Raw genomic sequence first — 109,157 nt, forward strand, 5'->3', positions numbered from 1 at the left:
CAGTCGGAGGAATAATCCGACCGTTCACAGCGTCCTCGCTGTGCGCCTGCCCATCAAATGACCGGCAGGACTTTTCAAAGGAACCTCGTCCCAGCAGATGCTGGAGACGGGGTATCAACAAATTTTGGCGTTGATTTTTGGCACGCTGTTGAGTTCTCAAGGAACGGACGCTTCCTTTGTACTCACCCACAGCAACATTTGCTGAGGCTTTCCTCCGGGCGCTTCCCTTCGGTCCTGCTGTTCTTGCGTTTCCAACTCTACCAGATCCGTTTTCCGTTCCGTTTCCGGTTCGGATTTCAATTCCGGTGGCCGTTGGGGGCCTTTGCCTTTCGGCGTGTCCACCACATTAGCCGAATCTCCCGGCAACTCATAATCGAGTTTCGCGGATTCGAATTTCGGCATGCAGGCACGCCGAAAAGACCCCCGCGAAGGGTAGTCGCAATGAGTGGTTTGGCCGCTTCCGGTGGTTGGCTGAGAGCCAGACCCGGGTTCAGCGGCTCGGGCCACATTACGGATCCCGCAAGGGCGCGTCAAGTTGAGCGGCGGCGCGGCGTATGGGCCCGATAAGGGCTCACCGTCGGGTCGTTGGCGACCCAGAAGCGCCAGGGGTGGACGCCGCCCTCGCCGGAAACGCCCGTACGTGGGCCGTTGCGCACCTGGTCAGCGGGTACAGGGGTGCCATGCAGAACACTCAACGGGGAGTCCCCGCGGACGCAGGCGTCGGTGCCGTCCAAGGAACGGTCCACTCCGAGGGCCGTAGCCATGCGGGCCGGGCCTTTGGCCAGTTCCTTGTCATGCCGGGCCGATAGTCGACGCTTGCGGGCCAGTTCGACGCCTTCGGTGATCTCGCCGGCGCGGAGCAGCACGGCGCTCGCCCTGCCCTCCTCGCCGCAGACCAGGTTCATGCAGTGCCACATGCCGTAGGTGAAGTAGACGTACACGTGTCCGGGGCGCCCGAACATCACGTTGTTGCGGGCGGTCTGGCCTCTGTAGGCGTGGGACCCGGGGTCGTTCGCGCCGTCGTACGCCTCGACCTCTGTGAGGCGGAGCTCGATCGGGCCGTCGGGGGTGTGCCGGACCAGCGTGCGCCCGAGTAGGTCGGGGGCGACTTCCAGTACAGGTCGGTCGAAGAAGTCACGTGCCAGGGGCGTACGGTCAGGGGCCGCGATCATGCTCTCCGAGGGTAGTGGAGCGGGTGGGACAGGCGCTCGCGGAACCGGGCGCGGGTGTCCCGCGTTTGTAGTCAGCAGTATCAGCAGTGATTCGCACACGGAGGAGATCGAGGCATGGGGTTCAAGCGGCTGTTGGCGAGTCTGGGCGCGGGCGGGGCGTCCGTGGAGACGGTGCTCACCGAGGTCAATGTCGTGCCCGGTGGTGTCGTTCAGGGAGAGGTGCGGATCCAAGGTGGGTCCGTCGACCAGGAGATCGAGGGGCTTTCCGTCGGTCTGCAGGCGCGGGTCGAGGTCGAGGGCAACGACCAGGAGACGAAGCAGGACATCGAGTTCACCAAGGTGCGGCTCGGGGGGGCGTTCGAGCTGAAGGCGCAGGCCGTGCACGCCGTTCCGTTTGGGCTCGAGATTCCGTGGGAGACGCCCGTTACGACGATCGACGGGCAGCAGCTGCGTGGCATGAACATCGGGGTGACGACCGAGCTGGAGATCGCCCGGGCCATCGACTCGAGTGACCTCGACCCGATCAATGTGCACCCCCTGCCGTCCCAGCAGGCGATCCTCGACGCCTTCATCCGCATCGGCTTCCGGTTCAAGAGCGCGGACATGGAGCGCGGGCACATCCGGAATACGCGGCAGAAGCTGCCCTTCTACCAGGAGATCGAGTTCCACCCGCCGCAGCAGTACCGGGGACTCAACCAGGTCGAGTTGAGCTTCGTGGCCGACGACCGGGAGATGGACGTCGTACTGGAGATGGACAAGAAGCCGGGGCTGTTCAGCGAGGGCAGCGACACGTTCCGGTCGTTCGTCGCCGGGCACCACGACTTCCAGGGGACGGACTGGTCGGCGTATCTGCACCAGTGGCTGTCCGAGGTCGGCAGCAAGAGAAACTGGTTCTAGGGTTTCAGGAGCAGGGTCGACAAGGCTCTGTGGGACCAGTGTTTCCGTAGAGATTCAGGAGGTGTCGTTGTGACCGAGCAGCCCCAGAGGGCGTCGCTTCCTCATGACTTTCATCCGCAGGTGCCGTCGTTCACCGTCGTGAGCCAGGACTTCGAGCCGGGCGGGACGCTGGACGATGCGCAGGTGTACGCGGCCGGGAACACGTCGCCGCACCTGCGGTGGGAGGGTTTCCCGGCGGAGGCCAAGAGCTTCGCCGTGTCGTGCTTCGACCCGGACGCGCCGACCGGCAGCGGGTTCTGGCACTGGAGCGTGTTCGACATCCCGGCCTCGGTGACCGAGTTGCCGGTGGGTGCCGGCAGCGGCAAGTTCGAGGGGCTTCCTGAGGGCGCCGTACAGGTGCGCAACGACTACGGGACGAAGGAATTCGGGGGCGCCGCACCGCCTCCCGGGGACCCCGCCCACCGTTATGTGTTCACCGTGTACGCGGTCGATCAGGAGAAGCTCGGCCCGGATTCGGATGCTTCTCCCGCTTTCGTCGGGTTCAACCTGCGGTTTCACACGATTGCCCGGGCCCAGGTCGTCGCCGAGTACGGGGCGCCCGCCGAGGGCTGATTCCCAGCCCGGCGTTCACTGAACGTTTGCCCGCCTCTGGTCATGGAATTGATCAGGGGCGGGCATTTTCTGTGTGAGGCCGCACTTATTGCGTTGTCCATCTTGGCGTGCACGGCCAGAGTTGACGCACGGACGCCGAGGGGCGATCCGCTGCGTACGGGAGGTGGACAGGGTGCGGGACACACTGGTGCTGAACGCGAGCTTCGAGCCGCTCTCCACGGTGACGCTCAATCGAGCCGTCGTGTTGGTGCTGCAGGACAAGGCCGTCGTCGAGCAGGTCCACCCCGAGCTGCGCATGCGCGGTGCCGCGATCGATATTCCGGTGCCCCGGGTGATCAGGCTGTGCAGGTATGTCCGGGTGCCGTTCCGAAGACGCGCGCCGTGGTCCAGGCGGGGCGTGCTCGTACGGGATCAGCACCGGTGCGCGTACTGCGGCAGGCGGGCGACGACGGTCGACCACGTGGTGCCGCGGTCGCACGGCGGTGCTGATTCGTGGTTGAACACGGTGGCGTCCTGCGCCGCCGACAACCACCGCAAGGCGAACCGGACGCCCGAGCAGGCGGGGATGCCGCTGCTGCGACAGCCGTTCGAGCCGACACCCGCCGATGCGATGCTGCTGTCGCTGGGGGCCGGCGGGCGGACCGGGCTGCCGGACTGGCTGGCGCGGACCGCCGCATAGGGACATGACGCGAGGGCCCGCCGACCGCATGGTCGGCGGGCCCTCGTCGTGTACGAACGGCGAGCTCTAGTCGATCGGCGGCTGTTCGCGGCGCGGCGCGGGCGGTGTCGGCATCACCGGCGGGGTTTTCGCGTCGCTGCCGCCGCTCGGCGAGCCGAAGTTGCCGAAGGCGCCCGAGAGTCCCTTGAGGGCGTCGCCGATCTCGCTGGGGACGATCCAGAGCTTGTTGGCGTCGCCCTCGGCGATCTTCGGGAGCATCTGCAGGTACTGGTACGAGAGCAGCTTCTGGTCCGGGTCTCCGGCGTGGATGGACTCGAAGACCGTGCGGATGGCCTGGGCCTCGCCCTCCGCGCGCAGGGCCGCGGCCTTCGCCTCACCCTCGGCCCTGAGGATCGCGGACTGCTTCTCACCTTCGGCGGTGAGGATCTGGGACTGGCGGATACCTTCGGCGGTGAGGATCGCGGCACGCTTGTCACGGTCGGCGCGCATCTGCTTCTCCATCGAGTCCTGGATGGAGGTGGGCGGCTCGATCGCCTTGAGTTCGACGCGGTTGACACGGATGCCCCACTTGCCGGTGGCCTCGTCGAGGACGCCGCGCAACGCCGCGTTGATCTCCTCGCGGGACGTCAGGGTCCGCTCCAGGTCCATGCCACCGATGATGTTTCGCAGGGTGGTGACGGTGAGCTGCTCGATGGCCTGGATGTAGCTGGCGACCTCGTACGTGGCCGCCCTCGCGTCCGTCACCTGGTAATAGATGACGGTGTCGATGTTGACGACCAGGTTGTCCTGGGTGATCACCGGTTGCGGCGGGAACGGCACGACCTGCTCGCGGAGGTCGATGCGGTTGCGGATCGAGTCGATGAACGGGACGACGATGTTCAGGCCCGCGTTCAGCGTGCGTGTGTAGCGGCCGAAGCGCTCGACGATGGCGGCGCTGGCCTGCGGGATGACCTGGATGGTCTTGATCAGCGCGATGAAGACCAACACCACCAGAATGATCAGGACGATGATGATCGCTGACATCGAGTCTCCCGTGCCCCTCGTACCGTTCGTACCGTCGTGGTCCCGGCGCCCTCGCGCCGGAAGATCATGAGGTCTTGCGCAGTCGAGTGTGTCAGAACTGCCCACGTGGCGGGGCTGGTTCGGGCCACATATCGGTTCACATGACGATCGCCGTGGCCCCCTCGATCTCGACCACGTCGACCTGGCGGCCCGGCTCGAACGTCGCCTCCGCGTCGAGGGCGCGGGCCGACCAGATCTCGCCGCCGAGCTTGATCCGTCCGCCCGCCTGTCCGTCGACGCGCTCGACGACGACGGCCTGCTTGCCCTTCAAGGCGTCCACGCCGGTGGCCAGTTGGGGCGGTTCCGCGCGCTGGCGCCTGGCGATGGGGCGTACGACCACGATGAGGGCGCACGACACGGCGGCGAAGACCACCACTTGGAGGACGGCACCGCCGCCCATGCCCGCCATGACGGCGCCCGCGACGGCGCCGACGGCCAGCATGCCCAGTTCGGGCATGGCGGTGATGACGAGGAAGATTCCGAGTGCGGCCGCCCCGATCAGCCACCACACCCATGCGTCTGCGTCGATGTCTGCCACAGGGCCATGGTAGATCCGCAACTGCCGCGCGGACAGGGGCCATCCGGTCCGCGCGGGGGCGCGAAGGGTCAGCTCAGGGGCAGACCGGTGGCAGTCCAGCGGCCGTTGTTCTCCTCGACGACCAGCGGGAGGCCGAAGCACTTGGAGAGGTTGCGGGAGGTGAGTTCGAGCTCGATCGGGCCCGCGGCGAGGATCTGGCCCTGGCGGATCATCAGGACGTGCGTGAAGCCGGGGGCGATCTCCTCGACGTGGTGCGTCACCATGATCATCGAGGGGGCGATCGGGTCGCGGGCGAGGCGGCCCAGGCGGCGGACCAGGTCCTCGCGGCCGCCGAGGTCGAGCCCCGCCGCGGGCTCGTCGAGGAGCAGCAGCTCGGGGTCGGTCATCAGGGCGCGGGCGATCAGCGTGCGCTTGCGCTCTCCTTCGGAGAGCGTCCCGAACTTGCGGTCCAGGTACTCGCTCATGCCGAGGCGGTCGAGGAACGCGCGGGCGCGCCGCTCGTCCACGTCCTCGTACTCCTCCTGCCAGCCGGCCGTCATGCCGTACGCGGCGGTGAGCACGGTCTGCAGGACGGTCTGCCGCTTGGGCAGCTTGTCGGCGAGCGCGATGCCGGCGACGCCGATGCGCGGGCGCAGTTCGAAGACGTCCGTACCGGGCTTGCCGAGGGTCTCACCGAGGATGGTGGCGGTGCCGCCGCTCGGGAAGAGGTAGCTCGAGGCGAGGTTCAGGAGGGTGGTCTTGCCCGCGCCGTTGGGTCCGAGGATGACCCAGCGCTCCCCCTCCTTCACCGACCAGGAGACCTGGTCCACCAGAGCCCGGCCCTCGCGGACCACGGATACGTCCTCCAGCTCCAGTACATCGCTCATGAGCGCGTTGTCTCCCATTGCAGTCTCGTCTGTTCGCCGCGTCCGTCATGCCTTCGCATAGTTCCTGCTCGGCACGGCCCCCAGGGAAAACTTACGCCACCGCCCCAGCGGTCCATTCCATCGGTCGGGCTTTTGACGCCTTTGCGGGCTCCTAAGGTGGAGCGCATGCTCACTGAACCACGCTCCGGACGCCTCGCGGCCTGGGGAAATGCCCTTCTTGGTGGATTTGTCGCACCCGATGACGCGGCGCTCGCGATTGTCGGCGAGGACACATCGCACCGCGTGGCGGGGCTTCCGGGCGAGGCCGGGCCCGTCGGCCTGACGCTGGCGCTCGGCCGCCTGCGGGCACTCGGCGTCGGCGGACTGCGCGTGGCACTGCCCGCGCCGGGCCATCCGCTGGGCCTCAGCGGTCCGCCGGAGTTCAACGCGCGGGCTCTGGAGGCCGAGGAGGCGGTGGTCTGTCACGGCGCCGCGCTCGGGTTCGTCCCGGAGGTGCACGAGGTCGGTCCCGAGGGCGATGTGCATGCCCAGGTGATGTGGCACTGCCTGCCGGTGCGGGAGGCGCCGCCGGCGGATGTGCCCTCGCTCGGCGAGGCGGAGCGGGAGCTGGCGGAGGCGCTGCGGGACGCGACCGAGGTGCTGACGCGGCTCGACGTGGCCGGGTCCGGGCCGGTGTCCGAGGCCGCCGTGGACGCGTACCGGGCGCGGGCCGAGCGGGGGCGCGAGGCGCTGGCGCCGGGGTATCCGGGGCGTGCCGTGCGGGTGTTGGAGCTGGCGCAGCGAGTGGGGCTGCTGGTCTCCGTGGCGTACGAGAGCGGGCACGGTGGCGCGGTGAGCGCGTCGGAGATGGGGGCGCGGGCACTCGCGCTGCGCCCGGTGGAGCGGACGGCCCGGCGCGCGCAGGTGGCCGCGTACAACGCGTTCGTGGAGGAGCGGGAGCGAGGCTGAGGGCAGGGTCGGGAAAGGAGGGAAGGCCCCCACGGACCGGGTCCGTGGGGGCCTTCCTGTGCCTCAGGGGCGGCGAGACTCAGTTGTTCGCCGCGGTGTTGCCGAACGCCGGGTTCAGCAGGCCGATCACGTTGACGGAGTTGCCGTCGACGTTGACCGGGACGTGGACCGGGACGCCCACGTTGTTGCCCGAGCCGACGCCCGGGGAGTTCGCGGCCACACCGTCGGCGTTCGAGTCGGCGAAGGCGGCACCGGCGCCGGCACCCGCAGCGATACCGGCGACAGCGACGGCCACGGCGGCCCTCTTGGCGATGTTCATGAGAAGCGTTCCTCCAGATATTGCGGTCCGACCCCAGCCGCGGGGTCGCACGCTGAGAAACGCGCGGGGCGCGCGGCAGACACGGGGCGAACGCGCGAACCGCCCGATTGGATCAATAGGCCGACGAATCGACCAGTCGCGCTATCGAACAGGAGAGCCGCCCGCGAAAGCAGACCGGCCCCACGGGGAACACCCCGGGGGCCGGCGAAGCCTGAGCGCGCGTCAGCCGTTGTAGCCGTCGTTCGCGAACGCCGGGTTGAGGGCGCCGATCACCGTGGCGGTGTTGCCCACGGCGTTCACCGGAACGTGGACCGGGACCTGCACCAGGTTGCCCGAGCCGACGCCCGGGGACTTCACGGCGTGGCCGTGGGCCTGCGCACCGTCGGTGGCGGAGGCGAGTCCCGCACCGGCGGCGACAAGGCCACCGGCCACGAGGGTGACGGCCGCGGCCTTCTTCAGGTTCTTCACTTCTGGGTCCTCCTAGCGGTCGCCGCGACACGACCGCCGCAGCACGCATTGAAGAACGCGGCACCGCCGGAAGGGATACGCCGTCCGAGGGACATCTACACGACGGTATGAATTCCAGAACGGAGTGCGACGCTCCGTGTTGCCGCCCATTGCCGCCCGTTGCCGCCCCACCAGGGCGCCCGCGCGTGCCCTCAGCCCGTGACGCCGTGCCGCACGGCCCACAGGGCGGCCTGGGTACGGTCCGACAGATCGAGCTTCATAAGGATGTTCGAGACATGGGTCTTCACCGTCTTCTCGGAGAGGACGAGGGCGCGGGCGATCTCCCGGTTCGAGCGGCCGTCGGCGATCAGTCCGAGCACCTGGCGCTCGCGCTCCGTGAGTGAACCGCCCCTCCCCTGCCCGTTGTTGCCCTCATCCTGGGCGAGCAGTGCGCCCGCCACCTCCGGCTGGAGCAGGATGTGGCCCGCGTGCACGGAACGGATGGCGCCGGCCAGGGCGTCCGGGTCCACGTCCTTGTAGACGTAACCGGCGGCCCCCGCGCGCAGGGCGGGGACGACGGTGCGCTGCTCGGTGAAGCTGGTGACGATCAACACCTTGGCGGGATTGTCGAGTTCACGGAGCCGGCGCAGGGCGTCGACTCCGTCCATGCCCGGCATCTTGACGTCCATCAGGACGACGTCGGGCTTCAGCTCCTCGGCGCGGGCGACCCCTTCGGCGCCGTCCGCAGCCTCGCCGACGACTTCGATGTCGCCCTGCACCTCCAGGAAGGTGCGCAGGCCCCGGCGGACGACCTGGTGATCGTCGACCAGCAGTACCTTGATCGGGTCAGCCACCGGGGACCTCCATCTCGATCGTGGTGCCCTTGCCGGGCTCCGATTCCACTGTGAGCCTGCCGCCGACGCCGCTCGACCGGTCCCGCATGGAGACGAGGCCCAGGTGGCGGCCCGCACTGCGGATCGCCTTCGGGTCGAAGCCCGCCCCCTCGTCGGTGACGCGCAACACGGCGCCCTGGCCGTGCTTGTCGAGCGTGACCCGCACCTTCTCCGCTCCGGAGTGGCGCAGCGCGTTGTGCAGCGCCTCCTGAGCGACGCGCAGCATCGCCTCTTCCTGGGCCGCGGGCAGCGCCTTTATGCCGCCGGTGGTGAACGTGACGTGCGCCGAGTGGGCGCGGTCGAGGACCTGGATCTGTGTACGGAGCGTGGCCACCAGGCCGTCGTCGTCGAGGGCGGCGGGGCGCAACTCGACCACGGCCGCGCGCAGTTCGTCGGCCGCCTCCGCCGCGAGCTCCGCCACGTGCGCCAACTCCCCCTTGGCGCGCTCCAGGTCACGGTCCATCAGGGTCGCGGCGGCCTGTGCGGTCAGGCGCAGCGAGAAGAGCTTCTGGCTCACCGCGTCGTGCAGTTCGTGGGCGAGGCGGGAGCGCTCCTCGGCGATGGTGAGCTCGCGGCTGCGCTCGTACAGGCGGGCGTTCGTGAGCGCGATGGCCGCGTGCTGGGCGAGGATGCCGAGCAGTTCCTCGTCGTCCTGGGTGAAGCCGCAACCGCCTTCTGGCTTGGGGCAGTTCTTGTTCGCGAGGAAGAGCGCGCCGATCGTCTCCTCGCCGTCCTTGATCGGCAGGCCGAGGAAGTCCGACATGTCCGGGTGGGCGGAGGGCCAGCCCTCGAACCGGGGGTCCTTGCGGACATCGGCGAGGCGCTCGGTCTTCGCGTCGTGGAGCATCGCGGCGAGGATGCCGTGCTGGCGCGGCAGCGGGCCGATGGCCTTCCACTGCGCGTCGCTGACGCCGTCGACGACGAACTGGGCGAAGCCCCCGTGGTCGTCGGGCACGCCGAGTGCCGCGTACTCGGCGTCGAGCAGCTCGCGGGCCGAGGCGACGATCGTCTTGAGGACGTCGCGCACCTCGAGATGCCTGCTCATGGCGAGGAGCGCGGCGCTCACCGCCGCCAAGCCCTCCCGTCGCCCACCACCGCCCTTGACCGAGGGCCCGGCGGGCCCGCCCCCCTCTTCCCCGTGACCATGACTCATGACCTCACCGTACCGGCGGGGTCCGACAGTCGGATCGGACCGGAGGAGTCCCCCGCCTAGGTCGGTCGGCGTAGGGCGAAGGGCCCTGCGTTGTTGCTGCTCGCGTACGAGGCGCCGAGGGCCGCCGCGTTCCTACGTTGAGGTCACGACGCACAACGGATGACGTACTCAAGGGGACGGTTGTCATGACGGTAGCGATCATCACTGGGGCCTCGCGGGGGTTCGGGAGGGCGCTCGCGGCGGCGCTGGCCGAGCGGGGCTGGGATCTGGTGCTCGACGCACGCTCCGCGGGGCCGCTGGAGGACGTGGCGGAGCTGCTGCGCAAGCACGGCGGGGCGGTGAAGGCCGTGCCGGGCGATGTGTCCGACCTCGCGCACCGCGTCGAACTGATCGCGGCGGCATGGGAGTTGGGCGGGCTCGACCTGCTCGTGAACAACGCGAGCGTGCTCGGTGTGACGCCACTGCAACCGCTGGACGTGCACGACCTCGACGCGTTCCGGGCGGCCCTGGAGGTCAATGTGGTGGCCCCGCTGGGCCTGCTCCAGGAGGCACTTCCGCTGCTGCGCGAGTCGCCCGCCGGGACGGTGATCAACATGAGTTCCGACGCGGCCACGGAGGCGTACGGCACCTGGGGTGGCTACGGCTCCACGAAGGCCGCCCTCGATCAGCTCTCCGCCGTGCTCGGGGTGGAGGAGCCCGGCCTGCGGGTGTGGGCGGTGGATCCGGGCGGGATGCGGACGGACATGCTGGCGGCGGCCGAGCCGGACGAGGATCTGAGCGAGGTGCCGCGCCCCGAGGACGTGGTCCCCGCCTTCCTGAGCCTCATGGACCGACGTCCCGCGAGCGGCCGGTACTCGGCCCCGTCCCTCCTGGAGGCGTGATGGCGCTGGCGCTGCGGGTGCCCGAGGAACTGTCGGCGCGGGTCCCGGCCGAGCAGCGGGGGCCGGGGCGGGACAGATCGTCCGTACACCTTTTGGTGTCGCGCGGCACGGAGGCCACCCATCACCGGTTCCCCGAGCTGCCGTCCGTGCTGCGGGCCGGGGATCTGCTCGTCGTCAACACGTCTCCTACGTTGGCGGCCGCCGTGGACGGAACGCTGGGGCACGCACGCGTGGTCGTGCATTTCTCGACGCGCGGCGACGACGGGCGCTGGGCGGTCGAGCTGCGGGACCCGGACGGCCGGGGCACGACGCGGGCGCGCGCCGGCGGACCAGTGGGGTCCGTGATCGAGCTCCCCGGCGGCGTACGCCTCACCTATGAGGAGCCCCTGGCGGCCGGGAGCGAGCGGCTGTGGTGGGTGCGGGCGACCGGGGGCGTGCCCGCGCTGCTCGGCCGGCGGGGGCGGCCCATCCGCTACTCCTACACGGAGCGGGACCAGCCGCTGGCCGCCTACCAGACGGTGTTCGCGTTGCCGTACCCCGCCGGGGCGGGCAGTGCGGAGATGCCGAGTGCGGCGCGGCCCTTCACGGAGTCGATCGTGTCGCGGCTCGTGAGCCGCGGTGTGCAGTTCGCGCCGATCACGCTGCATACGGGTGTGGCGTCCACCGAGTCCCACGAGCCTCCTTATGCGGAGCGTTTCGAGGTGCCCGAGGCTTCGGCCCGCCTGATCAACGCCGCGCGGGCCGCCGGACAGAACGTCATCGCCGTGGGGACCACCGCGGTGCGGGCCGTGGAGTCCGCCGTCGACGCCGACGGGGTCGTGCGGGCGGCGCGTGGCTGGACGGGTCTCGTCGTGACGCCCGAGCGCGGGGTGCGGGTGGTGGACGGGCTGCTGACGGGGCTGCACGAGCCGGAGGCCTCCCATCTTCTGATGCTGGAGGCGGTGGCGGGGCGGGCCGCGGTGGACCGTGCGTATGAGGAGGCGCTGAGGGGCCGCTACCTGTGGCACGAGTTCGGCGACGTGCACCTCATCCTGCCGGAGGAGGGCCCTCACGCTGTGCGTTGCAGTGGCAACTATCGGTGAGTTCGGGAGGGGGTGCGTGTGACGCCGCGCATAGGGTCCACGTCACGTACGAAGGTCCGTAGTGGATAGGTACGGGACCTTGGTCCCGTTGCTGCACTGGGACAGGAAGTCGGACATCGGCTTCCTGTCCCTTTTCGTGCCCCCTCGGCCCACTACCCGGCTTCGTAGATCACACCTTTGCCTCGGCATTTTGCGGCCGCTAAGAATGTCCATCGTTGTTCGGCGCCGCGGGGTCCTACCCGTGGGGTTCGTGTCCTAAACACGACCGTCCGGTCCCCCGGTCTGCGAGCGACTTCCGTTCTTAGAGAGGTCCCCGTCTCATGTCCAAGCACAGCTCCAACGCCGGCCATAGTCAGCTGACCCGAGCCCACAAGTTCTCGCTCGCCGGTGTCGCCGCTCTCGGTGCCGCCGCCCTCGCGGTGACGCTGGTGCCGGGTCAGGACACCCAGGCCCAGGCGAAGGACGCGACGGTCGCCGCCGCCCCGGTCGCGTTCACCACCGACGCCGGTGCGAAGCAGATCAAGGACGTCCACGCCAGCGTCACCGACCAGCAGGCCGCCGCCAGCGAGAAGGCCAAGCAGGCCGAGGCGAAGGCGAAGGCCCGCCAGGAAGCCGCGGCGAAGAAGAAGGCCGAGGCCGAGAAGAAGGCCCAGGCCGAGGCCAAGGCGAAGGCCGAGGAGCAGGCGAAGAAGGAGCGCGAGGCCCAGGAGGCCGCCGCGCGTGCCGCCGCCCGCAAGCCCGTCTACGCCAACAACCTGGACGGCTGGATCAAGCACGCCCTCGCGATCATGAAGGACAAGGGCATTCCGGGTTCGTACGAGGGCCTGCACCGCAACATCATGCGTGAGTCCGGCGGTGACCCGAACGCGCAGAACAACACGGACGTCAACGCGGTGAACGGCACGCCGTCCAAGGGCCTGCTGCAGGTCATCCAGCCGACCTTCGACACCTACCACGTCGACGGCACCGCGAACAGCCTGACCGACCCGGTCGCCAACCTGGTGGCCGCGGCCAACTACGCGGCCGACAAGTACGGCTCCATCGACAACGTGGACAGCGCGTACTGATCCTGTAGTCGGGACCTCCAGGTCCGGCACACGCTGAACCCCCACGGCACGAAGGGCGGCACCCACAGGGTGCCGCCCTTCGTGTGTCCGCAGGTGTGTCCGCGGTGGGTCGCCTACTTGCGCATGACCTCGGGCTCGTGCCGGCGCAGCAGGCGCGCGACCGCGATGCCGCAGATGACGCCGAGCACGATCAGGACCGTGAGGTTGATGCCCCACTGGGTGACCGAGTGCTCCCACAGCGGGTCGAGGTCGTTCGGCTTCTGCGGGTCCCACGGCGGCATCAGGTGACCGAGGTCCAGGGTGGCGCCCGCGGCGCCGACCGCCCAGCGGGACGGCATCAGCCAGGCGAACTGTTCCAGGCCCACGGTGCCGTAGATCTGGAAGAGCACGCCGGTGAACACGACCTGGACGATCGCGAACATGACGAGCAGCGGCATCGTCTTCTCGGAGGTCTTCACCAGCGAGGAGATGACGAGCCCGAACATCATCGACGCGAAGCCGAGCGCGATGATCGAGATGCACAGTTCGGCGGCCGGCGGCAGCACAAGACCTTCCTTCGGAAGGTCACGTGTCGAGAAGCCGATGGCGCAGATGATGACGCCCTGCACGGCCGTGATCACGCCGAGGACGATGACCTTGGACATCAGGTACGCGGAGCGGGACAGGCCGGTGGCCCGTTCGCGCTCGTAGATGACCCGCTCCTTGATCAGCTCACGGACCGAGTTGGCCGCCGCGGAGAAGCACATGCCGACCGCGATGATCAGCATGATCGTGCCGGCGTCGCCATTGAACTTGGCCGGCGGCTTGGGCGGGCCCAGACCGAAATCGGCCGGGATGACCACCGAGACGATGCCGAGCACCGCGGGCAGGATCACCATCAGGCCCATGAAGCCCTTGTCCGAGGCGATCACCGAGCAGTAGCGGCGGATCAGCGTGATCAGCTGGGAGCCCCAGGGCTGTGTCTTGGGCGCCTTGATCGCTGCGGGCGGCGCCACCGGGTCCGACTGCGCGGCGACGGCGTCGATGTCGGCCGCGTACATCTGGTAGTGCTGCGAGCCCTTCCAGCGGCCCGCCCAGTCGTAGTCGCGGTAGTTCTCGAACGCCGAGAACACGTCGGCCCACGTCTTGTAGCCGAAGAAGTTGAGAGCTTCCTCCGGCGGGCCGAAGTACGCGACGGCGCCGCCCGGCGCCAGCACGAGCAGCTTGTCGCAGAGTGCCAGTTCGGCCACCGAGTGGGTGACGACGAGGACCGTGCGGCCGTCGTCGCACAGTCCGCGCAGCAGCTGCATGACATCGCGGTCCATGCCCGGGTCGAGGCCCGATGTGGGCTCGTCCAGGAAGATCAGCGACGGCTTGGTCAGCAGCTCCAGGGCCACGGAGACGCGCTTGCGCTGGCCTCCGGAGAGGGAGGTGACCTTCTTCTCCTTGTGGATGTCCAGCTTGAGTTCGCGCAGCACCTCGTCGATGCGCTGCTGGCGCTCCTGCTCGCTGGTGTCCGCGGGGAAGCGCAGCTTGGCGGCGTACTTGAGCGCCTTCTTGACGGTGAGTTCCTTGTGCAGGATGTCGTCCTGCGGGACCAGACCGATGCGCTGGCGCAGCTCGGCGAACTGCTTGTAGAGGTTCCGGTTGTCGTAGAGGACATCGCCCTGGTTGGCGGGGCGGTAGCCCGTGAGCGCCTTGAGCAGCGTCGACTTGCCGGAACCCGACGGGCCGATGACGGCGATCAGCGACTTCTCCGGGACACCGAACGAGACGTCCTTGAGGATCTGCTTGCCGCCGTCGACGGTGACCGTCAGATGGCGCGCGGAGAACGAGACGTCACCGGTGTCGACGAACTCCTCGAGCCGGTCGCCGACCAGGCGGAACGTGGAGTGTCCTACGCCCACGATGTCGGTGGCGCCGAGCAGTGCCGTGCCGCCCTTGGGGATCGGCTGGCCGTTGACGTACGTGCCGTTGTGCGAGCCCAGGTCGTGGATCTCGAAGCGGCCGTCGGGCGACGCGTGGAACTCGGCGTGCAGCCGCGAGACCTGGAGGTCGGAGACGACCAGCTCGTTCTCCAGGGAGCGGCCGATGCGCATGACGCGGCCGAGTGCCAGCTGGTGGAACGTGGTGGGGCTGCGGTCGCCGTACACGGGCGGGGCCCCCGCGACCCCGCCGGCGCCGTGCTGCTGCGGCACCCTCTGCGCCGGTGGCTGCTGCTGCCACTGCTGCCCCGGCGCCTCGCGCTGCTGGGGCGCTTGCTGGGAAGCCTGTTGGGACCAGCTCGGCTGCTGCTGGTACTGCTGCGGTGGCGGCTGCTGTGCGAGGCCGGCGGCCTGCTGCTGAGCCTGGTGCGGTGAGGCCACGGCGGCGGCGCGGGCACTGCCCTGCGCGGTCAGGCACGGGCCGTCGGTGGAGTTGCCCAGGTGCACGGACGAGCCGGGGCCGATCTCCATCTGGTGGATCCGCTGCCCCTGCACGAAGGTGCCGTTGGTCGAGCCGTGGTCCTCGATGACCCAACTGCGGCCGCCCCAGCTGATCGTGGCGTGACGCCAGGACACCCGGGCGTCGTCGAGCACGATGTCACCCTGCGGATCACGTCCGAGGGTGTACGGCCTGGACGCGTCGAGCGTCCAGGTCCTGCCATTCAATTCCAGTACGAGATCAGGCACTCCATGCCCCACTGAGTTGTCCCCCGAGTTTTTCCCCCGACATGGGGAGTCTAGGGATGTCGAACATCGTGAGGAACTATTTCAGGAAGCACTCCGTGACCGAAAGGCGGGCCTTGCGCCGAGCCCGTTCGCACCTCCTGTACGCCCCTTGGCACCCGCCCCGTTGACGGTACGGATGCGGCCCCGGAGAGTGGTAAGAGCCCACAACTCCCCATGGATCACGCACAAATGGGATCTCAGGGGCGAGGCGGGGCGGATCGGGGGGTCCTTGATGGCCATGGCGGAGAGCGGCCACGAAGCGAAGCGGCGCGCACGCCTGCCCGTCGGCGATGTCCTGCTGTCCGCCGTCGCCGCGGTGAGCTGGGCGTTCATCGCCATGGCCGGAGTCGCGGCGCTCGGCCTGCACTTGCTGGACGCCGACACGGTCGCTTCGCTCGGGCCGATGACGGCAGCGGTGGTGGCGCTCGGCGCGGGCGGGCACGTGACGCCGTCCGGCGACGTCTCGGCCTTCGGGCTCAAGGGCGCGCAGGCGGACACCTCGATCGACATCTGGCCACTCGGCGTGGGCCTGGTGGGGGCGCTCGCACTGGGCTGGTTCTTTCTACGCTCCTTGCGGGCGGCGGGAGTTGAGGTGTCGCCCAGGGAGCTCCTCGCGCGCGCCGGCGCAGTGGTGGCGCTCTTCGTGGCGATGATGGGCGGCCTCATCTGGGCCGGTCACGACATCATCACGATCGACGGATCGCAGTTGGGGCTCGACGACATCACGGGCGGCGGGAAGGGGCTGCCGGAGGGCATCTCGGACAAACTGCCGGGAGGGATCGGCGGGTTGCTGCCCGACAAGGTCGGCGATCTGGTCGACGCGAAGGCCTCCGTCGGGTTCACCGTGGAGACGGTCCCTTCGCTGCTCGGCGGCGCGGCGTTCGTGGTGGGCGTCCTGGTGATCGCCCTGCTCGCGTCGCGGCGCACTCCGCTGCCGCGCGCGCTCGCCCCGCTGCACCGGACCGTCCGCCCGGCCGCGTCGGCGCTCGTGGCGGTGCTGCTGATGGCGGTTGTCGCGGGCCTGGCAGCGGCCGCGTACGCGATGATCGGCGACGATCATCCGAAGCGGATCGCGGGCGCCGCGCTGCTCGGGGCGCCCAACGGGGTGTGGCTCGGCATCCCCCTCGGTCTCTTCGTGCCCTGGGACGGCAAGGCGACGGGTGAGCTCGCGAAGCTGCTGCCGGATCCGCTGGACGAACTGCTCAAGGCGTCGGCGAACGAGCCGGTGACGCTGGGGCGGCTCGCGGAACTCGACGGCAGGGTGTGGCTGTTGGGCGTCGGGGTGGCCGTGATGATGCTGCTCGCCGGGGTGCTGGCGGCGGTGCGTTCGCCCGTGACGCGGGGCGTCTGGGGGTTCGCGGGGCGGTGCGCGTTGCGGCTGGGGGGCGTGACGGCGCTCGCGCTGCCGCTCCTGGTGTGGCTCACCGATGTGTCGGCGGGGGCCTCGCTGTCGGTCCTCGGGTTCGACGCGTTCGGGGCGGGGGTCGAGTTGCACGGGCGGGTCGGGACGGCGGTGTTGCTGGGGGCCGTGTGGGGGGCGGGGGCGGGTGCGATTGGGGCGGTGCTGGCGTATGCGACCGGGGCGGCTCGTTCGGTGCGGCCGCAGGGCGACGGGCCGTCCGGGGCGGCCGGGCCGTATCAGCCCAGTCGGCCCTATCGGCCGGCCGATCCGGATACGAATCCGTATCTGCGGCCGTACGAACCGTGAGGGTGGCCCGTGGAACGGTCGCGGGGCGCTGCTCCGGGCCCCGCGGGCTCTCGTCACAAGAGCGGGGCTTGAAGGATCGGGGTGCTGCCCCGGGCCCCGCGCCTCACACGCCGGCGGGGCTTGAGGGGTGGACCTTGATTGCGGTGGCCGTACAAAGGACCGATAACGTAGACCTCATCATGAGCGCTTCGCAGCCCCAGCCCACCGCTGATGCCCCTTCCGTGGACGTTCCGGCGGACGTCCCCACTCTTCTGGTCAAGATCTTCGGCAAGGACCGGCCCGGCATCACCGCCGGGCTCTTCGACACCCTCGCCGCCTACTCCGTGGATGTCGTCGACATCGAGCAGGTCGTCACGCGTGGCCGCATCGTCCTGTGCGCCCTGGTCACCCAGCCGCCGGCCGGGCTCGAGGGGGACCTGCGGTCGACCGTCCACAGCTGGGCGGAGTCGATGAAGATGCAGGCGGAGATCATCTCCGGCATCGGCGACAACCGTCCGCGCGGCACGGGCCGCTCCCACGTCACCGTCCTCGGTCACCCGCTCACCGCCGAGTCGACCGCGTCGATAGCGGCCTCCATCACCGGCACCGGCGGCAACATCGACCGCATCTTCCGGCTCGCGAAGTACCCCGTGACGGCGGTCGAGTTCGCGGTGTCCGGCACCGCGACGGAGGAGCTGCGCACGGTCCTCGCCATAGAGGCCGCGAGGCTGGGCGTGGACGTGGCGGTCGTCTCTGCCGGGCTGTACCGGCGTGCGCAGCGCCTCGTCGTGATGGATGTCGACTCGACGCTCATCCAGGACGAGGTGATCGAGCTGTTCGCGGCGCACGCGGGCTGCGAGGACGAGGTCGCGGAGGTGACCGCGGCGGCGATGCGCGGCGAGCTCGACTTCGAGCAGTCGCTGCACGCGCGCGTGGCGCTGCTCGCGGGCCTCGACGCCTCGGTCGTGGAGAAGGTGCGCAGCGAGGTCCAGCTGACGTCGGGCGCGCGCACCCTGATCCGTACGCTCAAGCGTCTCGGTTACCAAGTGGGTGTCGTATCCGGCGGATTCACGCAGGTCACGGACGACCTGAAGGAGCGCCTCGGGCTCGATTTCGCGCAGGCGAACACCCTGGAGATCGTCGACGGCAAGCTGACCGGCAGGGTCACGGGCGAGATCGTGGACCGCGCGGGCAAGGCGCGTCTGCTGCGGCGGTTCGCCACCGAGGCGGGGGTGCCGCTCGAGCAGACCGTGGCGATCGGTGACGGCGCGAACGACCTGGACATGCTGAACGCGGCCGGGCTCGGTGTCGCCTTCAATGCCAAGCCGGTCGTGCGCGAGGCCGCGCACACCGCGGTGAACGTGCCGTTCCTCGACACGGTGCTGTATCTGCTGGGCGTCACGCGCGAAGAGGTCGAGGCCGCGGACGCGCAGGGCGCGTAGACGTCATGCGTGGGGCCCGGTACCGATCGTCGGTACCGGGCCCCACGTCGTACGTATGACGGACGGGCAGTGGCGGTTACTCGCTCGGTGCCCAGTAGTCGGCGAGCGTGGCGGTGCCGGGCTCCAGGCTCTTCCACGGTCCGGTGAACGTGAGCACGGAGAACGCGGCGGTCGGGAAGCCACGTCGGTTCAGCCGCTGCCGGGCGTCGCCCTCGGCGTCCGCGGCGAGGATCTCGGAGAGGGCCTGCACGCCGGGGTTGTGGCCGATCAGCACGGCATTGTGCACGTCGTCGGGTGTCTCGTTCAGCACGGCGATCAGTTCGCCGGGGGACGCTTCGTAGATCCGCTCCTCGTACACGGTCTTCGGTCGCTCCGGCATCTCCTGCACGGCGAGCTTCCAGGTCTCTCGGGTACGCGTGGCGGTCGAACACAGGGCCAGGTCGAAGGAGATGCCTGCGTCGGCCAGCTTGCGGCCGGCGACGGGGGCGTCCCTGCGGCCCCGCTCGGCGAGCGGCCGCTCATGATCGGAGACCTGGGGCCAGTCCGCCTTGGCATGCCGGAAAAGGACAATCCTGCGGGGTTCTGCGACGCTCATGCGTCCCAGCTTCGCATGAAACCCTTCGCCGGGCGCAGGGAGTTGACGGGGTCGCCCGGCACGAGTGAACGACGTACGCAGGCCCTAGCGGAGCACCAGGTCCTTGGCGCGTCCCAGGATGTGGACCAGGCTCGGTTCGCCCGCGACGGCCTGGGCGTCGGCCGGGTTGAGGATCAGCAGGAGCAGTGCCACGAAGGCCACGGCCGGGAGCACGATCGCCCACCACGGCAGCCGGATGTCGACGCGACCCGGGGCTGCCGCTCGGGGCTGGGAGTACGTGGGGGCTGACATCGACATGGCTGCTGCCTCCGAGGTCCGTGTTCCGTATGCGCTTCGTCCGGTGTGCCGACGATCTCGGCGACACTTCGAAGGTACGGAACCGGGGGCCTCGGTCCCATCCGGTGATCCACCCACTTCACCCTGACACTGTCCCCCTAAGGGATGGTGGGGAAAGCCCCACCATGGCGTCAGGGCGCGGCGATGGACGCGATGATGCCGACCACGACGGTGATGGCCAGCATCGCGCCGAGCACGAGGAGCAGCTTCTTCTGGCCGTTCTGGGGATTCGGCTCGAGCACAGGCGACATGCGCCAAGTGTCGCACCTGTCCCCGCCGCTCAGGATGCCGGGGCCGCCTTGGGCCTGTCGTTCGGATCAGGCCGGGCCCGCCTCGTCCTCGACGGTGCGGCGCCGGCCCGCGAACACGCCGACCACGATCTGCGGCACCATCAGCGCGGCCATGAGCGCGATCGGCGCGCCCCAGCCCCCGCTGTGCTGGTAGAGGACGCCGACGAGCAGCGGTCCGGGGATCGAGATCAGGTAGCCGGTGGACTGCGCGAAGGCGGACAGCTTGGCGACTCCCGCACCCGTGCGGGCCCGCATCCCGACCATGGTGAGCGCGAGCGGGAAGGCGCAGTTGGAGATGCCGAGCAGCAGCGCCCACGCCCAGGCGCCGGAGGCCGGGGCGAAGTACAGGCCCGCGTAACCGGCGAGACCGCAGACGCCGAGGGCGATCACCATCGGCCCCTGGCTGGGCAGCCGGGCGGCCATGCGCGGGATGACGAAGCCGAGCGGGATGCCCATCGCCATGGTGACGGCGAGCAGCAGACCCGCGGTCGAGGCGGAGACTCCCGAGTCGCGGAAGATCTGCGCCATCCACCCCATCGTGATGTACGCGGCCGTGGCCTGGAGCCCGAAGAAGACGGCGAGCGCCCAGGCGGTACGGCTGCGGGCGATGCGCAGACCGCTGCCTTCGGAGGCCGCCGCGGACTCCGCGGCGGGCGAGGCGGCGGCCGCCAGGGTGGCCGTGTCCTTCTTGCCCACGAGCGGCAGCCAGGCCAGAGCCGCCGCGACGGCGAGCACCGTCCACACCGCGAGCCCGGCCTGCCAGCTCCCGCCGAGCGCCGAGGTCACCGGCACCGTCGCGGCGGCCGCGGTGGAGGTGCCGAGCGCGAGGGCCATCGAGTACAGGCCGGTCATGGTGCCGACCTTGTCGGGGAACCAGCGCTTGACGATGACCGGCATCAGCACGTTGCTGACGGCTATGCCCATCAGGGCGAGCGCGCTGGCCACGAGGAAGCCCGCGGTGCCGCCGGTGAACGGGCGGATGACGAGGCCCGCGGCGATGGCGAACATGCCGGCGCAGACGACGGCGCTCGGGCCGAAGCGCTTGGCGAGCCGGGGCGCCATCACGCCGAAGACGGCGAAGCAGAGCGGCGGTACGGAGGTGAGGAGACCGGCGACGCTGCCGCTCATCCCGAGCCCGTCGCGAACCTCTTCGAGGAGCGCGCCGAGGCTGGTGATGGCAGGCCGCAGGTTCACCGCGGCGAGCACGATGCCGACCATGACCAGCCGGACCACCCACGCGCGCGGGGCGTGCTTCTCGGTCCGCAGGGGGGTCTCGGGGTCGGCGCCCGGTGGTGCCATCGTCGGGGTTTCCTCGCTAGCCATGAGGCCATCTTAGAATCATGGGATGATTGGTTGTCCAATCGGTTCGCTACCGTACGACACCGCCCGCACGACTCCGTCCGCACGACCCCGCCCGCACGAAGGAATGTCATGCCGCTGACCTCGCCCCAGCGCTCGGCCCTGTCCGAGCAGGTCATCTCCGCCCTGCGCGCCCAGATCTCCACGGGCGAGTGGCCGGTGGGCTCCCGCATTCCGACGGAGCCCGAGCTCGTGGAACAGCTGGGTGTGGCCAGGAACACGGTGCGGGAGGCGGTGCGCGCCCTCGCGCACAACGGCCTGCTGGACATCCGCCAGGGTTCGGGCACGTACGTCGTGGCGACGAGTGAGCTGGCGGGTGTCATGCAGCGGCGGTTCGCGGAGGCCGCCCCGCAGGACATCGCGGAGCTGCGCGCCACGCTGGAGTCGAGCGCGGCGAAGTTCGCGGCGGAGCGGCGCACCGAGCGGGACCTGAAGCAGCTGGACGCGCTGCTCGTGCGGCGCGAGGAGGCCTGGTCGTCCGGGGACACGGAGGCGTTCGTGTCGGCGGACGCGACGTTCCACCTGGCCGTGGTGGCCGCGTCCCACAACGACGTACTGACGGCGATGTACGCGGACCTGGGCGAGGTCATGCGGGACTGGCTGCGCGAGGACGTGGGCGAGCGGCTCACCGCGGAGAACCACATGGACCACGCCACACTCGTCGACGCGATCCGGGTCGGCGACGCCGAGGCCGCCGCCAAAGAGGCCGCGCGCTATCCGTTCGACTGCCGCCCCGGGCGCCTCACGGCGCCGGTACGTGGTGACTGACCCAGGCGGTCCGCACGCTCTTCCAGCACCGGCCGTCCATCCGTAGCGTCCCGGCCGGGAAGACCGCCTTCGGGCGTGCGTCCGTGTCGATGTCCCACCACGTCGCGCACTCGATGTGCAGGGCGACGCGGTCGATCGTGGGGTACGGGTTGTGGCAGGTGGCGCTCACGAGGTCGCGGTCGATGTCGATCCGGCACGCGGCGCCGGAACGCTCCCGCTTCTTGTCGGCCACGCGCGCGTGGCCGTCCTTTTCGGCTGTCGCCCCCTGCGCGGGGGTGCACGCGGCGAGGTACGGCAGCGATATCAGCAGGACGACGGCGGCGGTGAAACGGGGGTGCAGACGCACGTAGGGACCTCCTCGCACCAGCGTGCGTGGAGGTCCCCACGGCCCGCCCGGCCGGTGGGCCGAACGAGTGAGCTACAGCCCCTGGGTGTCAGGCGCCGATGGCGTGCAGACCGCCGTCGACGTGCACGATCTCGCCCGTCGTCTTCGGGAACCAGTCCGAGAGCAGCGCGACGATGCCCTTGCCCGCCGGCTCCGGGTCCTCGAGCTTCCACTCCAGCGGAGCGCGGGAGTCCCACACAGACGCCAGCTCGCTGAAGCCGGGGATGGACTTCGCGGCCATGGAGCCGAGCGGGCCCGCGGAGACCAGGTTGCAGCGGATGTTCTGCTTGCCGAGGTCGCGGGCCATGTAGCGGCTGGTGGCCTCAAGGGCGGCCTTGGCCGGGCCCATCCAGTCGTACTGCGGCCAGGCGAACTTCGCGTCGAAGGTCAGACCCACGACGGAACCGCCCTCGCTCATCAGCGGCAGCAGCGCCATCGTCAGCGACTTCAGGGAGAAGGCGGAGACGTGCATGGCCGTGGAGACGGACTCGAACGGCGTGTTCAGGAAGTTGCCGCCGAGGGCGTCCTGCGGCGCGAAGCCGATGGAGTGCACGACGCCGTCGAGCCGGTCGCCGAGCTGCTCGCGGACCTGGCCCTCGAGGCGGGCGAGGTGCTCGTCGTTCGAGACGTCGAGCTCCAGGACCTTGACCTTGTCGGGCTCAGGGAGCTTCTTGGCGATGCGCTCGGTGAGCGTCGGCCGCGGCCAGGCGGTGAGGATGATCTCCGCACCCTGCTCCTGGGCCAGCTTCGCGGTGTGGAAGGCGATGGAGGACTCCATCAGCACACCGGTGATGAGGATCTTCTTGCCCTCGAGGATTCCAGCCATGGTTCAGTGACCCATTCCCAGTCCGCCGTCAACCGGGATGACGGCTCCAGTGATGTACGCGGCGTCGTCGGAGGTCAGGAACTTCACCACTCCGGCGATCTCCTCGACCTGCGCGTACCGGCCGAGCGGCACCTGCGACACGATGCCCTTGCGCTGCTCGTCGGTGAGCGCCTGGGTCATGTCGGTGTCCACGAAACCGGGGGCGACGACGTTGAAGGTGATGTTGCGCGACCCGAGCTCACGGGCGAGCGAGCGAGCGAAACCGACCAGACCCGCCTTCGAAGCGGCGTAGTTCGCCTGCCCCGCCGAGCCGAGCAGCCCGACCACGGAGGAGATCAGCACGACGCGGCCCTTCTTGGCGCGCAGCATGCCGCGGTTGGCACGCTTCACGACACGGAAGGTGCCGGTGAGGTTGGTGTCGAGGACGGACGTGAAGTCCTCCTCGGACATGCGCATGAGGAGCTGGTCCTTGGTGACGCCCGCGTTGGCGACGAGGACCTCGACGTTGCCGTGCTTCTCCTCGATCTCCTTGTAGGCGGCGTCCACCTGCTGGGAGTCCGTGATGTCGCAGCGGACACCGAGGGCACCGGCGTCGACGAGCTCCTTGGGGGGCTCTCCGGAGCGGTAGGTGAAGGCCACCTTGTCGCCCTGCTCCAGGAAGGCCTGGGCGATGGCGAGGCCGATGCCCCGGTTTCCCCCGGTGACGAGAACCGAGCGGCTCAACGGATCACCCTTTCGTTTCGGCGGTCAGGTACGTCCTGAACCTATCCGGCCGCGGCACCGGGTGCCGAATCCGGGGACGACAGGGCGAGGGGGTGCTGTCTGTGGGGTTCCCACAGACAGCGCGTGTCGTGGTTCACTCACACGCACTGTGCCGCGACAGAAGGGGAAGCCGCCCATGGCCCACGAGATCGATCAGTCGTTCCTCGCACTGCCCCTGAGGGCACTCGCCGACGCCGCCCTCGCGCGCGCACGCGCGCTGGGAGCGGAACACGCGGACTTCCGTCTGGAGCGGGTGCGCGGCGCTTCCGTGCGGCTGCGGGACGCCAGGCCGTCGGGGTCATCCGACAGCACGGACCTGGGCTACGCGGTCCGCGTGGTGCACGGCGGGACCTGGGGGTTCGCCTCCGGTGTCGATCTGACGATGGGCGGCGCGGCGCGGGTGGCCTCGCAGGCCGTGGCGATGGCGAAGCTGAGCGCGCAGGTCATCAAGGCGGCCGGGTCCGACGAGCGCGTGGAGCTGGCCGATGAGCCGGTGCACGCGGACAAGACCTGGATCTCCTCGTACGAGATCGATCCCTTCAGCGTCCCCGAAGAGGAGCGCTCCGGGCTGCTCGCCGACTGGAGCGCTCGGCTGCTCTCGGCGGACGGGGTGTCCCATGTGGACGCCTCGCTGTACTGCGTCCATGAGAACAAGTTCTATGCGGACACGGCGGGGACCGTCACGACCCAGCAGCGGGTGCGGCTGCACCCGGAGCTGACTGCGGTCGCCGTGGACGGTTCCAGTGGCGAGTTCGACTCCATGCGCACCGTCGCGCCGCCGGTGGGTCGCGGCTGGGAGTACCTCACAGGGACCGGCTGGGACTGGGACCGGGAGCTCGCCGAGATCCCCGAGCTGCTCGCCGAGAAGATGCGCGCGCCGAGCGTCAGGGCGGGCGCGTACGACCTGGTCGTGGACCCGTCCAACCTCTGGCTGACCATCCACGAGTCCATCGGGCACGCGACCGAACTGGACCGTGCGCTCGGCTACGAGGCGGCATACGCGGGCACCTCCTTCGCCACCTTCGACCAGCTCGGGAAGCTCAAGTACGGCTCCGAGATCATGAACGTGACCGGCGACCGGACGGCCGAGCACGGGCTCGCCACCATCGGGTACGACGACGAGGGCGTGGCGGGGCAGTCCTGGGACCTGGTGAAGGACGGAACCCTCGCCGGGTATCAACTCGACCGGCGCATCGCCCGGTTGACCGGCTTCGAGCGCTCCAACGGCTGCGCCTACGCGGACTCCCCCGAGCACGTCCCCGTACAGCGGATGGCGAATGTGTCGCTGCAGCCGGATCCGGGCGGGCTCGCTACGGAGGACCTGATCTCGGGGGTGGAGCGCGGCCTCTACCTGGTGGGTGACCGGTCGTGGTCCATCGACATGCAGCGCTACAACTTCCAGTTCACGGCGCAGCGCGCGTACGCGATCCGGGGCGGGAAGCTCGCCGGGCAGGTGCGGGACTTCGCGTACCAGGCGACGACGACCGACTTCTGGGGCTCCATGGCGGCGGTCGGCGGCCCGCAGACGTATGTCCTCGGCGGCGCCTTCAACTGCGGCAAGGCGCAGCCGGGCCAGGTCGCCTCCGTCTCGCACGGCTGCCCGAGCGCGCTTTTCAAGGGCGTCAACATTCTGAACACGACGCAGGAGGCCGGTCGATGAGCGCCGCGCACGGAACCGGCCGGGGGTCCGGGGGTTGTCCCCCGGGAAAGCACAGTCTGAACACGACGCAGGAGGCCGGTCGATGAGTCCGCGTGCCAGCAAGCCGTACGAGATCGTCGAGCGTGCCCTTGAGCTGTCGCGGGCCGACGGCTGTGTGGTCATCGCCGACGAGACGTCCACCGCCAATCTCCGCTGGGCGGGCAACGCGCTCACCACGAACGGCGTCACGCGCGGGCGCACGCTCACCGTCGTCGCGACGGTCGACGGCAAGGAGGGCACAGCGTCCGGCGTCGTGTCCCGGTCGGCCGTGACCGCGGACGACCTGGAATCGCTGGTACGGGCCGCGGAGGAGGCCGCCGCCAAGGCCGGGCCCGCCGAGGACGCGCAGCCGCTGATCGGCGACGTACCGCACTCCCCCGACTTCACGGACGCGCCCGCCGAGACCTCGTCCGCCGTCTTCGCCGACTTCGCGCCGGCGCTCGGCGAGGCGTTCGCACGCGCGCGTGCCGGTGGACGCGAGCTGTACGGGTTCGCCAACCACGAGCTGACCAGCAGCTACCTCGGTACGTCCGCGGGGCTGCGGCTGCGTCACGACCAGCCCAACGGGACGCTTGAGCTGAACGCCAAGTCGCACGGGCGCAGGCGGTCCGCGTGGGCGGGGCGCTCCACGCGGGACTTCAAGGACGTCGACCCGGCGGCGATGGACGCGGAGCTCGCGACCCGGCTCGGGTGGGCCCAGCGGCGTATCGACCTGCCCGCGGGTCGCTACGAGACGCTGCTGCCGCCGACCGCCGTGGCGGATCTGCTGATCTACCAGATGTGGTCGTCGGGGGCGCGGGACGCGACGGAGGGCCGCACCGTGTTCTCCAAGCCCGGCGGCGGTACGCGGGTGGGCGAGCGGCTCAGCGAGCTGCCGCTGACCCTGCGCAGCGATCCGCACGCGCCGGGGCTCGAATCGGCCCCGTTCGTCCTCGCGCACGCCTCCAGCGACGCGTCGTCGGTGTTCGACAACGGGCTGCCGGTCGACGCCACCGACTGGATCTCCGATGGGGAGCTCAAGCGCCTCACGACGACCCGGCACAGCGCCGCGCTCACCGGGCAGCCCGTCGCCCCGGCGATCGACAACCTGATCCTCGACGGCGGCGGCGCGAAGTCCCTGGACGAGATGGTCGCGGGCACCGGCCGCGGGCTGCTGCTCACCTGCCTCTGGTACATCCGCGAGGTCGACCCGGCGACGCTGCTGCTCACCGGTCTCACCCGCGACGGCGTGTACCTCGTGGAGAACGGCGAGGTCGTGGGCGAGGTGAACAACTTCCGGTTCAACGAGTCGCCGGTCGGCCTGCTCGGCCGGGCCACGGAGGCGGGGCGGACGGAAAAGACGCTGCCCAGGGAGTGGGGCGACTGGTTCACTCGGGCTGCGATGCCCGCACTGCGGGTGCCGGACTTCAACATGAGCTCGGTCAGCCAGGGCGTCTGAGACCGGCGCCGTACGGCGGTGTCGGTGGGCGCCCATAGACTGGCAGGGTTCCAGCAGATCTGTTCAAGGAGACCAAGAACCGTGACCGACATCGTCGACGAGCTGAAGTGGCGTGGCCTGTGGGCCCAGTCCACTGACGAGGACGCACTGCGCAAGGCGCTCGCGGACGGTCCGGTCACGTTCTATTGCGGCTTCGACCCGACCGCGGCCTCCCTGCACGTCGGGCACCTGGTGCAGGTCCTCACCATGCGTCGGCTCCAGCAGGCGGGCCTGCGCCCGCTCGCCCTGGTGGGCGGGGCCACTGGCCAGATCGGCGACCCGCGTCCGACGGCGGAGCGCACGCTGAACGATCCGGAGACGATCGCGCTCTGGGTCTCCCGGCTGCGCTCGCAGATCGAGCCGTTCCTCGACTTCGAGGGTGAGAACGCGGCGACGATGGTGAACAACCTGGACTGGACCGCCGGGATGTCCGCGATCGAGTTCCTGCGCGACATCGGCAAGCACTTCCGGGTCAACAAGATGCTGACGAAGGACTCCGTGGCCCGCCGCCTGGAGTCCCAAGAGGGCATCAGTTACACGGAGTTCAGCTACCAGCTCCTCCAGGGCATGGACTTCCTGGAGCTGTACCGCCGCTACGGCTGCACGCTCCAGCAGGGCGGCTCCGACCAGTGGGGCAACCTCACGGCAGGCCTCGACCTCATCCACCGCCTGGAGCCTGACGCGGTGGCGCACTGCGTCGCGACGCCGCTGATGGTGAAGGCGGACGGCACCAAGTTCGGCAAGTCCGAGGGCGGTGCCATCTGGCTCGACCCGCAGATGACGACGCCGTACGCGTTCTACCAGTTCTGGCTGAACACGGACGACCGGGACATCTCGAAGTACATGCGCATCCTGTCCTTCAAGTCCCCTGCGGAGCTGGAGGAGCTGGAGCGGCAGACCGAGGAGCGGCCGCAGGCTCGCGCCGCGCAGCGCGCGCTGGCCGAGGAGCTGACGACGCTGGTGCACGGCGCCGACCAGACGGCGGCCGTGATCTCCGCGTCGAAGGCGCTGTTCGGTCAGGGCGACGGGAACCTGGCGGACCTGGACGAGGCGACGCTCGCCGCGGCGCTCTCCGAGCTGCCGAAGGCCGAGGTCGCCGAACTCGGCCCGGTCGTCGACCTGTTCGCCGAGGTCGGCCTCGTCGCCAGCAAGTCGGCCGCGCGCCGCACGGTGAAGGAGGGCGGCGCGTACGTGAACAACGTCAAGGTCGCCGCCGAGGACTTCGTGCCGGGCGCGGATGAGCTGCTGCACGGGCGGTGGCTGGTGCTGCGGCGCGGCAAGAAGAACCTCGCGGCCGTGGAGGTCAAGGGCGCGTAGGGCTCTCGCCCCGCGCACCCGCCCGCACACCCGGAAGGCCCGGCCCCGCCCCTCAGGCGGTGCCGGGCCTTCAGCCGTTTCCGGGCCTCGCTCCCGTCGACAGGCTCTAGGCCTTGCTCTTGTTTCCGCGCAGCGCCACCCACAGCCGGTCGCCCACGCCGACCACGACCACCGCTCCGATCAGCTGCAGCAGATGGCGGATCCAGTCGATGCCCTTGGTGTCGTTGACGCCCATCCCCGTAGCCGCCCAGTTGCCCAGGACGCTGCCGATGATGCCGAAGACCACCGTCAGCCACAGAGGGATCTGCTGTTTGCCGGGCAGGATCGCCTTCGCGATCAGGCCAAGCACCAAGCCCACGATGATCGCCCACAACCAGCTCATGTCGTCGCCTCCTCGCGCGGTGCGGGACGCCGAACGGTTACCCGCGCGATCAGTCTCACCGCGTACGCCATACGGCGCATGTCGGACAGCTCCGTACGTGGTATGTCGCAGGCCGGTCTCCCAGGTCGGGCCCGCCCCCGGTCTCGTAGCCGACGCATACCGGGCGTACCGTGGACGCAGTCCGGTCCGGGGAGAGTCCGGCGAGCTGGCGGGTGGTGGAGTGTGATGCGCAAGCGCAAGGACAACGGCGGAGCAGAGGTTTTCCGGATCACGGGCGCCCGGCAGGGGCTCGCCGACGATGTCCGCGGCCGGCAGCGCCGATACATCATCTCGATGTCCGTCCGCACCGTTTCCGTGATTCTCACCGCAGTGCTGTGGAACGTGGAGCGGCACGTCGCCATCGTGACGCTGGTGCTCGGCGTGCTCCTCCCCTACGTCGCCGTGGTCTTCGCCAACGCGGGCCGGGAGAACGCCCCCGGGCTTCCGTCGACCTTCGTGCCCGCGCCCTCGCGCCCCATGATCTCCCCGGTGCCGTCCGCCGATCCCACGGAATCCGTCCCGGAGGACCGGGCCTGAGCGTGGGCCCGCTCCGGTGCACAATCGGTCGACAAAGCTCAAGAAAAGCTCAGATCAATCATGTTGTTCCGGTGCCGGGCGGCGGGTCCCCCGTGACATACTGCGTGAGCGCTCCGCATCCCCCGTCGGAGCGACGGACCGACGCCGGGCAGCTCCCCCCGTGGCTGCTCGGCGTCGCCATTTCCGGGGCGTTTAAGGTTGACGCGTGAACCTCGCGAACCTCTCCGGACCGTCGCCCGAAACTCCCCAGTGCTCGGCCAAGGGCTGTCGCACCGACGCGGTGTGGGTGCTCGCGTGGAACAACCCGAAGCTGCACACTCCGGAGCGCCGCAAGACGTGGCTGGCGTGCGACGAGCACCGCGAGCACCTGACCAAGTTCCTCGGCGTGCGCGGGTTCCTGAAGGATGTCGTGGCGCTGGCGGAGTGGGAGGCCCCCGGGACCGAGGGCTGAGGACTCGGCCCCAGCCTCGGCCTCAGTCTCGGCCTCAGCCGCCGATCGCCGACATCGGGCGGTCCGGCTGCAGGAACGACGGGTCGTCGAGACCCGAGCCCGCCTTCTTGCCCCACATGGCGCGCTTCCATATGGCGGCCAGCTCCTCGTCCGGCATGTCGGAGCGCAGGGCCGCCCGCAGATCCGTCTCCTCCGTGGCGAACAGGCAGGTGCGGACCTGGCCGTCCGCCGTGAGCCGCGTGCGGTCGCAGGCCGAGCAGAACGGGCGGGTCACCGAGGCGATGACACCCACCCGGTGCGGCCCTCCGTCCACGATCCAGCGCTCGGCCGGCGCGGAGCCCCGCTCCCCTGACCCTTCCTCGGTGAGCTCGAAGCGCGTACGCAGCGAGGCCAGGATGTCGCCCGCGGTGATCATGCCCTCGCGCTTCCAGCCGTGCTGGGCGTCGAGCGGCATCTGCTCGATGAAGCGCAGCTCGTAGTCGTGCTCGACCGCCCAGGCGAGGAGGTCCGGGGCCTCGTCCTCGTTCAGCCCCGGCATCAGGACCGAGTTGACCTTCACCGGGGTCAGGCCCGCGTCGCGCGCCGCTTCGAGGCCCTCGATGACGTCCTTGTGCCGGTTGCGGCGGGTGAGGGTCTTGAAGACATCGGGGCGGAGCGTGTCCAGCGACACGTTGACCCGGTCGAGGCCCGCCTCCTTGAGCGCCTGCGCCGTGCGCTTCAGCCCGATCCCGTTCGTCGTCAGGGACATCTTCGGGCGGTTCTCCAGGGCCGCGACCCGCTCGACGATGCCGACCAGACCGGGCCGGAGCAGGGGCTCGCCGCCGGTGAAACGGACGTCGGTGATGCCGAGGTCGGTGACCGCGATGCGGATGAGGCGGACGATCTCGTCATCGCTCAACAGATCGGGCTTGGCCAGCCACTGCAGCCCCTCCTCGGGCATGCAGTACGTACACCGCAGATTGCACCTGTCGGTCAGCGAGACCCGCAGGTCGGTTGCCACTCGGCCGAAAGTGTCGATGAGCACGTGGGCCCCCTCCCTCAGCGTGTTCTTGCGTACTGATCCCGAGCCTACGTGACTGCACTGACAGTGGCAGGCCTGCAAACCGACGAGTGTGCCGTGCCCCGCCTCGTAGGGATCTACGACGCGGGGCACGGCACACGGGGACGGAGCGGGTCAGTGGGCTCCGGTGCCCGTCAGGGAGCGGACCTCGAGCTCCGCGTACTTGCCCTTGTCGGCCTTCTCCTTGGCGACGTAGGTACCGATGACGCCCAGCAGGAAGCCGACCGGGATCGAGATGATGCCCGGGTTCTCCAGCGGGAACCAGTGGAAGTCGACGCCCTTGAACATGGAGGTCTTCGGGTTGCCCGAGACGACGGGCGAGAAGAAGACCAGGAAGACCGCCGTGAACAGGCCGCCGTAGATCGACCACAGCGCGCCGTTGGTGTTGAACCGCTTCCAGAAGAGGGAGTACAGGATCGTCGGCAGGTTCGCGGAGGCCGCGACCGCGAAGGCCAGGGCGACGAGGCCCGCCACATTCAGATCGCGGGCGAGCGCGCCGAGGGCGATCGAGACGATGCCGATGAAGACCGTGGCCCAGCGGGCCGCCTTCATCTCCTGCTTCTCGGAGGCCTGCCCCCGCTTGATGACGTTCGCGTAGATGTCGTGCGCGAACGAGGAGGACGAGGCGAGGGTCAGGCCCGCGACGACCGCGAGGATCGTGGCGAAGGCGACCGCCGAGATCGAGGCGAGCAGGATCGCGCCCCAGCTGGAATCGACGCCGCCCAGATGGAGCGCCAGCAGGGGCGCCGCCGTATTGCCCGCCGGGTTGGAGGCGATGATCTCGTCCGGCTTGATGAGCGCGGCCGCGCCGAAGCCGAGCGCGATCGTCATCAGGTAGAAGGCGCCGATGATGCCGATCGCCCAGTTGACCGACTTACGGGCCGCCTTGGCGGTGGGCACCGTGTAGAAGCGGATCAGGATGTGCGGCAGCCCCGCCGTGCCGAGCACGAGCGCGATACCGAGCGAGATGAAGTCGATCTTCGACGTGGAAGTGAGGCCGTACTTCAGTCCGGGCTCCAGGAACGCCGAACCCTTGCCGCTGTTCTCCGCCGCCGTGCCCAGCAGGTCCGAGATGTTGAAGTCGAACTTCAGCAGGACGAGGAAGGTCAGCAGGATCGTGCCCGCGATGAGGAGCACCGCCTTGACCATCTGCACCCAGGTGGTGCCCTTCATGCCGCCGATGGTGACGTACACGATCATCAGGACGCCGACGAGCGCGACGATGAGGATCTTGCCCGCGTCCGTGGTGATGCCGAGCAGCAGCGAGACGAGGACACCGGCGCCCGCCATCTGCGCGAGCAGGTAGAAGATCGAGACGACGATCGTCGAGACGCCGGCCGCCGTGCGCACCGGGCGCTGGCGCATCCGGTAGGCGAGGACGTCGCCCATCGTGTAGCGGCCGGAGTTGCGCAGCGGTTCGGCGACCAGGAGCAGGGCGACGAGCCAGGCGACCAGGAAGCCGATCGAGTAGAGGAAGCCGTCGTAGCCGAAGAGGGCGATGGCGCCGGCGATGCCGAGGAAGGACGCGGCGGACATGTAGTCGCCGGAGACCGCGAGACCGTTCTGGAAGGCGGTGAACTGGCGGCCGCCCGCGTAGAAGTCGGAGGCGCTCTTGGTCTGGCGGCCCGCCCAGACGGTGATGACGAGGGTCGCGACGACGAACACCGCGAACAGGCTGATGATCAGCGGCCGGTGCTCGCTGGCCTCACCGGCGGCGAGTACGTGCAGTGCGGGACTCATGCGCCGCCCTCCAGACGGGACTTGATGGCCTCGGCCTTGGGGTCGAGCTTCGCGGCGGCGTGCCGCGAGTACCACCAGGCGATGAGGAACGTGGTCAGGAACTGGGCGAGCCCGAGGACGAGGGCGACGTTGATGTTGCCGAACAGCTTGGTGCCCATGAAGTCGCCCGCATAGCTCGACAGCAGCACGTACACGAGGTACCACGCGATGAACGCGATGGTCAGCGGGAAGGCGAACGAGCGGTGCGTGCGGCGCAGTTCACCGAACTCCGCGCCCTCCTGCACCTCGATGAACTTCTCGGTGGAGGGCAGCGCGGGCCCGTCGTGCGGGCTGCCCTGCTGCGGTGGTGGTGCGTCGGTGGCCACGGACTCTCCTCGTGATGGGGGTGCTGTCTCTCTAACCTCGACGTGATCTGGATCACGTGGGCCGGGTCGCGATGGTAGAGCGCCCCGACCCCCTGCACAACGGCACGGGAGCACGGTCGACGCGGTTCAACTCGTCTTGTTCTTTCGGAACTTCTTTCGGAAATCATTGATGACCTGCGGCGGCCAGAGATACGTTCACACCGCACCACGCGTCATGTACCTGCCCGGAACCCACTCGTGTACCGGGCATTTCCATAAACGACGGATGATGTGGAGACCCCATGGCTCATCTGCCTTCCAGACGCCTGCCCGCCAGACGCCTGTCGTCCCGGCGCCGCCTGGCCCTCGCTCTGCCGGTCGGTATCGCACTGACGGCGTCCTTCGGCTTCCTGCCGTCCGCGGCGGCGACCCCCGTCGCCGACTCGCCCTCGGTGACGGCCAGTTCGGGCTCCTCGCTCACGTACGTGGTGAACACGCGCGGCACCGATGCCCGCACGATCTCCTCGGTGGGCGAGGCGATATCCGCGGCGGACGGCTCCATAGTCGCGACGTACGCGAAGATCGGCGTCTTCGTCGTGCAGTCGTCGAACGCCGACTTCGGCAAGCAGTTGCGCGCGGCGAAGGGAGTGGCCACGGCGGGCGCGACCCGCACGGCGCCGCTCAGCCTGGCCGGCACCACCGAAGAGGGCGCCGTCCAGAAGCTGTCGAAGGCGGACGCCAAGTCCGTTGCCGCGCAGGCCGGTTCCGCCCAGGAGCCGCTCGAGGCCGACCAGTGGGACCTGCGGGCGATGGGCGCCGACAAGGCGGCGAAGATCAACCCGGGCAGCAGGAAGGTCACCGTCGGCGTCATCGACACCGGCGTGGACGACACCCACCCCGACCTCGCCCCGAACTTCTCCGCGTCGCAGTCCGCGAACTGTGTCGGCGGCAAGGCGGACACCTCGCCGGGCGCCTGGCGGCCCGCGAACCCGGACCACTACCACGGCACGCACGTCGCCGGTGAGATCGCCGCCGCGCGCAACGGGATCGGCGTCGCCGGTGTCGCGCCGGGCGTGAAGGTCGCGGGTATCAAGGTGGCCGACCCGGTCAGCGAGCTGTTCTACCCGGAGAGCGTGGTCTGCGCCTTCGTGTTCGCCGCGGACCACGGCATCGAGGTCACCAACAACAGCTACTACGTGGACCCGTGGCTCTACAACTGCATGGACGACCCCGACCAGCGGGCCATCGTCGACGCGGTGAACCGGGCCCAGCTGTACGCCCAGAAGAAGGGCACCCTGAATCTGGCGTCCGCGGGCAACTCCAACCACGACCTCGACTCCGACGCGATCGTGGACGACTCGAGCCCCGACGACTCGACGCCGGTGAACCGCACGATCGACCCGCACACCTGCTTCGACATCCCCACCCAGCTGCCGGGTGTCGTCACGGTGAGCGCGACGGGCGTGACCAAGGCCAAGTCGTACTACTCGACGTACGGCAACGGTGTCATCGACATCGCCGCACCGGGCGGCGACAAGTACAAGAAGCCGGCCGACACCCCGTCGAAGGACGGCCGCATCCTGTCCACACTGCCGGGCAACCAGTACGGCTGGCTGCAGGGCACGTCGATGGCCTCGCCGCACGCCGCGGGCGTCGCCGCGCTCCTCAAGTCGACGCATCCGAAGGCCACTCCGGCGCAGTTGCAGTCCCTGATGAAGGCGCAGGCCGACAAGGAGGCGTGCCCGACCGCGTACGACGGCGACGGCGACGGCACGGTCGACGCCGTCTGCGAGGGCCCCGAGCGGCGCAACGGCTTCTACGGATACGGGATCGTCGACGCGCTGAAGGCGGTCAAGTAGCCCTCTCTGTAAGGCGCACGTGAACAGGGCCGGGTGGCGCACGCCACCCGGCCCCTGCGTGTGCCGACCGTGTGCATGGCCAAGTGCTGCGCGATAGTGCGGACATGACACATGCGCCCCATGCACCGGTCGACACCCGGGCCGCGTGGGCGGCGCTCGGCGGCGACCCCGCCCTGCTCGCCCGCGTTTCGTACCGCACGCGCGCGGGTGCGCTGCCCGCCCGCCTCCCCGTCGTCGACCTGGCCAGGTCCTGTGTCGGCTGCTGCTCCCTCGCCGCCGCCGAACTGGCCGCCACGCGCGCGAGGCACTCCGTCGGCGCCATCCGGGTGCGCGTCGACGACGGCGCGGTGGCCACCGCGTTCACCAGCGAGCGGCACCTGCTGATCGACGGGCGCGCGCCGGTCACCTTCGCCCCGCTGTCGAGGTTCTGGCGCACGCAGGACGGCTGGCTGCGCACCCACGCCAACTATCCGCACCACCGGGCGCGGCTGTGCGCTGCCCTCGGGGTCGGCGTGGACGCGACCGTGGACGAGGTGGCGCCGCTGCTCGCGGAGCGCTCCGCACCGGAGGTCGAGGAGACGGTGTACGCGGCCGGGGGCCTGGCCGTCGCGCTGCGCACGCCCGAGGAGTGGGCGGCGCATCCGCAGGGCGCCCAGGTGGCGGCCCACCCGCTCCTGACGCTCGACCGGGTCGGCACGGCGCCGGTCCGAACGCTGTCGCGCGGGGTGCTCTCGCCCGCGGCCGGGATCCGGGTCCTCGACCTCACCCGCGTCATCGCGGGTCCTGTCGCGACGCGCACCCTGGCGCTGCTCGGCGCGGACGTGCTGCGGGTGGACGCGCCGCAGCTGCCGGAGGCGGCGGACGCGCACGCCGACACCGGCTTCGGCAAGCGCTCGACCCGGCTCGACCTGACGGGCGCGGCGGACCGGCGCACGTTCGACGAGCTGCTCGCGGGCGCGGACGTGGTGGTCACGGGGTACCGGCCCGGTGCACTCGACCGGTTCGGGCTCGCTCCGGAGGCGCTCGCCGAGCGGCGGCCGGGGCTCGTGGTGGCGGCGCTGTCGGCCTGGGGCGGCTACGGCCCGTGGAGCGGGCGGCGCGGCTTCGACAGCCTCGTCCAGGTGGCGGCGGGCATCGCGGCGGCTGAGGGCTCCGCCGCGCGCCCCGGAGCGCTGCCCGCGCAGGCGCTCGACCACGGTACGGGCTATCTGCTGGCGGCGGCGGTGCTGCGCGCGCTCACCGAGCAGACGGCGCAGGGCGGTTCACGGGTGGTGCGGCTCGCACTCGCGCAGACGGCTGCCTGGCTCGTGCAAGGGGCCCGCCCGAGCGGGTACGGCGAGCGCGCGGAGCCGTACGAGGCGGACGACCCTGCCGCCTGGCTGACCGAGGCGGACAGCCCGATCGGGCGCCTTCGGCACGCCCTGCCGCCCCTGGCGTTCGGCGGCGGCCCCGCGAACTGGGCGCGCCCTCCCGGATGTTGGGGCAAGGACGAGGCCGGGTGGCTGCCGGCAGGGTGAACCACGGGAACGCGAAATCGCGTCCTACGTAGTTGTGAACCGACGCAGCGCCGCACCGGACCCGGCCTCGCACGGTCCGGATGCGCATGCCCCACTTGTTGGTCTGCGCTTGCCGGAATCCGGGCCGCCTGGTGAAGATCCAGTGGTGAGTTCCATACCGCCGCCCACCGAGGCTCCCGTTTCCGTCGGGGCCGACGTCTCCCTGCGCAGACCCGGCACGGGGCGCGCCGTCGCCGTGCTCGTACTCGTGGCCGTGGCCGCGCTGATCCCGCTCCTCGGGCCGCGCGCCGCGCTCGACGGCACGGGTGAGGCATCGGCGCCGGGCGTCGGCGTGATCGCGCTCCTGCGCACGGTCCTGTTCGCGGCGCTCTGCGTCCATGCGGGCGAGGTGTTCGCAGGGTTCCTCGCGCGCAGGGTGGACCCGTCGCCTGAGCCGCCCCGCACCTGGTCGGCGTACGCGCCGTGGGCCGGGTTCGCGGCCGCGCTCGGGCTCGCGTCCGTGGTGGCCTCGGGGAACCTGATTCCGCACAGCGTCGCGGCGCTGGACATCGGCGGCCTGGGCGGGACACGTGACGGCACGCTCGCCCTGGTGGAGGTCAACGGCTTTCTGCTCGCGGGCCTGTGCGCCCGTCGGCGGCGTCCCGCGACGGCGCTCCTCCCCCTGGCCGCCGTGGCCGTCGCGGAGGCGCTGCGGGCGCACCCGGCGGCCGAGGACGGCGCGCTGCTCGGCTCGGGTCTCACCCTGGTCCATCTGACCTGCGCCGCCCTCTGGGTGGGCGGACTGCTGTACGTGCTGCGCACGACGCACGCCTGGCGCACGACCGCCCCCGAGGCGGGCACGGCGCTGCTCGGCCTCTACGCGCGCGTGGCCGCGGCACTGCTCGTGGTGATCACCGCGACGGGCGTGTGCAGCACCTTGCGCCGGATGCCGCCGGGCACGGTCCTCGACCAGTTGACGACGACGGCGTACGGGCGCGTGCTGCTCGCGAAGGTGCTCCTCGTCGCCGTCGTCTCCGTCCTCGCCCTGGCGGCGCGGCTGCGGCTGCGCCGCGCCCCGGACCACAAGAGCGCCTACGCACCCGCGCGCGCGGAGGTCGTGATCCTGGCGGTCGTGGTGGCGGTGTCGGCGGCACTGACGGCGCTGCCGGTACCGATCCGCTGGTGATCGCGCCGGCGGTCCGGACCGGGGGTCACGGCAGCAGGCGGTGCCGGGCCGCTGCCGCCACCGCGCCCGCCCGGGTGCGTACCCCGAGCTTGTCGTAGACGCGACCCAGGTGGGTCTTGACGGTGGCCTCGCTGAGGAACAGGGTGCGGGCGATCTCCCGGTTGCCCATCCCCTCGGCCAGCCGGGCCAGGACGTCGCGTTCGCGTTCGGTGAGGGCGGGTCCGGGGGCGCGCAGCCGGGACACCACCCGGTCGGTGACCGCGCGCGACAGGGCGGTGCGTCCGGCGGCGGCGTCCCGGACGGCCGCGAACAGCCGCTCCGGCGGTTCGGCCTTGAGCAGATAGCCGGCGGCGCCCGCGGCGACGGCGCGGGCGATGTCCGCGTCGGTGTCGAACATGGTGAGGACGAGCACACGCGGGGCCGCATCGCTGTCGGACGCGGTCAGCCGGCGGGTGGCCTCGACGCCGTCCATGCCGCTGCCCAGTTGCAGGTCCATGAGGACGACGTCCGGGCGCAGCGCCCCGGCCATCGCGAGGGCGTCGGCGCCGCTGCCCGCCTCGCCGACCACCTCGATGCCGTCGGTGCTGGACAGCAGGGCGCGCAGCCCGGCGCGGACGACGGCGTGGTCGTCGCAGAGCAGGACCCGTACGGCAGCGTTCACGCGGTACTCCTTGCGTCGGTCGGTGGCACGGCCCGCTCGGGGAACGGCACCGTCATCGTCACCACGGTTCCCTCACCGGGCGTCGACTCCACGTCGAGCCTGCCGCCCGCCTGCCGCGCCCGGTTGCGCATGCCCGTGAGGCCGTGCCCCCGTGTCCCGGAGCGGCCGCGGCGGGGCGGCCTGGACGGGTCGAAGCCACGTCCGTCGTCGGCGATGTCCACGGTGATCCGGTCCTCCAGGCAGGTCAGGGTGACGACGGCCCGCCGCGCCCCGGCGTGCTCCCGCACGTTGGCCAGGGCCTGCTGGGTCACCCGCAGCAGCGCGGTTTCCGCGCGGGCGGGCAGCGGCCCGGGGGCGCCGGGATCGGCGTCGAGGCGGAACTCGACGGCCAAACCCGGGGGTTCGGACGGGCCCTGGGATTCGGACGGGCCCGGGGATTCGGCCAGTTCGCACAGCGCCTGCACGAGCGTGCTTCCGGCGAGGTCGAGCGGGGTGAGGTCGCGGACGAACCGGCGGACCTCGGCGAGCGCGCGGTCGGCCGTGGCGGCGGCGTCCCGCATGTGGGCGTGCGCGGTGTCCTGGTCGGTGTGCCAGTGCCGCTCGGCGGCCTGGAGCAGCATCCGCTGGCTGGACAGGCTCTGGGCGAGGATGTCGTGGATCTCCGCCGAGAGCCGCTGGCGCTCCGCGAGGACGCCCGCGTGCCGTTCGGTGGCGGCCAGTTCGCCGCGGGTGCGCACCAGGTCGTCGATGAGCAGGCGCTGCCGGTCGGTCAGCCGCCTGGCGTCGACCAGGACGGCGGTGGCGACGGTGCCGAGGGCCACCGGGGCGAGCACCAGGTTGGGGTTGAACCCGCCGGTGGCCACCCGGAGTTCGGTGGCGACGACGAGCGCGACGAGGACGGCGGCGAGTGGCACCGCGATCCGCACCGGGAGCCGGTGCAGCCCCATGAAGAGCAGCGGCATGGTGCACCAGGTGGCGCTCGGCTCCAGGACGAGCAGCACCAGCCAGACGGCGAGGACGGCGCCCAGCCACAGCAGATGGCGGGCGTCGGGCCGGGCACCGTGCGGGGGCGCGGGCGCCCGGACCTGCCCGGCCGCGTAGAGCGCTCCGAAGACGAGGAACAGGGCGAGCACCCAGCCCGTGCGTCCGCTCGGCGGGCCGTGGGTCAGCACGCGCGCGATACCGCCGGCGAGCAGCAGGGCGAACGCGGTGTGCAGGGCGGCGGTCAGCCATCGCGGGCCGGGGTCCGGTCGCGTGTCCGCTCGTTCCACCGCTGTCCCATCGCCTCGCCCGTGCCGTCCGACCACGTATATCCGGCGTCCCGGGCGAGGGCATCATCCGATCGGCTGACATCGGCACGGCCCGGCGGGGCCCCTCGGGGCAGCCGCACGTCCGAAGAGGCGGGGGTGCGGCGACCGTGAGACTGCGGGTAACCGGCCCCTACGGAGATCGAGTTCGCCATGCCGAAGAGCCTCACCGCCAACCGCGCCGCCCTCACGCACCGCGTCGGCTACGCGCTGCGCAACCCCGGTCGTGTGCCGCGTCATCTGCGCCGCGCGGCCCGTGACGCGTGGCTGCGCCATCGCTCTGCGGACCACGTGGCGTACTACCGGGCGGTCATGCGGTCCGACGCCCGGCGCGATCCCGACGCGGCGGTGGGCGGGCGCAGCCGGGAGCGCTGGCTGGCGCTGGGGGCGATGCAGTTCGACTACCTGGTGCGGCACGGGCTGCGTCCGGAGCACCGGATGCTGGAGATCGGCTGCGGCAATCTGCGCGCGGGATGGCGCTTCATCGACTACCTCGAACCGGGCCACTACTACGGCGTCGACATCTCCCCCGACATCCTGTTCGCCGCCCAGGACACCCTGCGGGACCAGGGGCTCCAGGAGCGGGTGCCGACGCTGACGCCGGTACGCGATCTGGCCCTGGGGTTCCTGCCGGAGGGCCGCTTCGACGTGGTGCACGCGCACAGCGTGTTCTCGCACTCCCCGCTGTCGGTGATCGAGGAGTGCTTCGCGCACGTGGGCCGGCTGCTGGCGCCGGGCGGCTGGTTCGACTTCACCTTCGACCGCACCGAGGGCGAGGAGCACCACGTGCTGCGGGAGGACTTCTACTACCGCACGCAGACGCTGACCGCCCTGGCCGCGGACCACGGGCTGAGTGCGCGCTTCATGGACGACTGGGAGGAACTGAAGCACGGCCAGTCCAAGATCCGCGTCACCAACCGACCGGAACGCCAGGAACGACAGGAACGCCAGGCCTAGTTGGCGACCATCACCTTGAGGGCGGCGCGCTCGTCCATCGCCTTGTAGCCGCCGGGCACGCCCTCGATGTCGACCGTCATGTCGAAGACGGGCGACGGGTCGATGGTCCCGTCCAGGACGTCGGGCAGCAGCTCGGGGATGTACGTGCGGACAGGGGCGACGCCGCCGCGCAGCGCGATGTTGTGGTCGAACATGACGCGCAGGTCGACTCCGCCGCCGCTGCCGTGCGGGACACCGACGAAGCCGATGGCACCGCCGTCGCGGGTGATGTTCACGGCGGTGGTCATGGACTGCTCGGTGCCGACCGCCTCGATCACGGCGTGCGCGCCCTGGCCGCGAGTGAGTTCGCGGACCGCCGCGACCGCCGCCTCGCCGCGCTCCGCGACGACGTCGGTGGCGCCGAAGCTCCGTGCGATGTCCGTACGCACCTGGTGGCGGCCGAGCGCGATGATCCGCTCGGCGCCGAGCCGGTGGGCCGCGAGGACTCCGCACAGGCCCACGGCGCCGTCTCCGACGACGGCGACGGTCGCGCCCTTGCGCACGCCCGCGCCGAGCGCCGCGTGGTGGCCGGTGCCCAGCACGTCGGAGAGCGTCAGGAGGGCGGTCAGCAGCCGGTCGTCGGAGGCGGCGTCGGCCGGCAGCGCGACGAGCGTGCCGTCGGCGTACGGGACGCGCACGGCCTCGCCCTGGCCTCCGTCGTAGCCGACCGCGCCCCAGAACCCGCCGTGTTCGCACGACGTGGTCAGGCCCTCGCGGCAGTAGTCGCACACCCCGTCGGACCACATGAAGGGCGCGACGACCAGGTCTCCGCGCTTGAAGACGGACACCTCGGAGCCGGTCTCCTCGACGACGCCGAGGAACTCGTGCCCGATGCGCTGTCCGGGCTGTCGCGCGGCCTCGCCCCGGTAGGCCCACAGGTCGCTGCCGCAGATACAGGCGCGCAGGACACGCACCACGGCGTCCGTGGGCAGCACGACCGCCGCGTCGGGAACGTCCTCCACGCGCATGTCGTACGGGGCGTGGATGGTGGTGGCGCGCATGGGGGTGTTCCTTCGTGCAGGTCCCGCGATCGATGCGGATCGACGCAGGTCAGTGAGCGATGCGCCGGGTTTCGGCGCGCCTTTCACGGTACGCCGAAGGGGGCGCCGCCCGCTCCCCGAGCACGCCACGGGCGAGCAGGTACTGCGCCGCTACGTAAGTGCCCATGACCCAGAAGTCGGGGCGCGGCAGGGCCGGCCAGTGGGCGACACCCGTGGCGATGAGCGAGTCCGAGAGCAGGAACAGGGCGCCGCCCAGGCCCGCCGCCGCCCCGAGCCGGGAGGACGTGAAGGCCATGCAGGTCAGCAGCACGCTGTACGCGGCGACGGGCCCGCGCATGTCCGCCGGCAGATCGGGCCACAGCAGGGCCACCGTCACGACGAGCGCGACGCCGTACGCGGCCGCGAGCAGCGCACCACGCGCGCGTACCGTCCCGTGCCGCTTGAACAGCACCAGGTAGCAGACGTGCCCGACGGCGAAGGCGCCCATCCCGGCGAGGAACACGGTGTCCTGGTCGAACAGCAGCAGCACGTCGCCGCACCATCCCAGCAGCAGGGCGGCGCAGAGCAGCCGGGGGCCGCGGCACGCGATCACGTAGGCCGCGAGCAGCGGCATGAGCAGGGGCTTGAGGACGACGTGCGCGCCTTCCGCGCCCACGAGCAGCGCGACGAGGTCGGCTGCGCACGCCCCGAAGAACGCGGCGCGCCACATCGGTGCGGCAGGCCTCACGCGGCGCCCTCGGTGACCTTCTGCGGGGCGTTCGGGGCGCCGGTGGGCTCCGGCTGCCACCCCGGCCCCCGGAAGACCCTCCCGGCCCGCTCGCGCCAACCGGCGGCGGCCCGCAGGTCCTTGGCGATGGCCGCGTACTCGTGGGTGGCGACGCGCAGCGGGTTGTACGTGCTGATGTTCTTGGTGAGCCCGAACTCGGGGCGCTCGACCTCCGCCACCCACGACCCGAAGATCCGGTCCCAGAGGATGAGGATCCCGCCGAAGTTCCGGTCGAGGTAGCCGCCTTGGGAGGCGTGGTGGACGCGGTGGTGGGAGGGAGTGTTGAAGACGAACTCGAAGGGCCGCCACATCTTGTCGATGCGCTCGGTGTGGATCCAGAACTGGTACACGAGGTTGACCGACGAGCAGAACGCGAGCGCCGCCGGGTGCACGCCAAGCGCGATGAGCGGCAGGTAGAACGGCCACACGGTCAGGCTCGTCCAGGGCTGCCGGAGCGCCGTGGTGAGGTTGAACCTGCGACTGGAGTGGTGCACCACGTGACACGCCCACAGGATGCGGATCACGTGGTGCCCACGGTGCGACCAGTAGTAGAAGAAGTCCTGGCCGAGCAGCATCAGCGGGATCGTCCACCACAGGACGGGCACGCGCAGCGGTGTCAGTTCGTAGACCGCCGTGTAGATCGCGACGATCGGGATCTTCCACAGGAGGTCGAAGACCAGGCTTCCGAGCCCCATGGTGACGCTGGTCGCCGCGTCCTTGGTCTCGTAGCCGGCGGCATCCTCATCGGGGTGGATGCGCACACTGACGATCTCGACGACCGTGAGCAGCACGAAGGCGGGGATCGACCACAGCACGGCATCGGGCAGGTTCGGGGTCGGCATGTCTGCACCGTAAGCGCCGGACACGGACCCCGGCTAGAGGCAGTTACCGACAAGTAATACCCCCGGTAACCCAACACGGCGGCGCGCGGCCAGTCGAGCCGCGAGCCGAGCGCGCCGCCGTGGGACTCGTCATGGGTGGGTTGCGCTCCGGGTTCCGTCACGCGGTGAGCGTGCCACCGGGCGCGTCACCACACGCGTACCGACGCCCCTGGTGCGAACACCGGGCTCGTCGCGTCCGCGGGCGGCTCCTTGAGCGGTTCGTCGATCTCCGCGACCGTGGGGCCCACGCGGGCCGCGATGGGGTCGAGGAGGCCGAGGTCGAACCCGTAGACCCGGGCCGCGTTGCCGCCGACCATCGCGGCGATCTCGTCCTTCGGGAGCCCCGCGTAGGCGATGCGCAGGCCCTCGCGCGTGTACGGGTGCGTGCCCTCGTCGTGCGGATAGTCGCTGCCCCACATGATCTTGTCGAGGCCGATCCGGTCCCGCAGGGGCACTTCGTGGGGCCGCATGAAACTCGCGCCTACGTAGCAGTTCTCGCGCCACACGGTAGAGGGGCCCTTGCCCATCGAATCGGCGAGACCCGCACCGAACTTGGACTCCGCGGTGTTCGCGCGCGTGGCGGCCTTCACCAGGCGCGCGTGGTAGTAGTCCAGCATGTCGAGCACCCCGGGGATCCACCCGGAACCCTGCTCCGTGAGGACGAGCCTCAGGTCGGGGTGCTTACGGAACGCGCCGCCGAAGACGAGGTGCCACAGGGCACGGTGCGAGAACCACGTCGTCTCGACCATGAAGACCGCGCGGGCGGCCGGTTCCTCGCCGAGCGGCGGGGACGCCGAACCCGCGTGGTGGTTGACCGGGACGCCGAGCTCGGCGCAGGTCCGCCAGATCGGGTCGTACGTCGACGAGTAGAGCTCCGGCAGGCCCGAGCCGGGCGGTGTGCCGGGCAGCAACAGGCCGCCCTGGAGGCCCGCTTCGGCCGCCCAGCGGATCTCCTTGACGGCTTCGTCGACGTCGTTGAGGAGGATCTGGAAGACGCCCGCCCTGCGGCCCGGGGCGGCGGCGCAGAAGTCCGCCAGCCACCGGTTGTGGGCGCGCAGACCGGCCCAGCGCTGCTCGAACTCCTCGCGGGTGGGCGCGGGCGCCATGAGCGAGGCGGACGGGAAGAACGGCGGGATGGTGTTCGGGAAGACGACCTCGGCGACGATCCCGTCCCGCTCCAGCTCCTCGACACGCCTCTCGGAGTTCCAGTTCCGGTCGGCGGTGTCGGCGAGCAGGTCCGCGTACGGGTTCACGTAGCCGGCCGCCCACGCGTCGAACGCGTCGTGGTGCCGCGCCTCCAAGTACGGCTTGTAGTCGAGGAGATCGGCGCCCGCGTGGCAGTCCGCCGAGATGACGGTGTACCGGTCTTCGGAAGAAGCTGCGGCAGTCATGGGGTCACCCCGATGTTCGGGAAGTCGTGCTCGGTCAGCCAGTGCCTGCCCACCTCGCGCGAGCGCGCCCAGGACGCCTCCACGGCGCTCTGGGCTGCCTCGTCGACGGACTGGCCGAGGTCGGCCGGGGTCGGGCCGATACGGGCCGCGAGCGGCGCCAGCTCGGCGGTGTCGAAGCCGAAGACCTCGGCGGCGGACAGGCCGAGCATCCGCCGGGTCTCGGAGACGGGGATGTCGTGGAAGGTCTTCTTCAACCACGCGCGCGTGTCGGGCCAGGTCCCTTCGGGGTGCGGGAAGTCGCTGCCCCACAGGATGTTGTCGACGCCGATCTCGTAGCGCTGGGCGAGCTCGCGGCGCTTGGTGTTGGTGGCGCAGACGAAGACCTGCCGGTCCAGGTACTCCGCCGGGGAGCGCTTCAGCTCGGCGAACGGTGACAGCTTCTTGCCGCCGTGCGCGCCCAGGTAGAGGCGGTCCATGAACCACAGGAGGTTCGGCAGCCACCAGCAGCCCGACTCGGCGACGCCGAACTTCAGCCCCGGATGCCGCTCGAAGACGCCCGACCAGAGCAGGAACGCCAGCGGGCGGGACGGCCACCACGTCACTTCGCTTACGTAGATGCCCAGATGGTCGCCGTACTCGTGGCGCGGAGCGGCCCCCGAGTGCGTCACGATCGGCATCTCGCACTCGGCCGCCGCCGCCCACACGGGGTCGTAGCGCCGGGAGTGGTACGGCTCCTTGTCGACCCACATGGCGGGGATCATCAGGGCGCCGAGCCCGGACTCCTTGGCGCGGTGCACCTCGGCGACGACCTTGTCGGGATCGGCCGTGATGGGCAACAGGGCGACGCCGCAGTGCCGTTCGGGGTTCTGCCCGACGAACTCGGCGAGCCAGCGGTTGTGGGCCTGCGCGCCCGCCATGCCGAGCTCGGGGTCCTGGTCGCCGGAGAGGCCGAGGCCGACGCCGAAGGGCGCCGCCGTCTGGCTGTCCACGGCGTCCGCGTCGGGGAAGACGACCTCGGCGGCCACCCCGTCGCCGTCGAGCTCCTTGAGGCGCTGTGCGCTGTCCCAGCCGCCGCGCAGACCCTCTTCGTTGTCCTCGAACCACTTGGCGGCGAACGCGTCGTTGCGGATGCCGAGCCGGGTCGCCTCCTCACGGCGCTTGTCCCGCTCGCCGAGGAACTCGTCGAAGTCGCGGTGGAAACGACTGTCCAGGTAGGGCCGGTACTCCTCGGTGGGCAGCCCGGCGTGGCAGTCGGAGGAGATGATCAGATAGGGGTCCTGGTTGTCCTGATTGCTCATCGTGCGTCCCTCCTTAAGGGAAGGTCACTCGGGAAGGGAAGGTCACTCGGGCTCAGTCGAGAATGAAGCTCTCCAGATACGCCGGATTCGCCCGGTCCAGCATCGACCGCGACCGCGCCCGGATCTGCTTGTCGCTGTGCTCGCTGTCGGGGAGCAGCCAGAACCGGTCCGCCGCGATGCCCTCCGCGACGAAGTCGGCGACCTCCTCCACGGGCGTGAACGCGACCTCGTTCCCGGCCTCCTTCATGGCGGCCTCCCACTGGTCGAGGCTGCGGTACGGCGTCTTACGAGGACGCTCCTTCGCGAACCGGTCGGGCCGGTTGCGGTGCGACTCCCACAGGCCTGTACGCAGCATGTGGGGGCCGGGGAACAGCACGGACGCGCCCACGCGTGCGTGCTCAGCCTTCAGGTGCGCGTACAGCGACTCGGTCATGGTCACGACGGCCGCCTTCGTCACCGCGTACACGGACGCCGTCGGCAGCGGCGCGATGCCGCCGTCCCCGGAGGACGTGTTGACGATGTGGCCGGGCTCGCCGCCCTCGATCATGCGCGGTACGAAGGCCTGGATGCCGTGGAAGACACCCCACACGTTGACGTTGAACGCCCACTTCCAGTCGTTCGGTTCGTGCTGCCACATGCGGCCCTCGGCACCCGAGCCGACACCCGCGTTGTTGCACAGCACGTGGCAGGCGCCGAACGTCGCGTACGTGTCCGCGGCCAGGTCCATGACCTGCTCGCGCTCGCCGACGTCGACCACGCGCGCGTGCACGGTCGCGCCGGTGCGCCGCAGTTCCTCGGCGACGCTCTCCAGCGCCCCCTTCTCGACGTCGGCGAGGACCACCTTCAGGCCGTCCGCCGCGAACCGCCGCGCCATGGCGAGCCCGATCCCGCTCGCCGCGCCCGTGACGACGGCGACCTGTCCCTCTCGCAACTCCATGTCAGGCGCTCCCCTCGGGCGGGCCGTCGTGGATCTGCTGCGGGTCGTCGTAGCGCTGATGGATGTACGGCAGCAGGGCCTCGGCGCTGACCCGCTCGACGACCTTGCCCTTCTGGTCGGTGGTCTTCTCGCCGATGGTGAGCTCCACCAGGGACCGCACCGGAAGGTCGGCCACCGGGTCGTACATGGACTCCCGCAGGACGACGTCCCCGGTGATCCGCTCCAGCTTCCTGACCTTCTCGTTGCGCAGGCAGTGCACCAGGACCGGCTCCGCGTCGAAGCCCGAACCGTCCACCCCTGGAAGGAACTTGAAGTAGAAGTCCGTCTTCTGCGAGGGCTCGGGGAGCGGCAGGTCGCCGCTGATCGCGCCGCGCACCTCCACGAAGGCGATGCCGTGCCGCGCGAGCGCCGCGGTCACGACGAGCCCTTCGCGCTCCACCGTGACCTCGCCGAGCTTCTTCGGTTCGCCGAAGACCTCGCGCCCGCCGATCAGCGCCCGCTCGTGCGTCATCGGCATGACGAGCGGATACCAGCCCTGCACTCCCCCGTGCTCGGCGGCGACGGCCACCGAGCCCGCACCCAGCGGATAGCCCGGCAGGTCGACCTTGCTGATGTTGGCCCGCACCAGGGGCCGCCCGGTGGGCTTCAGCGGCGGCGGCAGCACCGCGGCCACCGCGTCCGGATCGGATTCCCACACGGCCACCACACCGGTGGACCAGATGTCGGGAAGCTTGCTGCTCGCCGAGCGCGAAGCGGCGATCTCCGCCTCACTGCGCGCTCCGTACCGTACGCGTGCCATGTCGTACCACCCTTCGTACGAGACGTGATGGGGGTCGTTCGCGAGGTGCCGGTGCCTGTAACACAGTTACACCGGCGGCGATGAAGGGTAAAGACATACGCACGGGACAGGGACGGGGAGGTGGAAAGTGACGGCACGCGCACCGCTCACCCGCGAGGAGGTCGTCGCCGTCGCCGCCGACCTCGTCAAGCAGCACGGCCCGCAGGCGCTGACCATGCGAAAGCTCGCGGCCGAACTGGGCACGGCCGTCACGTCGATCTACTGGCACGTCGGCAACCGCGAGTCGCTGCTCGACGCCCTCGTGGAACGCACCGTCGCCGACCTCGGCGGCTTCCGGCCACGCGGGGCCACACCACAGGACCGCGTCCTGTCCGTCGCCCGCACGCTGCGCCGCCGGCTGCGCGCCCACCCGCATCTGATCGCGATGGTCCATGAACGCGGCCTCACCGAGCGGATGTTCCTGCCCGCACAGCAGGCCCTGGTGCACGAGGTGCATGCCGCGGGACTGCGCGGGACGCGCGCCGCGGACGCCGTACGGGCGGTCCTCTTCCAGGTCGTCGGCCACGTCCTCGTCGAGCGGAACCGGGAGCGGGCCCCGGCCCAGCACCCGCGCGAGGAGGAACTCTGGGGCGCGGGCACGGCGGAGGAGGACCGGGTGCTGGCCCGCGCGCTCGCCGCACCCGCCGATCCGGAGCGGATCTTCACCACATCCGTACGCGCCCTGGTGAAGTCGCTCCTGGACCCGCCCACTTGAGCCACCCACTTGAGCCGCACGTGATCCGTGACACGGCTTGTGGGGAAGGCGGCGACCGGAGTGTCAGTCCCGGCCCGTATCCTCTGGGACCATGCTCGAAGACCATCCGACCGCAGCGTCCGCAGCCTCCTGGCCGGCCGCGTATCCGAAGGGATACGCGGTCGTCGACGTGGAGACCACCGGCCTGTCCCGGGACGACCGGATCATCTCCGCCGCCGTCTACCGCCTGGACGCGCGGGGCGATGTCGAGGATCACTGGTACACGCTGGTCAACCCGCAGCGCGACCCAGGACCCGTGTGGATCCACGGCCTGACGGCCGACGTGCTCACGGCGGCGCCGCTGTTCCCGGACATCGCCGAGGAGTTCGCCGCCCGCCTCGACGACCGCGTCCTGGTCGCGCACAACGCGGTCTTCGACTGGTCGATGATCGCCCGCGAGTACGCGCGCGCCCAGCGCACCGCCCCGGTCCGCCAGCGCCTGTGCACCATCGCGCTCTCCAAGGAACTGGGCCTGCCGCTGCCCAACCACAAGCTCGAATCCCTCGCGGCGCACTTCGGCGTCATACAGGAGCACGCGCACAACGCGCTCGACGACGCGCGCGTGCTCGCGGAGGCGTTCCGCCCGAGCCTGCGCACGGCCGCGGCGGGGAACGTACGGCTGCCACTGCTCGAATGCCGCCCGCTCACCGAGTGGTCGGAGGGGTCGGTGCCGCGTCAGCCCGGATCCTCCTCCTACCGGGGAGGCGGAGGCGGCGGGGGCACCTGGCGCGCCTCGCGCAAGCGCCCCAGCTGCCCGTACCCGAACCCGGGCCGCTACGAGCCGGGCAAGCAGCTCAAGCAGGGCATGCGGGTGGCGTTCTCCGGGGACACCTCGGTCGACCGCGAACTCCTGGAGGACCGGGCCGTCGAGGCGGGCCTCCATGTCGCGACGAGCCTGTCCCGGCTCACCAGCCTCCTCGTGACCAATGACCCGGACTCGTACACCTCGAAGGTCGTGAAGGCGAAGCAGTTCGGGACGCCGGTCATGGACGAGGCGGCGTTCGGACAGCTGTTGCAGGACGTCACACCGGCGGACGGCGCGTAGGGCACCGCCCCTGGCAGACGGGTGAACGCGGGGCGACTCGCCCCGCGACCGCTCGCCCGGCGCCGCTTCGGGCACCCACCCTGTGGCGCATGGCACGTTGTGAAGTCTGCGGAAACGACTACGGCATGTCCTTTGAGGTCCATGCCCAGGGAGCAGTCCACGTCTTCGACTGCTTCAGCTGCGCCATCCACCGCATGGCGCCGATCTGCGAGCACTGCCGGTGCCGCATCATCGGGCAGGGCGTCGAGGTCGACGGGCACTGGTTCTGCGGGGCGCACTGCTCCCGCGCGGAGGGGAAGGTGGGCATCGTCGACAACGTCTGAACCCTTCGGCACACGCCCGCCACAATCGGGCGCACCCCACTGAAAGCACCCCATGCCCGCCGCTGTACGGTCATGGGGTGTACCGCTTCCTGTTGACCCGGCAGTGGGTGATCCTCACCCTGGTCGCCCTCGTCCTCATCCCCACGATGATCCGGCTGGGCATCTGGCAGATGGACCGCTACCACGAGCGCGACGCCAGGAACCAGCTGGTCACCGACGCGCTCAACGCGAAGCCCGTCCCCGTGGAGGACCTGGCGTCCGTCGACCACACCGTCACCAGCGACGAGCGGTACCGCTCGGTGGTCGCGAAGGGCCGCTTCGACACCGCCGACGAGGTCGTGGTGCGGCGCCGCGTCAACACCAACGAAGAGGTCGGCTATCACGTCCTGACCCCGTTCGTCCTGAAGGACGGCAAGGTCCTGCTGGTCAACCGCGGCTGGATCCCGGCGAACGGAGCACAGACCTCCTTCCCGAAGGTCCCCGCCCCGCCGCGCGGCGAGACCACGGTCACCGGCCGTCTGATGCCCAACGAGACGACCGAGGCCAGCGGTATCAAGGACCTCAAGGACCTGCCCGACCGGCAGGTCATGCTGATCAACAGCAAGCAGGAGGCCGAGCGCCTCGGCAAGACGGTACTCGGCGGCTACGTCGCCCAGATCGCGCCCGAGCCGAAGGGCTCCACCCCCGAACTGGTCGGAGCCCCTGGCAAGGAGGACTCCGCGCTGAACTACGCGTACGCGATCCAGTGGTGGCTGTTCGCCGCCGCGGTCCCCGTGGGCTGGGTGGTGCTGGTGCGTCGCGAGCTGCGGGAGCGGCGCCGTAAGGAAGAGACGTCCACGGCCGAGGCCGAGGCGCCGGCCGCCGTCGGCTGACCGACGCCGCCCCACCGGGCCCACCGGGCGCGGCAGAAATTCACATGCAGCACCTCGCCCCTCACGGGGAACCCATGCCGTGTGCGCCCACATATCGAGGATTACGCCCTCATCGGTGACCACCAGACCGCCGCGCTCGTCGGCAGGGACGGGTCGATCGACTGGCTGTGCCTGCCCCGCTTCGACTCCCCCGCCTGTTTCGCCGCGCTGCTCGGCGGCGAGGAGAACGGTCACTGGCGGCTCGCCCCCAAAGCCCCCGAAGGGGCCGGAACCGCCGGACACCGCACCACGCGTGCGTACCGCCCCGGCTCCCTCGTGCTCGACACCGAGTGGGAGACGCCGGACGGCAGCGTCCGCGTCACCGACTTCATGCCGCAGCGCGACGAGGCCCCGGACGTCGTCCGCATCGTCGAGGGCCTCAGCGGACGCGTCACCCTGCGCGGCACGCTGCGTCTGCGCTTCGACTACGGCTCCGTCGTGCCGTGGATGCGCCGCTCCGACGGGCACCGGGTCGCTGTCGCAGGACCGGACTCGGCATGGCTGCGCAGCGAACCGGACGTCCACACGTGGGGCGAGGACTTCGGCACCCACTCGGAGTTCACGGTCGAGGCCGGGGAGACCGTCGCCTTCGTCCTGACCTGGCATCCCTCGCACGAGAAGCGCCCGCCGCTGATCGACCCGCACGAGTCGCTGCGGCACAGCCTGGAGGACTGGCAGGCGTGGGCGGACCGCTGCCGCTACCAGGGGCCGCACCGGGAGGCCGTGCTCCGCTCCCTCCTCACGCTGAAGGCCCTGATCTTCGCGCCGACCGGCGGCATCGTGGCCGCCCCCACCTCCTCGCTCCCCGAGGAGATCGGCGGCGTACGGAACTGGGACTACCGGTACTGCTGGCTGCGCGATTCGACCCTGACGCTCGGCGCGCTGCTCTCCGCCGGCTATCTCGACGAGGCCGAGGCCTGGCGCGACTGGCTGCTGCGGGCCGCCGCGGGCGATCCGGCCGAACTGCAGATCATGTACGGCCTCGCGGGCGAGCGGCGCCTGCCCGAGCAGGAGCTCGGCTGGCTGAGCGGCTACCGCGACTCCCGCCCCGTGCGCGCGGGCAACGACGCCGCCCACCAGCTCCAGCTGGACGTGTACGGCGAGGTCGTCGACTCCCTCGCGCTCGCCCGCCGCGAGGGCCTGAAAGCCCAACCGCACGCCTGGCGGCTGCAGTTGGCGCTGCTCGACTTCCTGGAGGAGGCGTGGCGCGAGCCCGACGAAGGACTGTGGGAGGTTCGCGGTCCGCGCCGGCACTTCGTGCACTCGAAGGTGATGGTGTGGGTCGCCGCCGACCGCACCGTGCGCTCCATGGAGGACGACCCGGAGCTGCCCGGCGACATCGACCGGCTGCGCAAGCTGCGCGACGCCGTCCACCGGGAGGTGTGCGAGCGCGGCTTCGACGCCGAGCGCGGCACGTTCACCCAGTTCTACGGCTCGTCCGCACTCGACGCCTCGCTCCTGCTCCTGCCCCGCGTCGGCTTTCTGCCACCCGACGACCCGCGCGTGATCGGCACGGTCGACGCGGTCCGCGACGAGCTGACGCACCAGGGCTTCCTGCGCCGCTACAGCACCGACGAGACCGTCGTGGACGGGCTGCCCGGCCAGGAGGGCACGTTCCTTGTCTGCTCGTTCTGGCTCGCGGACGCGCTGCACATGACGGGGCGCACGAAGGAGGCGCGCGAGCTGTTCGAACGGCTCGTGGCGCTGCGCAACGACGTGGGGCTGCTCGCCGAGGAGTACGACCCCGTGGCGGGCCGCCTGCTCGGCAACTTCCCGCAGGCGTTCAGCCACATCGGCCTCGTGGGCACGGCGCTGACCCTGTTCGCCGCGCCGTCCGAGGGAGAGGGAGGATAGGGCCATGGATCTTGGACTGAAGGACCGTGTGTACGTAGTCACCGGCGCGACGCGGGGCCTCGGCAACGCGGCCGCGCGCGAGCTGGTCGCCGACGGCGCGAAGGTCGTCATCAGCGGGCGCGACGAGCAGAAGGCCAAGGAGGCGGCGGCCGCACTCGGCCCGAACGCGTTCGGCGTCGCCGCCGACAACTCCGACCCGGACGTCGCCGAGCACCTCATCGGGGCGGCCCGCGAGCAGTTCGGCTCCTTCGACGGGATCCTGGTGAGCGTCGGCGGGCCCCCGCCCGGCTTCGTCGCCGACAACACGGACGAGCAGTGGACGGCCGCGTTCGAGTCCGTGTTCCTCGGGGCGGTGCGGCTCGCCCGGGCGGCCGCGGCGCAGCTGGAGGAGGGCGGCGTCATCGGGTTCGTGCTCTCCGGCTCCGTGCACGAGCCGATCCCCGGCCTGACCATCTCGAACGGGCTGCGGCCCGGGCTCGCCGGTTTCGCCAAGTCCCTCGCGGACGAGCTGGGGCCGCGCGGCATTCGTGTCGTGGGGCTGCTGCCCGCGCGGATCGACACGGACCGGGTGCGCGAGCTGGACGGTCTGGCGGCGGATCCGGAGGCGGCCCGGACGGCGCAGGAGTCCCGGATCCCGCTGCGGCGGTACGGGACTCCTCAGGAGTTCGGGCGGGCGGCGGCGTTCTTCCTGTCACCCGCCGCGTCCTACCTCACCGGCGTGATGCTGCCGGTGGACGGGGGCTTCCGGCACGGGTTCTGAGGGGCCGGGTGAGTGCTCAGCTCACCCGTTCCGCCCTGTGCTTGACCGCGCGCAGGCGGACCTCCGTCGGGAGTTCCGCCAGGCCCGCCGAGTCCCTCGCCTGCCTCAGGGAGTCCTCGCTCAGCAGTCGCAGCGCCTCGCCGGGAACCGCGTGCGGCTCCAGGGTGAGGGTCGCGCGCGCCTGCGGGGTGGAGCGGCGGCCGGTCAGCCGCACGCCGGCCCGGTCGACCCCGTCCAGGGACTCCGCGCCGCTCGCGAGGACGTTCTCCAGGGCCCGGCCCCGCAGCAGCGCCCCTTCGCCGTCGCCGCTGTCGACCAGCACCTCGGCGAGCCTGCGGCGCCGCAGCTGGGCCACCAGCCACCACAGGGCGAACAGCACGACGACGCCGAGCACGGCGATCACGGTGGGCCAGAACCAGCCCTCGTCGTGCCAGCGCGCCCGGTCGGCATCGCTGACCAGCACGTCGTCCGGGCCGTCGTGGATCCACCACGACGGCGCCTTCACCCCGAGCCCGACGGCGAGCACCGAGCCGCCGCCGAGTACGAGGACGAGCCCCAGCAGGCCTAGCACGATCCGGTTGACGGTCCTGAGCACGCCGCTCATCCCTTCTTCCCCGGCCGTGCGACACGCACGGACAGGCCCGGCGCCTTGCCGAGCCCCAGCTGCTTGATCCCGTCACCGAGCGTGGCGTCCAAGTCGGTCCGTACGTCGTCGAGTTCACGGAAGTGCGAGAGCGCCCGCACGTCCACCTTGGAGCGCTTCATACGGACGCGTACGGACTGCACGCCCGACACCTCCATGGCCCGGTCGCGCAGCACCATCGCCGCGGCGTCCCGGTGCAGCACCGCGCGGACCTCGGAGTGCGTGCGGCGCATCGGCAGCAGGGCACGCAGCCCCGGCGTCGCCGCCAGCACGATCAGCCACAGGCCGAGCGCGGCCGCGACGCCCGCGCCGATGAGGACGGCGGTGTCGTCGAGGGTCCGTGTGGAGAGCTCGTCCGCGAGCGTCTGCCGCCACTGCATGGACTCGCGCCCCGCCCGCACCGCGGCCACGTCGTAGAGCAGCAGCCCGGCGGCGGCCAGGATCACCAGGGCCACGAGCGCCGCCGGGACGCGCCGCCCCGACCAGAAACGGCTCGCCTTCGGCTCGCTCTCCAGCGTGGGATGCGGCTCGTACGAGGCGGCGGACGCCGACTGGTCGAGCTCGCTGCTCCCGTCCCGCTCGACCACCGGAATCGGCCGGGTGGGTTCGCTCATCGGATCCTCCCCCGGTCCGTCCCACGGGTGTGCGCCGAGTGCAGCCGCTCGACCTGCACGGCCACCTCGGGCACTTCCATTCCCGCCAACTCCCTTACCCGCTGCGACACTTGACGACGCACGGCACCGCACTGGCGGCCGATGTCCGTCGGATACTCCAGCTCAAGACTGATCCGGACCCGCGCACTGTCCTGCCGTACGGTGACCGTGGCGTTGGGCGCCGCCCCGTCCTCGGGGATCCGGTCGAGTGCCTCTCGTGCCGCGTGCGCGGCGATCTTCGCGACGACCCGGTCGGCGATCCGGGTCGCGCCGCGCTCGGCCGGCGCGACCTGTGCCGCCATCGGTCACCCCCGCCGATCGCCGCGCGAACGGAAGAACTCGCCGACTTCCAGGTCCCCTTCCAGGAACCGGCCCGCGACGAAACCGATGGCGCCGAGCGCCGCCACCAGCAGGAAGGCCCCGAAGCCGCCGAAGTATCCGGCGAATCCGAGGGCCATGCCGGCGATCATGCCGACCACGGCCAGATTCATCGTGCGCTCCTCCTAGGGAAGCCCGTAGCTACGCCGGCGGATGTCATTGGAGCCGTGACTCCGGCTCTTCGTCCTCCTCGTCCGGCAGCTTCACGTCGCTGACGGCGATGTTGACCTCGACGACCTCGAGCCCGGTCATGCGCTCGACGGCGACGATCACGTTCTCCCTGACGGCGCGCGCGGTGTCCGCGATCGACACGCCGTACTCGACGACGATCTCCAGATCGAGCGCCGTCTGTACCTCGCCGACCTCTGCCTTCACCCCGCGCGACACGGACTTGGCGCCGCCGGGGACCCGGTCGCGCACCGCGCCGAACGTGCGGGAGATGCCGCTGCCCATGGCATGGACGCCGTCGACGTCGCGTGCCGCGAGGCCCGCGATCTTCTCGACGACGCCGTCGGCGATGGTCGTCCGCCCCCGGGCGGCGGGGTCGCCGCCGCCCCGCTTGGTCACATTGGTCTTGGCTGCGGCCGAACCGGGCGTCTCGCCCGGCTTCTGCGCGGTGTCACTCATCGGGCCGTCCCCTCGGTGAGGTGGGATCTCGGTGAAGTGCTGCTTTCTTTTGCCCACATTAGGTCCAGTTACCGGAAGGCGCGCTCGGTATGGGGCAGCCTGGGGCAATGACGGGTGATCGATGGACAGAGGCAGTGCGTACGCAGCTGGGGCTCGGCCGACTGCTGCCGCTCGGCGGTGCGCAGGACGGCGCGTGGCTCACGGAACCGGCGGCGGCGCAGGCGCTGCGCCGTGCGGTTCAAGGGCTGCGCGGCGTACGTCTCGGTGCGCTGCGGCTCGGTCTCGCCGACCCCGACACGGCGGCGGAGCCCGCGGTGCAGGCCCCGCCGAGCGCGCTGCCACCGGGGGCGTTGCGGCTCACGGCGGAGTGTGCGGCGACGGCGGACGAACCGTTGCCGGTTGCCGCCGATCGGCTGAGGGAGGCGCTCGCGGGGGCGGCGGAGTGGGTCGGCCTGGTGGTGGCGGAGGTCGACCTCCAGGTCACGACGCTGCTCGATGAGGCCGATCAGGTGGCGGACGGGGATGTGGATACCGGTTCCGCCGATGATCCGGGACCCGACGCCTCGAAGTCGGCCGCTTCCTCCGGGGACGTGGGGCGGGCCGCGGAGGCCGCGCTCGGGGTGCCGGGGGTGGCGCGGTTGACCGGGGCGCTCGGTGGTCTGGGTCGGGCGATCCACATCGAGGAGCAGGCGTCCGGTGAGGTGGCGCCGGCGCGGCGGCATGTGCGTGTGGAGGTGGCGGTGTCCGCGGGCGTTCGGCCCATCGAGGTGACCGGGGCGGTCCGCAGAGCCGTGGCCACGGCCCTGCCGGACGGGCCCACCGTCGCGGTGCTGGTCACGGAGATCGCCACGTAGGTCGCCCCCGCCGCCCCTTCCCGTCCCTGGGGGCTACGCCCCCAGACCCCCTGTCCTCAATCGCCGGACGGGCTGGAATGAAGCGCCGGACGGGCTGGAGTGGTGTCTAGTCGCCCAGGCCGGCCAGGTCGCGGAGGCGGCGGGACTGGGCTGCTCGTTCCGCGGTGCGCTGGGCGTCGAGGGTGCGGTCGGCCGCTCCCTGGAGCAGGGCCTTCGTCTCGATCACGGCGTCGCGGGGCGCGGCCATGAGGGCCGCGACCAGGTCCTGGGTCGCGTCCGCGAGCTCACCCGCGGGGACGGACACGTTGGCCAGGCCGCTGCGTACCGCCTCGTCGGCGTGGACGTAGCGCCCGGTGACGCAGATTTCGAGGGCGCGCGCGTAACCGACCAGCGAGACGAGCGGATGCGTACCCGTCAGGTCAGGCACCAGGCCGAGACTGGTCTCGCGCATGGAGAACTGCACGTCGTCGGCGACGGCGCGCAGATCGCAGGAGAGGGCGAGCTGGAACCCGGCTCCGATGGCATGCCCCTGCACCGCGGCGACCGACAGGATGTCGCTGCGCCGCAGCCACGTGAACCCGTCCTGGTACTCGGCGATCGTCGCGTCGAGGACGTGGTCGTCGCCGCGCGCCAGGTCGAGGAAGGACGGCTCACCGTCGAAGCCCTCGGGCGTGAAGGCCTGCCGGTCGAGGCCCGCGGAGAAGGACTTGCCCTCACCGCGCACCACGACGACCCGCACGGACCCCGGCAGGGCACGCCCGGCCTCGCCCAACGCCCGCCACAGAGCGGGACTCTGGACGTTGCGCTTGTCCGGGTTGGTCAGACTGACCGTGGCGATCGCATCGTCGACGGTGAGCCGGACGCCGTCCTTGTCGAGCAGCGGTGCGGGCAGGTTCATCTGGGCCTCCGGGTCTGCGCAGCCGTACGTAAGTGACTGCACAGTAACCACCCGGCCGGACAGCGGACCGACCGGGTGGTCAGTTGGAGCCAGTGAGCCGGACGAGCCCGACGAGGGTCAGGCCGACGTGGCCTTTTTGCCTCGCGTGGCCCCGCCGCGTCCCCGCAGCGTGACCCCGGATTCGCTCAGCATCCGATGCACGAAGCCATACGAGCGGCCGGTTTCCTCGGCCAATGCCCGAATGCTCGCACCGGAGTCGTACTTTTTCTTCAGGTCTGCCGCGAGCTTGTCGCGCGCGGCGCCGGTTACCCGGCTGCCCTTCTTCAGAGTCTCGGCCACCCGTGCCTCCTCGTGGGAAGTGCGCTCTGGATTTCCCATGATCACCCCTTGCGGGCTTCCTGGCCACCCATTCGGCAAGGTCCATGGATCCCCAATTCCGGGTACGACGGGGATCCACACGAGTGGAATCTGGAATTCCGGCGGGGTTTCACGGCCCCGAAAAGGGCCCCCACGACAGAAGTGGCAGGTCAGCCACGGCCCAGGCGCTGCAAGGGCGCCATGCACGACGCGGCCCGGAATTCCATGCACGACACACCTGGGTACGAGGCGATCTCACCCAGATGAAGGATCACGGATCGGCCGAATGATCCAGACGGAGTGGATCATTCAGTGGATCAGCCGGTGACCACCGAGTCGATCACCCAGTGGCTCATCGAGTGGCTCATGCGAGCGCCACGAGATCCGCGTATGTCTGGCCCCACAGGTCCTCGATTCCGTCCGGAAGCAGAATGATCCGCTCCGGCTGCAGGGCGTCCACCGCGCCCTCGTCGTGCGTGACGAGGACGACGGCGCCCTTGTACGTGCGCAGCGCGCCGAGGATCTCCTCGCGGCTGGCCGGGTCGAGGTTGTTCGTGGGCTCGTCGAGGAGCAGCACGTTCGCCGACGACACGACGAGCGTGGCGAGCGCCAGGCGGGTCTTCTCGCCGCCCGAGAGGACCCCGGCCGGCTTGTCGACGTCGTCGCCGGAGAACAGGAACGAGCCGAGCGTCTTGCGCACCTGGATCAGGTCGAGGTCGGGGGCCGCGGAGCGCATGTTCTCCAGGACCGTGCGCTCCGGGTCGAGGGTCTCGTGCTCCTGCGCGTAGTAGCCGAGCTTGAGGCCGTGGCCCTCGATGACCTGCCCCGTGTCGGGCTTCTCTGCGCCGCCGAGGAGCTTGAGCAGCGTCGTCTTGCCCGCGCCGTTGAGGCCGAGGATGACGACGCGCGAGCCCTTGTCGATGGCCAGGTCGACGTCCGTGAAGATCTCCAGGGAGCCGTACGACTTCGACAGACCCTCGGCCATGAGCGGCGTCTTGCCGCACGGCGAGGGCTCGGGGAAGCGCAGCTTGGCGACCTTGTCGGACTGGCGGACCTCTTCGAGCCCGGCGAGGAGCTTGTCGGCGCGCTTGGCCATGTTCTGCGCGGCGACCGTCTTGGTGGCCTTGGCGCGCATCTTGTCGGCCTGCGCGTGCAGCGTGGAGGCCTTCTTCTCGGCGTTCTGCCGCTCGCGCTTGCGGCGCTTCTCGTCGTCCTCGCGCTGCTGCTGGTAGAGCTTCCAGCCCATGTTGTAGACGTCGATCTGGGAACGGTTGGCGTCCAGGTAGAAGACCTTGTTGACGACCGTCTCCATCAGCTCGACATCGTGGGAGATGACGATGAAGCCGCCGCTGTACGTCTTGAGGTAGTCGCGCAGCCAGGCGATCGAGTCCGCGTCCAGGTGGTTCGTGGGCTCGTCGAGGAGCAAGGTGTCCGCGTCCGAGAAGAGGATGCGGGCCAGTTCGATACGACGGCGCTGACCACCGGAGAGCGTGTGCAGGGGCTGGCCGAGCACGCGGTCGGGGAGGTTCAGCGCGGCGGCGATGGTGGCGGCCTCGGCCTCGGCGGCGTACCCGCCCTTGGTCAGGAACTCCGTCTCCTGGCGCTCGTACTGCCGCAGGGCCTTGGCCTGCGTGGCACCCGAGCCGTTCGCGATGCGCTGCTCGTTCTCGCGCATCTTGCGGATCAGGGTGTCCAGGCCGCGGGCGGACAGGATGCGGTCGCGGGCCAGCACGTCGAGGTCGCCGGTGCGCGGGTCCTGCGGGAGGTAGCCGACCTCGCCGGAGCGGCTGATGGTGCCGCCGGCCGGGATGCCCTCACCGGCCAGGCACTTCGTGAGGGTCGTCTTGCCCGCTCCGTTGCGGCCGACCAGGCCGATGCGGTCGCCCTTGGCGATACGGAAGTTGGCGTTCTCGATGAGCATGCGCGCGCCCGCGCGCAGTTCGATGCCGGATGCGGTGATCAAGGGAGGTACTCCAGGACAGGATTAACGGCTGGTTGACAGGGCGGGGGCCAATCAGCGCCGCTAATGCACCCAGAGAAGGAACGTCATACGAACCAGTTTACCGGTGTCGTGCAAACGCTTTTCCCAGGCGTGCCCCGTCCCCCGTTCGGCCCTCGGATCCGGCGCCGCTGACCAGGGACGTAACAGGATGAGGAGGTCGATGACCGGCGAGAAGGCGGTGCGCATGCAGTTCGACGACGACGCGCGTCTGGACACCTCAGAGGTCCAGGACGTACGCGGCAGCCGGCTTCCCGGCGGGAGAGCGGCCATGGGGGGCGGTTTCGCGGGGGTCATCGCGCTCGTCCTCGGGCTGCTCTTCGGCACGGACCAGTTCGGGCTCTCCGACGGGACCACCGGCGCCCCGGCCGCGCAGATGTCCAGCGAGGCGCAGGTCCAGGAGCAGTGCCGCACGGGCTCGGACGCGAACAGCAGGCAGGACTGCCGGACGGTCGCCGTGGTCAACAGCGTGCAGGATTTCTGGAGCGCGGAGTTCGGGCGCAGGAGCGCCACGTACACGCCCGCATCGACGGTGTTCTTCACCAACCAGGTCGCCACCGCGTGCGGCTCGGCGACCTCTTCGGTCGGCCCCTTCTACTGCCCCGGCGACCGGCGGGTCTATCTCGACCTCGGCTTCTTCGACGAGCTGCGCACGAAGTTCGGTTCGAGCGGCGGGCCCTTCGCGCAGGCGTACGTCGTGGCGCACGAGTACGGGCACCACGTACAGAACCTGATGGGCACCCTGACCCGCTCCCAGGACGGGCGTACGGGCGAGAACAGCAACGCGGTGAAGGTCGAGCTGCAGGCCGACTGCTACGGGGGCGTATGGGCGCGGCACGCGACGCGCACGCCCACCGAGTCCACCGGCAGGCCGCTGATCACGAGCCTGACCGACGCGGACATCCGCGACGGCCTGGACGCCGCCGCGGCGGTCGGCGACGACCGGATCCAGGAGCGGTACCAGGGCCGGGTGACGCCCGAGACCTGGACGCACGGCTCGGCGCAGCAGCGCCAGCAGTGGTTCTACCGGGGCTTCGAGAGCGGCGACATGGCCCAGTGCAACACCTTCCGGTGAGCACGGGCCGCTGACGCTCTACGCGCCGCCGGTGTGCACCTGGAAGGCCGCCCTGCGCACCGCCTTGGCGAGCGCCGGGTCGGGATGCGCGGCGGCGAGCGCCACGAGCACCTGCACCGTGCGCGGATGCCCGACGGCGCGCACCTCCTCGATCAGCGCCGGCACCGTCGGCTGCACCGCGGCCTCCAAGTGCCGTACGAGGAGGGGGGCTTCGCCGTGGTCGGCGACCGCGGCGGCGGTGTCGACCCACAGCCAGGTCGCCTCCTCGCGGCTGAGCACCGTGTGCACGTCCTCGGGGTCGGCGCCCTCGTACTCGGCGAGCCACAGCAGGGCGTAGGGGCGCAGATGCGAGTCGTCGGCGGCGCGGCGGACCTCGGGCTCGGCAGGGGCGCCGACGACGCGCAGCGCCTCGAAGGCGAGGCCGCGCAGCAGGGCGTCCTCGCCGCGGGCGGCGTCGAGGAGGTCGGTGACGGCTGTGCCGATGTCACGGGCGGCGAGCCAGGCCCGGTACTCGTCGCGCGCCGCCTTCGGGCGCAGCCGCGCGCAGCCGCGCAGCATGTCCTCGGCGGACACCTCGATGTTCCCGGCCGGGGACTGGGCGGCGACGCAGATCTGCTCCAGCTTGACCCACACCGCCCAGCTGCCCAGCGGGGTGAGCGTGGCGTGCCCGTCGTCGTACGTGAGCGCGCCCACGGCGGCGAGGCCGTGCAGGGACCAGTCGAGCAGCGGGAGGAGCGGGGTGTCCTGCGGAGGGGTCGGTGCAGGCTGGGGCCCGAAGGGGATCTCGCAACGTTCCGTGCGCAGTTCCGTGACGCGCTGGTCGAGGAGGTCCAGGAGCTGGGCCGCCGCGACCCGGTCCGCCATCAGCTGGAGGAAGCTCAGCAGTTGCGGCACCGCCTCGACGACCTCGGCCACCGCGGCGGGGTCGGTCTCGTCGGGCGCCGGGTGGACCAGCGACCAGGCGTCGAACAGGGCGACCCAGCCGCGCAGTACGGCGGTGTCGTCGCGGTCCCAGGCACGCAGCCGCCAGCCGGGCCGGGCGCTGGCTCCGTGCACCTCGACGAGTCCCGCGAGGCGGGCCGTGTCCCAGTCGGCACGGACCTGACCGACCGTCAGTTCAAGCTCGTCCGCGGCACGCAGGGCGGTCTCGTCGGAGAGTGTGCCCTTGCCGTCACGGGCGGCCATGTTGTTGCCGGGGCCGATCCTGGCGTCCGCCCAGCGGGCCACGCGGACGGCGTCGGCGAGGTCGCGGCGCGCGGCGCGGGCGAGCTCCGCGGGCGGTGGAGTGCCCTCCGGTGGGCGGGGTGCCGGACGGCGTGCGGCGACCGGCCGCGGGGTCGGGGCGGCCAGGGGCTGGCGGCGCGGGCTGACGAGTCGGAGCCGGGAGTCGCGCGGGGTACGGGACGTCACGAAGGGCAGTCTCTCGGTTGACCCCGCCAATTCCCAAACGGGCGCCCCCTGAAGCCGTTACATCAACGGCGTCAGGAACCTTCTCAGCGCCTCCTCGTAGCCCTTCGGATCCGCGTTCCACATCGCGTTGTGCGGGGCCTCGTCGACCTCGTGGAGGGTCACCAGGTCCGGGCGGCGGTCCGCCAGGCGGCGGGAGAGCGCCCACGGGGACACCTCGTCGCCGGGGCCGTGGACCAGGAGCGTGGGGACCTTGAGGACGCGCGGGTCGGCGGCCTGCGCGAGGCGGTCGCCGCGCAGGCCCGTGCGGCCCTGCGCGGCGCGGACCGCGAGCGGGAGCAGCGGGCCCGGGGTGCGCCGGGCGCGGGCCAGGGCGCGCAGCGTCGCCTCCCAGCTGAGCACCGGCGAGTCCAGGACCAGGCCCTTGATCCGGTCGCGCAGCGCCGAGTGGGCCGTTGCGTGCAGGGCCATCGCGGCGCCGGTCGAGAAGCCGAGCACGATGACGTCGCGGGCGCCGTACCGCACGGCGTAGCGGATCGCCGCGTCGAGGTCGCGCCACTCCGTCTCACCGAGGTGGCCGAGGCCGTCCGGGGAGCGGGGCGCGCCGAGGTCGCCGCGGTAGGCGAGGTCGAGCACCGGGAACTGGTGGTGGTGCAGGAACCCCATGAGGTTCATGGGGTGCTCGCGGGTGGTGCCGAGGCCGTGCACGGTGATCACCCACGTGTCCCGGGTGCCGGGCACGAACCACGCGGGCAGCGCGCCGAGTTCACCCGGCACGTCGACGTCCGCGTGGTCGAGGCCGAGCGCCGCCTTGGGGTCACCGATGTGCACCTGGGGTGTCAGCCAGGCCTTGGCGCCGGGTTCCAGCGTGCCGTGGGTGACCCGCTCCAGGCGGCGTACGACGGTGTCGGCGGAGGTCGTGGCCGATTCGACGACCGGGCCGACCACCGCGTGGTAGCCGTCGCCCTGCAGCCCGTACGTACCGGGGCGCAGCGAGGCCAGGTCGCGGGTCAGGGTGACCTGGCCCGCGGCGGTGGCGTGCACGGTGAGCCTCGGCTCGGTGGGCAGCGGGCGGCCTGCGGGCGCCTTGAGCGCGGCGTCGCTGGCCAGGCGGCCCACGGCAATCGCGGCGGCCGAGGCCCCTAGGACGGCGGTGACGGCAGCGGCCGTCGCGTTGGCGGTGCGCACCCGTCCAGTGTCCTGGCCCGCGCCCGCCCCGGCCAGTGGGACGACGATTCAGGGTGACGTTTCGGTCGGCCCCTGCTGCCCGTACCCGCTCAGCCGCTCCCCCACCTCGCGCAGCTGCCCCCCGGTCAGCAGCGACGGGGTGCGGCCGGGGACGGAGTGGGCGGTGAGCCACAGGCGGCACATCCACTCCAGTTGGGCGGTGCGGTCGTAGGCGGCGGCGAGGGTGGCTCCGTATGTGAGGGCGCCATGGTTCTGGAGCAGACATCCCGTGCGGTCGGCCAGCGCGAGCAGCATGTTCTCGGCCAACTCTCGGGTTCCGTACGTGGCGTAAGGGGCGACCCGGACGGGACCGCCGAGCGCCGCCGTCATGTAGTGCACGGGCGGGAGTTCGGGCACGAGCGTGGAGACCGCGGTGGCGTGCACGGCGTGGGTGTGCACGACGGCGCGGGCGTCGGTGTGCCGGTAGACCGCCAGGTGCATGGGGAGTTCGCTGGTCGGCTTCAGGGTGCCGGCCCGCCGCTCGCCGTCGAGGCCGACGGCGAGGAGATCGTCCGGGCCGAGCTCCTCGTACGGAACACCGGTGGGCGTCACGAGCACGGTGTCGCCGACCCGCACCGAGACATTGCCCGAGGTCCCGACGACCAGCCCGTCCGCCACCGTCCGACGGGCCGTCGCCACCAGGTCCTGCCATGCCGCCCCGAGTTCCTGAAGCTGTGTCATGGCGCGCATCCTGCCAGCCGCCTGACGGTGCGACCGGTGCAGATCGGTACGGAGCCCGATCCTCCGGAATGCCCCATATGGGGATTGAATACTCTCTGATGTTATTTGGCTGGGCTTGGCCGGGTAATTAGTGATCTCTCGCTACTCTCTGGGAGTTCCCTGGGGATTTGTCATGCACGTCGTCACTTTCGGGGGTATTCATGGCTCTCAGCCGCACCGCCGCGTCCCCGCGTCGCCGCCGCGCCGCCGCGCTCACGTCCGTCGCCGCGCTGACCCTCGGCGGCACCCTGCTCGCGGAGCTGCCGGCCAACGGCGCGGGCAAGCCGCGCGGGCACGACGTCTCGTCGCACCAGAAGAACGTGAACTGGCAGAAGGCGAAGAGCAAGGGCGCCCGGTTCGCCTACGTCAAGGCGACCGAGTCGACGAACTACCGCAATCCCTACTTCTCCCGGCAGTACAAGGGCGCCCGGAACGCGGGCATCATCCGCGGCGCCTACCACTTCGCAGTGCCGCACAAGTCCTCCGGGAAGGCGCAGGCCTCGTACTTCGTGCGCAACGGCGGGGCGTGGCGGCGCGACGGCTGGACGCTGCCGCCCGCGCTCGACATCGAGTACAACCCGTACGGCAAGGGCAAGCACCCCTGCTACGGGCTGCGGAAGTCGACGCTGGTGTCCTGGATCAAGTCCTTCAGCAACGAGATCGTGCGCAAGACCGGGCGCCGTCCGGTCATCTACACCAACGCGCGGTGGTGGAAGCAGTGCACCGGCAACAGCGGGGCGTTCGCCTCCAACCACGCGTTGTGGCTCGCCCGGTACGACCAGCGCGCGGGCGCACTACCGGCGGGCTGGACCTACTGGACGTTCTGGCAGTACGACGACAGCGGCCGGCTGCCGGGTGACCAGAATCTCTTCAACGGCTCAATGGCCCAGCTCAAGCGGTTCGCGCGGGGGTAGCCGAAAGGCACGGACGAAGGTCCCCGGAGCCCCTGGTTCCGGGGCCGAGAGCGCCTCGAACCGGAACCGGCGGTGCCGCCTCGTGGCAAGCGGAGCGGAACCCCTCCGGATCGGGTCACCGGGGCGCCCGGCCCAGTTCATCTTCCGTTCACTCGGGCTCTTTACGTTCCAAGTGCCACTGACGTCCAACCGAAGCCTGGGTAAATGGAACACATCACGCTGCTCCTAGCGATCGTGATCGTTACCGCGCTGGTCTTTGATTTCACCAACGGTTTCCACGACACCGCCAACGCGATGGCTACGACCATCTCGACCGGCGCTCTCAAGCCGAAGACGGCGGTGGCCATGTCCGCCGTGCTGAACCTCGTCGGAGCGTTCCTCTCCGTCGAAGTCGCGAAAACCATCTCCGGCGGCATCGTCAATGAGGACGGCCTCAAGACAGAGGTCATCTTCGCGGCGCTGGTGGGCGCCATCCTCTGGAATCTGCTGACCTGGCTGGTCGGGCTGCCGTCCAGTTCCTCGCACGCGCTGTTCGGCGGGCTCATCGGCGCCGCCGTCATGTCGATGGGCTGGTCGTCCGTGAACGGCGGGACCGTCGTCACCAAGGTGCTGCTGCCCGCGGTGGCCGCGCCGCTCGTCGCCGGCATCGCCTCGCTGCTGGCCACCCGCCTGACGTACCGCATCAGCAAGAAGACGGACCAGAAGGCGACCGCGAAGGGGTACCGCGCCGGGCAGATCGCCTCCGCCGGGCTCGTCTCCCTCGCGCACGGCACGAACGACGCGCAGAAGACGATGGGCATCATCACCCTCGCGCTGATCACCGGCGGCGTCATCGCGCCGCACGCCGACCCGCCGCTGTGGGTCATCGTCTCGGCCGGTATCGCCATCGCGATGGGCACGTACCTGGGCGGCTGGCGCATCATCCGCACCATGGGCAAGGGCCTCACCGAACTCGCGCCGCAGCAGGGCTTCGCGGCGCAGACCAGTGCGGCGACCGCGATCCTCGCCTCCTCGCACCTGGGCTTCTCGCTCTCCACCACGCAGGTCTGCTCCGGCGGTGTGATGGGCGCGGGCCTCGGCCGCAAGGGCGGCGTCGTCCGCTGGTCGACCGCCTCCCGGATGTTCATCGCGTGGGGTCTGACCCTGCCGGCCGCGGGCCTGGTGGGCGCGGGCGCCGAGTTCCTGACCAAGCAGGGCCCGTGGGGCATCGGCCTCACCGCCGCGCTGCTCGTGACCGGCTCGGGGATCATCTGGAAGCTCTCGCGTCGCAACTCCATCGACCACACCAACGTCACGGCGGACGAGCCGCACGCCGCCCCCGCGCAGGAAGCGCAGGAGGCCCCGGGCGTCGTCACGACCGCGATCGCCGCGGTCACACCGCCGCCGGCGGGCACGGTCGAGTCGGCCGAGTCCGAGGCGAAGGTCCCCGACCGCCCGAAGGCCGGTGCGGTGAACGATCCCGCGCGCCCCGCCGGCGCCACGCTGTAGTCAGCGCTGTAGCTCAGAAGGAAGCAGGGCAGGAATGAAGATCGACTGGGCGGCCCTCGGCTCCGTGTTCGGTGTCTCTCTCGTCGTCACCGTGGCCCTCGTCGGCCTGTTCACCCTCGGCATCGTGGGCCTCTCCAAGCGGGAGTCGGCGGCGCGTGACGGTGGTTCGGCCGCGGTCGCGACCTCCGGGGCGTATGTCTGCTTCGCGCTGTGCGCGGCGGCCGTCGCCTACGGGATCCATCTGATCGTGGCCTGACCCGGCACAGGGCACAGGGCCTGCGAAGGCGGGGTGCGGGGCGTTCGGCGTCCCGCACCCCGCCTTCGCGCGTACGCCTCAACAGCAAGTTGACGTGCCAACTCGGAGCGTGGTGGACTTCCCCCGCCATATACGGCAGCAGTTTAGGAAGCCGGTGCGAATCCGGCGCGGTCCCGCCACTGTGAGCCCCCTCCTCCAAAGGGGCGAGCCAGGAACTCTCGCTGCCGGTCTCGTCGAACCAGGGCGTGGACACCCTGAGTGAGGACACCTACCGCCATGCTTGCCCCACGCGGCAACTGGCGGCGCGAGCGCGTGTATGCGTGCGGTGCCGCCGCCGGGATCTTCGCCGACCTGCTGCTCGGCGATCCGCGCCGCGGGCACCCCGTCGCCGGATTCGGGCGCGCCGCCGCGACCGTCGAGCGTGGGCTGTGGCGGGACCACCGTGGCGCGGGCGCCCTGCACACCGTGGTGTGTGCCGGTGGCGCCGCCGCTCTCGCCGCTGTCGCCTCCCGTGTCGTACGCGACTCCCCCGCCGCCTCCGTCGCGTTGACGGCCGCCGCCACCTGGGCCGTCGTCGGCGGCACCTCGCTGGGCCGCGAGGCCCGCGGTGTGGAGTCCGCCCTGGAGGCCGGGGACGTGGAGCTGGCGCGGGAGCTGCTGCCCCGGCTGTGCGGCCGTGATCCGCAGGGGCTCGACGCCGACGGGATCGCGCGCGGCGTGGTCGAGTCCGTCGCCGAGAACACCTCCGACGCCGTCGTGGGAGCCCTCGTGTGGGGCGCGCTCGGCGGCGTGCCGGGCCTGGTCGCCTTCCGCGCCGTGAACACGCTCGACGCGATGGTCGGGCACAAGTCCGTGAAGTACCGGCGGTTCGGCTGGGCCTCGGCCCGCCTCGACGACGTGGCCGGCTGGCCGGGGGCCCGGCTGACCGGTGTGCTCGCCGTCCTCGCCGGTGGCAGGCCCCGAGAGGCACTGGACGCGTGGCGGGCGGACGCCGGGCGGCATCCGAGCCCGAACGCCGGTGTCGTCGAGTCCTCCTTCGCGGGGGCCCTCGGGGTACGCCTCGGCGGCACCTTGGCGTACGGCGGCCGGGTCGAGCACCGGCCGGTGCTGAACGCGCCGGGGCGCGCCGTCGAGGTGCGTGATGTGGATCGGGCCGTGCGGTTGTCACGGCGGGTGTCTCTGTTGGCGTTGGGAGTCTGTGTGGGTGCGCGAGTCTGTGTGGGTGCGCGACTGGTACGAGCGCGGGGTCGGCGATGACGGGCGGAGGGCTGCTCGTCGCGGGGACCACCTCCGACGCCGGGAAGAGTGTCGTCACCGCCGGGATCTGCCGGTGGCTGGTGCGGCAGGGCGTGAAGGTCGCGCCGTTCAAGGGGCAGAACATGTCCCTGAACTCGTTCGTGACCAGGGAGGGCGCCGAGATCGGGCGGGCGCAGGCCATGCAGGCGCAGGCCGCGAGGGTGGAGCCGAGCGCGCTGATGAATCCGGTGCTGCTCAAGCCGGGCAGCGACCGGAGCAGTCAGGTCGTGCTCATGGGCAAGCCAGTCGGCGAGTTGAGTGCGCGGGGCTATCACGGAGGGCGTCAGGCGGCGCTGCTCGACACCGTGGTGGGGTGTCTGGAGGAGCTGCGGGCCACCCATGACGCCGTCATCTGTGAAGGGGCCGGGTCGCCCGCGGAGATCAATCTGCGGCGGACGGACATCGTGAACATGGGGCTTGCGCGGGCGGCGCGGCTGCCGGTGCTCGTGGTGGGCGACATCGACCGGGGCGGGGTCTTCGCGTCGTTCTTCGGGACGACGGCGTTGCTCGCGCCCGAGGACCAGGAGCTGCTCGCCGGGTATCTGGTGAACAAGTTCCGGGGCGATGTGAGCCTGCTGGAGCCCGGGCTCGACATGCTCAAGTCCCTTACGGGGCGGGAGACTTACGGAGTGCTGCCGTTCCAGCACGGGCTCGGCATCGACGAGGAGGACGGGCTTCGGGTGTCCCTGCGGGGCGCCGTACGGGAGTCGGTTGTCGCCCCGCCTGTGGGTGCGGACGTGCTGCGGGTCGCCGTGTGTGCGGTGCCTTTGATGTCGAACTTCACCGATGTGGACGCGCTGGCCGCCGAGCCGGGGGTCGTGGTGCGGTTCGTGGACCGGGCCGAGGAGCTCGTCGACGCGGATCTCGTCGTGGTGCCGGGGACGCGCGGCACGGTGAAGGCGCTTGAGTGGCTGCGCGAGCGGGGGCTTGCCGATGCCCTTGCGCGGCGGGCTGCCGAGGGGCGGCCCGTGCTCGGTATTTGCGGTGGGTTCCAGTTGCTCGGCGAGTCCATCGAGGACGAGGTGGAGTCACGGGCCGGGGTTGTCGATGGGCTTGGGCTGCTTCCTGTACGTGTGCGGTTCGAGACCGGGAAGACACTTGCGCGGCCGGTCGGTGAGGCGCTCGGCGAGTACGTCGAGGGATACGAGATTCATCACGGGGTCGCCGAAGTGCTGGGCGGCGAAGCGTTCTTGGACGGGTGTCGGGTCGGGGGTGTGTGGGGGACGCATTGGCACGGGTCGTTGGAGTCGGATGGGTTTCGGAGGGCGTTTTTGCGGGCGGTGGCCGATGCGGCCGGGAGGCGGTTCGTGCCGGCGGCGGATACGTCGTTCGAGGCGTTGCGGGAGGAGCAGCTGGATCGGCTCGGGGATCTGATTGAGAGGCATGCCGATACGGGGGCGCTCTGGCGGTTGATCGAGGGGGGTGCCCCGGCGGGGTTGCCGTTCGTGGCTCCCGGGGCGCCGTCGTGAGATGTCGCCCCCGCCGCCCCTTCCCGTCCCGTCCCTGGGGGCTGCGCCCCCTCGCCCCCCAAAAGATTGCGCCCCGCGGCGGAGCCGCATGTAGGCACAGCCCCGCGCCCCTAATCGTGGAGGTTCGTTTTCGATGAGCACCCCCTTTCCGTTCACTGCCGTCGTCGGGCAGGACGATTTGCGGCTTGCGTTGTTGTTGAATGCCGTGTCGCCCGCCGTGGGGGGTGTGCTCGTGCGGGGGGAGAAGGGGACCGCCAAGTCCACCGCCGTACGTGCTCTGTCCACGCTCATGCCGGACGTCGACGTCGTCGCCGGCTGCCGGTTCTCGTGTGATCCGGCGGCGCCCGATCCGCAGTGCCCCGACGGGCCGCATGCCGACACCCCCGGCTCCCAGCGGGACGCGCGGATGGTCGAGTTGCCGGTCGGGGCCTCCGAGGACCGGCTCGTGGGCGCGCTCGACATCGAGCGGGCGCTCTCCGAGGGCGTGAAGGCCTTTGAGCCGGGGCTGCTCGCCGATGCGCATCGCGGGATTCTGTACGTGGATGAAGTCAATCTGCTGCATGACCACCTTGTTGATCTGCTGCTCGACGCCGCCGCCATGGGCGCCTCGTACGTCGAGCGCGAGGGCGTCTCCGTACGGCATGCCGCGCGCTTCCTTCTCGTAGGGACGATGAACCCCGAAGAGGGCGAGCTGCGGCCGCAGTTGCTCGACCGGTTCGGACTGACCGTGGAGGTCGCGGCCTCGCGTGAGCCGGAGCAGCGGGTGGCGGTCGTCAAGCGGCGGCTCGCCTATGACGACGACCCCGAGGGGTTCGCGGGAACGTGGGCCGACGAAGAGGCCGACGTACGGGCGCGGATCGTCGCCGCGCGTGAGCTGCTGCCCCAAGTACGGCTCGGTGACCGGGCGTTGACGCAGATCGCGGCGACGTGCGCGGCCTTCGAGGTGGACGGCATGCGCGCCGACATCGTGATGGCGCGTACGGCCACCGCGCTCGCCGCCTGGGCGGGGCGTGAGGACGTGCTGGCGGAGGACGTGCGGCAGGCCGCGCTGCTCGCGCTCCCGCACCGCAGGCGCCGGAACCCGTTCGACGCGCCGGGACTCGACGAGGACAAGCTCGACGAGACCCTGGACGAGTTCGGTCCCGAGGACGAGCCGGAGCCGGATCCGGACTCGGACCCTGATGACGATCCGGACGGCCCCGGAGGTGGTCCCGACGGCGGCGGCCCCGGTGGCGGTGTGCCGCCGCAGGACGGGCCGCACGACGCCCCTCAGGAGGCCGGGGAGACGCAGGACCCGCAGGACGCCCCGGCCGGTGACGACCGGGAGGACTCCCCCGAGGCCGAGGAGCCCGCCGCCGCCCCGGCAGCCGGCGGCGGAGCCCGCGAGCAGAAGCCCGTGGCGGCCGGTGAGCCCTTTCGTACGAAGATGCTGAGCGTTCCCGGCCTCGGCGAGGGCGCGGCGGGGCGGCGGTCGCGGGCGCGCACCGAGCACGGTCGCACCACGGGGGCGACGCGGCCCCGTGGCGCCCTGACGAAGCTGCACCTGGCGGCGACCGTGCAGGCTGCCGCCCCGCACCAGCGGGCACGCGGCCGCTCGGGCCGGGGGCTCGTCGTACGCCGCGACGACCTGCGGCAGGCGACCCGCGAGGGGCGCGAGGGGAACCTCGTCCTGTTCGTGGTCGACGCCTCCGGGTCGATGGCGGCGCGGCAGCGGATGACCGCCGTGAAGGGCGCCGTGCTGTCGCTGCTGCTCGACGCGTACCAGCGGCGGGACAAGGTGGGGCTCGTGACCTTCCGGAAGTCGGCTGCCGAGGTCGCGCTGCCGCCCACGTCGAGCGTGGACGCCGCGGCGAGCCGCCTGGAGTCGCTGCCGACCGGCGGGCGCACCCCGCTGGCGGCCGGCCTCCTGAAGGCGCACGACGTACTGCGTGTGGAGCGGCTGCGGGATCCGGCGCGGCGGCCGCTGATGGTCGTCGTGACCGACGGGCGGGCGACGGGTGGACCGGAGCCCGTGCAGCTGGCGGGGCGTGCGGCCGGGCTGCACGCCGCCGAGGGGACGGCGAGCGTCGTCGTCGACTGCGAGACCGGCATGGTGCGGCTCGGGCTCGCCGGGGAGCTGGCCGGACGGCTCGGCGGCACCGCCGTCACGCTGGACGAGCTGCGGGCGGATTCGATCGCCGGGCTCGTGAAGGACGTCACTGGAACGCAGAACACCATCAGGAGGGCCGCTTAAATGCCGCAGGGACAGCCGAGCGTCGTACCGAACGACGGGCTGACGACACGTCAGCGCCGCAACCGCCCGCTGGTGTTCGTGCACACGGGCATCGGCAAGGGCAAGTCGACGGCCGCGTTCGGGCTCGCGCTGCGCGCCTGGAACCAGGGCTGGCCGATCGGGGTGTTCCAGTTCGTCAAGTCGGCGAAGTGGAAGGTCGGCGAGGAGAACGCGCTCAAGACGCTCGGCGCGAGCGGCGAGGGCGGCACCGTGGCCTGGCACAAGATGGGCGAGGGCTGGTCGTGGGTGCAGCGCGACGATCAGGCGGACAACGAGGAGAAGGCGCGCGAGGGGTGGGAGCAGGTCAAGCGGGACCTGGCCAACGAGACGTACAAGCTGTACGTACTCGATGAGTTCGCCTATCCGATGCACTGGGGCTGGATCGACGTCGACGATGTCGTCGAGACGCTGCGCAGCCGTCCCGGGCAGCAGCACGTCGTCATCACCGGCCGCAACGCCCCTGAAAAGCTGGTCGAGTTCGCGGATCTCGTCACCGACATGTCGAAGGTGAAGCACCCGATGGACGAGGGCCAGAAGGGCCAGCGGGGCATCGAATGGTAGGTCCGCAGACTACGCAGGCCGTGGATGTGCCCCGCCTGGTGGTCGCCGCCCCGGCCTCCGGAACCGGCAAGACGACGGTGGCGACGGGTCTGATGGCGGCGTTCGCCGAGCGCGGGCTCGCCGTGTCGCCGCACAAGGTGGGGCCCGACTACATCGACCCCGGCTACCACGCGCTCGCGACCGGGCGTCCCGGGCGGAACCTCGACGCGTACATGTGCGGGCCGGAGCTCGTCGCGCCGCTGTTCGCGCACGGGGCAGCGGGGTGTGAACTCGCCGTCGTGGAAGGCGTGATGGGGCTCTTTGACGGGGCGTCGGGAGAGGGCGAGCTGGCCTCGACGGCGCATGTCGCGAAGCTGCTGAAGGCGCCTGTCGTGCTTGTCGTCGACGCGTCGTCGCAGTCGCGGTCGGTGGCGGCGCTCGTGCACGGTTTCGCCTCGTTCGACCCGGAGGTGCGGCTCGCGGGCGTCATCCTCAACAAGGTCGGCTCCGACCGTCATGAGGAGCTTTTGCGCGAGGCGATGGAGGAGGTCGGGGTTCCGGTGTACGGGGCGCTGCGGCGGACTCCGCAGGTGGCGACGCCTGCGCGGCACCTGGGGCTGGTGCCGGTGGCCGAGCGGAGTGCGGGGGCGGTGGACTCGGTTCGGGCCGCGGCGGCGATGGTGCGGGAGGGGTGTGATCTGGAGGGGTTGCTGGGGCTTGCCCGCAGCGCGCCGGCTCTCCGTACGGATGTGTGGGGTCCCGGTGGGGCGGGAGCGGTGGGCGGCGATGGGGTTGAGGTCGCGGGGCTCCGCCCCGGGCCCCGCTCCTCAATCGCCGGAGGGGCTGAATGTGCCGACCCGGCTGGAATTGTCGTGGCGGTCGCCGGAGGGGCGGCGTTCACCTTCTCGTATGCCGAGCACACGGAGTTGCTGCGGGCGGCCGGGGCCGAGGTCGTCACGTTCGATCCGCTGCACGACGAGCAGCTGCCCGAGAACACCGCGGCTGTCGTGATCGGTGGGGGGTTTCCGGAGGTCTACGCTCCTGAGCTCTCCGCCAATGAACCGCTGCGCAAGGCCGTGGCGGAGTTGGCGCGTTCCGGTGCTCCCGTGATCGCCGAGTGTGCCGGCCTGCTGTACCTGTCCCGTTCGCTCGACGGACAGCCGATGTGCGGGGTGCTCGACGCGGACGCGAAGATGTCCGGCCGGCTGACCCTCGGCTACCGGGACGCCGTGGCCCTGTCCGACAGCCCGCTCACCCCGGCAGGGGCCCGGCTGCGCGGGCACGAGTTCCACAGGACCGTGCTGGAGCCGGGTGCCGGCCCCACCCCCGCCTGGGGCATGCGGCTGCCGACGCGGCGCGTCGAGGGGTTCGTGCAGGGCGGCGTGCACGCCAGCTATCTGCACACGCACTGGGCGGCGCGGCCGGACATCGCGCACCGCCTGGTCCAGTGGAGCGGCGCACGGTGAACGGGTCAGCCCGCGATGCCCACCACGAGCCAGATGAAGGCCGCGCCGGCGACGGTGCACAGCAGCGTCGAGCGGGCCGGGTGATCGTGGTGGGCCTCCGGGAGGATCTCGGCGGCGGCCAGGTAGAGCAGAACGCCGCCGAAGAAGCCGAGATAGCCGCCGAGCAATTGCTCCGGAATGGTGAACAGGAGCGTGGACGCGGCGCCCACGACGGGGGCCGCGGCGTCCGCGAACAGCATGATCAGCGCCTTGCGGCGGGCGTTCCCGTAGAGGCGGGTGATCGTGTACGTGTTGAAGCCGTCGGCGAAGTCGTGGGCGACCACGGCGAGCGCCACGGCCGTGCCCATGCCGCCGCCGATCTGGAACGCGGCGCCGATCGCCATGCCGTCCATCAGGCTGTGCCCGACCATCGCGGACGCCGCCGTGATCCCCACTTCGGGGGCCCGGCCGCCCGACGCCCCCTCCTCCGCCCCGTGGGCGGCCTGGCGGCGGGCCAGCAGGTGCTCCATGATGTGCGCCCCGAGGAACCCGGCCACGAACAGCAGCAGCGCCGCCGGCACCCCGTGCACCTCGCCGCCCGCCGCCTCCAGCGCCTCGGGCAGCAGGTCGAGGCCGACCACGCCGAGCATGAGACCACCGGCGAGGCCGAGCACCAGGTGGCGCCGGTCGGTGACCCGCTGCGCGGTCCAGCCGCCGACCAAAGTCATCAGGAAGGCGCTCAGCGCCACGATCACGGCCATGGCCCCTTGCTAACCCATCCGGGGGCCTGTCCGCACATCCTGGGTGGTGTGGTCGTCGGTGTCGGCGCCCGGTCCGGGGTCTCGGCGGACGAAGTGCTCGGGCTCGTCCGGGCCGTGCTGGCCGAGGCGGGCGCGACGGACGTCCTGGCGCTCGCGACGGTCGACGCGAAGGGCCGGGAGCCCGGCATCGTCGCGGCGGCGCGGGCGCTGGGCGTGCCCCTGGAGACGTACGACGCCGAGCGGCTCGCCGCCGTCCCCGTGCCGCATCCGTCCCCGCGGGCCCGCGCCGCCGTGGGCACCCCTTCCGTCGCCGAGGCCGCCGCGCTCGTACGCGGTGGTGAACTGCTCGTCCCGAAGCGGACGTCGGCCAGGGCGGCCGGGGGTCCGGGCCGGGTGACGTGTGCGGTGGCCCGGCCCGGGTAGGGACCGGCCCGGCTTGTCCTTCCCCCCTGGCCCTCTGGATTCCCCCCCCTCTCGACCTCCTGCAAGGAGCCCGTCCCCATGCGCACCCCTCCCCCGGCCCTGCTCGCCGCCCTGGAGCAACGGCTCGACGACGTTCTGGGCGGCGGCCCCCGCAGACCGCGCGACCGGGCCGATGTGACCGTGCTGCTCGTCGGGAACGGTTCGGCCGACTCCGCCGCCAACGCCGAACTCGCCGCAGCCGCACGGCTGTTGTGGGAGGGCAGCGGCTACGCGGGCGTGGAGTCGGCGTATGTGTCGGCGGCTCCCGACGTGCCCGCGGGGCTCGACCGGTGTGCGGCGCTCGGCGCGCGGCGGGTCGTCGTGCTGCCCTACGGAACCCTGTCCTCGCAGCGGTGCCACGCGCAGGCCGTGGGGTGGGCCGCGGCGCATCCGGAGGTCGACGTGCGCTGCGCGGCCGCCCCCGTCGTGGCGGATCCGGCCGGTGGGCCCGATCTGCGGCACCACGGGGACGCCGAAGTTCGCGACGACGGCGAGAAGTTGACGGATCTCGCGGTGAACGTGCGCACGGGCACGCCGCCGTCGTGGCTGCGGGAGCACATCGCCGGGTCCCTGGACGGGCTCGCGGCGTATCCGGACGGGCGGGCCGCGCGGGCCGCGGTGGCGGCGCACCACGGGGTGCCGGTGGAGCGGGTGCTGCTGACGGCCGGTGCGGCGGAGGCGTTCGTGCTGCTCGCGCGGGCGCTGCGGGTGCGCAGACCCGTCGTCGTGCATCCGCAGTTCACCGAGCCCGAGGCCGCGTTGGAGGATGCCGGGCACGCGGTGGGGAGGGTACTGCTGCGGGCGGAGGACGGGTTCGGGCTCGATCCGGCGCTCGTGCCGCCCGACGCGGATCTGGTGGTCGTGGGGAACCCGACGAACCCGACCTCGGTGCTGCACCCGGCGGATGTGCTGCGGCAGTTGGCACGACCCGGACGGTTCCTCGTCGTCGACGAGGCGTTCATGGACGCCGTGCCGGGCGAGCGGGAGTCGCTGGCCGGGCGGACCGACGTGCCGGGGCTCGTGGTGCTGCGGAGCCTGACGAAGACGTGGGGCCTGGCGGGGCTGCGGGTCGGGTACGTGGTGGCGGAGCCGGAGGTCGTGGCGGAGCTGGAACGGGCGCAGCCGCTGTGGCCGGTGTCCTCGCCCGCGCTGGCGGCTGCGCAGGCGTGCGTGTCGGCGCGCGGGGTCGCGGAGGCGGCGGACGCGGCGGTTGCCGTCGCGGCGGACCGGGAGTATCTGGTGGGGCTGCTCCGGGAGTTGGGGCCGTACGGGGTGTCGGTGGCCGGGCCGGCGGAGGGGCCGTTCGTCCTCGTCCGGGTCCCGGATGCGGGTGTGGTGCGGGAGCGGTTGCGTTCGGCCGGGTTCGCGGTGCGGCGCGGCGACACGTTTCCGGGGCTCGGGGCGGACTGGGTGCGGGTTGCCGTCCGGGGGCGGGCGACGAGTGAGGGGGTCGTGGGGGCGTTGCGGGAAGTGCTTCTCTCACGCATCGGCGGCGAATGAGGCACATTTGAGCCCCTGTGGCGATTGAGCAGCGGGGTCCGGGGCGGAGCCCCGAAGCCCCGGCGCCGCAGGGGCTCAAAAGACTGGGGCTCTGCCCCATACCCCGCTGCTCAATCGCCGCAGGGGCTTGAATTGCCGCAGGTGACCCGGGCAGCTACGCCCGAGTGCGGCCCCGCCGTGCCATGGCCACCGCGCCGCCGCCGGCGACGAGCAGCACGATCGCGCCGCCCACGATGTACGGAGTCATGTCGTTGCCGCCCGTCTCCGCGAGGTCCTGCTTGTCGGACGCCGGCTTCTGGACCGGGGCGTCGGCCTGCTCCCCCTGAGGCTTCGGCGCGGGCGCAGGCGCCTCCGCCGCCTTCGGCGTCTCGCAGGTGGCCTCCGCGAGCGTGACCTCGCCGTCGACCTCGGCGACGTTGAGGTTCAACGGGTTGACGTGGACCTTGAGTTGGAGGGCGGAGGCGGCGGCCGTGGTGTCCGTAGTGGAACGGTTGGAGAGGCCGAGCGTCACCTCGCCGACCTCCGGGACCTTGATGGACGTCGTGCCGCCGGTCGACAGCGTGATCTTCTTGCCGAGGATGGTGACGCCGCCCAGCAGGTTCGACTCGGCGACCGGCTTCTCCCCCGCGACGCACAGCGCCTTGGACGTGACCTGGTCGACCTCGATGAGGGAGAGCAGCGGCAGGCCGGGGACGTGGACCTTGGCGTGGGCGAGCTGCGTGAGGCCCTCCGCCTTCGCCCCCTCGACCGTGGCCCTCGCCTTCGCCACGTCCGCGCGCAGCACGCTGAACGGCTGCCCGTCGTCGACCCCGTCCAACGTCGCGGTCAGCGCGGTCTTGTCGGCGCTCTTGGGTGCCTGCACCTCGTTCAGCGAGACCTTGAGCGGGACGTTCACGGTCTTGTTGAGGAGCGATACGTCGAGTCCTGTGCGGAGCACGACGGCGCCGGCCTTGCCCCCGCTGTGCTCGGTGGCCGCGGCCGGGCCCGCGGTCGCGAGCACGGTGGGGCCGAGGGCGAGCGCGGTGGCCGCGGCGGTCGCGGCGACGCGGCGGGCGGGCGTGCGCAGGACGGTGGTCAGGGTGGAGCTGGGCATGGCGGTGGGACCCCCAAGTACGAGCCGGGACCGTGCGTGACGGGACTGCACGGAACAGGCCGGGACGGAAACAGACGGAAACAGACGGAACGAGACGGAACGAGACGGAACGGGACGGAACCGCCTCGACTGGTCATCGGTAAGGGAATCTTTACGCACTGAGAGTGAACGGGCGGCCACGTTCATCGAGTTCACTCCAAAGTGGCGTTTCCGTGCACGCCTTCGAATCACGTGGCCCGTACGTCCCATCGGTCCCGCCGCGTCAACCCGCTCAGCCGACCACGGTGCCCCGCAGCACGATCCGGCGCGGCGCCGCCAGCACCCGCACGTCCTCGCGTGGATCCGCGCCGTAGACCACGAGGTCCGCGGACGCGCCCTCCTCCAGGGCGGGGCGGCCGAGCCAGGACCGCGCGCCCCACGCCGTCGCCGAGAGCGCCTCGACGGGCGGGATGCCGGCCTTCACCAGCTCCTCGACCTCGCCCGCCACCAGGCCGTGCGCGAGGGAGCCGCCCGCGTCCGTGCCGACGTAGACCGGGACCCCGGCGTCGTAGGCGTTGCGGACCGTGTCGTAGCGGCGGTCGTAGAGGCGGCGCATGTGCGCGGACCACTCGGGGAACTTGCTCTCGCCGCCCGCCGCGAGCTGCGGGAACGTGGCGATGTTGACGAGGGTCGGGACGATCGCGACACCGCGCTCCGCGAACAGCGGGATGGTGTCGTCGGTCAGTCCCGTGGCGTGCTCGATGCAGTCGATGCCCGCCTCGACGAGGTCGCGGAGGGAGTCCTCCGCGAAGCAGTGGGCGGTCACACGCGCGCCGAGGCGGTGCGCCTCGGCGATCGCCGCCTCGACCGCGTCACGCGGCCAGCAGGCGCCGAGGTCGCCCGTCGCCCGGTCGATCCAGTCGCCGACGAGCTTGACCCAGCCGTCGCCTCGCCGCGCCTCCTGGGCGACGTACGCGACGAGTTCCTCGGGCTCGATCTCGTGCGCGAAGTTGCGAATGTAACGGCGGGTGCGGGCGATGTGCCGGCCGGCGCGGATGATGCGCGGCAGGTCCTCGCGGTCGTCGACCCAGCGGGTGTCGGACGGGGAGCCCGCGTCGCGCAGCAGCAGTGTGCCGTGGTCGCGGTCGGTCAGGGCCTGCTTCTCCGCGGTCTCGGCGTCGACGGGGCCGTGCGTGCCGAGCCCGACGTGGCAGTGCGCGTCGACGAGGCCGGGCAGCGCCCAGCCCTCGACGGTGGTGACGTCGAGGCCCGCCGTCACCGGTCGTTGGTATGCGATCCGGCCGTCGACCACCCACAGTTCGTCGCGTACGTCGTCGGGTCCGACGAGGACCCGGCCCTTCACGTGCAGTACCCCGCCCATACTCATGCGCGCAGCCTATGAGGCGGTCGGTACGCTCGACACCGGCACCCGTACGAACCCGTGAGCGAAGAGAGCACCACCGTGACGCATCCGTTTCTCGACCTGGCCCCGTTGAGCGCCGAGCATTTCGCCTCCATCGAGGACCGGGTGGCCCGGCTGATGGACACCTCGCAGGATGTCGTGATCATGCAGGGTGAGGCGCTGCTTCCGCTGGAGGGCGCGATCCGCGGGGCCGCGGGCCCCGGCACGGTGGCGCTGAACGTGATCACCGGTCCGTACGGGCAGACCTTCGGCGACTGGCTGCGGGACTGCGGCGCCACGGTGCACGACCTCGCGGTGCCCTTCCACACGGCCGTCACCGCCGAGCAGGTCGGGCAGGCGCTCGCCGAGCACCCGGAGATCGACTTCGTGTCGCTGGTGCACGCGGAGGCCGCGACGGGGAACACCAACCCGGTCGCCGAGATCGGTGAAGTGGTGAGCAGGCACGGCGCGTTGTTCTACCTGGACGCCGTCGCGTCGATCGCCGCCGAGCCGGTGCTCCCCGACGCGTGGGGCGTGGACCTGTGCGTGATCGGCGCCCAGAAGGCGATGGGCGGCCCGGCCGGTGTCTCGGCCGTCTCCGTCAGCGCGCGGGCCTGGGAGCGGATGGCCGCCAATCCGAACGCGCCGCGCCACTCCTACCTCTCGCTCCTCGACTGGAAGCAGCGGTGGGTGGACGGCGGGCGCAAGGCGCTGCTGCACGCGCCTGCGCAGCTGGAGATGCTCGCCCTGGAGGCGTGCGTGGAGCGCATCGAGGGCGAGGACCTGGACGCCCTGATGGCGCGGCACGCGTCGGCCGCCGCGGCCACCCGCGCCGGAACGCTCGCGCTGGGCGGTGGACTTGAGCCATACGTCCACGAAGCCCGCGACGCCGCCCCTGTCGCCACTACACTGCGCGCGCCCGCCGGCACGGACGCCCGCGAACTGGTGGCGAGGGCGCTGGCAGTGGACCCGGTCCTTCCGCTGGTCGCGGGGGGCGGCGCGCTCGCGCAGGAGATGATCCGGGTCAACCACTACGGTCCGCAGGCGACCCGAGGCGTCGTGCAGTCCTCGCTCGCCGCGCTCGGCGGGGCGCTCGCGGAGGCCGGGTTCGAGGTGGATCTGGAAGGGGCGCGAAAGGCGATCGCGGCCGCCTGGGAATAGGCGCCCCGGCGCACGAACCGGCGCACTCGCCTCTGGGCGTCGCTCCTTTTCGGGGCGGCGCCTTTGTTTTTATCCAAGAATTGTTCAGGCAGAATTGTCCCGCACTTTATCAGGGGCATCAGGCGAGGCTTCCTGTTCTGCTTCTGCCCGCTCTCCGGCGACGTAAACGCAGAGATTTCATCAACGGGAACCGTCGTAATTCGGACGCGTCTCGTGGCGATTACGACGCTGTGACGTACTCCACACTAATTTAGATACGACCGTTTTGCCCCACTCAAACCGGGACATAGCACCGCGATTTCGTGCGCGCGCCCACCTGCGCGCGATAACACACAACCCCGCGTTCCGTAACCCCATCCGCGGGTGCAATCCCGCAAATTGCTCGGTAAATTCAATTTGCATGACCGCCGCACAAGCGCAATTCCTGGAAGTCGCCGAAGTGGCCCCGGTCCCCGACGGACTGAAGATCGTCCACCCCGAGGTGGCCGACGGAGCCGCGATCTGGCGTATCGCCCGCGACTCGAAGGTGCTCGACCTCAACTCCTCCTACAGCTACCTGCTGTGGTGTCGCGACTTCGCCGCCACGTCGGTGATCGCCCGCGACGAGAAGGGTGAGGTGGCCGGTTTCATCACCGGTTACGTACGTCCCGACCGACCCGACATCCTCGTGGTGTGGCAGGTCGCCGTGGACGCTGCGCAGCGCGGGCGCGGCCTCGCCGCCGCACTGCTCGACGGGCTGGCCGCGCGGGTCGCGGCGGCGCGTCCGGTCACCACGCTGGAGACGACCATCACGCCCGACAACGCCGCCTCCCAGGCCCTGTTCACCTCGTTCGCCCGCCGGCACGGCGTCGGTGTGGCCCGGACGGTGCTGTTCGACGCCGGCCTGTTCCCGGACGACGGGCACCTGCCCGAGGAGCTGTACCGCATAGGCCCGCTGGCCTGAGTCCGCCCTCGCCCCACTCATCCCGAACCCCCCTGAACTTCCCCTCCCTAGAGGAGTTTTCGCTGTGACCATCACCCAGCCGGACCTGAGCGTCTTCGAGACCCTTGAGTCGGAGGTGCGCAGCTACTGCCGCAGCTGGCCCACCGTCTTCGACCGGGCCCAGGGCAGCCGTATGTACGACGAGGACGGCCACGAGTACCTGGACTTCTTCGCCGGTGCCGGATCGCTGAACTACGGCCACAACAACCCGGTCCTGAAACGCGCCCTGATCGACTACCTGGAGCGCGACAGCGTCGTGCACGGGCTCGACATGTCGACCTCGGCCAAGCGCAACTTCCTGGAGTCCTTCCAGAACATCATCCTGCGCCCGCGCGACCTGCCCTACAAGGTCATGTTCCCGGGTCCGACGGGCACCAACGCCGTCGAGGCCGCGCTGAAGCTGGCCCGCAAGGTCAAGGGCCGCGAGTCGATCGTGTCCTTCACCAACGCCTTCCACGGAATGTCGCTCGGCGCGCTCGCGGTGACCGGCAACGCGTTCAAGCGCGCGGGCGCCGGCATCCCGCTGGTGCACGGCACGCCGATGCCGTTCGACAACTACCTCGACGGGCAGACGCCGGACTTCATCTGGTTCGAGCGCCTCCTCGAGGACTCCGGCTCCGGCCTGAACACCCCGGCCGCCGTGATCGTCGAGACGGTCCAGGGCGAGGGCGGCATCAATGTCGCCCGCGCCGAGTGGCTGCGCAAACTGGCGGATGTCTGCGAACGTTGGGACATGCTCCTGATCGTCGACGACATTCAGATGGGCTGCGGCCGCACCGGTGCCTTCTTCTCCTTCGAGGAGGCGGGCATCACGCCGGACATCGTGACCGTTTCGAAGTCCATCAGCGGGTACGGGCTCCCCATGTCGCTGTGCATGTTCAAGCCGGAGCTCGACGTCTGGGAGCCGGGCGAGCACAACGGCACGTTCCGCGGCAACAACCCGGCGTTCGTGACGGCGTCCGCTGCCCTGGAGACGTACTGGACCGACGGCGCGGCCATGGAGAAGCAGACCCTGGAGCGCGGCGAGCAGGTCGACGAGGTCCTCGGCGCGCTGCGCACGGAGTACCACGACGAGATCGTCGAATACCGCGGCCGCGGCCTGGTCTGGGGCATCGAGTTCCGTGACAAGGACCGGGCCGGCAGGGTCGCCAAGCGGGCCTTCGAGCTGGGCCTGCTCATCGAGACCTCCGGCCCCGAGAGCGAGGTCGTCAAGCTGCTTCCGGCACTGACGATCACACGCGAAGAGCTGGACGAGGGGCTTCGCACGCTCACCCGAGCCGTGCGCGAGACCGCCTGACCAGCACAACAAAGTTACGAGGAAAGGCAGCAACTCACCGTGATTGTCCGTTCGTTCAAGGAGATCGAGAACACCGACCGGCATGTGAAGTCGGCGACCGGCACCTGGGAGAGCAAGCGCATCGTGCTTGCGAAGGAGAAGGTCGGCTTCTCTCTGCACGAGACGATCCTGTACGCGGGGACCGAGACCGACATGTGGTACGCCAACCACATCGAGGCCGTACTGTGCGTGGAGGGCGAGGCCGAGCTCACCAACCGGGAGACCGGTGAGACGCATTGGATCGAGCCGGGGACGATGTACCTCCTGGACGGTCATGAGAAGCACACCATGCGCCCGAAGACCGACTTCCGCTGCGTCTGCGTGTTCAACCCTCCGGTGACCGGACGGGAGGACCACGACGAGAACGGCGTCTACCCGCTGCTGACAGAGGACGAGGAGGCCTGATCCCGATGACGACCGCACCCGACATCACGGACCTGTACCCGACGCGAGGCGCCTCCGAGGTGGCCACGCCGCGTGTCGACCCGGTCGTCTGGTCTGCGGAGGGAGCGCGAGGGCCGATCCGCCAGTCGGACCTCGCTTCCTTCGAGCGGGACGGTTTCCTCGCCATCGACGAGCTGATCGGCCCGGACGAAATCGGCATCTACCAGGCCGAGTTGAACCGTCTGGTGACCGATCCGACGATGCGCGCCGACGAGCGCGCCATCGTCGAGAAGCAGTCGCAGGAGATCCGGTCGGTCTTCGAGATCCACAAGATCAGCGAGGTCTTCGCCGGTCTGGTGCGTGACGAGCGCATCGTCGAGCGGGCCCGTCAGATCCTCGGTTCGGACGTCTACGTCCACCAGTCGCGGATCAACGTCAAGCCCGGTTTCGGGGCGCGAGGCTTCTACTGGCACTCGGACTTCGAGACCTGGCACGCCGAGGACGGCCTGCCGAACATGCGGACGGTGTCCGTCTCCATCGCTCTGACGGAGAACTACGACACCAACGGCGGGCTCATGATCATGCCCGGCTCGCACAAGACGTTCCTCGGCTGCGCGGGTGAGACGCCGAAGGACAACTACAAGCGGTCGCTGCAGATGCAGGACGCCGGCCTGCCCTCGGACGAGTCGCTGAGCAAGTTCGCGGACGCGCACGGCATCCAGCTGTTCACCGGCAGCCCCGGCTCGGCGACGTGGTTCGACTGCAACGCCATGCACGGATCCGGCGACAACATCACCCCGTACCCGCGCTCGAACGTGTTCATCGTGTTCAACAGCGTGGAGAACACGGCGGTGGAGCCGTTCGCGGCGCCGGTGCGGCGTCCTGAGTACATCGGGGCGCGCGACTTCACGCCGGTGAAGTGATCCTCGTACGAACGTGAGTTGGGGCGGGACCGTCTTCGGTCCCGCCCCAACTTCTGTTTCCGTTACGGGTTACCGGGTGGGGTAGTCCGTGTAGCCCTTCTCGGTGCCGCCGAAGAAGGACGCCGGGTCCGGGGCGTTGTACGGGCCCGCGCTCCTGAGGCGGTCCGGCAGGTCCGGGTTGGCGAGGAAGAGGGCGCCGAAGCTGAGGATGTCGGCGACTCCTTCCTCGACCAGGCCGAGGGACCTGTGGTCGGTCGGCCCCTCGGTGTGCGCGTTGAGCACGAAGGGGCCGCTGAACCGCTTGCGCAGGTCGACGGTCACCTCGCGGCTGGGCTCGCCCACTTCCAGTACGTGCAGGTAGCCGAGGCCCAGCGGCTCCAGGGCGTCCACGAGCGCGGTGTAGGTCTCGACCGTGTCGTGGTCCCCCATGGAGTTGTACGGGTTGCCGGGCGAGAGGCGGATGGCGGTGCGCTCGGCGCCGATGGCCTCGGCGACGGCCCTGACGGCTTCCACGGCGAACCGGATCCGGTTCGCCACGCTGCCGCCCCACTCGTCGGTGCGCAGATTCGTGCCGGGCGAGAGGAACTGGTGGATCAAGTAGCCGTTGGCCCCGTGCAGTTCGACGCCGTCGAAGCCGGCCGCCACGGCGCCGCGGGCGGCCTCGGCGAAGTCGGCCACGGTCGCGCGGACCTCGTCCGAGGTCAGCTCGCGCGGGGTCGTGAAGTCCTGGAAGCCCTCGTTCGTGAAGGCCTGGCCCTCCGGGGCGACGGCGGAGGGGGCGACCGGCGCGCCGCCGTCCGGCTGCAGCGACGGGTGGCCGATCCGGCCCGCGTGCATCACCTGGGCGAAGATCTTGCCGCCCTTGGCGTGCACGGCGTCGGTGACCGGGCGCCAGGAATCGATCTGCTCCGCCGTGTGCAGGCCCGGCGTCCAGGCATAGCCCTGACCCACGGCCGAGGGCTGGATCCCCTCGGTGACGATGAGCCCCGCGGAGGCGCGCTGCGCGTAGTACTCGGCGGTCAGGGCGGTGGCGGTGCCGCCCTCGCCGGCCCGGCTGCGGGTCATGGGGGCCATGGCTATGCGGTTGGCCAGGCGGGTGCCGGGGAGGTCGATGGGGTCGAAAGCGGTGGTCATGGCTACTCCGTTCAACGGGTTGCGGCAGCGGGCGACACAGGGCGCCACAGGAATGACACAGGACCGCAATAAATCATTGGTCGGCCAATCAATCGAGCCGCCTTCACTGTAACGCATTAATTGGCCGGCCAAGGTAATCTCGGGAGACATCGAGAGGAGCCCCCATGTCCCCCACCGCCGAGGACCCCGCCTGTACCGGTCGGATCCCGGTCGCCGCCCGCGGCGGCCCCGTCAGCCTCGCTCTCTCCCGCGTCGCCCGGCTGCACCGGATCGCCGCCGGGCAGCGGCTGCGCGGGCTCGGGCTCTATCCGGGGCAGGAGTTCGTGATGATGCACCTGTGGGACAAGGGGCCCGTCCGTCAGTCCGAGCTGATCAAGACGCTCGACCTGGATCCGTCCACGGTCACGAAGATGCTGCAACGCCTGGAGCAGTCCGGGCACGTGCGCCGGACCCCCGATCCGGGCGACCGCCGCGCCTCACTCGTCGAAGCGACGGAGCGCAGCTGCGGGCTCCTGGAGGACGTGGCCGGGGTGTGGGGAACGCTGGAGGAGCAGACCCTGGCGGGGCTCTCCGAGCGGGACCGGGCGGAGTTCGCGCGGCTGCTGGCGCTGGTCGAGGGCAATCTGTGCGCGGAGGCCAGGGCGGAGGACTGCCCGTAGGGGTCAGGTGCTGGTGGGCCCCCGGCCCTTCACAGCCACGCCAGTTGAACCGCCCGGTCCAGGAGGGTGCGGGCCGCCGCCGGGTCGCCGGTTCCCGGCGGGAGGGTGTCGGGGGCGGTGCGGCCACCGATGAGGAGACAGAAGTCGACCGGGTCCAGGGCGAGTTCGGCCCTGACCGGCTCGTCCTCGGAGCCGAGGACCCACTCCGTGGTGCGGCTCGCGTCCGTGACGGTGAGGGCGACGGGCGGGGCCTGCGGGCCGAGCGCCCGGCCGAGGAGCCGCACCGCGAGGCGCACCAGGCGCCACAGGTGGCCGGCGGGCGGCGGGGGCACGGGGCGGTCCAGGGCGCGGCCGATGTCGTGGCTGTGGATCCACGTCTCGAAGGCGCGGACCAGGAAGTGCTCGGCGACGGGCAGCCGCGCCCCCATCAACGTAGCCGCCTGCGCGGCGAGTTCGGGGTCGCGGGCGGCGGGGGCGGCGAGCAGCTCGGCGGCCCGCGCGTGCCAGACGGCAACGGTGGCGTGCGGGTCACGCGCGCGTTCGTGGGCGATGACGGTGCGGGTGCGGGCCTCCCAGACCGTGCGCCAGTCGCTGCCCTCCACCGCGCCGGCGGGCGGTTCGTGGGCCGGCAGGCCGAGGTGGACGGCCAGCGGTTCGTCGGCGGCGATGAGGTGCGCGACCGTGTCGCGCACCGTCCAGCCGTGCACCACCTCCGTGGACCATGCGCCGTCCGCCTCGGCGAGCAGCGCCTGGAGGGCGGCGACGGTGGCCGCGTAGGGCTGGGCGTGCGGGGCGGTGGCGCCGGGGCCGCGAGGTGCGGGCGGTCGGTGCGCCAGGGCGGCGGCGAGGGGGCCGGTGCCGCGGACGGGAGCCCCGGCCGGGTCGCGCCGCGGCGGGCCGTCGGCGTGCAGCGGGAGGTCGGCCGCGGGGTTGCCGGTGTGAAGCGGCGGGTGCCCCTCAGCGTCGACCTGCGGCGCACCGCCGGTGTGCAGCGGATGACCGGCCGGGTCGCGCCGCGACGGGCCGTCGGCGTGGACCGGGAGGTCGGGCGCGTTCCCCTGCGGCGCACCGCTGGTGTGCAGCGGATGACCGACCGGGTCGCGCCGCGGCGGGCCGTCGGCGTGGACCGGGAGGTCGGGCGCGTTCCCCTGCGGCGCACCGCTGGTGTGCAGCGGGAGGTCGGCCCCGTCGGCCGTACCGTGGCCGGTCGAGCCGTTTCCGGGGCCGTTCGAGTCCGGGCCGGGTGGGACGTTCAAGGTCCGGACCGTCGCCCTCAGGCGTTCCGCCTCGGCCGCGCACTCCTCGCAGTCCGCCAAGTGTGCGGGAACGGCGCGCTGTTCGTCGGCGGGGAGGGCGTTCAGGGCCCAGGCGCCCAGGAGTTCGCTCACTGATCCGTGGTCGCGCGCGTCCGTGGCCATCAGGCGCCCCTTTCGTGAGCCTCGTAGTCCGGCTCCGCCAGGGTTTCGGCCAGGCGGTGCAGTGCGGTGCGCAGGCGGGTCTTGGCGGTCCCTTCCGGGATGCCGAGTTCCGCCGCCGCCTGACGGTACGTCCGGCCCGCGAAGTACGCCAGGTGCACCACCTGACGTTGCGGCAGCGGGAGTTGGGCCAGCGCCGAGTGCAGGAGCAGCGCGCGCTCACGGTCGACGACCCGCTCGTCGGGCCCCGGTTCGGAGGCCGGGATGGCGTGCAGCGCCGCGTCGTCCGCGGCGTGGGCCTTGCGGTGCCGGGCCTCGCTGCGCACCCAGTCGACCGCGCGGCGGTGCGCCAGCACGGTGAGCCAGGTGCGGAGCGAGCCGCGCCGCGCGTCGAAGGCGTAGGGCCGCGCCCACAGCTGCGCGAAGACCTCTTGTGCCACGTCGTCCGCCGCCCCCGCCGTGCGGGTCACCCGCACGGCGACGCCACGGACGAGCCCGCTGTACACGTCGTACGCCTCGGAGAGCGCGGTCTCGTCACCGTAGACGAGACGTCGGTGCAGCTCGGCGTCGGCCGCGGCCCGGTTCTTGGGGTCGTACGCATCCGTACGGGCCACCGGCACCACCACCTCGTAGTGCCTTCCTAGTGCCCTGCGCGGCCCCGCGCCAGACCTCAGCCGGAGAGTGCGTCCAGGAGGCGGTCGACATCGGCGGGGGTGTTGTAGAGGTGGAAGGAGGCCCGCAGGTTCCCGGCCCGGTCGGAGAGTTGGAGCCCGATCTTCTCCAACTCCGGCTGTTTCGCGCCTAGTCCAGGGACGGAGACGATCGGCGAGTCCGGTGCGGGGACGGGTTCGTGGCCGAGTCCGGCGAGACCCGCGCGGAACCGGGCGGCGAGCGCCAGGTCGTGGGCGCGGATGGCGTCCGGGCCCAACTCCTCGATCACCGCGAGGGCGTGCCGGGCCCCGGCGTACGCGACGAGGCCCTGGCTCTCGTCGAACCGGCGGGCGGAGTGGGCGAGTTCGGCGACGGGGCCGTAGCAACTGTCCCAGGGGTTCTCCCCCGCGACCCAGCCGGCGAAGGCTGGCGTGAGCGCGTCGAAGCCCTCCCGGTCCGCCGGGCAGACGAAGAAGGCGACGCCGCGTGGACAGGTCAGCCACTTGAAGGCGACGGAGGCCAGGAAGTCGGCCTCGGCGGCGTGCGCGGCGAGCGGGTACCAGCCGGCCGCCTGCGAGACGTCGACGTAGAGCCGGGCGCCGTGCTCACGCGTGACCGCGCGCAGGGCGGCGACGTCAGCCACCCTGCCGTCGGCCGACTGGGCGGCGCTCACCGCGACGAGCGCGGTCGACGGGCGTACGGCGTCGGGCAGCGCCTCCAGCGGGACGGTGCGCACCTTGAGGTCGCGCCGTACGTGGAAGGGGTTCACGGTGGAGCTGAACTCGCCCTCCGCCGTGAGGACTTCGGCCCCCGCGGGCAGCGAAGCGGCGATCAGCCCGGTGTAGGTCGCGACGGACGAGCCGGTCGCGACGCGGCTCACCGGGACGCCCGCGATCCGTGCGAAGGCCGCGCGCGCCTCCTCCACGTCCCCGAAGAGGGAGTCGTTCGCCCGGCCCTCGGCCATGCCGGCGACCGCGTCGCGGACGGCGGCCACGGCGCGGGCCGGGAGGAGGCCCGTGCTCGCGGTGTTCAGGTAGGTGGCGGCGGGGCTGTACTGCGCGCGGACCAGCTCCGCGTCGAGGACCTGGGGGACGACCTGGTGCGCACCGGAAGTCTGCATGGGCCCACTGTGCCGCGCGGCCACCTGCCCGTCTATTGCGAATCTCTGTGGAGTACGCCTAAGCGACGCTTATTTGCGCAGGTCAGGGCTGGGGCACGGCGCAGCCGTCGGGGCCGCAGGCGTCGGCGTCGGTCGCGCTGTCGATGACGGTGAGCGGGGAGCGGTCGGCCCACGCCTGGGTCAGTGCCTGCGTGAACACCTCGGCGGGCTGGGCGCCGGAGACGCCGAACTTGCGGTCGAGAACGAAGAACGGCACGCCGTTCGCGCCGAGCTCGGCGGCCTCCCGCTCGTCGGCGCGCACCTCGTCCGCGTACGCGTCGGGGTCGGCGAGCACCGCCCGGACCTCGGTCTCGTCGAGGCCTGCGTCGACGGCGAGCCGCACGACGGTCTCCTCGTCGGCGAAGACGGAGGACTCCTCGGCGAAGTTGCCCCGGTACAGGGCGTCGATCATCGCGTCCTGTACGCCCTTGTCCTTGGCGAGGTGAAGCAGGCGGTGCAGGTCGAAGCTGTTGCCGAAGTCGCGGCCCTCGGTGAGGTACGGCAGGCCGAGCGCGCCGGCCTGCTGTCCGAGGCCCTGCTCGTTGGCGGCGGCCTGGGCCTCGCTGATGCCGTACTTCTTGGCGATGTACGGGACCACGAGGCCGGTCTCCCCCGGCTTGGCGTTCGGGTCGAGCTCGAAGGACCGGTGCACGACCTCTACGTCGTCCTTGTGCGCGAACCCGTCGAGCGCCTCCTCGAAGCGGGCCTTGCCGATGTAGCAGAACGGGCAGTTGATGTCGGTCCAGATCTCGACGCGCATGGGTCTCTCGGTCTCTCGTCCACGGGTGCGCAGAGGTCTGCCCCTGCGCACCGCTACAACCGGACGAACCCTCCGCTCATTCCCCGCCCGGCGTGAACCGCATCCGGCGGTGCGAGCTCCCGCCGCCCTCCGGCCCCTCGTCGACCCAGCCGTGCCGGGCGTAGAAGGCCTGGGCGCGGGTGTTGTCCCTCTGCACGATGAGATGGACCTCGGCGACGTCGTCGACCCGCCACTGCTCGACGCAGGCGGCGTGCAGCTCCGTGCCGATGCCGCGGCTCCAGTGGTCGGGGTCGACCTGGAACTGGTACAGCACGGACGCGTCGGCCGGGGCCTCGTCGGGCCGCCGGAAGGAGGCGAGGCCGACGACCACGCCGTCCCTGACGCAGACGAGTACGTGCCCGTGCGGCCGGGCGATGGCCACCTCCCACCGCTCGACCCACGCGCCCGGGTCCCCGTCGTCCGGGAATCCCTCCCGGTAGTACGTGGCGCGGGCCCTGCGGTGCAGGGCGGCGAGGGTGGGGGCGTCGGCGGCGACGGCGGTACGGATCATGAGCCGTCCCGCAGGCCCTCGGGCCACGTCGGGCGGTATTCGATGTGGTCGTACGTGACCACGCAGCCCTCCCCGACCGGGGACTGGGCCAGGAAGCCGACCAGGGCCGCCGACGCGGACTTCTCGTCGCCCAGGGAGAAGATGCGGATGAACGTCCACGTCTCGCCGTCGGTCGAGGCGTGGAAGGCGAAGGCCGAACCCGTGCGGCTGACGCGCAGCCACACCGAGGAGCCCGGCACCACGAAGGCGTTCGCGTCGTCGGAGTGGCCGCGGGTGACGACCGTACAGATGGTGGGCTCGTCCGGGGACCGCTCGAAGCAGAGCTTGGCCCACTCCCGGTCGCCCACATGAACGTAGAGCACCCCGGCGTCGAAGGCCGCGGCGAAGCCGACCGTGACGCGGGCGATCAGCTGGAAGTCCCCGTCGGGAGCTCCGAGCAGGCGCGGCGCGTCCGACGCCGGTTCGAGCGAGGAACCGGTCGGCGGCACGAAGCGGTCCTGGCGGGGCCCCGCCCACCCGGTGAGCACCCCGTCCTCGTACGACCAGTGGCCGTCGGGTCCGTACGTGCGCAACGGGAAGGGCAGGGGCGGTATTTCGAGATCCATACCGTCAGTCTCGCAGGGGTCCGCGGGGCCGCGGACCCCGTCCCGTCAGTTCTCCAGGCGGCCGTTGAAGCGGCGCGGCAGGCCCAGCGGGTTGTCGTCGCGCAGCTCCTGCGGGAGGAGCGCCTCCGGCGTCGTCTGGTACGAGACCGGGCGCAGCCAGCGCTCGATCGCGGTGCCGCCCACCGACGTGGACGTCGACGTCGTCGCCGGGTACGGGCCGCCGTGGTGCTGCGCGGGCGCGACCGCGACACCGGTCGGCCAGCCGTTGACGAGGACGCGGCCCGCGATGGGCGTCAGCTCGGCGAGGATCTCGGCGCCGCGGCCCTCACCGGCGGCCTCGCCGGACGACAGCTGGACCGTCGCCGTGAGGTTGCCGGGGAGGCGGGAGAGGACGGCCGTGATCTCGTCGGCCGTCTCGTAGCGGGCAACGACCGTCACCGGGCCGAAGCACTCCTCCAGGAGGAGGTCGTGGGCCCCGCCCTCGACGGCGAGCTTCGTGGCCGGGACCGTGAGGAAGCCGGGCGCCACCGTGTGCTCGCTGCCTGCGCCGGGGGTGACCGGGGCGTCCACGTCCGGGAGTTCGGCCCGCTCGGCGACACCGGCGATGAAGTTGTCGCGCATGCGGTGGTCGAGCAGCACACCGGCATCGGTGTTGCTGACGGCGGCCGTGAGGGACTTGACGAGCGTGTCGCCCGCCTCGCCCTTCGGCGCGAAGACGAGACCCGGCTTCACGCAGAACTGGCCGACGCCCAGCGTCATCGAACCGGCGAGCCCCGTGCCGATCTGGTCGGCGCGCTCGGCGGCCGCGGACTCGGTGATCACGACCGGGTTCAGCGAGCCCAACTCGCCGTGGAACGGGATCGGCACCGGGCGCGAGGAGGCGGCGTCGAAGAGCGCGCGCCCGCCGCGTACGGAACCGGTGAAGCCGGCCGCGGACACCAGCGGGTGCTTGACCAGCTCGACGCCGGCGTCGAAGCCGTGCACCAGGCCCAGCACGCCCTCCGGGATGCCGTGCTCGGCGGCGGCCCGCCGGATGGTGGCGGCGACCAGCTCGGAGGTGGCCGGGTGGTCGGGGTGCGCCTTGACGACGACCGGGCAGCCGGCCGCGAGCGCGCTCGACGTGTCACCGCCGGGCACGGAGAAGGCGAACGGGAAGTTCGAGGCCGCGTAGACCGCGACGACGCCGAGCGGGATCTTGTAGCGGCGCAGGTCCGGGATGGGCGGCGTCGCCGTGTCGTCGGGGTGGTCGATGACGACGCCGAGGAAGGCGCCCTCGTCGACGATGTCCGCGAACTTCCTCAACTGGAAGCAGCTGCGGGTGAGTTCGCCGGTGAGCCGGACCGGGCCGAGCGCGGTCTCCGCGTCCGCCGCCTCGACGAGGTGGTCCCTGGCCTCTTCCAGGCGGTCGGCCGCGGTGCGCAGGAACGCGGCACGGACGGCGCGGTCGGCGAGGGCGGCACGGGCGCCCTGCGCGGCGCGCACCGCCTCGTCCACTTCCTGCGCCGTGGCCTCGTCCGCGACCTGCTCCCGCTGCTTCCCGGTTCGGGGGTCGACACTCCAGACTGGTGTTGCTGCCACGGCACATTCCTCCAGCTTTTCTCGCCGCGCACCAGGGTGAGCAACGAGGATCGTTCGATATACTGAACGCTGTCTCTGATGATGAACTACTCACCGAGACTATTTCTCGTCCAACGAAGGGGTCAAGCGCGATGTCGGCAGACGAGACGGGGGCCGCGGCGGGCGGCGGGCAGGTCAAGTCCGCGGTGCGGACCGTGGAATTGCTCGAATACTTCGCGGGCCGCCCCGGGATGCACTCCCTGGCCGCGGTCCAGGAGGCCGTCGGGTACCCGAAATCCAGCCTCTACATGCTGCTGCGCACGCTCGTCGACCTCGGCTGGGTGGAGACGGACGCGACGGGCACGCGGTACGGCATCGGGGTGCGCGCCCTCCTCGTCGGCACTTCGTACATCGACGGCGACGAGGTCGTGGCGGCGGCCCGCCCCACCCTCGACCGCCTCTCCGACGACACGACGGAGACCATCCACCTGGCCCGGCTCGACGGCACGAACGTCGTCTACCTCGCCACCCGCCAGTCGCAGCACTATCTGCGCCCCTTCACCCGTGTCGGGCGGCGGCTGCCCGCGCACTCCACGTCGCTGGGCAAGGCGCTGCTCGCCACCCACACCGACGAGCAGGTCCGCAAGCTCCTTCCGGAGACGCTCCCGTCGCTGACCGAGCACACGATCACCGATCGGGAGAAGCTCATCGAGGAGCTGCACCAGATCCGGGAGCAGGGGTTCGCGGTCGACCGCGAGGAGAACACGCTGGGGCTGCGGTGCTTCGGCGTGGCGGTTCCGTATCGCACGCCCTCCCGTGACGCGATCTCCTGCTCGGTGCCGGTGGCGCGGCTCACGGCGGCCCATGAGCAGATGGTCAAGGACGCGCTCTTCGACGCCCGCGACCGGCTGACGCTCGCGACACGGAGGCTCTGATGGATCTGGCCCTGCGCCCCGTCCTCCCCGGCGACCTGCCGGCCCTCTTCCGTCAGCACAATGACCCCGAGTCGATGCGCACTGCCGCTTTCGTCTCGCCGAAGTCGGCGGACCGGGACCTGTTCGAGGCGCACTGGCACCGGATCGTCGAGGAGTACGTCGTACGGACCGTGCTGCTCGACGGCGAGGTGGCCGGCAGCGCGTCGGTCTACGGCGAACCCGGCGAGCTGGAGGTCACGTACTGGATCGACCGCGCGCACTGGGGTCGCGGCGTGGCGACGGCGGCGCTGCGGGCGCTGCTCGCGGAGGTCACCGAGCGTCCCCTGCACGCCCGTGCCGCGGCCGACAACAAGGGCTCGATCCGCGTCCTGGAGAAGTGCGGGTTCGTCGTCACCGGGCACGACCGGGGCTTCGCGCACGCGCGGGGCGAGGAGATCGAAGAGGTCGTGCTGCGGCTCGGCTGACCGGGCCGGCCGTCCGGTTCCCACATGAACGTACGGTGAGAAATCGCACCAGCAGGAACGAATCCCGCCGGGCCACTCGTCTTTTCGTACGCAATGAACAAGACGATCAGGCGCGCCTCCGTCTTCACACTGCTCCTCGTGTTCGCCCTGCTGGTCAGGGCGACGTGGGTGCAGTTCTACGACGGCCAGGCCCTCGCCAACAGCGACGACAACCGACGGAAAACGATCTCGCAGTACGCGAATCCGCTCGGCGACATCATCGTGGGCGGAAAGGCGGTGACCGGCTCGGCGAAGGCAGGCGGCTCCAGCGATCTGAAGTACAAGCGGACGTATACGGACGGCTCGCTGTACTCGGCGGTGACCGGCTACACCTCGCAGGTGTACGGCGCCACGCAGCTCGAGGGGATCTACCAGAGCGTGCTCGACGGCACCGACACGCAGCTGAAGAATCCGCTGGACACGCTCACCGGCAAGAGCACCGACCCCGGTGACGTGATCACGACGGTCGACCCGGGCGTACAGAAGGCCGCGTACAGCGCGCTCGGCGACAAGAAGGGCGCCGCCGTCGCCATCGACCCGGACAGCGGCAAGATCCTCGGCATGGTCTCGACGCCTTCGTTCGACCCGTCGAAGATCAGCGGCTCGGGCTCCTCGGACGCGGCCGCGTGGAAGAAGCTGTCGAAGGACGAGGACACACCGACCACGAACCGGGCGCTCAAGCAGGCGCTGCCGCCCGGTTCGACGTTCAAGCTGGTGGTCGCCGCGGCGGCGCTGGAGGACGGTCTGGTGTCGTCGATCGACGACAAGACGAACACCCCGAACCCGTACAAGCTGCCGGGCACGAGCACGTACCTGAAGAACGAGACCACCTCGATGCCCTGCGAGAACGCCTCGGTCCGCACGGCGCTCCAGTACTCGTGCAACACCGTCTTCGGAAAGCTCGCCGCCGAACTGGGCCAGGACAAGGTCAGGGCGATGGCCGAGAAGTTCGGCTTCAACGACGAGAAGAAGGACGTTCCGGTGCGGGCCGCCAAGAGCACCTATCCGTCGAAGATGGACGACGCACAGACGGCCCTGTCCGGCATCGGCCAGTTCGACGTGACGGCCACGCCGCTGCAGATCGCTATGGTCTCCGCGACCATCGCCAACGGCGGCGAGCAGGCGTCCCCGCACATGGTGTCGCAGGTGACGAACGCCGACGGCGACGCGGTCAAGTCCTTCGAGGACGGCGACGACACCCGCGTGATCAGCGAGTCGACGGCCTCGCAGCTGCAGTCCGCGATGCAGACCGTGGTCTCCAAGGGCACGGCCACGGTCGCGCAGATGGACGGCGCGACGGTCGGCGGCAAGACCGGTACGGCGCAGCACGGCGAGAACAACAGCGAGACCCCGTACGCCTGGTTCACCTCCTACGCGAAGGACGACTCGACCGGCAAGAAGGTCGCCGTGGCGGTGCTCGTCGAGCAGTCGAACGCCGCCCGCGCCGAGGTCAGCGGCAGCGGCCTCGCGGGTCCTGTCGCCAAGGCGATGATGGAGGCGGCACTGAAGAACTGACGCCTCATCAAGCACAGTTCCACCGAAGGGTGTCCGATATCACGGACACCCTTCGGTGCGTCGTACGCAACGCTGGTACGCTCACGCCTCCCCATCGGGCCGCCACTGTGAGGGAGGGATCGCGTGAGCACGGTTGTGGACACCCGGGACGATTCCGCTTCCGCCGAGTTCCATGCCTTCTTCGAACGGCACCACCGCGAACTCGCCCGCCTCGCCCACCTGTTGACGGGCGAGGCGGACGCCGCCGACGACCTCGCCGCGGACGCCCTGCTCGCGCTCTGGCACCGCTGGGACCGGGTGCGGGACGCCGAGCACCCGGTGGCGTACGCGCGCGGCGTCGTCGCCAACCTCGCCCGCACCCGGATCCGCAGCGCGGTGCGCGAGCGGCGGCGCGTGGCCCTCTTCTGGTCAGGGCGACAGGACCGCACCGAGGGACCCGACGTGCCGGCGGTCGTCGACATGCAGGGCGCGCTGCGCGAACTCCCGTTCCGTAAACGGGCCTGCGTGGTGCTCCGGCACGCCTTCGACCTGTCGGAGAAGGACACCGCGCTCACGCTCGGCGTCTCGGTCGGTACGGTGAAGAGCCAGACCTCGAAGGGCATGGCCGAGCTGGAACGACGCCTTGGCCACGGCGAACCGGACGGCCGGACGCCCGGGCGCGTACGCTCGGTCGGCGCCGCACTCGACGCCACTGAAGGGGGGCGCGGATGACCGAGGACGACCTTCGGCAGCGCCTGCGTTCGGCCGCCGACGCGCACCGGCCCGACCGTGCGCGGATGCTCGCCCGCGTCGAGCGCGGCATGCACGAGCGGCCCGCCTCGGACGAACCCGGGCGGCGGCCCGCGGTGGGCTGGGTGCGGATCGCCGGGATCACCGCGGGGGTCGTGGGGGCGCTTGCCGTGGGCGGCTTCGCGGTCGGCTCCGCGCTGCGGTCCGATCCGGCGCCGCGGCAGCAGCAGGTCGCTGTGTCACCGGCCCCGTCATCGTCGCTGTGGGCGGACGGGTCGGTGGACCCGGGCTCCAATGCGTACTGGGCCCAGTCCAACGTCACGTTCAAGACAAAGAGCGAACTGACCGCGCTCACGGTCGAGTTGCGGGTGGCGCAGACCGGGAAGGTCAACAGCACGGGGCACTGGCGGTCCCTGCCGGCCTCCGACTTCACGGAGTCCGTGACCGAGCGGGGCGGATTCCTTGTGTACCGGTGGGTGTTGAGGGCGGGGCGGACGGTGCCGGTGGGGGAGCATGTGTTTGCGGGGCAGTACAACCATGCCGAGGGTGGGCGGGACGCGTCCGCGGATCGGTATGCCGTGAGTGGGCGGGACGGTGGTGGGCAACGGGTGTCCGTGGGTGGGGACTTCGCCTAGGTTGCGGGTCGCCGTGGTTGGCGTCACGGGGCTCTGCCCCGGACCCCGCGGGCTCTCGTCACAAGAGCGGGGCTTAATCGGCGGCAACCTTCTCTTCTGTCATGGCGACTGAAGGGCATGACCAACACAACACGACACACTCATCGCCGTCGGACGAACCGTCGCAGAGCCCTGCTCGGGGGGATCGGTGCGCTCACGCTCACCGGGGGCGCCCTCATGGCGAGCGGCATGCTCGGGACGGCGGGGGCCGCGTCCGCCTGGCCCACGCCCACCGGCACCAAGGCCGTCAGCAGCACGATCTCCGTCTCGGGTACGTACGACGGCGGGACCAAGCGGTTCTACGGCTCCGGGGACCTCGGCGGGGACGGGCAGGAGGAGGGCCAGGACCCGATCTTCAACCTGAAGGACGGCGCCGTCCTCAAGAACGTGATCATCGGCTCGCCGGCCGCCGACGGCCTGCACTGCGCGGGCAGTTGCACGCTGCAGAACGTGTGGTGGGAGGACGTCGGCGAGGACGCGGCCACCTTCAAGGGCAAGTCGACGTCCTCCGTGTACACGGTGACCGGCGGCGGCGCGAAGAAGGCCGACGACAAGGTCTTCCAGTTCAACGGCGCGGGCAAGCTCACCGTCACCAAGTTCCAGGTCTCCGACTTCGGCAAGCTCGTCCGCTCCTGCGGCAACTGCTCGACGCAGTACAAGAACCGCAACATCACCATCAACGACGTCGACGTGACGGCGCCGGGCAAGTCGATCGCCGGAATCAACTCGAACTACGGCGACACCGCGACCCTGCGCAACGTGCGCATCCACGGCGACAGCAGCAAGAAGATCAAGCCCTGCATCCGCTACGAGGGCAACAGCTCGGGCGCCGAGCCGAAGGAAGTCGGCAGCGGCCCGGACGGCACGTACTGCAAGTACAGCGCCTCGGATCTGACGTACGACTGAGCGGAGGCGGCCGGGAACGTGGTCGCCATGGGTGACCACGTTCCCTGAGCCGCCGGTGTCACTCCACGTAGTACGTCGGGTTCGGGAGCTTGTACGTCTTGTCCGCGTACCCGCCCTCCAGGTCCGAGTACTGGTCGCCGAAGTTGCCGACGATGTCGTAGCCACGGGACTCGATGTGCTTCCGCGTCCCCGCCTTGTACTGCACCGTCGTGCAGTTCCAGGCGGCGGCCGTGGCGCAGCCGGCCAGGTACGCGGGCGGGTCGGCCTTGTCCTTGAGGAAGACGTGGTCCGCGTCGAGGTTGACGTCGATGCCGACCTTCTTCAGGTTCTCCACGGCGGCGGAGCGCTGCGTCTCACCGAGCCCCGAGTTGTAGAAGACCTCGACGCCCTTGGACTCCGCGTACCGGATGAGCGCGGGCGTGCCGAAGACGGCGGGGCGGTTCGCCCGGCCCACGTACTGCTTCCAACTGGCGCCGTTGTAGACGTAGTTGGTCTTCTTCTCGTAGTCGAGGCTGAGCAGCAGCGTGTCGTCGATGTCGAAGATGATCGCGGGCTTGTCGCCCTTGCCGTGGTGCTGCCGCGCCGCCGCGGCGATCTGCCGCTTCGCGCCCTTCTCGATCCGGGCGAGGTCCTGGGCGTACGGGCTGTCGGGCGAGGCCTGCCAGACGCCGTCGGCGTCCTGCTTCGCTCCGTAGTAGGAGTCGATCTCCTTGGTGAGGAGGCCGATGTTGTGCGGTTCCGCGGTGGTCTTGTCGTTCGCTCCGCCCGCGTCGGCGGAGCCGGCGGTGACGACGCCGGCGAGTACGAGGGAAGCGACCGTCGCTGTGGCGGCGGCGAGATGGCGCTTACGCATCGGTGACGTGATCCAATTCTGGCCGTGACGGCCGTGACAGCCGTCGGGGACGGGAGACTTCGTGCAGGTGAATGCATGTCTACGCGCATCACATGGCCCCCGCGACCGGCTTTACCCGATCGATACCCGACGCCGATATGGCCGCACCATTGCTCCGGCATGGTGCCTGGTTGACCGTGCCTTGAAGGGGCCCCTTCTAGGCTCGGAGGAAGCGCTCGATCCACAGAATGCAGGCCCCACCGTGACCGTGACCCCGACGAGTCTTCTTCCCCTCGCCGCCGGCGACCGCGCCACCTCACCGGTCCTCCTCGGCTTCTTCGCCGTGGGCGGCGTCATCGCCATGGCGGCCGGTCTGAGCTGGGCTTTCGATCTCCGCGGCCTGGCCCCCGTGGGCTACCTCCGCGTCCTGGGCGGCGCGCTGACCCTCGCGGGCCTGGTGCTGCTGTTCGTGACCTACGCCTTGTGGCACCTCGGCTGACGAGCGGCGCACCTCACGCCCACGGGCGCCACTCCCCCAGATACGTCTCCCGTGTGTGCGTGGCCGCCTGCTTCGCGGTGAGTTGCGGGCGGTTCTCCGGGATCGGCGTCCCGGCGCCGGGTCCGGTGTTCCGGTACTCCGCGAACCGCTGGCTCTGCCAGGGGAAGCTGTCCGACATGTTGGCGTAGGGCGCGGCCGCGTCGATGCCGTGGCCGAGGTGCGATTCGCGGACGACGAGGGCGGGCCTTGCCGTCGTGTCGGAGCTGGGCACCCAGGGGCGGGCCAGCTTGTAGTACGCGTCCGGCGCGGTGGTGTCGATCCGGCAGCGGGTGACCAGGAAGCCGAGCGGGTTGGCGCCCGCCGTGGACGGTGCGAAGACGAAGCCGTACGGGGACGAGGCGAGGTCCGTGCGGTCGAGCGCCCGGAAGTGGCAGCGTTCCAGGACCGCGGTGCCGCGTCCGAAGACGAAGTCGACGTCGCCCTCGACGTAGCAGTCGCGGAAGTACTGGCGGGCGAAGGCGGTGAGCGCGGTCGAGTCGGCGTACAGGGTGTCCTGGTGGCCGAGGAAGCGGCACCGGAAGAACGCCGAGCGGTCGCCCATGACCTTGACCGCGACGGCCTGCGTTCCGGTGTACTCCGGGTGGTCCGCGCGCAGCCAGTCGTTGGCGAAGGTGAGGTGGTGCGCGGTGAAGCCGTCGGGGCGCAGGGTGACGGTGGCGCTGCCGGTGGTGCCGTAGGTGCCGGAGCCGTCGGGCTTCGGGGTGCCGGCGGCGTTGTCGTACACGATGACGGTGTCGCGGGGGTAGTCGGTGGTGCCGATCCACGTGGTGCCGGTGGCCGTGGCCGGGACGGTCACCGTTTCCCGGTAGGTGCCGGGGGCGATGACGAGGGTGTGGCCGGGGGTGGTTGCCGCGGATGCGGCGGCTTGGACGGTGCGGTGGTCGCCGGCGCCGTGGGGGTGGACGTAGAGGGTGGTGGGGGTGAGGCGGGATTTGGGTGAGCCGTAGCGGCCGAAAGGGTGCCGGTGGGGTGCGGCGAGTGCAGGGGTGGTGGTGGCGGTCAGCGCGAGGGCCGTGCCGGCGAGGAAGGTGCGTCTGGCGAGGCGGGTGTGCATGCGGCGGCTCCTGGGAGGGGTGGGGCGGGGCGGCGATTGAGGCACACGTCACGGGGCTCCGCCCCGGACCCCGCGCCTCAATCGCCGGCGGGGCTTGATTTGCTCAACTCGCGCCGATGCGTGCCGGAGTGGTGGTTATCGCAGCCGGTCCGGGCCCGCGTCCCGTGTCACCACCCGTGGTACCGACTTCGCCGGGTCGACGTGCCCCCGCAGGGTCGGCTTCCAGCCTGCCCCTGCGCGGAGGGGGGTGTCCGCGTGGGTTGTGTTGTAGGCGGCGACCAGGTCGACCGGCTTGCCGTTGACCTGGTTGTCGGTGGTCGTCAGGGGATAGTCGTTCCAGCGGTGCAGGACGGTGTCCGCCCCCGTACCCCGCGGCAGCGTGAACGCGTTCTTCTCCGCGTAGAGCTGCGACTCGAAGCCGATGCCGAACGAGTAGGCGTAATCGGCGTTGCCGACGTACGAGTTGTTGTAGACGTCGACCTGTCCGAACCGGACGCGCGGGGCACGCTCGACGAGGTTCTTGAAGAGGTTGTGGTGCAGGGTCACGCGCAGCTTGCCGCGGTCCGTGGCGGCCGCGCCGTCGCTGTTGCCGATCATCAGGGTCTTGTCGTGGTCGGCGAAGACGTTCCAGGAGGCGGTCACCAGGTCCGCGCCCTTGACGATGTCGAGCTCGCCGTCGTGCTGCTGGTAGATGCGGCCGTAGTAGCTGGGGAGGGTCGAGTCCGGGTGGGCGCCGTCGGTGAACTCGTTGTGGTCCAGCCAGACATGGGTCGCGTTGTAGACGACCGCCGCGTCGTACTCGGAGTTCCAGTTTCCGGTGTCGCCGTCCGTCGGGTCCCACTGCGGGAAGCAGTCGAGCGGGGACTCCAGGGTGAGGCCGCGCACGATGACGTTGTCGACGCCGTTGATCTGGAGGCTGCCACCGACGATGCCGGGGTTCTTTCCGACGCCGATGATCGTGGTGTTGGCGGGGACGTTCGCCTTGATGGCCTTGGCCTGGGCGGTGGCGGACGCGGCGCGCAGGTCCTCCTGTTCGCCGGACACCTCGTTGTCGTAACCCCAGACCTTCGGGTCGTAATCGGCGAGGTACCGGTCGAAGTCGTAGCCGGGCGCGGCGAATTCGGAGCAGGTCGCGCCGTCCGCGTCGAGGGTGCCCTTGATCTTGACGATCTTGGGCGCGGTGCCGCCGGCGACGAAGGCCGCCTTCAGCTCGGCCCAGGTCGTCACGGTGTAGGTGTGTGCCCTGTCGGCCGCGGCGCCGCCCGTGGTGCCGGTGGTGGCCGAGCCCCAGCCGTCGCCCTTGGCGAGGGTCTGCCGGGCGAGGTCGCGGCCGTGGGTCTGGGCGGCGGACGCGGTGGTGAGCGTGCCGGTGACGGCGAGGACGACGGCCGTGCAGCCGGCGGCGACGACCGCGTATCTCCTCTGCTTGCTCTGCTGCTTGCTCTGCTGCTTGCTCTTCCTGTGTGCTCTCACTGTGCGGCTCCTGGAGGACGGTGTCGGGGGTCTCAGGCGGGGTCTCAGGCGGGAGTGGTTCCGGTGAGCCAGGTCAGGCGGGACTGCCATGCCGGGTCGAGTTCGTCGACGGCGTCTTTCCCGTCGCCGATCCGGCGCACGTCCCGGGCGGGCAGCGCCTTGCGGCCGAGCAGTTCGGTGGCCACGAGGCGGGCCACCGCGATCGCGCCCGGCGGGTTGAAGTGCGTGTTGTCCTGCTCGGTCGCGGTCCAGTTGAAGTACGTCTTCGTGTCCTCGACGCCGAGCTTCCGCCACAGGGCGAGGGACAACGCCTGGACGTCGAGGAGAGCGACGCCCTCCCGCTCGGCGAGGGCGCGCATCGCCGCCGGGTAGTCGCCGTGGGTGGGCAGGGAGTTGCCGGTTGCGTCGAACTTTCTGCGTTCTACGGAGGTGGCGAGCACTGGGCAGGCTCCCCTGGCCCGTGCCCCGTCGACGTACAGCTTCAGGTACTCCTGGTACGTCGACCAGGGCTCGGTGTAGCGCGTGGGGTCGGCGCTCTTCTCGTCGTTGTGCGCGAACTGGATCAGGAGGAGGTCGCCGGGGCGGATCGCCGCGAGGATGGTGTCGAGGCGGCCCTCGTCGACGAAGCTCTTCGAACTGCGGCCGTTGACCGCGTGGTTGGCGACCCGGACGCGGTCGGAGAGGAAGAACGGGAGGGCCATGCCCCAGCCGGTCTCGGGCTTGGCGTCGAGGTACTTCTGGGCGGCGGTGGAGTCGCCCGCGATGAAGAGGGTCCGCCGGTCGTTCCGAGTGGTGGCCGCCTGCGCGGGAGCGGCGAGGGCCACCGCGAGCGGCAGGGACGCGAGGGCGGTCAGGGCGGCTCTTCGGGTGGTCGACACGTCGGTGTGCCGTCCTTTCATGAGCGTGCTTCATGAAGGTGATGGGTGGTGTGTGGTGGGGCCGGCGGCGGGAGCCGCGGGGCACGGGCGTCCTGCCGCCGGCCCGGTCAAGGTGGAACAACAGGCTTACAGCGGCGGCTAGTTGGCCTGCTGCTTCCATTCGGCCTGCGCCTTGTTGAGCTGGTCGGCGAGCGCGTCCAGGAAGGCCTTCGCCGTCATCTTGCCGAGCATGACCTTCTGGAAGTCGTCCTCGTTGTCGGCCTTGGAGATGGTGTTCCAGTCGGGCAGGTAGTACGGCAGCTGCACGATCTTCGTGGAGCCGGACTGCAGAGCCTCCGCGGCGAGCTTCGTCGGCTCGGACTCCTGCACCCAACCGTCCTTGGCGGCTTCGGTGTTGGCCGGGATCTGCTTCGCCGACTCGTTCCACTTGCTGTTCTCCGCGTGCGAGGCGGCGAACTCCATGAACTTCCAGGCGGCCTGCTTGTTCTTGCTCGCCTTGAACAGGCCGAGCCCGTCCACCGGGTTGGAGACCTGGACGCGGGTGCCGTTCGGGCCCGTCGGGTTGGGAATGCCGCGGAACTTGGTGCCGAATGCCTTCACGTGGTCGCCGTACGAGCCGAGGTTGTGGCTCAGCATGCCGATCTTGCCGCTGTCGTACTGCGCGACCATCTTCGTGAAGTCGTTGTTGACGTCGGCGGACGGCGTCGCCTTCTTGTAGAGGGCGGCGTACTTCGCCAACGCGGCGACGTTCTTCGGGTCGTTGACCGTGGTCTTCTCGTTGCTCTTGTCCCAGAACGACGTGATGCCGCTCTGCCCGTACGTCACGTCGAGGGCCTGCGCGATGGAACCCTCGCCGCCGCGGATGGTGTAACCGAACTCGTTCTTGCCGGTGTTGGTGAGCTTGGCCGCCGCGTCGAAGAACGTGTCCCAGGTCTCGGGCGCTTCCAGGCCCGCCTTCTTGAACAGGTCGGTGCGGTAGTAGAGGACGCCGTTGTTGGCGGACGTCGGCAGTTCGTAGAGCTTGTCGCCCGCGCCCGCGGACTTCACCGACTCCATGAAGGCGTCGTTGAGCTTCCCGTTGAGCGGGCTCGTCGCTATCCGCTCGTCGAGCGGTTCGAGGGCGCCCTGCGCGGCGATGCCGGCGAGCATCGCGGTGCCCACGCCGCCGACGTCGGGCAGGCCGCCGCCCTGGATGGCGGTGTCGTACTTGGACTGCACGTTCTCGGCGGGGATGCCGACGTACTTGACCTTGATGTTCGGGTTCTTCTTCTCGAAGTCCTTGATGATCTCCATCCAGACGTCGCGGCGCACGGCCGTGTTGTTGTCCCAGAAGGTGATCTCGCCCTTGCCCGAACCCTCGTCCCCCTTGTCGCCGCCGGCCCCGCTGCCGTCGTCGCCGCACGCGGTGGCGGTCAGGGCGAGGACGGTGCTGATGGCGAGGGCGGTGCCGGTGCGCAGTGCGGATCTGCGGATGCCGCTGCGGGTTCCTCTGCGTGCACTGATGGTCATGATCGGCTCTCTTCTTCTGGATCCAACTGGAGGGTGGTGCTGCGAAAGTCCGTGAACCGGGCGGTGCCGGCGGCCTGACCGCCGGGTGTCTGACCGCCGGGCGCCTGACCGCCCGGCGGCGCCGCCGCGAACAGGCCGAGCAGGGCGCCGACCCAGCGCCAGGGCTGCGCGGTGAACACCTGGCCCGAGCGCCGGAAGCCGTCTCCGGTGTCGACGTAGAGGCGGCAGCGGGCCCCGTCGGCGATGTCGACGCGCAGGCGCGCCGTCGCGTCGGGCGCCCCGCGGGGATGCGCCGCGTCCCGTTCCGCGTCGGCGGTGGTCTCGGCGAACCGGTGCACCACGTGGGCCGCTCCGTCCGCCCCGCGTTCGAGGCCGATCCACGTGTACGCGTCGCCGAGCACCGCAAGTCCGGCGCGGGCCCCGGGAGTTGTGGCGTCGAGTCGCAGGTCGACCTCCACGCGACTCGGCAGGAGCGGCAGCCGCTGGGTCAGCAGGTGCGGTACGCGGCGCAGGTCGCGCACCCCGTCGGCGGAGCGCACGCAGGCGAGCCGCAAGCCGTCCCCGTCGCGCGGACTCGTCCAGTCCGGCGCGGAGTTGGCCGTCCACTGCCACTGCGGCCCGAAGCTCCCGTCCGGGAAGGTGTCGTCCGTCGCGAGCGCCGTCACCGGCCGCGGCGGCAGCGCGGGCTTCTCGTGTACGTCGACGGGGGCGCCGTCGTCGCCGATCACCGGCCACCCGGAGGCGTCCCAGCGCATCGGCTGGAGGTGCACTACACGGCCGTACGCGCCGCGCTGCTGGAAGTGCAGGAACCAGTCATCGCCCGCCGCCGTGCGCACCCATCCGCCCTGGTGGGGGCCGTTGACGTCGGTGTCGCCCTGTTCGAGCACGACCCGCTCCTCGTAGGGGCCGAAGAACGAGCGGGAGCGGAAGGCGCCCTGCCAGCCGGTCTCCACGCTGCCCGCCGGGGCGAGGATCCAGTACCAGCCGTCGTGCCGGTAGACCTTGGGGCCCTCCAGGGTGAACCAGCCGGGGATGCGGTCCCCGTCGATCAACACCGTTCCCTCGTCGAGGAGTTCGCTGCCGTCGGGCGCCATGCGGTGTCCGGTGAGGCGGTTCTTGATGCCGGCGCGGGATTTGGCGTAGGCGTGCACGAGGTACGCCTCGCCGGTCTCCTCGTCCCACAGCGGGCAGGCGTCGATGAGGCCCTTGCCTGCCTTGAGAAGGTGCGGAGCACTCCAAGGCCCACTGATTTCAGGTGAGTTGACCTGGTACACGCCGTGGTCGGGGTCGCCCCAGAAGATCCAGAAGCGGTCGTCGTGGTGGCGGATCGACGGGGCCCACACGCCGCAGTCGTGGCGTGGGGTGGTGAACGCCTCGGCGGGTTCGAGTCGGTCGAGGGCGTGCCCGACGAGCGTCCAGTTGACGAGGTCGCGGGAGTGCAGCAGCGGAAGCCCGGGGACGCGGCCGAAGCTGGACGCGGTCAGGTAGAAGTCCTCGCCGACGCGGACCACGTCGGGGTCGGACCAGTCGGCGGCGAGCACCGGGTTGCGGTACGTGCCGTCGCCCAGGTCACCGGTTCTGCCCGGCGCGCGGCTCATGCGGCCACCGCCTTGCGGACGAGTGCCGCGGCCCGCTTCCGGTCGAGCGTGCCGTCGGCGACGACCGTGACCACGCGGCGTACGGCGGTGTCACCGGGGCCGATGGGCAGCCGGGCGGCGGAGGCGAGCGAGGAGCTGACGCCCGGGTACTCGTCGGCGCGGACGAACCACGGGTCGTGGCGGGTCTGCGCGGTGGCACCCGCGAAGACGAGGGTCCAGCCGTCGCCGGCCATGGCCAGCCAGTCGGCGGGGCGGCCGTGGACCGCGGACTCGCCCTCGGCGGCCCCCGTGCTGTGTTCTCCCGGGGGGCAACCCCCGGGCCCCCGGCCGGAAGAGGGGCCGTTCGAGCTGAACACGGCCGGCGGTGCGCTCTCCTTCGGCGCCCGCCAGAAGAAGCCTCCGTACGCGGCTCCGGGACGGCCGTTGGTCGCGGGGCTGCCGATGCTCAGCCCGTCGCCCGACGGGTTGGTGAGCGAGAACGTGAAGTCCAACGCCCAGGCGTCGTCGGCCAGTTGGGTGGCGGCCACGGTGCGGCGCTCGCGCAGGAGCGGCACGCAGCCGTCCGCGATCCAGTCCAGGTCCTCCACGAACCCGTCCGGGTCGCACAGCTTGAACTCGCGGTGCCGCTGCTCGCCGTGGTTGTCGAGCTCGGTCGGCCCCCGGCCCTCGACGTAGGTGCGCCCACCCCAGAAGTTGCGCCCCGCGACGTCCGGCACGGCGACGCCCACCCCGAGGTGGTGCGGGTGGTCGGCGGGCGCGGACTCGGTGACCGGGGTGCCGGCGAGCGTCGTCACCGGGTGCAGGAAGGGGCGCGGCGAGAGGCGCCGCGCGTCTTCCCCGGCGTACGGACGGATCTCGTAGCGGGCGACGGGGCGGCCCGCGCAGCTCAGCGTCAGCGGGGCGGTGACAAGACCGTTCATGGTTCGGGTCACGACGAGGCCTCCACTCCGGAGCGGGCCCAGGACGCGCCGAGCCGGGCGAAACCGGTGAGTCCGTCGGCGCTCGCGGCGACGAGCCCGTCGGCGCCGTGCACCACCCGGCGTACGGTGCCCGGCCGGTCGGCGGGCATCTCGCTCCACGCGTCGGCGGGCAGCGCCAGCGGCGCGGGCGCCCGCCGGATCGCCTCGACCACGCGCATGAACGCGCCGACGGAGGCGGGCGGCACGAGCAGCGGCGTCTCCCCGTCGGTGGCGAGGTGCTCGACGAGGTTCGCCAGGAGGTCGGTGCGCCCGTGCACGGTCTCCTCCGGGCCGTGGCCCGCGCGCTGCACGAGGACGCGGTCCTGCTTGTACCAGAACGTGATCCGGCCGTGGCTGCCGTGCACGATGACGTACGGCTCGTCGGGCAGCTCGGCGCACAGGGTCGCGGCGACGGTGACGCGCGATCCGGTACGGGTGGTCAGCTCGACGCACGAGGTGTCGTCCGCCTCGATGTCGTTGGCGCGGTACAGCTCGGTGCGGATCGCGGTGAGGTCGTCGCCGCCGGTCGCGCCGTCGAGGGCGAGGGAGGTGGCGACGGCGTGGGCGAGGGGGTTGGTGAGGACTCCGTCGACGACATCGACGGTGCGGCCCGTGCCGCTGCCGGTCCCGCCGTCGACGGAGAGGCTGCGGCGCCCGGCCCAGGGGGCGCGCCGGTAGTAGGCCTCGTCGCGGGCCCAGGCCCCGGCGGCTCCGATGCCGAGGGGCTCGCCGATGGCGCCGTCACGTACGAGATCTCGTATATGGGACACCGCATGCGAGCCGAGCGACTGGAAGCCCACCTGGCAGGCGATCCCCGCCGCGGCCACCCCGGCCGCCATCCGCTCGTATTCCGTATATGACGGCGCGGGCGGCTTCTCCAGGAGCAGGTGCACGCCCCGCTCGGCGGCGACCAGGGCCAGCTCCGTGTGGGTCGGGATCGGGGTGCAGATGATCGCGATCCGGGCGCCGGTGCGGTCGAGCAGCTCCCCGAAGTCGGCGGACTGCACGACGTCGTCGGCCTCGAATCCGTCGAGCTCCGCCGCGTCCAGCGGCTTCAGCTCGCACACCCCGACGAGCTGCACGCGTCCCGCCTCCGCGAGGCCGCGCAGGTTGTTCAGGTGCCAGCGTCCGTGTCCGCGCGCGCCCGCGAGGACGACGGGAACGGGCTCGCGCACCGGGCTGCCGTTGTCTGTCTGCATGATCGACTTGATCTTCATAGTGGTTGTCATCCCTTCACCGCCCCCGCGCTGAACCCCGTGACGAGCCATTTCTGAATGAAGGCGAAGACGATCACCACGGGCAGCGCGGCCACGACGCCGCCGGCGGCGAGCGCGCCCAGGTCGACGGAGTCGGCGCCCATGAGGGTGGCGAGGCCGACCGGGATCGTCTGCTTGTCCTGGTTGGAGAGGAACATGAGGGCGAACAGGAAGTGGTTCCAGCTGTGCACGAAGGCGAAGGAGCCGACCGCGATGAGCCCCGGTCGCAGAAGAGGGAGGACGACGGCGCAGAAGGCGCGGAAGCGTCCGCAGCCGTCGACCCAGGCGGCCTCTTCGAGCGAGTACGGCACGTTCTTGATGAAGCCGCTGATGAGGATCATCGTGAGCGGCAGCTGGAAGACGGTCTCGGCGATGATGACGCTGCCGAGCGAGTTGATCAGCCGCAGGTTGGCGAAGATCTGGAACAGCGGGACCAGCATCAGGGCGCCCGGAATGAACTGCGAGCACAGCAGCGCGAGCATGAAGCCCTGCTTGATGCGGAAGTTGAAGCGGGCGAGCGCGTAGCCGCCGGCCAGTGCCACGACCGTCGTCATCAGCATCGAGGCGAGGCCGACGAGCAGGCTGTTCTGGAAGAAGATCGCGAACGACCGCTCGTTCCACACCTTGTCGAAGTGCTCGAAGGTGAGCGGCCACGGCACGAGGGACGTGGACCCGGTGGGCCGGAACGCGAACAGCAGCATCCAGTAGAACGGGATGAGCGTGAAGAGGAGGTAGACGCCGAGCGGTACGTAGATCTGCCAGCGCGGAACGTCTTCCCAGGAGGGTCCTGAGCGGCCCTTCTTGGAGGGCCGGAGGGCGGCGCGGTGCCGGCCGCCGGCCGTCGTGGTGGCGGGCGCTGTCGTGGTGGCGGTCAATTCGGCTTCCTTGACGGTCACTTGTCCTCGCCCCCGAACTTGCTCAGGCGGAGATAGATCATCGAGCAGAACAGGAGGATCACGAAGGCGATGGACGTCAGCGCGGACGCGTAGCCGAAGTCGTGGCTGTCGACGGCGATGGAGGCGATGCGCAGCGGCAGGGTGGTCGTCTCACCCGCGGGTCCGCCGCCGGTGAGGGTGTAGAGCAGGTCGACGTTGTTGAACTCCCAGACCGCGCGCAGCAGCGTGGACAGGATGATCGCGTCCTTGAGGTGCGGCAGTGTGATGTGGAAGAACTGGCGCAGCCGGCTCGCCCCGTCGACCTCGGCGGCCTCGTACAGATCCTTCGAAACGGACTGCAGGTCGGCGAGGATGAGGATCGCGAAGAAGGGGACGCCGCGCCAGAGTTCGGCGGTGACGACGGCCGGGAAGACGGTCGCGGTGTCCGACAGCCAGGACGTGCCGTACGTGCCGATCCCCATGTCCGCGAGGTAACGCGTGATGCCCGTCTGGGAGTTGTAGAGCAGCATCCAGACGGCGGAGGTCAGCACGCCGGAGACGGCCCAGGGCGAGAAGACGAGGGCGCGGGCCATGCCGCGGCCGACGAAGGTCTGGTTGACGACGAGCGCGAGCCCGAGGCCGAGCAGCAGTTGCAGCACCACCTGGACGACGACCCACTGGAGGCTGAAGCCCAGTGTCCGCCAGAAGTCCGGGTCGTTGGTGAACGCGGTGACGAAGTTGTCGAGCCCCGCGAACCCGTTGCGCCACGGCTTGGTCGGGTTGAAGTGCTGCACGCTGTAGTAGAAGACGCTGATGACGGGATACGCGATGAAGCCCAGCATCAG

At 71.0% G+C, this 109,157-nt stretch carries 112 protein-coding genes, 1 pseudogene and 1 riboswitch (1 of these 114 running past the window's edge); of the genes and pseudogenes, 51 read left to right on the forward strand and 62 right to left on the reverse strand.

Going from position 1 to position 109,157, the window contains the following annotated elements; all coding sequences use genetic code 11:
- Positions 1-156: 156 nt before the first annotated feature.
- Complete coding sequence (locus ACIRHA_RS23325; protein WP_403848961.1) at positions 157-402, reverse strand: hypothetical protein; 246 nt, start codon at positions 400-402, stop codon at positions 157-159.
- Positions 403-530: 128 nt separating this feature from the next.
- Entirely contained in the window at positions 531-1,172 is a 642-nt protein-coding gene (locus ACIRHA_RS23330; protein ID WP_403848964.1) for a DNA-3-methyladenine glycosylase, read from the reverse strand.
- Positions 1,173-1,286: 114 nt separating this feature from the next.
- Between ACIRHA_RS23330 and ACIRHA_RS23335 the strand changes: the two genes are divergently transcribed.
- The 3 genes from ACIRHA_RS23335 to ACIRHA_RS23345 all read left to right on the forward strand — a co-directional run bounded on the left by ACIRHA_RS23335 (position 1,287) and on the right by ACIRHA_RS23345 (position 3,360).
- Positions 1,287-2,069, forward strand: coding sequence for a sporulation protein (locus tag ACIRHA_RS23335; RefSeq protein WP_403848967.1), 783 nt, complete (start codon positions 1,287-1,289; stop codon positions 2,067-2,069).
- Positions 2,070-2,138: 69 nt separating this feature from the next.
- Positions 2,139-2,681, forward strand: coding sequence for a YbhB/YbcL family Raf kinase inhibitor-like protein (locus ACIRHA_RS23340; RefSeq protein WP_403848970.1), 543 nt, complete (start codon positions 2,139-2,141; stop codon positions 2,679-2,681).
- Positions 2,682-2,853: 172 nt separating this feature from the next.
- Positions 2,854-3,360 (forward strand): HNH endonuclease, encoded by a 507-nt coding sequence (locus ACIRHA_RS23345; RefSeq protein ID WP_403848973.1) that lies wholly within the window; start codon positions 2,854-2,856, stop codon positions 3,358-3,360.
- Between the two features lie 66 nt (positions 3,361-3,426).
- Here ACIRHA_RS23345 and ACIRHA_RS23350 read toward each other — a convergent pair whose 3' ends face one another.
- From ACIRHA_RS23350 to ACIRHA_RS23360, 3 genes are all read right to left on the reverse strand, one after another.
- Entirely contained in the window at positions 3,427-4,383 is a 957-nt protein-coding gene (locus ACIRHA_RS23350) for an SPFH domain-containing protein (protein ID WP_403848976.1), read from the reverse strand.
- 136 nt (positions 4,384-4,519) lie between these two features.
- Complete coding sequence (locus ACIRHA_RS23355) at positions 4,520-4,951, reverse strand: NfeD family protein (RefSeq protein ID WP_403850070.1); 432 nt, start codon at positions 4,949-4,951, stop codon at positions 4,520-4,522.
- 77 nt (positions 4,952-5,028) lie between these two features.
- Positions 5,029-5,826, reverse strand: a complete 798-nt coding sequence (locus ACIRHA_RS23360) for an ABC transporter ATP-binding protein (protein WP_403848979.1) — start codon at positions 5,824-5,826, stop codon at positions 5,029-5,031.
- A gap of 165 nt (positions 5,827-5,991) precedes the next feature.
- Between ACIRHA_RS23360 and ACIRHA_RS23365 the strand changes: the two genes are divergently transcribed.
- A complete protein-coding gene (locus ACIRHA_RS23365) occupies positions 5,992-6,774 on the forward strand; it encodes a hypothetical protein (RefSeq protein ID WP_403848982.1) in 783 nt (260 codons plus the stop codon).
- Positions 6,775-6,853: 79 nt separating this feature from the next.
- Here the strand turns inward: ACIRHA_RS23365 and ACIRHA_RS23370 are convergent, their stop codons facing one another.
- The 4 genes from ACIRHA_RS23370 to ACIRHA_RS23385 all read right to left on the reverse strand — a co-directional run bounded on the left by ACIRHA_RS23370 (position 6,854) and on the right by ACIRHA_RS23385 (position 9,478).
- A complete protein-coding gene (locus tag ACIRHA_RS23370) occupies positions 6,854-7,093 on the reverse strand; it encodes a chaplin (protein WP_403848985.1) in 240 nt (79 codons plus the stop codon).
- A 222-nt stretch (positions 7,094-7,315) separates the two neighbouring features.
- Positions 7,316-7,561, reverse strand: a complete 246-nt coding sequence (locus ACIRHA_RS23375) for a chaplin (RefSeq protein WP_403848988.1) — start codon at positions 7,559-7,561, stop codon at positions 7,316-7,318.
- A gap of 191 nt (positions 7,562-7,752) precedes the next feature.
- The gene (locus ACIRHA_RS23380; RefSeq protein WP_403848991.1) at positions 7,753-8,394 is read right to left on the reverse strand and encodes a response regulator; all 642 of its coding nucleotides are present in this window, start codon (positions 8,392-8,394) and stop codon (positions 7,753-7,755) included.
- The gene (locus tag ACIRHA_RS23385; RefSeq protein WP_403850073.1) at positions 8,387-9,478 is read right to left on the reverse strand and encodes a GAF domain-containing sensor histidine kinase; all 1,092 of its coding nucleotides are present in this window, start codon (positions 9,476-9,478) and stop codon (positions 8,387-8,389) included. The genes ACIRHA_RS23380 and ACIRHA_RS23385 overlap by 8 nt, the downstream gene beginning before the upstream one ends.
- Before the next feature lie 293 nt (positions 9,479-9,771).
- On the opposite strand from ACIRHA_RS23385, the gene ACIRHA_RS23390 reads away from it, so the two are divergent.
- From ACIRHA_RS23390 to ACIRHA_RS23400, 3 genes are all read left to right on the forward strand, one after another.
- Complete coding sequence (locus ACIRHA_RS23390) at positions 9,772-10,467, forward strand: SDR family NAD(P)-dependent oxidoreductase (RefSeq protein ID WP_403848994.1); 696 nt, start codon at positions 9,772-9,774, stop codon at positions 10,465-10,467.
- Entirely contained in the window at positions 10,467-11,549 is a 1,083-nt protein-coding gene (locus tag ACIRHA_RS23395; protein WP_403848997.1) for an S-adenosylmethionine:tRNA ribosyltransferase-isomerase, read from the forward strand. The genes ACIRHA_RS23390 and ACIRHA_RS23395 overlap by 1 nt, the downstream gene beginning before the upstream one ends.
- Positions 11,550-11,869: 320 nt before the next feature.
- Positions 11,870-12,616, forward strand: coding sequence for a transglycosylase SLT domain-containing protein (locus ACIRHA_RS23400; RefSeq protein ID WP_403849000.1), 747 nt, complete (start codon positions 11,870-11,872; stop codon positions 12,614-12,616).
- A gap of 113 nt (positions 12,617-12,729) precedes the next feature.
- On the opposite strand, the gene ACIRHA_RS23405 is transcribed toward ACIRHA_RS23400, so the two are convergent.
- Complete coding sequence (locus tag ACIRHA_RS23405; protein WP_403849003.1) at positions 12,730-15,246, reverse strand: FHA domain-containing protein; 2,517 nt, start codon at positions 15,244-15,246, stop codon at positions 12,730-12,732.
- Between the two features lie 292 nt (positions 15,247-15,538).
- Here ACIRHA_RS23405 and ACIRHA_RS23410 point away from each other — a divergent pair, with 292 nt between their 5' ends.
- Together ACIRHA_RS23410 and serB are read left to right on the forward strand one after the other, a co-directional pair.
- A complete protein-coding gene (locus ACIRHA_RS23410; protein WP_403849006.1) occupies positions 15,539-17,014 on the forward strand; it encodes a streptophobe family protein in 1,476 nt (491 codons plus the stop codon).
- A 179-nt stretch (positions 17,015-17,193) separates the two neighbouring features.
- Positions 17,194-18,435 (forward strand): phosphoserine phosphatase SerB, encoded by a 1,242-nt coding sequence (gene serB / locus ACIRHA_RS23415; RefSeq protein WP_403849009.1) that lies wholly within the window; start codon positions 17,194-17,196, stop codon positions 18,433-18,435.
- Positions 18,436-18,511: 76 nt separating this feature from the next.
- Here serB and ACIRHA_RS23420 read toward each other — a convergent pair whose 3' ends face one another.
- The 4 genes from ACIRHA_RS23420 to ACIRHA_RS23435 form a co-directional block, all read right to left on the reverse strand.
- On the reverse strand, positions 18,512-19,030 hold the full coding sequence (locus tag ACIRHA_RS23420; RefSeq protein WP_403849012.1) for a SixA phosphatase family protein: 519 nt from the start codon (positions 19,028-19,030) through the stop codon (positions 18,512-18,514).
- A gap of 84 nt (positions 19,031-19,114) precedes the next feature.
- Entirely contained in the window at positions 19,115-19,321 is a 207-nt protein-coding gene (locus tag ACIRHA_RS23425; RefSeq protein WP_403850076.1) for a hypothetical protein, read from the reverse strand.
- Between the two features lie 176 nt (positions 19,322-19,497).
- Positions 19,498-19,608: an SGM_5486 family transporter-associated protein gene (locus tag ACIRHA_RS23430; protein WP_403850079.1), complete on the reverse strand. Its 111-nt coding sequence runs from the start codon at positions 19,606-19,608 to the stop codon at positions 19,498-19,500.
- Between the two features lie 75 nt (positions 19,609-19,683).
- A complete protein-coding gene (locus ACIRHA_RS23435) occupies positions 19,684-20,955 on the reverse strand; it encodes a CynX/NimT family MFS transporter (protein WP_403850082.1) in 1,272 nt (423 codons plus the stop codon).
- A 132-nt stretch (positions 20,956-21,087) separates the two neighbouring features.
- On the opposite strand from ACIRHA_RS23435, the gene ACIRHA_RS23440 reads away from it, so the two are divergent.
- Entirely contained in the window at positions 21,088-21,783 is a 696-nt protein-coding gene (locus ACIRHA_RS23440; protein ID WP_403849015.1) for a FadR/GntR family transcriptional regulator, read from the forward strand.
- Here ACIRHA_RS23440 and ACIRHA_RS23445 read toward each other — a convergent pair.
- The 3 genes from ACIRHA_RS23445 to fabG form a co-directional block, all read right to left on the reverse strand.
- On the reverse strand, positions 21,758-22,129 hold the full coding sequence (locus tag ACIRHA_RS23445; RefSeq protein WP_403849018.1) for a hypothetical protein: 372 nt from the start codon (positions 22,127-22,129) through the stop codon (positions 21,758-21,760). The genes ACIRHA_RS23440 and ACIRHA_RS23445 overlap by 26 nt on opposite strands.
- An 88-nt stretch (positions 22,130-22,217) precedes the next feature.
- Positions 22,218-22,994 (reverse strand): enoyl-ACP reductase FabI, encoded by a 777-nt coding sequence (gene fabI / locus ACIRHA_RS23450; RefSeq protein ID WP_403849021.1) that lies wholly within the window; start codon positions 22,992-22,994, stop codon positions 22,218-22,220.
- Positions 22,995-22,997: 3 nt separating this feature from the next.
- A complete protein-coding gene (gene fabG / locus ACIRHA_RS23455; RefSeq protein ID WP_403849024.1) occupies positions 22,998-23,717 on the reverse strand; it encodes a 3-oxoacyl-[acyl-carrier-protein] reductase in 720 nt (239 codons plus the stop codon).
- Positions 23,718-23,892: 175 nt separating this feature from the next.
- On the opposite strand from fabG, the gene ACIRHA_RS23460 reads away from it, so the two are divergent.
- The 3 genes from ACIRHA_RS23460 to tyrS all read left to right on the forward strand — a co-directional run bounded on the left by ACIRHA_RS23460 (position 23,893) and on the right by tyrS (position 28,249).
- Positions 23,893-25,416 carry a TldD/PmbA family protein gene (locus ACIRHA_RS23460; RefSeq protein WP_403849027.1) on the forward strand — a complete coding sequence of 508 codons (1,524 nt, stop codon included), beginning with the start codon at positions 23,893-23,895 and terminating at the stop codon, positions 25,414-25,416.
- An 82-nt stretch (positions 25,417-25,498) separates the two neighbouring features.
- The gene (locus ACIRHA_RS23465) at positions 25,499-26,893 is read left to right on the forward strand and encodes a metallopeptidase TldD-related protein (protein WP_403849030.1); all 1,395 of its coding nucleotides are present in this window, start codon (positions 25,499-25,501) and stop codon (positions 26,891-26,893) included.
- 81 nt (positions 26,894-26,974) lie between these two features.
- Entirely contained in the window at positions 26,975-28,249 is a 1,275-nt protein-coding gene (tyrS, locus tag ACIRHA_RS23470; protein ID WP_403849033.1) for a tyrosine--tRNA ligase, read from the forward strand.
- 106 nt (positions 28,250-28,355) lie between these two features.
- Here tyrS and ACIRHA_RS23475 read toward each other — a convergent pair whose 3' ends face one another.
- Positions 28,356-28,631, reverse strand: a complete 276-nt coding sequence (locus ACIRHA_RS23475; RefSeq protein ID WP_385766708.1) for a GlsB/YeaQ/YmgE family stress response membrane protein — start codon at positions 28,629-28,631, stop codon at positions 28,356-28,358.
- Positions 28,632-28,856: 225 nt separating this feature from the next.
- Here ACIRHA_RS23475 and ACIRHA_RS23480 point away from each other — a divergent pair, with 225 nt between their 5' ends.
- Positions 28,857-29,207: a DUF3099 domain-containing protein gene (locus tag ACIRHA_RS23480; protein WP_403849036.1), complete on the forward strand. Its 351-nt coding sequence runs from the start codon at positions 28,857-28,859 to the stop codon at positions 29,205-29,207.
- Positions 29,208-29,412: 205 nt separating this feature from the next.
- Entirely contained in the window at positions 29,413-29,658 is a 246-nt protein-coding gene (locus ACIRHA_RS23485) for a hypothetical protein (RefSeq protein ID WP_403849039.1), read from the forward strand.
- 34 nt (positions 29,659-29,692) lie between these two features.
- On the opposite strand, the gene moaA is transcribed toward ACIRHA_RS23485, so the two are convergent.
- From moaA to ACIRHA_RS23500, 3 genes are all read right to left on the reverse strand, one after another.
- Positions 29,693-30,682, reverse strand: a complete 990-nt coding sequence (gene moaA, locus ACIRHA_RS23490) for a GTP 3',8-cyclase MoaA (RefSeq protein WP_403849041.1) — start codon at positions 30,680-30,682, stop codon at positions 29,693-29,695.
- A 150-nt stretch (positions 30,683-30,832) separates the two neighbouring features.
- Entirely contained in the window at positions 30,833-32,458 is a 1,626-nt protein-coding gene (locus tag ACIRHA_RS23495; RefSeq protein ID WP_403849044.1) for a cation acetate symporter, read from the reverse strand.
- A complete protein-coding gene (locus ACIRHA_RS23500) occupies positions 32,455-32,823 on the reverse strand; it encodes a DUF485 domain-containing protein (RefSeq protein ID WP_403849046.1) in 369 nt (122 codons plus the stop codon). Before ACIRHA_RS23500 ends, ACIRHA_RS23495 begins: the two co-directional genes overlap by 4 nt.
- A gap of 281 nt (positions 32,824-33,104) precedes the next feature.
- Here ACIRHA_RS23500 and ACIRHA_RS23505 point away from each other — a divergent pair, with 281 nt between their 5' ends.
- The 3 genes from ACIRHA_RS23505 (at position 33,105) to ACIRHA_RS23515 (ending at position 37,343) form a co-directional block, all read left to right on the forward strand.
- On the forward strand, positions 33,105-34,661 hold the full coding sequence (locus ACIRHA_RS23505; protein ID WP_403849049.1) for a S8 family serine peptidase: 1,557 nt from the start codon (positions 33,105-33,107) through the stop codon (positions 34,659-34,661).
- Between the two features lie 104 nt (positions 34,662-34,765).
- On the forward strand, positions 34,766-36,178 hold the full coding sequence (locus ACIRHA_RS23510) for a CoA transferase (RefSeq protein ID WP_403849052.1): 1,413 nt from the start codon (positions 34,766-34,768) through the stop codon (positions 36,176-36,178).
- Positions 36,179-36,332: 154 nt separating this feature from the next.
- On the forward strand, positions 36,333-37,343 hold the full coding sequence (locus ACIRHA_RS23515) for a CopD family protein (protein WP_403850085.1): 1,011 nt from the start codon (positions 36,333-36,335) through the stop codon (positions 37,341-37,343).
- Between the two features lie 25 nt (positions 37,344-37,368).
- Here ACIRHA_RS23515 and ACIRHA_RS23520 read toward each other — a convergent pair whose 3' ends face one another.
- Together ACIRHA_RS23520 and ACIRHA_RS23525 are read right to left on the reverse strand one after the other, a co-directional pair.
- Positions 37,369-38,004, reverse strand: a complete 636-nt coding sequence (locus ACIRHA_RS23520) for a response regulator (RefSeq protein ID WP_403849055.1) — start codon at positions 38,002-38,004, stop codon at positions 37,369-37,371.
- The gene (locus ACIRHA_RS23525) at positions 38,001-39,275 is read right to left on the reverse strand and encodes a sensor histidine kinase (RefSeq protein ID WP_403849058.1); all 1,275 of its coding nucleotides are present in this window, start codon (positions 39,273-39,275) and stop codon (positions 38,001-38,003) included. The genes ACIRHA_RS23520 and ACIRHA_RS23525 overlap by 4 nt, the downstream gene beginning before the upstream one ends.
- A gap of 189 nt (positions 39,276-39,464) precedes the next feature.
- Here ACIRHA_RS23525 and ACIRHA_RS23530 point away from each other — a divergent pair, with 189 nt between their 5' ends.
- Positions 39,465-40,268, forward strand: coding sequence for a class I SAM-dependent methyltransferase (locus ACIRHA_RS23530; protein ID WP_403849061.1), 804 nt, complete (start codon positions 39,465-39,467; stop codon positions 40,266-40,268).
- Here the strand turns inward: ACIRHA_RS23530 and ACIRHA_RS23535 are convergent.
- The 7 genes from ACIRHA_RS23535 to ACIRHA_RS23565 form a co-directional block, all read right to left on the reverse strand.
- Positions 40,265-41,308, reverse strand: a complete 1,044-nt coding sequence (locus ACIRHA_RS23535; RefSeq protein WP_403849064.1) for a zinc-dependent alcohol dehydrogenase family protein — start codon at positions 41,306-41,308, stop codon at positions 40,265-40,267. The genes ACIRHA_RS23530 and ACIRHA_RS23535 overlap by 4 nt on opposite strands.
- A 49-nt stretch (positions 41,309-41,357) precedes the next feature.
- The gene (locus tag ACIRHA_RS23540; RefSeq protein ID WP_403850088.1) at positions 41,358-42,017 is read right to left on the reverse strand and encodes a lysoplasmalogenase; all 660 of its coding nucleotides are present in this window, start codon (positions 42,015-42,017) and stop codon (positions 41,358-41,360) included.
- Positions 42,018-42,031: 14 nt separating this feature from the next.
- On the reverse strand, positions 42,032-42,916 hold the full coding sequence (locus ACIRHA_RS23545) for a sterol desaturase family protein (RefSeq protein ID WP_403849067.1): 885 nt from the start codon (positions 42,914-42,916) through the stop codon (positions 42,032-42,034).
- 185 nt (positions 42,917-43,101) lie between these two features.
- Positions 43,102-44,346, reverse strand: coding sequence for an amidohydrolase family protein (locus tag ACIRHA_RS23550; RefSeq protein WP_403849070.1), 1,245 nt, complete (start codon positions 44,344-44,346; stop codon positions 43,102-43,104).
- Positions 44,343-45,644 (reverse strand): amidohydrolase family protein, encoded by a 1,302-nt coding sequence (locus ACIRHA_RS23555; protein WP_403849073.1) that lies wholly within the window; start codon positions 45,642-45,644, stop codon positions 44,343-44,345. Before ACIRHA_RS23555 ends, ACIRHA_RS23550 begins: the two co-directional genes overlap by 4 nt.
- 52 nt (positions 45,645-45,696) lie before the next feature.
- Positions 45,697-46,581: an SDR family NAD(P)-dependent oxidoreductase gene (locus ACIRHA_RS23560; RefSeq protein WP_403849076.1), complete on the reverse strand. Its 885-nt coding sequence runs from the start codon at positions 46,579-46,581 to the stop codon at positions 45,697-45,699.
- Between the two features lies 1 nt (position 46,582).
- Positions 46,583-47,380 carry an acetoacetate decarboxylase family protein gene (locus ACIRHA_RS23565; RefSeq protein WP_403849079.1) on the reverse strand — a complete coding sequence of 266 codons (798 nt, stop codon included), beginning with the start codon at positions 47,378-47,380 and terminating at the stop codon, positions 46,583-46,585.
- Positions 47,381-47,507: 127 nt separating this feature from the next.
- Here ACIRHA_RS23565 and ACIRHA_RS23570 point away from each other — a divergent pair, with 127 nt between their 5' ends.
- From ACIRHA_RS23570 to ACIRHA_RS23595, 6 genes are all read left to right on the forward strand, one after another.
- Positions 47,508-48,134: a TetR/AcrR family transcriptional regulator gene (locus tag ACIRHA_RS23570; RefSeq protein ID WP_403849082.1), complete on the forward strand. Its 627-nt coding sequence runs from the start codon at positions 47,508-47,510 to the stop codon at positions 48,132-48,134.
- A gap of 91 nt (positions 48,135-48,225) precedes the next feature.
- The gene (locus tag ACIRHA_RS23575) at positions 48,226-49,218 is read left to right on the forward strand and encodes a DEDDh family exonuclease (protein ID WP_403849085.1); all 993 of its coding nucleotides are present in this window, start codon (positions 48,226-48,228) and stop codon (positions 49,216-49,218) included.
- A gap of 89 nt (positions 49,219-49,307) precedes the next feature.
- Positions 49,308-49,541, forward strand: a complete 234-nt coding sequence (locus ACIRHA_RS23580; protein WP_266721084.1) for a hypothetical protein — start codon at positions 49,308-49,310, stop codon at positions 49,539-49,541.
- A 77-nt stretch (positions 49,542-49,618) separates the two neighbouring features.
- Positions 49,619-50,413, forward strand: a complete 795-nt coding sequence (locus tag ACIRHA_RS23585) for an SURF1 family protein (RefSeq protein ID WP_403849088.1) — start codon at positions 49,619-49,621, stop codon at positions 50,411-50,413.
- A gap of 81 nt (positions 50,414-50,494) precedes the next feature.
- Positions 50,495-52,306, forward strand: coding sequence for a glycoside hydrolase family 15 protein (locus ACIRHA_RS23590; RefSeq protein ID WP_403849091.1), 1,812 nt, complete (start codon positions 50,495-50,497; stop codon positions 52,304-52,306).
- A gap of 4 nt (positions 52,307-52,310) precedes the next feature.
- Entirely contained in the window at positions 52,311-53,066 is a 756-nt protein-coding gene (locus ACIRHA_RS23595) for an SDR family oxidoreductase (RefSeq protein WP_403849094.1), read from the forward strand.
- Positions 53,067-53,082: 16 nt separating this feature from the next.
- Here the strand turns inward: ACIRHA_RS23595 and amaP are convergent, their stop codons facing one another.
- From amaP to ACIRHA_RS23620, 5 genes are read right to left on the reverse strand one after another with little or no spacing between them, the layout of a single operon-like run.
- On the reverse strand, positions 53,083-53,670 hold the full coding sequence (amaP, locus tag ACIRHA_RS23600; RefSeq protein ID WP_403849097.1) for an alkaline shock response membrane anchor protein AmaP: 588 nt from the start codon (positions 53,668-53,670) through the stop codon (positions 53,083-53,085).
- A complete protein-coding gene (locus tag ACIRHA_RS23605) occupies positions 53,667-54,323 on the reverse strand; it encodes a DUF6286 domain-containing protein (protein WP_403849100.1) in 657 nt (218 codons plus the stop codon). The genes amaP and ACIRHA_RS23605 overlap by 4 nt, the downstream gene beginning before the upstream one ends.
- Complete coding sequence (locus ACIRHA_RS23610; protein WP_403849103.1) at positions 54,320-54,664, reverse strand: Asp23/Gls24 family envelope stress response protein; 345 nt, start codon at positions 54,662-54,664, stop codon at positions 54,320-54,322. Before ACIRHA_RS23610 ends, ACIRHA_RS23605 begins: the two co-directional genes overlap by 4 nt.
- Positions 54,665-54,667: 3 nt before the next feature.
- Entirely contained in the window at positions 54,668-54,853 is a 186-nt protein-coding gene (locus tag ACIRHA_RS23615; protein ID WP_266721070.1) for a hypothetical protein, read from the reverse strand.
- Positions 54,854-54,896: 43 nt separating this feature from the next.
- A complete protein-coding gene (locus ACIRHA_RS23620; RefSeq protein ID WP_403849106.1) occupies positions 54,897-55,367 on the reverse strand; it encodes an Asp23/Gls24 family envelope stress response protein in 471 nt (156 codons plus the stop codon).
- Positions 55,368-55,474: 107 nt separating this feature from the next.
- Here ACIRHA_RS23620 and ACIRHA_RS23625 point away from each other — a divergent pair, with 107 nt between their 5' ends.
- Positions 55,475-56,221 (forward strand): nucleopolyhedrovirus P10 family protein, encoded by a 747-nt coding sequence (locus ACIRHA_RS23625; protein WP_403849109.1) that lies wholly within the window; start codon positions 55,475-55,477, stop codon positions 56,219-56,221.
- A 106-nt stretch (positions 56,222-56,327) separates the two neighbouring features.
- Here ACIRHA_RS23625 and ACIRHA_RS23630 read toward each other — a convergent pair whose 3' ends face one another.
- From ACIRHA_RS23630 to ACIRHA_RS23640, 3 genes are all read right to left on the reverse strand, one after another.
- The gene (locus tag ACIRHA_RS23630; RefSeq protein WP_403849111.1) at positions 56,328-57,119 is read right to left on the reverse strand and encodes an enoyl-CoA hydratase/isomerase family protein; all 792 of its coding nucleotides are present in this window, start codon (positions 57,117-57,119) and stop codon (positions 56,328-56,330) included.
- A gap of 117 nt (positions 57,120-57,236) precedes the next feature.
- Positions 57,237-57,458, reverse strand: a complete 222-nt coding sequence (locus tag ACIRHA_RS23635) for a helix-turn-helix domain-containing protein (RefSeq protein ID WP_009337982.1) — start codon at positions 57,456-57,458, stop codon at positions 57,237-57,239.
- A 382-nt stretch (positions 57,459-57,840) separates the two neighbouring features.
- Positions 57,841-59,439, reverse strand: coding sequence for an ABC-F family ATP-binding cassette domain-containing protein (locus ACIRHA_RS23640; RefSeq protein ID WP_403849114.1), 1,599 nt, complete (start codon positions 59,437-59,439; stop codon positions 57,841-57,843).
- 223 nt (positions 59,440-59,662) lie between these two features.
- Here ACIRHA_RS23640 and ACIRHA_RS23645 point away from each other — a divergent pair, with 223 nt between their 5' ends.
- Complete coding sequence (locus tag ACIRHA_RS23645) at positions 59,663-60,550, forward strand: neutral zinc metallopeptidase (RefSeq protein WP_403850091.1); 888 nt, start codon at positions 59,663-59,665, stop codon at positions 60,548-60,550.
- A gap of 18 nt (positions 60,551-60,568) precedes the next feature.
- Here the strand turns inward: ACIRHA_RS23645 and ACIRHA_RS23650 are convergent, their stop codons facing one another.
- From ACIRHA_RS23650 to ACIRHA_RS23660, 3 genes are read right to left on the reverse strand one after another with little or no spacing between them, the layout of a single operon-like run.
- Entirely contained in the window at positions 60,569-61,960 is a 1,392-nt protein-coding gene (locus ACIRHA_RS23650) for a hypothetical protein (protein WP_403849117.1), read from the reverse strand.
- A 57-nt stretch (positions 61,961-62,017) separates the two neighbouring features.
- Complete coding sequence (locus ACIRHA_RS23655; protein ID WP_403849120.1) at positions 62,018-63,145, reverse strand: alpha/beta hydrolase; 1,128 nt, start codon at positions 63,143-63,145, stop codon at positions 62,018-62,020.
- Between the two features lie 48 nt (positions 63,146-63,193).
- The gene (locus ACIRHA_RS23660) at positions 63,194-63,874 is read right to left on the reverse strand and encodes a class II aldolase/adducin family protein (protein ID WP_403849123.1); all 681 of its coding nucleotides are present in this window, start codon (positions 63,872-63,874) and stop codon (positions 63,194-63,196) included.
- A gap of 191 nt (positions 63,875-64,065) precedes the next feature.
- On the opposite strand from ACIRHA_RS23660, the gene ACIRHA_RS23665 reads away from it, so the two are divergent.
- From ACIRHA_RS23665 to ACIRHA_RS23700, 8 genes are all read left to right on the forward strand, one after another.
- Positions 64,066-64,818 carry a lysozyme gene (locus ACIRHA_RS23665; protein WP_403849126.1) on the forward strand — a complete coding sequence of 251 codons (753 nt, stop codon included), beginning with the start codon at positions 64,066-64,068 and terminating at the stop codon, positions 64,816-64,818.
- Positions 64,819-65,022: 204 nt separating this feature from the next.
- Positions 65,023-66,306 carry an anion permease gene (locus tag ACIRHA_RS23670; RefSeq protein ID WP_403849129.1) on the forward strand — a complete coding sequence of 428 codons (1,284 nt, stop codon included), beginning with the start codon at positions 65,023-65,025 and terminating at the stop codon, positions 66,304-66,306.
- 34 nt (positions 66,307-66,340) lie between these two features.
- Positions 66,341-66,562 (forward strand): hypothetical protein, encoded by a 222-nt coding sequence (locus ACIRHA_RS23675; RefSeq protein ID WP_403849132.1) that lies wholly within the window; start codon positions 66,341-66,343, stop codon positions 66,560-66,562.
- Between the two features lie 146 nt (positions 66,563-66,708).
- Positions 66,709-66,778: riboswitch (cobalamin riboswitch) on the forward strand.
- A 60-nt stretch (positions 66,779-66,838) separates the two neighbouring features.
- Positions 66,839-67,819, forward strand: a complete 981-nt coding sequence (locus ACIRHA_RS23680) for a cobalamin biosynthesis protein (protein WP_403849135.1) — start codon at positions 66,839-66,841, stop codon at positions 67,817-67,819.
- Positions 67,816-69,327: a cobyric acid synthase gene (locus ACIRHA_RS23685; protein ID WP_403849138.1), complete on the forward strand. Its 1,512-nt coding sequence runs from the start codon at positions 67,816-67,818 to the stop codon at positions 69,325-69,327. Before ACIRHA_RS23680 ends, ACIRHA_RS23685 begins: the two co-directional genes overlap by 4 nt.
- A 133-nt stretch (positions 69,328-69,460) precedes the next feature.
- Positions 69,461-71,560: a putative cobaltochelatase gene (locus tag ACIRHA_RS23690; RefSeq protein ID WP_403849141.1), complete on the forward strand. Its 2,100-nt coding sequence runs from the start codon at positions 69,461-69,463 to the stop codon at positions 71,558-71,560.
- Positions 71,561-72,160 carry a cob(I)yrinic acid a,c-diamide adenosyltransferase gene (gene cobO, locus ACIRHA_RS23695; protein WP_403849144.1) on the forward strand — a complete coding sequence of 200 codons (600 nt, stop codon included), beginning with the start codon at positions 71,561-71,563 and terminating at the stop codon, positions 72,158-72,160. It abuts the gene before it with no gap.
- Positions 72,154-73,605 (forward strand): cobyrinate a,c-diamide synthase, encoded by a 1,452-nt coding sequence (locus tag ACIRHA_RS23700; RefSeq protein WP_403849147.1) that lies wholly within the window; start codon positions 72,154-72,156, stop codon positions 73,603-73,605. Before cobO ends, ACIRHA_RS23700 begins: the two co-directional genes overlap by 7 nt.
- A 5-nt stretch (positions 73,606-73,610) precedes the next feature.
- On the opposite strand, the gene ACIRHA_RS23705 is transcribed toward ACIRHA_RS23700, so the two are convergent.
- Entirely contained in the window at positions 73,611-74,345 is a 735-nt protein-coding gene (locus tag ACIRHA_RS23705) for a ZIP family metal transporter (RefSeq protein WP_403849151.1), read from the reverse strand.
- 48 nt (positions 74,346-74,393) lie between these two features.
- Here ACIRHA_RS23705 and ACIRHA_RS23710 point away from each other — a divergent pair, with 48 nt between their 5' ends.
- From ACIRHA_RS23710 to cobC, 3 genes and pseudogenes are all read left to right on the forward strand, one after another.
- Entirely contained in the window at positions 74,394-74,768 is a 375-nt protein-coding gene (locus ACIRHA_RS23710; RefSeq protein ID WP_403849154.1) for a cobalamin biosynthesis protein, read from the forward strand.
- Between the two features lie 78 nt (positions 74,769-74,846).
- A pseudogene (locus tag ACIRHA_RS23715) lies at positions 74,847-75,128 on the forward strand (CbiX/SirB N-terminal domain-containing protein); the annotation flags it as partial.
- An 81-nt stretch (positions 75,129-75,209) separates the two neighbouring features.
- Positions 75,210-76,307 carry an Rv2231c family pyridoxal phosphate-dependent protein CobC gene (gene cobC / locus ACIRHA_RS23720; protein WP_403850094.1) on the forward strand — a complete coding sequence of 366 codons (1,098 nt, stop codon included), beginning with the start codon at positions 75,210-75,212 and terminating at the stop codon, positions 76,305-76,307.
- A 154-nt stretch (positions 76,308-76,461) separates the two neighbouring features.
- Here cobC and ACIRHA_RS23725 read toward each other — a convergent pair whose 3' ends face one another.
- On the reverse strand, positions 76,462-77,400 hold the full coding sequence (locus ACIRHA_RS23725) for an SCO1860 family LAETG-anchored protein (RefSeq protein WP_403849157.1): 939 nt from the start codon (positions 77,398-77,400) through the stop codon (positions 76,462-76,464).
- Between the two features lie 271 nt (positions 77,401-77,671).
- Positions 77,672-78,766, reverse strand: coding sequence for an amidohydrolase family protein (locus ACIRHA_RS23730; protein WP_403849160.1), 1,095 nt, complete (start codon positions 78,764-78,766; stop codon positions 77,672-77,674).
- A gap of 75 nt (positions 78,767-78,841) precedes the next feature.
- On the opposite strand from ACIRHA_RS23730, the gene ACIRHA_RS23735 reads away from it, so the two are divergent.
- From ACIRHA_RS23735 to thpD, 5 genes are all read left to right on the forward strand, one after another.
- Positions 78,842-79,942: a pyridoxal-phosphate-dependent aminotransferase family protein gene (locus tag ACIRHA_RS23735; protein ID WP_403849163.1), complete on the forward strand. Its 1,101-nt coding sequence runs from the start codon at positions 78,842-78,844 to the stop codon at positions 79,940-79,942.
- A gap of 400 nt (positions 79,943-80,342) precedes the next feature.
- Positions 80,343-80,885, forward strand: coding sequence for a diaminobutyrate acetyltransferase (ectA, locus tag ACIRHA_RS23740; protein WP_403849166.1), 543 nt, complete (start codon positions 80,343-80,345; stop codon positions 80,883-80,885).
- A gap of 64 nt (positions 80,886-80,949) precedes the next feature.
- Complete coding sequence (gene ectB, locus ACIRHA_RS23745; RefSeq protein ID WP_403849169.1) at positions 80,950-82,221, forward strand: diaminobutyrate--2-oxoglutarate transaminase; 1,272 nt, start codon at positions 80,950-80,952, stop codon at positions 82,219-82,221.
- Positions 82,222-82,260: 39 nt separating this feature from the next.
- On the forward strand, positions 82,261-82,665 hold the full coding sequence (locus tag ACIRHA_RS23750; RefSeq protein ID WP_266721029.1) for an ectoine synthase: 405 nt from the start codon (positions 82,261-82,263) through the stop codon (positions 82,663-82,665).
- 5 nt (positions 82,666-82,670) lie between these two features.
- A complete protein-coding gene (gene thpD / locus ACIRHA_RS23755) occupies positions 82,671-83,567 on the forward strand; it encodes an ectoine hydroxylase (protein ID WP_403849173.1) in 897 nt (298 codons plus the stop codon).
- Positions 83,568-83,636: 69 nt separating this feature from the next.
- Here the strand turns inward: thpD and ACIRHA_RS23760 are convergent, their stop codons facing one another.
- Positions 83,637-84,701 carry an alkene reductase gene (locus tag ACIRHA_RS23760; RefSeq protein WP_403849176.1) on the reverse strand — a complete coding sequence of 355 codons (1,065 nt, stop codon included), beginning with the start codon at positions 84,699-84,701 and terminating at the stop codon, positions 83,637-83,639.
- Between the two features lie 164 nt (positions 84,702-84,865).
- On the opposite strand from ACIRHA_RS23760, the gene ACIRHA_RS23765 reads away from it, so the two are divergent.
- A complete protein-coding gene (locus tag ACIRHA_RS23765; protein ID WP_403849179.1) occupies positions 84,866-85,360 on the forward strand; it encodes a MarR family winged helix-turn-helix transcriptional regulator in 495 nt (164 codons plus the stop codon).
- Between the two features lie 29 nt (positions 85,361-85,389).
- Here the strand turns inward: ACIRHA_RS23765 and ACIRHA_RS23770 are convergent, their stop codons facing one another.
- The 7 genes from ACIRHA_RS23770 to ACIRHA_RS23800 all read right to left on the reverse strand — a co-directional run bounded on the left by ACIRHA_RS23770 (position 85,390) and on the right by ACIRHA_RS23800 (position 92,078).
- On the reverse strand, positions 85,390-86,778 hold the full coding sequence (locus ACIRHA_RS23770) for a maleylpyruvate isomerase family mycothiol-dependent enzyme (protein WP_403849182.1): 1,389 nt from the start codon (positions 86,776-86,778) through the stop codon (positions 85,390-85,392).
- Positions 86,778-87,401, reverse strand: coding sequence for a sigma-70 family RNA polymerase sigma factor (locus ACIRHA_RS23775; RefSeq protein ID WP_403849185.1), 624 nt, complete (start codon positions 87,399-87,401; stop codon positions 86,778-86,780). The genes ACIRHA_RS23770 and ACIRHA_RS23775 overlap by 1 nt, the downstream gene beginning before the upstream one ends.
- Before the next feature lie 44 nt (positions 87,402-87,445).
- Positions 87,446-88,582, reverse strand: coding sequence for an aminotransferase class V-fold PLP-dependent enzyme (locus ACIRHA_RS23780; RefSeq protein WP_403850097.1), 1,137 nt, complete (start codon positions 88,580-88,582; stop codon positions 87,446-87,448).
- A 46-nt stretch (positions 88,583-88,628) separates the two neighbouring features.
- The gene (locus ACIRHA_RS23785; protein WP_403849188.1) at positions 88,629-89,345 is read right to left on the reverse strand and encodes a DsbA family oxidoreductase; all 717 of its coding nucleotides are present in this window, start codon (positions 89,343-89,345) and stop codon (positions 88,629-88,631) included.
- A 76-nt stretch (positions 89,346-89,421) separates the two neighbouring features.
- A complete protein-coding gene (locus ACIRHA_RS23790; RefSeq protein ID WP_403849191.1) occupies positions 89,422-89,895 on the reverse strand; it encodes a GNAT family N-acetyltransferase in 474 nt (157 codons plus the stop codon).
- Positions 89,892-90,500, reverse strand: a complete 609-nt coding sequence (locus tag ACIRHA_RS23795; RefSeq protein ID WP_403849194.1) for a DUF1349 domain-containing protein — start codon at positions 90,498-90,500, stop codon at positions 89,892-89,894. The genes ACIRHA_RS23790 and ACIRHA_RS23795 overlap by 4 nt, the downstream gene beginning before the upstream one ends.
- 45 nt (positions 90,501-90,545) lie before the next feature.
- Positions 90,546-92,078: an aldehyde dehydrogenase (NADP(+)) gene (locus ACIRHA_RS23800; protein ID WP_403849197.1), complete on the reverse strand. Its 1,533-nt coding sequence runs from the start codon at positions 92,076-92,078 to the stop codon at positions 90,546-90,548.
- Between the two features lie 131 nt (positions 92,079-92,209).
- Here ACIRHA_RS23800 and ACIRHA_RS23805 point away from each other — a divergent pair, with 131 nt between their 5' ends.
- The 6 genes from ACIRHA_RS23805 to ACIRHA_RS23830 all read left to right on the forward strand — a co-directional run bounded on the left by ACIRHA_RS23805 (position 92,210) and on the right by ACIRHA_RS23830 (position 97,319).
- Entirely contained in the window at positions 92,210-92,992 is a 783-nt protein-coding gene (locus ACIRHA_RS23805) for an IclR family transcriptional regulator (protein WP_403849200.1), read from the forward strand.
- A complete protein-coding gene (locus tag ACIRHA_RS23810) occupies positions 92,992-93,456 on the forward strand; it encodes a GNAT family N-acetyltransferase (RefSeq protein ID WP_403849203.1) in 465 nt (154 codons plus the stop codon). The genes ACIRHA_RS23805 and ACIRHA_RS23810 overlap by 1 nt, the downstream gene beginning before the upstream one ends.
- A 93-nt stretch (positions 93,457-93,549) precedes the next feature.
- Positions 93,550-95,010, forward strand: coding sequence for a peptidoglycan D,D-transpeptidase FtsI family protein (locus tag ACIRHA_RS23815; RefSeq protein ID WP_403849206.1), 1,461 nt, complete (start codon positions 93,550-93,552; stop codon positions 95,008-95,010).
- A gap of 123 nt (positions 95,011-95,133) precedes the next feature.
- Positions 95,134-95,721: a SigE family RNA polymerase sigma factor gene (locus ACIRHA_RS23820; RefSeq protein WP_403849209.1), complete on the forward strand. Its 588-nt coding sequence runs from the start codon at positions 95,134-95,136 to the stop codon at positions 95,719-95,721.
- Complete coding sequence (locus tag ACIRHA_RS23825; RefSeq protein WP_403849212.1) at positions 95,718-96,374, forward strand: hypothetical protein; 657 nt, start codon at positions 95,718-95,720, stop codon at positions 96,372-96,374. Before ACIRHA_RS23820 ends, ACIRHA_RS23825 begins: the two co-directional genes overlap by 4 nt.
- A 117-nt stretch (positions 96,375-96,491) precedes the next feature.
- On the forward strand, positions 96,492-97,319 hold the full coding sequence (locus ACIRHA_RS23830) for a pectate lyase (protein ID WP_403849215.1): 828 nt from the start codon (positions 96,492-96,494) through the stop codon (positions 97,317-97,319).
- A 58-nt stretch (positions 97,320-97,377) separates the two neighbouring features.
- Here ACIRHA_RS23830 and ACIRHA_RS23835 read toward each other — a convergent pair whose 3' ends face one another.
- Positions 97,378-98,172, reverse strand: a complete 795-nt coding sequence (locus ACIRHA_RS23835) for an HAD family acid phosphatase (RefSeq protein ID WP_403849218.1) — start codon at positions 98,170-98,172, stop codon at positions 97,378-97,380.
- A gap of 241 nt (positions 98,173-98,413) precedes the next feature.
- Here ACIRHA_RS23835 and ACIRHA_RS23840 point away from each other — a divergent pair, with 241 nt between their 5' ends.
- Entirely contained in the window at positions 98,414-98,650 is a 237-nt protein-coding gene (locus ACIRHA_RS23840; protein WP_403849221.1) for a hypothetical protein, read from the forward strand.
- Positions 98,651-98,663: 13 nt separating this feature from the next.
- On the opposite strand, the gene ACIRHA_RS23845 is transcribed toward ACIRHA_RS23840, so the two are convergent.
- From ACIRHA_RS23845 to ACIRHA_RS23885, 9 genes are all read right to left on the reverse strand, one after another.
- Positions 98,664-99,764: a pectinesterase family protein gene (locus ACIRHA_RS23845; RefSeq protein ID WP_403849224.1), complete on the reverse strand. Its 1,101-nt coding sequence runs from the start codon at positions 99,762-99,764 to the stop codon at positions 98,664-98,666.
- A gap of 135 nt (positions 99,765-99,899) precedes the next feature.
- Positions 99,900-101,237 (reverse strand): polysaccharide lyase family 1 protein, encoded by a 1,338-nt coding sequence (locus ACIRHA_RS23850; RefSeq protein ID WP_403849227.1) that lies wholly within the window; start codon positions 101,235-101,237, stop codon positions 99,900-99,902.
- 44 nt (positions 101,238-101,281) lie between these two features.
- Entirely contained in the window at positions 101,282-102,115 is an 834-nt protein-coding gene (locus ACIRHA_RS23855) for a rhamnogalacturonan acetylesterase (RefSeq protein ID WP_403850100.1), read from the reverse strand.
- 138 nt (positions 102,116-102,253) lie between these two features.
- Positions 102,254-103,624, reverse strand: coding sequence for an ABC transporter substrate-binding protein (locus ACIRHA_RS23860; protein WP_403849230.1), 1,371 nt, complete (start codon positions 103,622-103,624; stop codon positions 102,254-102,256).
- Positions 103,621-105,222: a family 43 glycosylhydrolase gene (locus ACIRHA_RS23865; protein WP_403849233.1), complete on the reverse strand. Its 1,602-nt coding sequence runs from the start codon at positions 105,220-105,222 to the stop codon at positions 103,621-103,623. The genes ACIRHA_RS23860 and ACIRHA_RS23865 overlap by 4 nt, the downstream gene beginning before the upstream one ends.
- Positions 105,219-106,142, reverse strand: coding sequence for a PmoA family protein (locus tag ACIRHA_RS23870; RefSeq protein WP_403850103.1), 924 nt, complete (start codon positions 106,140-106,142; stop codon positions 105,219-105,221). Before ACIRHA_RS23870 ends, ACIRHA_RS23865 begins: the two co-directional genes overlap by 4 nt.
- A gap of 8 nt (positions 106,143-106,150) precedes the next feature.
- Positions 106,151-107,398: a Gfo/Idh/MocA family protein gene (locus tag ACIRHA_RS23875; protein WP_403850106.1), complete on the reverse strand. Its 1,248-nt coding sequence runs from the start codon at positions 107,396-107,398 to the stop codon at positions 106,151-106,153.
- Between the two features lie 8 nt (positions 107,399-107,406).
- The gene (locus ACIRHA_RS23880; RefSeq protein ID WP_403849236.1) at positions 107,407-108,333 is read right to left on the reverse strand and encodes a carbohydrate ABC transporter permease; all 927 of its coding nucleotides are present in this window, start codon (positions 108,331-108,333) and stop codon (positions 107,407-107,409) included.
- Positions 108,330-109,157 carry the 3' portion of a carbohydrate ABC transporter permease gene (locus tag ACIRHA_RS23885; RefSeq protein ID WP_403849239.1) on the reverse strand. Its footprint extends 114 nt past the window's final position, so the window shows 828 of its 942 coding nt (coding positions 115-942); the start codon falls outside the window, past its right edge; it ends in the stop codon at positions 108,330-108,332. Before ACIRHA_RS23885 ends, ACIRHA_RS23880 begins: the two co-directional genes overlap by 4 nt.

Origin of the sequence: Streptomyces sp. NPDC102360 (assembly GCF_044766085.1) — a bacterium.
Lineage (GTDB): Bacteria > Actinomycetota > Actinomycetes > Streptomycetales > Streptomycetaceae > Streptomyces.

What these genes read in the sequence shown, in the direction of transcription:
- ACIRHA_RS23835 (WP_403849218.1), bottom strand. Translation starts at nt 98,172, where the DNA reads ATGCGTAAGCGCCATCTCGCCGCCGCCACAGCGACGGTCGCTTCCCTC.
- ectA (WP_403849166.1), top strand. Translation starts at nt 80,343, where the DNA reads ATGACCGCCGCACAAGCGCAATTCCTGGAAGTCGCCGAAGTGGCCCCG.
- ACIRHA_RS23670 (WP_403849129.1), top strand. Translation starts at nt 65,023, where the DNA reads ATGGAACACATCACGCTGCTCCTAGCGATCGTGATCGTTACCGCGCTG.
- ACIRHA_RS23360 (WP_403848979.1), bottom strand. Translation starts at nt 5,826, where the DNA reads ATGAGCGATGTACTGGAGCTGGAGGACGTATCCGTGGTCCGCGAGGGC.
- ACIRHA_RS23865 (WP_403849233.1), bottom strand. Translation starts at nt 105,222, where the DNA reads ATGAGCCGCGCGCCGGGCAGAACCGGTGACCTGGGCGACGGCACGTAC.
- ACIRHA_RS23805 (WP_403849200.1), top strand. Translation starts at nt 92,210, where the DNA reads ATGTCGGCAGACGAGACGGGGGCCGCGGCGGGCGGCGGGCAGGTCAAG.
- ACIRHA_RS23760 (WP_403849176.1), bottom strand. Translation starts at nt 84,701, where the DNA reads ATGACCACCGCTTTCGACCCCATCGACCTCCCCGGCACCCGCCTGGCC.
- ACIRHA_RS23860 (WP_403849230.1), bottom strand. Translation starts at nt 103,624, where the DNA reads ATGACCATCAGTGCACGCAGAGGAACCCGCAGCGGCATCCGCAGATCC.
- ACIRHA_RS23410 (WP_403849006.1), top strand. Translation starts at nt 15,539, where the DNA reads ATGGCCATGGCGGAGAGCGGCCACGAAGCGAAGCGGCGCGCACGCCTG.
- ACIRHA_RS23560 (WP_403849076.1), bottom strand. Translation starts at nt 46,581, where the DNA reads ATGGAGTTGCGAGAGGGACAGGTCGCCGTCGTCACGGGCGCGGCGAGC.
- ACIRHA_RS23420 (WP_403849012.1), bottom strand. Translation starts at nt 19,030, where the DNA reads ATGAGCGTCGCAGAACCCCGCAGGATTGTCCTTTTCCGGCATGCCAAG.
- ACIRHA_RS23335 (WP_403848967.1), top strand. Translation starts at nt 1,287, where the DNA reads ATGGGGTTCAAGCGGCTGTTGGCGAGTCTGGGCGCGGGCGGGGCGTCC.
- ACIRHA_RS23615 (WP_266721070.1), bottom strand. Translation starts at nt 54,853, where the DNA reads ATGAATCTGGCCGTGGTCGGCATGATCGCCGGCATGGCCCTCGGATTC.
- ACIRHA_RS23385 (WP_403850073.1), bottom strand. Translation starts at nt 9,478, where the DNA reads ATGAGCAGGCATCTCGAGGTGCGCGACGTCCTCAAGACGATCGTCGCC.
- ACIRHA_RS23440 (WP_403849015.1), top strand. Translation starts at nt 21,088, where the DNA reads ATGCCGCTGACCTCGCCCCAGCGCTCGGCCCTGTCCGAGCAGGTCATC.
- ACIRHA_RS23505 (WP_403849049.1), top strand. Translation starts at nt 33,105, where the DNA reads ATGGCTCATCTGCCTTCCAGACGCCTGCCCGCCAGACGCCTGTCGTCC.
- ACIRHA_RS23675 (WP_403849132.1), top strand. Translation starts at nt 66,341, where the DNA reads ATGAAGATCGACTGGGCGGCCCTCGGCTCCGTGTTCGGTGTCTCTCTC.
- ACIRHA_RS23530 (WP_403849061.1), top strand. Translation starts at nt 39,465, where the DNA reads ATGCCGAAGAGCCTCACCGCCAACCGCGCCGCCCTCACGCACCGCGTC.
- ACIRHA_RS23680 (WP_403849135.1), top strand. Translation starts at nt 66,839, where the DNA reads ATGCTTGCCCCACGCGGCAACTGGCGGCGCGAGCGCGTGTATGCGTGC.
- ACIRHA_RS23575 (WP_403849085.1), top strand. Translation starts at nt 48,226, where the DNA reads ATGCTCGAAGACCATCCGACCGCAGCGTCCGCAGCCTCCTGGCCGGCC.
- ACIRHA_RS23510 (WP_403849052.1), top strand. Translation starts at nt 34,766, where the DNA reads ATGACACATGCGCCCCATGCACCGGTCGACACCCGGGCCGCGTGGGCG.
- ACIRHA_RS23705 (WP_403849151.1), bottom strand. Translation starts at nt 74,345, where the DNA reads ATGGCCGTGATCGTGGCGCTGAGCGCCTTCCTGATGACTTTGGTCGGC.
- ACIRHA_RS23495 (WP_403849044.1), bottom strand. Translation starts at nt 32,458, where the DNA reads ATGAGTCCCGCACTGCACGTACTCGCCGCCGGTGAGGCCAGCGAGCAC.
- serB (WP_403849009.1), top strand. Translation starts at nt 17,194, where the DNA reads ATGAGCGCTTCGCAGCCCCAGCCCACCGCTGATGCCCCTTCCGTGGAC.
- ACIRHA_RS23435 (WP_403850082.1), bottom strand. Translation starts at nt 20,955, where the DNA reads ATGGCACCACCGGGCGCCGACCCCGAGACCCCCCTGCGGACCGAGAAG.
- ACIRHA_RS23665 (WP_403849126.1), top strand. Translation starts at nt 64,066, where the DNA reads ATGGCTCTCAGCCGCACCGCCGCGTCCCCGCGTCGCCGCCGCGCCGCC.
- ACIRHA_RS23475 (WP_385766708.1), bottom strand. Translation starts at nt 28,631, where the DNA reads ATGAGCTGGTTGTGGGCGATCATCGTGGGCTTGGTGCTTGGCCTGATC.
- ACIRHA_RS23605 (WP_403849100.1), bottom strand. Translation starts at nt 54,323, where the DNA reads ATGAGCGAACCCACCCGGCCGATTCCGGTGGTCGAGCGGGACGGGAGC.
- ACIRHA_RS23845 (WP_403849224.1), bottom strand. Translation starts at nt 99,764, where the DNA reads ATGCACACCCGCCTCGCCAGACGCACCTTCCTCGCCGGCACGGCCCTC.
- ACIRHA_RS23645 (WP_403850091.1), top strand. Translation starts at nt 59,663, where the DNA reads ATGCAGTTCGACGACGACGCGCGTCTGGACACCTCAGAGGTCCAGGAC.
- amaP (WP_403849097.1), bottom strand. Translation starts at nt 53,670, where the DNA reads ATGAGCGGCGTGCTCAGGACCGTCAACCGGATCGTGCTAGGCCTGCTG.
- ACIRHA_RS23580 (WP_266721084.1), top strand. Translation starts at nt 49,308, where the DNA reads ATGGCACGTTGTGAAGTCTGCGGAAACGACTACGGCATGTCCTTTGAG.
- ACIRHA_RS23785 (WP_403849188.1), bottom strand. Translation starts at nt 89,345, where the DNA reads ATGCGCGTCGAGATCTGGACCGACATCAACTGCCCGTTCTGCTACATC.
- fabI (WP_403849021.1), bottom strand. Translation starts at nt 22,994, where the DNA reads ATGGCTGGAATCCTCGAGGGCAAGAAGATCCTCATCACCGGTGTGCTG.
- ACIRHA_RS23830 (WP_403849215.1), top strand. Translation starts at nt 96,492, where the DNA reads ATGACCAACACAACACGACACACTCATCGCCGTCGGACGAACCGTCGC.
- ACIRHA_RS23610 (WP_403849103.1), bottom strand. Translation starts at nt 54,664, where the DNA reads ATGGCGGCACAGGTCGCGCCGGCCGAGCGCGGCGCGACCCGGATCGCC.
- ACIRHA_RS23870 (WP_403850103.1), bottom strand. Translation starts at nt 106,142, where the DNA reads ATGAACGGTCTTGTCACCGCCCCGCTGACGCTGAGCTGCGCGGGCCGC.
- ACIRHA_RS23330 (WP_403848964.1), bottom strand. Translation starts at nt 1,172, where the DNA reads ATGATCGCGGCCCCTGACCGTACGCCCCTGGCACGTGACTTCTTCGAC.
- ACIRHA_RS23825 (WP_403849212.1), top strand. Translation starts at nt 95,718, where the DNA reads ATGACCGAGGACGACCTTCGGCAGCGCCTGCGTTCGGCCGCCGACGCG.
- ACIRHA_RS23480 (WP_403849036.1), top strand. Translation starts at nt 28,857, where the DNA reads ATGCGCAAGCGCAAGGACAACGGCGGAGCAGAGGTTTTCCGGATCACG.
- ACIRHA_RS23535 (WP_403849064.1), bottom strand. Translation starts at nt 41,308, where the DNA reads ATGCGCGCCACCACCATCCACGCCCCGTACGACATGCGCGTGGAGGAC.
- ACIRHA_RS23370 (WP_403848985.1), bottom strand. Translation starts at nt 7,093, where the DNA reads ATGAACATCGCCAAGAGGGCCGCCGTGGCCGTCGCTGTCGCCGGTATC.
- ACIRHA_RS23390 (WP_403848994.1), top strand. Translation starts at nt 9,772, where the DNA reads ATGACGGTAGCGATCATCACTGGGGCCTCGCGGGGGTTCGGGAGGGCG.
- ACIRHA_RS23700 (WP_403849147.1), top strand. Translation starts at nt 72,154, where the DNA reads ATGGTAGGTCCGCAGACTACGCAGGCCGTGGATGTGCCCCGCCTGGTG.
- ACIRHA_RS23770 (WP_403849182.1), bottom strand. Translation starts at nt 86,778, where the DNA reads ATGGCCACGGACGCGCGCGACCACGGATCAGTGAGCGAACTCCTGGGC.
- ACIRHA_RS23425 (WP_403850076.1), bottom strand. Translation starts at nt 19,321, where the DNA reads ATGTCAGCCCCCACGTACTCCCAGCCCCGAGCGGCAGCCCCGGGTCGC.
- ACIRHA_RS23595 (WP_403849094.1), top strand. Translation starts at nt 52,311, where the DNA reads ATGGATCTTGGACTGAAGGACCGTGTGTACGTAGTCACCGGCGCGACG.
- ACIRHA_RS23325 (WP_403848961.1), bottom strand. Translation starts at nt 402, where the DNA reads ATGCCGAAATTCGAATCCGCGAAACTCGATTATGAGTTGCCGGGAGAT.
- ACIRHA_RS23690 (WP_403849141.1), top strand. Translation starts at nt 69,461, where the DNA reads ATGAGCACCCCCTTTCCGTTCACTGCCGTCGTCGGGCAGGACGATTTG.
- ACIRHA_RS23550 (WP_403849070.1), bottom strand. Translation starts at nt 44,346, where the DNA reads ATGACTGCCGCAGCTTCTTCCGAAGACCGGTACACCGTCATCTCGGCG.
- ACIRHA_RS23660 (WP_403849123.1), bottom strand. Translation starts at nt 63,874, where the DNA reads ATGCGCGCCATGACACAGCTTCAGGAACTCGGGGCGGCATGGCAGGAC.
- ACIRHA_RS23465 (WP_403849030.1), top strand. Translation starts at nt 25,499, where the DNA reads ATGAGTCCGCGTGCCAGCAAGCCGTACGAGATCGTCGAGCGTGCCCTT.
- ACIRHA_RS23795 (WP_403849194.1), bottom strand. Translation starts at nt 90,500, where the DNA reads ATGGATCTCGAAATACCGCCCCTGCCCTTCCCGTTGCGCACGTACGGA.
- ACIRHA_RS23625 (WP_403849109.1), top strand. Translation starts at nt 55,475, where the DNA reads ATGACGGGTGATCGATGGACAGAGGCAGTGCGTACGCAGCTGGGGCTC.
- ACIRHA_RS23730 (WP_403849160.1), bottom strand. Translation starts at nt 78,766, where the DNA reads ATGAGTATGGGCGGGGTACTGCACGTGAAGGGCCGGGTCCTCGTCGGA.
- ACIRHA_RS23365 (WP_403848982.1), top strand. Translation starts at nt 5,992, where the DNA reads ATGCTCACTGAACCACGCTCCGGACGCCTCGCGGCCTGGGGAAATGCC.
- ACIRHA_RS23545 (WP_403849067.1), bottom strand. Translation starts at nt 42,916, where the DNA reads ATGCCGACCCCGAACCTGCCCGATGCCGTGCTGTGGTCGATCCCCGCC.
- ACIRHA_RS23790 (WP_403849191.1), bottom strand. Translation starts at nt 89,895, where the DNA reads ATGATCCGTACCGCCGTCGCCGCCGACGCCCCCACCCTCGCCGCCCTG.
- ACIRHA_RS23630 (WP_403849111.1), bottom strand. Translation starts at nt 57,119, where the DNA reads ATGAACCTGCCCGCACCGCTGCTCGACAAGGACGGCGTCCGGCTCACC.
- ACIRHA_RS23565 (WP_403849079.1), bottom strand. Translation starts at nt 47,380, where the DNA reads ATGGCACGCGTACGGTACGGAGCGCGCAGTGAGGCGGAGATCGCCGCT.
- ACIRHA_RS23555 (WP_403849073.1), bottom strand. Translation starts at nt 45,644, where the DNA reads ATGAGCAATCAGGACAACCAGGACCCCTATCTGATCATCTCCTCCGAC.
- ACIRHA_RS23725 (WP_403849157.1), bottom strand. Translation starts at nt 77,400, where the DNA reads ATGCCCAGCTCCACCCTGACCACCGTCCTGCGCACGCCCGCCCGCCGC.
- ACIRHA_RS23460 (WP_403849027.1), top strand. Translation starts at nt 23,893, where the DNA reads ATGGCCCACGAGATCGATCAGTCGTTCCTCGCACTGCCCCTGAGGGCA.
- ACIRHA_RS23395 (WP_403848997.1), top strand. Translation starts at nt 10,467, where the DNA reads ATGGCGCTGGCGCTGCGGGTGCCCGAGGAACTGTCGGCGCGGGTCCCG.
- ACIRHA_RS23765 (WP_403849179.1), top strand. Translation starts at nt 84,866, where the DNA reads ATGTCCCCCACCGCCGAGGACCCCGCCTGTACCGGTCGGATCCCGGTC.
- ACIRHA_RS23350 (WP_403848976.1), bottom strand. Translation starts at nt 4,383, where the DNA reads ATGTCAGCGATCATCATCGTCCTGATCATTCTGGTGGTGTTGGTCTTC.
- ACIRHA_RS23815 (WP_403849206.1), top strand. Translation starts at nt 93,550, where the DNA reads ATGAACAAGACGATCAGGCGCGCCTCCGTCTTCACACTGCTCCTCGTG.
- ACIRHA_RS23875 (WP_403850106.1), bottom strand. Translation starts at nt 107,398, where the DNA reads ATGAAGATCAAGTCGATCATGCAGACAGACAACGGCAGCCCGGTGCGC.
- ACIRHA_RS23685 (WP_403849138.1), top strand. Translation starts at nt 67,816, where the DNA reads ATGACGGGCGGAGGGCTGCTCGTCGCGGGGACCACCTCCGACGCCGGG.
- thpD (WP_403849173.1), top strand. Translation starts at nt 82,671, where the DNA reads ATGACGACCGCACCCGACATCACGGACCTGTACCCGACGCGAGGCGCC.
- ACIRHA_RS23540 (WP_403850088.1), bottom strand. Translation starts at nt 42,017, where the DNA reads ATGTGGCGCGCCGCGTTCTTCGGGGCGTGCGCAGCCGACCTCGTCGCG.
- ACIRHA_RS23400 (WP_403849000.1), top strand. Translation starts at nt 11,870, where the DNA reads ATGTCCAAGCACAGCTCCAACGCCGGCCATAGTCAGCTGACCCGAGCC.
- ACIRHA_RS23810 (WP_403849203.1), top strand. Translation starts at nt 92,992, where the DNA reads ATGGATCTGGCCCTGCGCCCCGTCCTCCCCGGCGACCTGCCGGCCCTC.
- cobO (WP_403849144.1), top strand. Translation starts at nt 71,561, where the DNA reads ATGCCGCAGGGACAGCCGAGCGTCGTACCGAACGACGGGCTGACGACA.
- ACIRHA_RS23620 (WP_403849106.1), bottom strand. Translation starts at nt 55,367, where the DNA reads ATGAGTGACACCGCGCAGAAGCCGGGCGAGACGCCCGGTTCGGCCGCA.